Annotated in this window: 104 protein-coding genes and 1 tRNA gene (2 of these 105 only partly in view); 39 read left to right on the forward strand and 66 right to left on the reverse strand. The window is 69.1% G+C overall.

Annotated features, from left to right (window positions below; all coding sequences use genetic code 11):
- The 4 genes from ACFYQQ_RS09420 to ACFYQQ_RS09435 all read left to right on the forward strand — a co-directional run.
- A protein-coding gene (locus tag ACFYQQ_RS09420) for an ATP-binding cassette domain-containing protein (protein WP_356169448.1) crosses the window boundary here: on the forward strand, positions 1-186 show its 3' end. It extends 804 nt beyond the left edge of the window; the window shows 186 of its 990 coding nt (coding positions 805-990); its start codon lies beyond the left edge, outside the window; the stop codon is at positions 184-186.
- A 2-nt stretch (positions 187-188) separates the two neighbouring features.
- The gene (locus ACFYQQ_RS09425; RefSeq protein WP_356169445.1) at positions 189-959 is read left to right on the forward strand and encodes an ABC transporter permease; all 771 of its coding nucleotides are present in this window, start codon (positions 189-191) and stop codon (positions 957-959) included.
- Positions 960-1,213: 254 nt separating this feature from the next.
- Positions 1,214-2,452 (forward strand): ABC transporter ATP-binding protein, encoded by a 1,239-nt coding sequence (locus tag ACFYQQ_RS09430; protein WP_356169443.1) that lies wholly within the window; start codon positions 1,214-1,216, stop codon positions 2,450-2,452.
- The gene (locus ACFYQQ_RS09435; RefSeq protein WP_355791410.1) at positions 2,449-3,294 is read left to right on the forward strand and encodes an ABC transporter permease; all 846 of its coding nucleotides are present in this window, start codon (positions 2,449-2,451) and stop codon (positions 3,292-3,294) included. The genes ACFYQQ_RS09430 and ACFYQQ_RS09435 overlap by 4 nt, the downstream gene beginning before the upstream one ends.
- 29 nt (positions 3,295-3,323) lie before the next feature.
- On the opposite strand, the gene ACFYQQ_RS09440 is transcribed toward ACFYQQ_RS09435, so the two are convergent.
- A complete protein-coding gene (locus ACFYQQ_RS09440; RefSeq protein ID WP_355791413.1) occupies positions 3,324-3,665 on the reverse strand; it encodes an ATP/GTP-binding protein in 342 nt (113 codons plus the stop codon).
- Between the two features lie 220 nt (positions 3,666-3,885).
- Here ACFYQQ_RS09440 and ACFYQQ_RS09445 point away from each other — a divergent pair, with 220 nt between their 5' ends.
- Positions 3,886-4,914 (forward strand): LLM class flavin-dependent oxidoreductase, encoded by a 1,029-nt coding sequence (locus tag ACFYQQ_RS09445; protein WP_355791416.1) that lies wholly within the window; start codon positions 3,886-3,888, stop codon positions 4,912-4,914.
- A gap of 84 nt (positions 4,915-4,998) precedes the next feature.
- Here ACFYQQ_RS09445 and ACFYQQ_RS09450 read toward each other — a convergent pair whose 3' ends face one another.
- Positions 4,999-5,391: an SCO5389 family protein gene (locus ACFYQQ_RS09450; RefSeq protein ID WP_355791419.1), complete on the reverse strand. Its 393-nt coding sequence runs from the start codon at positions 5,389-5,391 to the stop codon at positions 4,999-5,001.
- Between the two features lie 298 nt (positions 5,392-5,689).
- Here ACFYQQ_RS09450 and nucS point away from each other — a divergent pair, with 298 nt between their 5' ends.
- Entirely contained in the window at positions 5,690-6,361 is a 672-nt protein-coding gene (nucS, locus tag ACFYQQ_RS09455; RefSeq protein ID WP_355791422.1) for an endonuclease NucS, read from the forward strand.
- A 79-nt stretch (positions 6,362-6,440) separates the two neighbouring features.
- Here the strand turns inward: nucS and ACFYQQ_RS09460 are convergent, their stop codons facing one another.
- The 3 genes from ACFYQQ_RS09460 to ACFYQQ_RS09470 all read right to left on the reverse strand — a co-directional run bounded on the left by ACFYQQ_RS09460 (position 6,441) and on the right by ACFYQQ_RS09470 (position 10,444).
- Complete coding sequence (locus ACFYQQ_RS09460) at positions 6,441-8,894, reverse strand: ATP-binding protein (protein WP_388904103.1); 2,454 nt, start codon at positions 8,892-8,894, stop codon at positions 6,441-6,443.
- Between the two features lie 219 nt (positions 8,895-9,113).
- On the reverse strand, positions 9,114-9,437 hold the full coding sequence (locus ACFYQQ_RS09465; protein WP_037624916.1) for an STAS domain-containing protein: 324 nt from the start codon (positions 9,435-9,437) through the stop codon (positions 9,114-9,116).
- A 158-nt stretch (positions 9,438-9,595) separates the two neighbouring features.
- Positions 9,596-10,444 (reverse strand): 3-hydroxyacyl-CoA dehydrogenase family protein, encoded by an 849-nt coding sequence (locus ACFYQQ_RS09470; RefSeq protein WP_355792605.1) that lies wholly within the window; start codon positions 10,442-10,444, stop codon positions 9,596-9,598.
- Positions 10,445-10,732: 288 nt separating this feature from the next.
- Between ACFYQQ_RS09470 and ACFYQQ_RS09475 the strand changes: the two genes are divergently transcribed.
- Positions 10,733-11,305 carry a cob(I)yrinic acid a,c-diamide adenosyltransferase gene (locus ACFYQQ_RS09475; protein WP_356169434.1) on the forward strand — a complete coding sequence of 191 codons (573 nt, stop codon included), beginning with the start codon at positions 10,733-10,735 and terminating at the stop codon, positions 11,303-11,305.
- On the opposite strand, the gene ACFYQQ_RS09480 is transcribed toward ACFYQQ_RS09475, so the two are convergent.
- Entirely contained in the window at positions 11,222-11,836 is a 615-nt protein-coding gene (locus ACFYQQ_RS09480; RefSeq protein ID WP_356169432.1) for a hypothetical protein, read from the reverse strand. The two genes, ACFYQQ_RS09475 and ACFYQQ_RS09480, sit on opposite strands and share 84 nt — an antisense overlap.
- Positions 11,837-11,987: 151 nt before the next feature.
- On the opposite strand from ACFYQQ_RS09480, the gene ACFYQQ_RS09485 reads away from it, so the two are divergent.
- The 3 genes from ACFYQQ_RS09485 (at position 11,988) to ACFYQQ_RS09495 (ending at position 15,791) form a co-directional block, all read left to right on the forward strand.
- Positions 11,988-13,169, forward strand: coding sequence for a histidine kinase (locus tag ACFYQQ_RS09485; RefSeq protein ID WP_355785593.1), 1,182 nt, complete (start codon positions 11,988-11,990; stop codon positions 13,167-13,169).
- A complete protein-coding gene (locus ACFYQQ_RS09490; protein WP_355785596.1) occupies positions 13,166-13,807 on the forward strand; it encodes a response regulator transcription factor in 642 nt (213 codons plus the stop codon). The genes ACFYQQ_RS09485 and ACFYQQ_RS09490 overlap by 4 nt, the downstream gene beginning before the upstream one ends.
- A gap of 145 nt (positions 13,808-13,952) precedes the next feature.
- The gene (locus ACFYQQ_RS09495; protein WP_355785599.1) at positions 13,953-15,791 is read left to right on the forward strand and encodes a glycoside hydrolase family 18 chitinase; all 1,839 of its coding nucleotides are present in this window, start codon (positions 13,953-13,955) and stop codon (positions 15,789-15,791) included.
- 164 nt (positions 15,792-15,955) lie between these two features.
- Here ACFYQQ_RS09495 and ACFYQQ_RS09500 read toward each other — a convergent pair whose 3' ends face one another.
- The 26 genes from ACFYQQ_RS09500 to ACFYQQ_RS09625 form a co-directional block, all read right to left on the reverse strand.
- Positions 15,956-16,402 (reverse strand): DUF2550 domain-containing protein, encoded by a 447-nt coding sequence (locus ACFYQQ_RS09500; protein ID WP_355785602.1) that lies wholly within the window; start codon positions 16,400-16,402, stop codon positions 15,956-15,958.
- 138 nt (positions 16,403-16,540) lie between these two features.
- Positions 16,541-16,915 carry a F0F1 ATP synthase subunit epsilon gene (locus ACFYQQ_RS09505; RefSeq protein WP_356169420.1) on the reverse strand — a complete coding sequence of 125 codons (375 nt, stop codon included), beginning with the start codon at positions 16,913-16,915 and terminating at the stop codon, positions 16,541-16,543.
- A 118-nt stretch (positions 16,916-17,033) separates the two neighbouring features.
- A complete protein-coding gene (gene atpD / locus ACFYQQ_RS09510) occupies positions 17,034-18,470 on the reverse strand; it encodes a F0F1 ATP synthase subunit beta (RefSeq protein WP_355780499.1) in 1,437 nt (478 codons plus the stop codon).
- Complete coding sequence (locus tag ACFYQQ_RS09515; protein WP_355780503.1) at positions 18,470-19,387, reverse strand: F0F1 ATP synthase subunit gamma; 918 nt, start codon at positions 19,385-19,387, stop codon at positions 18,470-18,472. The genes atpD and ACFYQQ_RS09515 overlap by 1 nt, the downstream gene beginning before the upstream one ends.
- A 21-nt stretch (positions 19,388-19,408) precedes the next feature.
- Positions 19,409-20,998, reverse strand: coding sequence for a F0F1 ATP synthase subunit alpha (gene atpA / locus ACFYQQ_RS09520; protein ID WP_355780506.1), 1,590 nt, complete (start codon positions 20,996-20,998; stop codon positions 19,409-19,411).
- 133 nt (positions 20,999-21,131) lie between these two features.
- The gene (locus ACFYQQ_RS09525; RefSeq protein ID WP_355780508.1) at positions 21,132-21,947 is read right to left on the reverse strand and encodes a F0F1 ATP synthase subunit delta; all 816 of its coding nucleotides are present in this window, start codon (positions 21,945-21,947) and stop codon (positions 21,132-21,134) included.
- Positions 21,944-22,489 carry a F0F1 ATP synthase subunit B gene (locus tag ACFYQQ_RS09530; protein ID WP_355780511.1) on the reverse strand — a complete coding sequence of 182 codons (546 nt, stop codon included), beginning with the start codon at positions 22,487-22,489 and terminating at the stop codon, positions 21,944-21,946. The genes ACFYQQ_RS09525 and ACFYQQ_RS09530 overlap by 4 nt, the downstream gene beginning before the upstream one ends.
- A 42-nt stretch (positions 22,490-22,531) precedes the next feature.
- Positions 22,532-22,762, reverse strand: a complete 231-nt coding sequence (gene atpE, locus ACFYQQ_RS09535; protein ID WP_355780514.1) for an ATP synthase F0 subunit C — start codon at positions 22,760-22,762, stop codon at positions 22,532-22,534.
- Positions 22,763-22,837: 75 nt separating this feature from the next.
- The gene (gene atpB, locus ACFYQQ_RS09540; protein WP_355780517.1) at positions 22,838-23,659 is read right to left on the reverse strand and encodes a F0F1 ATP synthase subunit A; all 822 of its coding nucleotides are present in this window, start codon (positions 23,657-23,659) and stop codon (positions 22,838-22,840) included.
- A 225-nt stretch (positions 23,660-23,884) separates the two neighbouring features.
- Positions 23,885-24,322 (reverse strand): hypothetical protein, encoded by a 438-nt coding sequence (locus ACFYQQ_RS09545; protein ID WP_355780521.1) that lies wholly within the window; start codon positions 24,320-24,322, stop codon positions 23,885-23,887.
- 281 nt (positions 24,323-24,603) lie between these two features.
- On the reverse strand, positions 24,604-25,941 hold the full coding sequence (locus ACFYQQ_RS09550; protein ID WP_355780523.1) for an MraY family glycosyltransferase: 1,338 nt from the start codon (positions 25,939-25,941) through the stop codon (positions 24,604-24,606).
- Between the two features lie 129 nt (positions 25,942-26,070).
- The gene (gene glyA, locus ACFYQQ_RS09555; protein WP_355780526.1) at positions 26,071-27,309 is read right to left on the reverse strand and encodes a serine hydroxymethyltransferase; all 1,239 of its coding nucleotides are present in this window, start codon (positions 27,307-27,309) and stop codon (positions 26,071-26,073) included.
- A 71-nt stretch (positions 27,310-27,380) separates the two neighbouring features.
- Complete coding sequence (locus ACFYQQ_RS09560; protein ID WP_355780529.1) at positions 27,381-28,046, reverse strand: protein-tyrosine-phosphatase; 666 nt, start codon at positions 28,044-28,046, stop codon at positions 27,381-27,383.
- Positions 28,043-28,690, reverse strand: coding sequence for an L-threonylcarbamoyladenylate synthase (locus tag ACFYQQ_RS09565; protein ID WP_355780532.1), 648 nt, complete (start codon positions 28,688-28,690; stop codon positions 28,043-28,045). Before ACFYQQ_RS09565 ends, ACFYQQ_RS09560 begins: the two co-directional genes overlap by 4 nt.
- 53 nt (positions 28,691-28,743) lie before the next feature.
- The gene (gene prmC, locus ACFYQQ_RS09570; RefSeq protein ID WP_355780534.1) at positions 28,744-29,583 is read right to left on the reverse strand and encodes a peptide chain release factor N(5)-glutamine methyltransferase; all 840 of its coding nucleotides are present in this window, start codon (positions 29,581-29,583) and stop codon (positions 28,744-28,746) included.
- 93 nt (positions 29,584-29,676) lie between these two features.
- On the reverse strand, positions 29,677-30,753 hold the full coding sequence (prfA, locus tag ACFYQQ_RS09575; protein WP_355780537.1) for a peptide chain release factor 1: 1,077 nt from the start codon (positions 30,751-30,753) through the stop codon (positions 29,677-29,679).
- Positions 30,754-30,888: 135 nt separating this feature from the next.
- On the reverse strand, positions 30,889-31,110 hold the full coding sequence (rpmE, locus tag ACFYQQ_RS09580; RefSeq protein WP_010984345.1) for a 50S ribosomal protein L31: 222 nt from the start codon (positions 31,108-31,110) through the stop codon (positions 30,889-30,891).
- Positions 31,111-31,283: 173 nt separating this feature from the next.
- Complete coding sequence (locus tag ACFYQQ_RS09585) at positions 31,284-32,423, reverse strand: LCP family protein (protein WP_356169406.1); 1,140 nt, start codon at positions 32,421-32,423, stop codon at positions 31,284-31,286.
- 207 nt (positions 32,424-32,630) lie between these two features.
- Positions 32,631-34,442, reverse strand: coding sequence for a trypsin-like serine protease (locus tag ACFYQQ_RS09590; RefSeq protein WP_356169403.1), 1,812 nt, complete (start codon positions 34,440-34,442; stop codon positions 32,631-32,633).
- 175 nt (positions 34,443-34,617) lie between these two features.
- A complete protein-coding gene (gene rho, locus ACFYQQ_RS09595) occupies positions 34,618-36,657 on the reverse strand; it encodes a transcription termination factor Rho (protein ID WP_355786224.1) in 2,040 nt (679 codons plus the stop codon).
- A gap of 392 nt (positions 36,658-37,049) precedes the next feature.
- Positions 37,050-37,979: a homoserine kinase gene (thrB, locus tag ACFYQQ_RS09600; protein WP_355786221.1), complete on the reverse strand. Its 930-nt coding sequence runs from the start codon at positions 37,977-37,979 to the stop codon at positions 37,050-37,052.
- A gap of 548 nt (positions 37,980-38,527) precedes the next feature.
- Entirely contained in the window at positions 38,528-39,586 is a 1,059-nt protein-coding gene (gene thrC / locus ACFYQQ_RS09605) for a threonine synthase (protein WP_356169397.1), read from the reverse strand.
- A 6-nt stretch (positions 39,587-39,592) separates the two neighbouring features.
- Positions 39,593-40,891 carry a homoserine dehydrogenase gene (locus ACFYQQ_RS09610; RefSeq protein ID WP_355790310.1) on the reverse strand — a complete coding sequence of 433 codons (1,299 nt, stop codon included), beginning with the start codon at positions 40,889-40,891 and terminating at the stop codon, positions 39,593-39,595.
- A 157-nt stretch (positions 40,892-41,048) separates the two neighbouring features.
- Positions 41,049-42,440, reverse strand: a complete 1,392-nt coding sequence (lysA, locus tag ACFYQQ_RS09615) for a diaminopimelate decarboxylase (RefSeq protein ID WP_355790305.1) — start codon at positions 42,438-42,440, stop codon at positions 41,049-41,051.
- A 7-nt stretch (positions 42,441-42,447) separates the two neighbouring features.
- On the reverse strand, positions 42,448-43,860 hold the full coding sequence (nrtL, locus tag ACFYQQ_RS09620) for an ArgS-related anticodon-binding protein NrtL (protein ID WP_388904113.1): 1,413 nt from the start codon (positions 43,858-43,860) through the stop codon (positions 42,448-42,450).
- Between the two features lie 570 nt (positions 43,861-44,430).
- Positions 44,431-44,919 (reverse strand): response regulator, encoded by a 489-nt coding sequence (locus tag ACFYQQ_RS09625; protein WP_355783388.1) that lies wholly within the window; start codon positions 44,917-44,919, stop codon positions 44,431-44,433.
- 201 nt (positions 44,920-45,120) lie between these two features.
- Here ACFYQQ_RS09625 and ACFYQQ_RS09630 point away from each other — a divergent pair.
- Both ACFYQQ_RS09630 and ACFYQQ_RS09635 read left to right on the forward strand, forming a co-directional pair.
- Positions 45,121-45,192: transfer RNA gene (locus tag ACFYQQ_RS09630), tRNA-Arg, on the forward strand.
- A gap of 231 nt (positions 45,193-45,423) precedes the next feature.
- Positions 45,424-46,173 (forward strand): hypothetical protein, encoded by a 750-nt coding sequence (locus ACFYQQ_RS09635; RefSeq protein ID WP_355783391.1) that lies wholly within the window; start codon positions 45,424-45,426, stop codon positions 46,171-46,173.
- Positions 46,174-46,218: 45 nt separating this feature from the next.
- Here ACFYQQ_RS09635 and ACFYQQ_RS09640 read toward each other — a convergent pair whose 3' ends face one another.
- From ACFYQQ_RS09640 to ACFYQQ_RS09690, 11 genes are all read right to left on the reverse strand, one after another.
- A complete protein-coding gene (locus ACFYQQ_RS09640; RefSeq protein ID WP_355783394.1) occupies positions 46,219-47,106 on the reverse strand; it encodes a nuclease-related domain-containing protein in 888 nt (295 codons plus the stop codon).
- A 73-nt stretch (positions 47,107-47,179) separates the two neighbouring features.
- A complete protein-coding gene (locus ACFYQQ_RS09645) occupies positions 47,180-48,553 on the reverse strand; it encodes a site-specific integrase (protein WP_355783396.1) in 1,374 nt (457 codons plus the stop codon).
- The gene (locus ACFYQQ_RS09650; RefSeq protein WP_132888890.1) at positions 48,550-48,744 is read right to left on the reverse strand and encodes an AlpA family transcriptional regulator; all 195 of its coding nucleotides are present in this window, start codon (positions 48,742-48,744) and stop codon (positions 48,550-48,552) included. The genes ACFYQQ_RS09645 and ACFYQQ_RS09650 overlap by 4 nt, the downstream gene beginning before the upstream one ends.
- Positions 48,720-50,042 carry a replication initiator gene (locus ACFYQQ_RS09655; RefSeq protein ID WP_388904117.1) on the reverse strand — a complete coding sequence of 441 codons (1,323 nt, stop codon included), beginning with the start codon at positions 50,040-50,042 and terminating at the stop codon, positions 48,720-48,722. The genes ACFYQQ_RS09650 and ACFYQQ_RS09655 overlap by 25 nt, the downstream gene beginning before the upstream one ends.
- A 130-nt stretch (positions 50,043-50,172) precedes the next feature.
- Positions 50,173-50,418 carry a SpdD protein gene (locus ACFYQQ_RS09660; protein ID WP_388904119.1) on the reverse strand — a complete coding sequence of 82 codons (246 nt, stop codon included), beginning with the start codon at positions 50,416-50,418 and terminating at the stop codon, positions 50,173-50,175.
- A gap of 13 nt (positions 50,419-50,431) precedes the next feature.
- Positions 50,432-50,626, reverse strand: coding sequence for a hypothetical protein (locus tag ACFYQQ_RS09665; protein ID WP_388904121.1), 195 nt, complete (start codon positions 50,624-50,626; stop codon positions 50,432-50,434).
- A gap of 9 nt (positions 50,627-50,635) precedes the next feature.
- The gene (locus ACFYQQ_RS09670; protein WP_355786305.1) at positions 50,636-50,827 is read right to left on the reverse strand and encodes a mobile element transfer protein; all 192 of its coding nucleotides are present in this window, start codon (positions 50,825-50,827) and stop codon (positions 50,636-50,638) included.
- The gene (locus ACFYQQ_RS09675; protein ID WP_355786308.1) at positions 50,827-51,027 is read right to left on the reverse strand and encodes a hypothetical protein; all 201 of its coding nucleotides are present in this window, start codon (positions 51,025-51,027) and stop codon (positions 50,827-50,829) included. Before ACFYQQ_RS09675 ends, ACFYQQ_RS09670 begins: the two co-directional genes overlap by 1 nt.
- 19 nt (positions 51,028-51,046) lie before the next feature.
- Positions 51,047-51,676: a DUF2637 domain-containing protein gene (locus ACFYQQ_RS09680; protein WP_388904124.1), complete on the reverse strand. Its 630-nt coding sequence runs from the start codon at positions 51,674-51,676 to the stop codon at positions 51,047-51,049.
- A 3-nt stretch (positions 51,677-51,679) separates the two neighbouring features.
- Positions 51,680-53,065 (reverse strand): FtsK/SpoIIIE domain-containing protein, encoded by a 1,386-nt coding sequence (locus tag ACFYQQ_RS09685; RefSeq protein ID WP_355784159.1) that lies wholly within the window; start codon positions 53,063-53,065, stop codon positions 51,680-51,682.
- A gap of 5 nt (positions 53,066-53,070) precedes the next feature.
- Complete coding sequence (locus tag ACFYQQ_RS09690; RefSeq protein WP_319595780.1) at positions 53,071-53,427, reverse strand: hypothetical protein; 357 nt, start codon at positions 53,425-53,427, stop codon at positions 53,071-53,073.
- A 364-nt stretch (positions 53,428-53,791) separates the two neighbouring features.
- On the opposite strand from ACFYQQ_RS09690, the gene ACFYQQ_RS09695 reads away from it, so the two are divergent.
- On the forward strand, positions 53,792-54,007 hold the full coding sequence (locus ACFYQQ_RS09695) for a hypothetical protein (protein ID WP_355784162.1): 216 nt from the start codon (positions 53,792-53,794) through the stop codon (positions 54,005-54,007).
- 49 nt (positions 54,008-54,056) lie between these two features.
- Here ACFYQQ_RS09695 and ACFYQQ_RS09700 read toward each other — a convergent pair whose 3' ends face one another.
- From ACFYQQ_RS09700 to ACFYQQ_RS09710, 3 genes are all read right to left on the reverse strand, one after another.
- Entirely contained in the window at positions 54,057-54,785 is a 729-nt protein-coding gene (locus ACFYQQ_RS09700) for a GntR family transcriptional regulator (RefSeq protein WP_355784164.1), read from the reverse strand.
- A gap of 83 nt (positions 54,786-54,868) precedes the next feature.
- Positions 54,869-55,306, reverse strand: coding sequence for an ATP-binding protein (locus tag ACFYQQ_RS09705; RefSeq protein ID WP_057603433.1), 438 nt, complete (start codon positions 55,304-55,306; stop codon positions 54,869-54,871).
- A 284-nt stretch (positions 55,307-55,590) separates the two neighbouring features.
- Complete coding sequence (locus ACFYQQ_RS09710; protein ID WP_355784169.1) at positions 55,591-56,331, reverse strand: GntR family transcriptional regulator; 741 nt, start codon at positions 56,329-56,331, stop codon at positions 55,591-55,593.
- Positions 56,332-56,412: 81 nt separating this feature from the next.
- Here ACFYQQ_RS09710 and ACFYQQ_RS09715 point away from each other — a divergent pair, with 81 nt between their 5' ends.
- The 6 genes from ACFYQQ_RS09715 to ACFYQQ_RS09740 all read left to right on the forward strand — a co-directional run bounded on the left by ACFYQQ_RS09715 (position 56,413) and on the right by ACFYQQ_RS09740 (position 60,555).
- Positions 56,413-57,525, forward strand: a complete 1,113-nt coding sequence (locus tag ACFYQQ_RS09715; RefSeq protein WP_355784172.1) for a DUF1152 domain-containing protein — start codon at positions 56,413-56,415, stop codon at positions 57,523-57,525.
- Positions 57,522-57,779: a hypothetical protein gene (locus tag ACFYQQ_RS09720; RefSeq protein WP_355784175.1), complete on the forward strand. Its 258-nt coding sequence runs from the start codon at positions 57,522-57,524 to the stop codon at positions 57,777-57,779. The genes ACFYQQ_RS09715 and ACFYQQ_RS09720 overlap by 4 nt, the downstream gene beginning before the upstream one ends.
- A 377-nt stretch (positions 57,780-58,156) precedes the next feature.
- On the forward strand, positions 58,157-58,810 hold the full coding sequence (locus ACFYQQ_RS09725) for a hypothetical protein (protein WP_355786119.1): 654 nt from the start codon (positions 58,157-58,159) through the stop codon (positions 58,808-58,810).
- 21 nt (positions 58,811-58,831) lie between these two features.
- Positions 58,832-59,482 (forward strand): hypothetical protein, encoded by a 651-nt coding sequence (locus ACFYQQ_RS09730; protein ID WP_355786121.1) that lies wholly within the window; start codon positions 58,832-58,834, stop codon positions 59,480-59,482.
- A gap of 22 nt (positions 59,483-59,504) precedes the next feature.
- Entirely contained in the window at positions 59,505-60,146 is a 642-nt protein-coding gene (locus tag ACFYQQ_RS09735; RefSeq protein WP_355786124.1) for a hypothetical protein, read from the forward strand.
- Between the two features lie 253 nt (positions 60,147-60,399).
- Positions 60,400-60,555: a hypothetical protein gene (locus ACFYQQ_RS09740; protein ID WP_355786127.1), complete on the forward strand. Its 156-nt coding sequence runs from the start codon at positions 60,400-60,402 to the stop codon at positions 60,553-60,555.
- A gap of 740 nt (positions 60,556-61,295) precedes the next feature.
- Here ACFYQQ_RS09740 and ACFYQQ_RS09745 read toward each other — a convergent pair.
- Together ACFYQQ_RS09745 and ACFYQQ_RS09750 are read right to left on the reverse strand one after the other, a co-directional pair.
- A complete protein-coding gene (locus ACFYQQ_RS09745; RefSeq protein ID WP_355786130.1) occupies positions 61,296-61,421 on the reverse strand; it encodes a hypothetical protein in 126 nt (41 codons plus the stop codon).
- A gap of 175 nt (positions 61,422-61,596) precedes the next feature.
- Positions 61,597-62,313, reverse strand: a complete 717-nt coding sequence (locus tag ACFYQQ_RS09750; RefSeq protein WP_355786133.1) for a hypothetical protein — start codon at positions 62,311-62,313, stop codon at positions 61,597-61,599.
- 888 nt (positions 62,314-63,201) lie between these two features.
- Here ACFYQQ_RS09750 and ACFYQQ_RS09755 point away from each other — a divergent pair.
- From ACFYQQ_RS09755 to ACFYQQ_RS09770, 4 genes are read left to right on the forward strand one after another with little or no spacing between them, the layout of a single operon-like run.
- Positions 63,202-64,677: an ATP-binding protein gene (locus ACFYQQ_RS09755; protein WP_355786135.1), complete on the forward strand. Its 1,476-nt coding sequence runs from the start codon at positions 63,202-63,204 to the stop codon at positions 64,675-64,677.
- Between the two features lie 46 nt (positions 64,678-64,723).
- The gene (locus ACFYQQ_RS09760; protein ID WP_388904131.1) at positions 64,724-67,561 is read left to right on the forward strand and encodes a Z1 domain-containing protein; all 2,838 of its coding nucleotides are present in this window, start codon (positions 64,724-64,726) and stop codon (positions 67,559-67,561) included.
- A complete protein-coding gene (locus tag ACFYQQ_RS09765; RefSeq protein ID WP_355788229.1) occupies positions 67,558-68,565 on the forward strand; it encodes a PD-(D/E)XK motif protein in 1,008 nt (335 codons plus the stop codon). The genes ACFYQQ_RS09760 and ACFYQQ_RS09765 overlap by 4 nt, the downstream gene beginning before the upstream one ends.
- Positions 68,558-70,570 carry an AIPR family protein gene (locus ACFYQQ_RS09770; protein ID WP_355788226.1) on the forward strand — a complete coding sequence of 671 codons (2,013 nt, stop codon included), beginning with the start codon at positions 68,558-68,560 and terminating at the stop codon, positions 70,568-70,570. The genes ACFYQQ_RS09765 and ACFYQQ_RS09770 overlap by 8 nt, the downstream gene beginning before the upstream one ends.
- 130 nt (positions 70,571-70,700) lie before the next feature.
- On the opposite strand, the gene ACFYQQ_RS09775 is transcribed toward ACFYQQ_RS09770, so the two are convergent.
- From ACFYQQ_RS09775 to ACFYQQ_RS09800, 6 genes are all read right to left on the reverse strand, one after another.
- On the reverse strand, positions 70,701-72,677 hold the full coding sequence (locus ACFYQQ_RS09775; protein WP_388904133.1) for a DNA cytosine methyltransferase: 1,977 nt from the start codon (positions 72,675-72,677) through the stop codon (positions 70,701-70,703).
- Between the two features lie 811 nt (positions 72,678-73,488).
- Positions 73,489-75,456: a DUF1998 domain-containing protein gene (locus tag ACFYQQ_RS09780; protein ID WP_355780014.1), complete on the reverse strand. Its 1,968-nt coding sequence runs from the start codon at positions 75,454-75,456 to the stop codon at positions 73,489-73,491.
- A complete protein-coding gene (locus tag ACFYQQ_RS09785; protein WP_355780011.1) occupies positions 75,405-78,872 on the reverse strand; it encodes a helicase-related protein in 3,468 nt (1,155 codons plus the stop codon). The genes ACFYQQ_RS09780 and ACFYQQ_RS09785 overlap by 52 nt, the downstream gene beginning before the upstream one ends.
- Positions 78,873-78,874: 2 nt before the next feature.
- Positions 78,875-80,599, reverse strand: coding sequence for an NERD domain-containing protein (locus tag ACFYQQ_RS09790; protein ID WP_355780007.1), 1,725 nt, complete (start codon positions 80,597-80,599; stop codon positions 78,875-78,877).
- Positions 80,596-82,194, reverse strand: coding sequence for a hypothetical protein (locus ACFYQQ_RS09795; protein ID WP_355780004.1), 1,599 nt, complete (start codon positions 82,192-82,194; stop codon positions 80,596-80,598). Before ACFYQQ_RS09795 ends, ACFYQQ_RS09790 begins: the two co-directional genes overlap by 4 nt.
- On the reverse strand, positions 82,167-83,126 hold the full coding sequence (locus tag ACFYQQ_RS09800; RefSeq protein WP_355780001.1) for a hypothetical protein: 960 nt from the start codon (positions 83,124-83,126) through the stop codon (positions 82,167-82,169). Before ACFYQQ_RS09800 ends, ACFYQQ_RS09795 begins: the two co-directional genes overlap by 28 nt.
- Positions 83,127-84,014: 888 nt before the next feature.
- On the opposite strand from ACFYQQ_RS09800, the gene ACFYQQ_RS09805 reads away from it, so the two are divergent.
- Positions 84,015-85,043 (forward strand): DUF6215 domain-containing protein, encoded by a 1,029-nt coding sequence (locus ACFYQQ_RS09805; RefSeq protein ID WP_355779998.1) that lies wholly within the window; start codon positions 84,015-84,017, stop codon positions 85,041-85,043.
- A gap of 26 nt (positions 85,044-85,069) precedes the next feature.
- On the opposite strand, the gene ACFYQQ_RS09810 is transcribed toward ACFYQQ_RS09805, so the two are convergent.
- Positions 85,070-86,182 (reverse strand): Ku protein, encoded by a 1,113-nt coding sequence (locus ACFYQQ_RS09810; RefSeq protein WP_355779995.1) that lies wholly within the window; start codon positions 86,180-86,182, stop codon positions 85,070-85,072.
- A gap of 51 nt (positions 86,183-86,233) precedes the next feature.
- Between ACFYQQ_RS09810 and ligD the strand changes: the two genes are divergently transcribed.
- Complete coding sequence (gene ligD, locus ACFYQQ_RS09815; RefSeq protein WP_355779992.1) at positions 86,234-87,118, forward strand: non-homologous end-joining DNA ligase; 885 nt, start codon at positions 86,234-86,236, stop codon at positions 87,116-87,118.
- 317 nt (positions 87,119-87,435) lie between these two features.
- On the opposite strand, the gene ACFYQQ_RS09820 is transcribed toward ligD, so the two are convergent.
- Positions 87,436-88,380: a chlorophyllase gene (locus tag ACFYQQ_RS09820; RefSeq protein WP_355779989.1), complete on the reverse strand. Its 945-nt coding sequence runs from the start codon at positions 88,378-88,380 to the stop codon at positions 87,436-87,438.
- Between the two features lie 145 nt (positions 88,381-88,525).
- Here ACFYQQ_RS09820 and ACFYQQ_RS09825 point away from each other — a divergent pair, with 145 nt between their 5' ends.
- Positions 88,526-89,116 carry a TetR/AcrR family transcriptional regulator gene (locus ACFYQQ_RS09825; RefSeq protein WP_355779986.1) on the forward strand — a complete coding sequence of 197 codons (591 nt, stop codon included), beginning with the start codon at positions 88,526-88,528 and terminating at the stop codon, positions 89,114-89,116.
- A gap of 642 nt (positions 89,117-89,758) precedes the next feature.
- Here ACFYQQ_RS09825 and ACFYQQ_RS09830 read toward each other — a convergent pair.
- Entirely contained in the window at positions 89,759-90,562 is an 804-nt protein-coding gene (locus ACFYQQ_RS09830; protein WP_355794958.1) for a nuclease-related domain-containing protein, read from the reverse strand.
- Positions 90,563-90,679: 117 nt separating this feature from the next.
- Here ACFYQQ_RS09830 and ACFYQQ_RS09835 point away from each other — a divergent pair, with 117 nt between their 5' ends.
- The 7 genes from ACFYQQ_RS09835 (at position 90,680) to ACFYQQ_RS09865 (ending at position 97,906) form a co-directional block, all read left to right on the forward strand.
- A complete protein-coding gene (locus ACFYQQ_RS09835; RefSeq protein WP_355794956.1) occupies positions 90,680-91,186 on the forward strand; it encodes a protein phosphatase in 507 nt (168 codons plus the stop codon).
- 244 nt (positions 91,187-91,430) lie between these two features.
- The gene (locus ACFYQQ_RS09840) at positions 91,431-92,213 is read left to right on the forward strand and encodes a hypothetical protein (RefSeq protein ID WP_388904139.1); all 783 of its coding nucleotides are present in this window, start codon (positions 91,431-91,433) and stop codon (positions 92,211-92,213) included.
- Complete coding sequence (locus ACFYQQ_RS09845; RefSeq protein WP_355786161.1) at positions 92,210-93,556, forward strand: HAMP domain-containing sensor histidine kinase; 1,347 nt, start codon at positions 92,210-92,212, stop codon at positions 93,554-93,556. The genes ACFYQQ_RS09840 and ACFYQQ_RS09845 overlap by 4 nt, the downstream gene beginning before the upstream one ends.
- 313 nt (positions 93,557-93,869) lie before the next feature.
- Entirely contained in the window at positions 93,870-94,337 is a 468-nt protein-coding gene (locus ACFYQQ_RS09850; protein WP_355786164.1) for an SH3 domain-containing protein, read from the forward strand.
- A gap of 95 nt (positions 94,338-94,432) precedes the next feature.
- Entirely contained in the window at positions 94,433-95,800 is a 1,368-nt protein-coding gene (locus tag ACFYQQ_RS09855) for an FtsW/RodA/SpoVE family cell cycle protein (protein WP_355786167.1), read from the forward strand.
- Positions 95,797-97,254 carry a penicillin-binding transpeptidase domain-containing protein gene (locus ACFYQQ_RS09860; protein ID WP_355786170.1) on the forward strand — a complete coding sequence of 486 codons (1,458 nt, stop codon included), beginning with the start codon at positions 95,797-95,799 and terminating at the stop codon, positions 97,252-97,254. The genes ACFYQQ_RS09855 and ACFYQQ_RS09860 overlap by 4 nt, the downstream gene beginning before the upstream one ends.
- A gap of 187 nt (positions 97,255-97,441) precedes the next feature.
- Complete coding sequence (locus tag ACFYQQ_RS09865) at positions 97,442-97,906, forward strand: DUF3291 domain-containing protein (protein ID WP_388904390.1); 465 nt, start codon at positions 97,442-97,444, stop codon at positions 97,904-97,906.
- 6 nt (positions 97,907-97,912) lie between these two features.
- Here ACFYQQ_RS09865 and ACFYQQ_RS09870 read toward each other — a convergent pair whose 3' ends face one another.
- Positions 97,913-98,827, reverse strand: a complete 915-nt coding sequence (locus ACFYQQ_RS09870) for a hypothetical protein (RefSeq protein WP_388904142.1) — start codon at positions 98,825-98,827, stop codon at positions 97,913-97,915.
- A 28-nt stretch (positions 98,828-98,855) separates the two neighbouring features.
- Positions 98,856-99,965 (reverse strand): ferritin-like domain-containing protein, encoded by a 1,110-nt coding sequence (locus tag ACFYQQ_RS09875; RefSeq protein WP_355793966.1) that lies wholly within the window; start codon positions 99,963-99,965, stop codon positions 98,856-98,858.
- A 153-nt stretch (positions 99,966-100,118) separates the two neighbouring features.
- On the opposite strand from ACFYQQ_RS09875, the gene ACFYQQ_RS09880 reads away from it, so the two are divergent.
- From ACFYQQ_RS09880 to ACFYQQ_RS09895, 4 genes are all read left to right on the forward strand, one after another.
- Positions 100,119-101,048, forward strand: coding sequence for a diiron oxygenase (locus ACFYQQ_RS09880; protein ID WP_355793965.1), 930 nt, complete (start codon positions 100,119-100,121; stop codon positions 101,046-101,048).
- Positions 101,049-101,170: 122 nt separating this feature from the next.
- Positions 101,171-101,896, forward strand: a complete 726-nt coding sequence (locus ACFYQQ_RS09885) for a TetR/AcrR family transcriptional regulator (RefSeq protein WP_388904144.1) — start codon at positions 101,171-101,173, stop codon at positions 101,894-101,896.
- Positions 101,897-101,906: 10 nt separating this feature from the next.
- A complete protein-coding gene (locus tag ACFYQQ_RS09890) occupies positions 101,907-102,251 on the forward strand; it encodes a hypothetical protein (RefSeq protein ID WP_356168647.1) in 345 nt (114 codons plus the stop codon).
- A gap of 103 nt (positions 102,252-102,354) precedes the next feature.
- Complete coding sequence (locus tag ACFYQQ_RS09895; RefSeq protein WP_355785494.1) at positions 102,355-103,524, forward strand: NlpC/P60 family protein; 1,170 nt, start codon at positions 102,355-102,357, stop codon at positions 103,522-103,524.
- Here the strand turns inward: ACFYQQ_RS09895 and ACFYQQ_RS09900 are convergent.
- The 5 genes from ACFYQQ_RS09900 to ACFYQQ_RS09920 are packed head-to-tail and all read right to left on the reverse strand — an operon-like array spanning position 103,488 to position 109,142.
- On the reverse strand, positions 103,488-104,750 hold the full coding sequence (locus tag ACFYQQ_RS09900; protein ID WP_355785491.1) for a styrene monooxygenase/indole monooxygenase family protein: 1,263 nt from the start codon (positions 104,748-104,750) through the stop codon (positions 103,488-103,490). The genes ACFYQQ_RS09895 and ACFYQQ_RS09900 overlap by 37 nt on opposite strands.
- 31 nt (positions 104,751-104,781) lie before the next feature.
- Entirely contained in the window at positions 104,782-105,444 is a 663-nt protein-coding gene (locus ACFYQQ_RS09905) for an ATP/GTP-binding protein (RefSeq protein ID WP_356168641.1), read from the reverse strand.
- Entirely contained in the window at positions 105,425-105,826 is a 402-nt protein-coding gene (locus ACFYQQ_RS09910; RefSeq protein ID WP_356168638.1) for a DUF742 domain-containing protein, read from the reverse strand. Before ACFYQQ_RS09910 ends, ACFYQQ_RS09905 begins: the two co-directional genes overlap by 20 nt.
- On the reverse strand, positions 105,823-106,326 hold the full coding sequence (locus ACFYQQ_RS09915; RefSeq protein ID WP_356168635.1) for a roadblock/LC7 domain-containing protein: 504 nt from the start codon (positions 106,324-106,326) through the stop codon (positions 105,823-105,825). The genes ACFYQQ_RS09910 and ACFYQQ_RS09915 overlap by 4 nt, the downstream gene beginning before the upstream one ends.
- Positions 106,323-109,142: a nitrate- and nitrite sensing domain-containing protein gene (locus tag ACFYQQ_RS09920; RefSeq protein WP_356238273.1), complete on the reverse strand. Its 2,820-nt coding sequence runs from the start codon at positions 109,140-109,142 to the stop codon at positions 106,323-106,325. Before ACFYQQ_RS09920 ends, ACFYQQ_RS09915 begins: the two co-directional genes overlap by 4 nt.
- Before the next feature lie 369 nt (positions 109,143-109,511).
- Here ACFYQQ_RS09920 and ACFYQQ_RS09925 point away from each other — a divergent pair, with 369 nt between their 5' ends.
- Positions 109,512-110,300 carry a protein phosphatase 2C domain-containing protein gene (locus tag ACFYQQ_RS09925; RefSeq protein ID WP_355787058.1) on the forward strand — a complete coding sequence of 263 codons (789 nt, stop codon included), beginning with the start codon at positions 109,512-109,514 and terminating at the stop codon, positions 110,298-110,300.
- Between the two features lie 140 nt (positions 110,301-110,440).
- Here the strand turns inward: ACFYQQ_RS09925 and ACFYQQ_RS09930 are convergent, their stop codons facing one another.
- Positions 110,441-110,935 carry a MarR family transcriptional regulator gene (locus tag ACFYQQ_RS09930; protein WP_355787061.1) on the reverse strand — a complete coding sequence of 165 codons (495 nt, stop codon included), beginning with the start codon at positions 110,933-110,935 and terminating at the stop codon, positions 110,441-110,443.
- A gap of 296 nt (positions 110,936-111,231) precedes the next feature.
- Here ACFYQQ_RS09930 and ACFYQQ_RS09935 point away from each other — a divergent pair, with 296 nt between their 5' ends.
- The gene (locus ACFYQQ_RS09935) at positions 111,232-112,071 is read left to right on the forward strand and encodes a lysozyme (protein ID WP_356168625.1); all 840 of its coding nucleotides are present in this window, start codon (positions 111,232-111,234) and stop codon (positions 112,069-112,071) included.
- A gap of 99 nt (positions 112,072-112,170) precedes the next feature.
- Here ACFYQQ_RS09935 and lon read toward each other — a convergent pair whose 3' ends face one another.
- Positions 112,171-114,381, reverse strand: partial view of an endopeptidase La gene (gene lon, locus ACFYQQ_RS09940; RefSeq protein WP_355785395.1) — the 3' portion only. 216 nt of this gene lie beyond the right edge of the window; 2,211 of the gene's 2,427 nt are visible here — the last part of the coding sequence; its start codon lies off the right edge, out of view — the gene reads right to left on this strand; the stop codon is at positions 112,171-112,173.

Below are 114,381 nucleotides of genomic sequence, written 5' to 3' on the forward strand. Positions count from 1 at the left end.
AACCGGCTCGTGCTGCACGAGCTGAGTCCTCAGCGGGCGTCGTTGGAGGAGGCGTTCATGCAGCTGACGGCGGAGTCGGTGGAGTACCACGCGCACGCCGACACCCCGCTGGACCCGGCCGGGGCGCCGCCGCCGGCACCGCCGGACGCGCGGCAGGGCTGGGGCGGCGACTGGAAGAGGGGCTGAGCATGGCGGTGACGCAGGTCGTCAGGTCCGAGTGGACCAAGATCCGTTCCGTGGCGTCCACGGTCTGGACGCTCAGTCTCGCGCTGGTCGTGACGGTGGCGCTCGGCATCCTGATCTCGCTGCTGTCGAAGAACGAGTTCGACGACATGAGCGCGCGGGACCGGCTGTCCTTCGATCCGACGTTCATCAGCTTCGCCGGCATGAGCCTCGGTCAGCTGGCGATGATCGTGTTCGGCGTGCTGGTCGTCTCGAACGAGTACAGCACCGGCATGATCCGCACCTCGCTGGCCGCCGTGCCGCAGCGGGGCACGTTCCTCTTCAGCAAGATCGCCGTGGCGACCGGTCTCGCGCTGCTGGTCGGGCTCCTCACCAGCTTCGTGACGTTCTTCCTGGGGCAGGCGGCGCTGGGCTCGCTCAGGGCGTCGATCAGCGATCCGGGCGTCCTGCGGGCCGTGATCGGCGGCGGCCTCTACATGACGCTGATCGCCGTGTTCTCGATGGGCGTGGCGACGATGCTGCGCAGTCCGATGCTCTCGCTCGGCATCCTGATGCCGTTCTTCTTCCTGATCTCCGCCATCCTCGGCAACGTGTCCGCCACCAAGAAGGTCGGCCGCTTCCTGCCCGACCAGGCGGGCAGCAGGATCCTGCGGGTGGTGACCCCGCTGGACGACGACACCCCGTACGGCCCATGGGGCGGGCTCGGCATCATGCTGCTGTGGGTGGCGGTGGCGCTCGTCGGCGGCTACGTGCTGCTGAGGAAGCGGGACGCGTGACGCCCTGACGCCCTGACGCCCTGACGCCCTGGCGTGCTGTACCGACGTCCCGTATCGGATGGTCCACTTCCGGATCACCGCTGACCAGGAACGACACGTACCTGACAAGGATGGGCACGCCTCGCTGACGACGCACCCGCGTGACCTGCGTCGTTTTACCGTCTCTTGAGTGGAACCGCCGGCGCCCGGATATCCTCCTAACCCTTACGGGGGCGTGTGCCCCGTCGTCCTGAACCTTTCGATGGGTGCGGAGCATGATCGAGGCAGTCGGCCTGACGAAGCGCTATGGCGCCAAGACGGCCGTGTACAACCTTTCCTTCCAGGTGCGGCCGGGCGCCGTCACCGGCTTCCTCGGGCCCAACGGCTCGGGCAAGTCGACGACGATGCGCATGATCCTCGGCCTCGACAACCCCTCCTCCGGGCAGGTGACGATCGGCGGCTACCCCTACCGGAAGCTGCCCAACGCCCCCCGCCAGGTCGGCGCGCTCCTCGACGCCAAGGCCGTGCACGGCGGCCGGCACGCCCGCAACCACCTGCTCTGCCTCGCGCAGCTCTCCGGCATCCCGGCCCGCCGGGTGGACGAGGTCCTCGGCGTCGTCGGCCTCCAGGACGTGGCCAGGAAGCGGTCCAAGGGCTTCTCGCTCGGCATGGGCCAGCGGCTCGGCATCGCCGCCGCCCTCCTCGGCGACCCCCAGGTGCTGCTCTTCGACGAGCCGGTCAACGGCCTCGACCCGGAGGGCATCCTCTGGGTGCGCAACCTGATGAAGTCCCTGGCCGCGGAGGGCCGTACGGTCTTCGTCTCCTCGCACCTGATGAGCGAGATGGCGCTCACCGCCGACCACCTCATCGTGATCGGGCGCGGCCAGCTGCTCGCCGACTCCAACATCCGCGACTTCATCTCGCACAACTCGGCCGACTTCGCCCGGGTCCGCACCCCGGACACCGAGCCGCAGCTGCGCGAGAAGCTGACGGCCGCGCTGACCGAGGCCGGCGGCCAGGTGCTGCCCGAGCAGGACGGCGCGCTGCGGGTGATGGGCCTGCCGCTCCCCCGCATCAGCGACCTCGCGCACTCCGCCGACGTACGCCTGTGGGAGCTGTCGCCTCACCAGGCGTCGCTGGAGGAGGCGTACATGCGGATGACGCAGGGCGCCGTCGACTACCGCTCGACCATCGACCAGAAGGCGGGCCTCCAGCAGGAGCTGCCGCCGGGCGCCCTGCCGCCCGGCATGCCGCCGCAGCAGATGCCGGTACCCGGCCAGGGCCAGCCCGGCTGGTACGCGCCGCCGCCGCCCCAGCAGGGCGGCCAGCCGTTCGCGATGCCCCAGGGACAGCCCGCCGCGGGCCCGTACGGCGCCCCCGCGGCACCCGGCCCGGGTCAGCCCAACCCGTACGCCCAGCCCGCCCCGCAGGCGCCCGCACAGCCCTCCGCGGCACCCGCCGCGCCCTCTGCCGCTCCCGACCTGAACAAGCGCGACAGCGAGGACTCCCGATGAGCACGCCCCAGCCCCCGATGCCGCAGCAGACCGCTCCCGCCCCCAACTGGCAGGCGGGGCCGGGCGGTTCGTACACCTCGCCGATCCCGGTCACCCGGACCCACCTCGGGCACGCGCTCGCCTCCGAGTGGACGAAGATCAAGTCGGTGCGCTCCACGATGTGGACGCTCGGCGTGTTCCTGCTGCTGGTGATCGGCATCGGTTTCCTGGTGGCCGCCCAGACGAGCGACGCGGACTACAGCGACGTCCCGTACACGATCCCGGCCTTCTTCGGTCTGATGCTCGGGCAGATCTGCCTGATCACGCTGGGCGTCCTGGTGGTCTCGTCCGAGTACGGCACGGGCATGATCCGTACGACCTTCACGGCCTCGCCGCAGCGCCACCGGGTGCTCGCCGCCAAGCTGCTGATCTTCTTCGCGGTCGCGTTCGTCGTCTCCGCGTTCGCCATCGGGCTGGTCGGCCTGACCACGTCGGGCCTGCACGGCGGTTCGTCGGACAACGAGTGGGGCGGCACGGTCCTCAAGGGCGCGCTGTACGTCTCGCTGCTCGGGGTGCTGGCGCTCGCCGTCGGCTCGATGCTGCGGCACTCGGCCGGCGCGATCACCACCATGCTGGGTGTCGTGCTGGTGCCGGCGATCATGCCCGCGTTCCTGATGATGTCCGAGAGCATGCGCAGCATCGGCGAGAAGATGATGGACTACAACGCCCCCAACGCCCTCGCGAAGATCTTCGAGCTGGACGGCGAGAGCGGCGGCGGCACCGCGCAGCTCGGCCTGCTCGCCGGAGTGACCGCTGCGGCGATCGCGGGCGCCTTCGTCCTGCTGGAGCGCCGCGACGTCTGAGGCCCACGGCCGCCCAGGCGGTACGGGGTTCAGAACCTCGGCGCGTTACGGGACCGCTGCACCCGCGAGGTGCGGCGGTCCTTCGCGTTCCAGCAGGCCTTGTGCCAGTGGCGCCGCTCGTCCACCCCCGAGTGCTCGGGCCATGCCACCACGTGCGGGACGCCGGAGGGGATCATCTGGTCGCAGCCGGGGCAGCGGTACGTCTTGCCCTGGGCGCTCGCGCCCGCCACGTGCCGTACGCTCCACTCCTCGCCGCGCCAGCTCTCCGTGGACTGCCAGCCCCCGTAGCGGCCGGACCGCTCGTCCTGGTCCGCGGACCCGCTCGGGCCGGGCGAGCCGGCGCCCTTCGGACGGTTGCGACGCGGGGACACAGGACACCTCACGGAGCTATACAGGGAGCAGGAGCCGCGTCCAGCCTACGCGGCGGGCGCCCGGGGTACGCGTACTCCACCAACCCCCTCCGACCCCCATCGACCGGCCCAATCTGCAGACAATCCGCAAATCTCCCCGGCAACCCGTGTCTTCGGCACGTGTCAGGGGGTTATGCCGGGTGGGGAAGCTCCGCGTCGGTGCCAAGGAGGCAGGAGTGCGATGCGCGTAGGAAGTTTTGTACTGGCGGCCCAGTTCCCGGGTCAGGGCCAGGGGGAGGCGCTGCACCGCGCGGTGCGCTCGGCCGAGGTCGCGGAGGAGGCGGGACTCGACTCGGTGTGGCTGGCCGAGCACCACTTCGTGCCGTACGGGACGTGCCCCTCGGCCGTCACGCTGGCCGCGCTGCTGCTCGGCCGCACCCGCCGGATCCGGGTCGGCACGGCGGTCAGCGTGCTGCCCACCGTGCACCCCGTGGCCCTCGGCGAGCAGGCCGCGCTGCTGCACGTGACGTCCGGCGGGCGGTTCTCGCTGGGCGTCGGGCGCGGCGGCCCCTGGGTGGACCTGGAGGTCTTCGGCGCGGGCCTGGAGGCGTACGAGAAGGGGTTCCCGGAATCACTCGATCTGCTGGTGCGCTGGCTGCGCGAGCCGTCCGTCGCTGGCACCGGTGGGCGGTTCGCCTTCCGCGAGGTCCCGGTCGTGCCGCGGCCTTCGGAGGATCTGAGCGGTGCGGCGGGCCCCGAGGTGGTCGTCGCCTGCACCTCGCCGGCCAGTGTCCGGCTCGCCGCCGAGCGCGGGCTGCCGATGCTCCTGGGGATGCACGTGGGCGACGAGGAGAAGGCCGAAATGGTCGCGTTCTGGCGGCGGCACGCACGCGCCGCGGGACGCCCGGCCGAGGAGGTCGTCGGCGCCGGTCACGTCTCGGCGGGCGTCTGCCAGATCGCCGACCGCCGCTCCGACGCGGTGGAGACGCTGCTCAAGGCGATGCCCGGCTGGCTGAAACAGGGACTGGACGCGCATGTGACGGTGGACGGCCGCGCCCGCAGCATGCGGGACCCCTGGGCGTACACCGAACTGCTCTGCGGGCTGCACCCGGTGGGGACGCCGAGGCTGTGCGCCGACCGGCTCGCGGCGACCTCGGAGCGCACCGGCATCTCGCGCTTCGCCCTGCTGGTCGAGGGCTCGGGGGATCTGGCGGCGACCGAGGAGAACGTACGACGGCTCGGCTCCGAGGTGCTCCCTCACCTCGGCTGAGCGGCCCGGTCGTTCGGGGAGCTTGCCGCCCCGGTACAGATGCACCTCCCGCGTACGGAGCGGCAAGCCGTGCGGCTCAGTGCGTCAGCAGTCCCGGAACTCCGGCGACTGGTTCAGCAACTGGCTGCGGACCGACGTGAAGCGTGCCAGCGTGTCGTCCACCGTGGCGTCCAACGGGAACACCGCGACCCGGTGGCAGTTCTGGAAGGCCAGTCGCACTCCGAAGTGCCGCTGCAGCGCGCCGCGTATCGCGTCGCTCGCGAGCGCACGGAGCAGCTGGCCACGCGCCTGCTCGTCCGGCGGCGGCGTCTGGTTGTCGGCGAAGTTGCCGCCGTCCACCTTCAGCTGGGCCACCAGGGAGCTGATCATCTCCCATGCGTAGGGCAGGGAGGTCCGGACGCAGTCGACGAAGTCAGCTTCGTCGACCTCGCCTCGCTCGGCCTGTTCGAGTAGGGCCGGTGAGACGTCGAGCGACATGGGTTCTCCTCTCGCACCCCCGCGGGAACGGGGGTTGACGGACAGGGCGGAAGACCGCGACATCAGACACGCTGCGTACACGCGTCGCGACCTCCCGTTTATACGGTAAGCAACGGAGGAGGGCGGCACCAGGAGAATGCCCACACAGCGGGCGACCGGTAGGCACACAATCGGCCAGGACCGAACACGGGGTTTCCAGGGCAAACAGGCGTGTTCGAAAGCCCTGGGGGGACGGGCGGGGCCGGGGGGACGCAGGCGAATCGCGTGCACAGGTGCCCTTCGAGTAGCGTTGCCGACCATGCGTCTCGTCATCGCCCGGTGCTCCGTCGACTACGCGGGCCGGCTCACCGCCCATCTCCCGTCCGCCCCTCGCCTCATCCTCGTGAAGGCGGACGGCAGCGTCTCCATCCACGCGGACGACCGGGCCTACAAGCCCCTCAACTGGATGTCGCCGCCCTGCACGCTGAAGGAGGGTTCAGGCGACGAGGACGGCGTGTGGACCGTCGTCAACAAGGCGGGCGAGAAGCTCATCATCACGATGGAGGAGGTCCTCCACGACTCCTCGCACGAACTGGGCGTCGACCCCGGCCTGATCAAGGACGGCGTGGAAGCGCACCTCCAGGAACTGCTCGCGGACCGCATCGAGACGCTCGGCGAGGGCTACACGCTGATCCGCCGCGAGTACATGACGGCCATCGGACCCGTCGACATCCTGTGCCGCGACGCCGAGGGCCAGACCGTCGCCATCGAGATCAAGCGGCGCGGCGAGATCGACGGCGTAGAGCAACTCACGCGCTATCTGGAGCTGTTGAACCGCGACCCGCACCTAGCGCCGGTACGCGGCATCTTCGCCGCCCAGGAGATCAAGCCGCAGGCCCGGGTCCTGGCCACGGACCGCGGTATCGGCTGCACGGTCCTGGACTACAACGCGCTGCGCGGTATCGAGGACGACAAGCTGCGGCTGTTCTGAAACCGGCACCGGCGCGCGCCGGTGGTACGAAGGGCCGGGTCCGTGACGGACCCGGCCCTTGTGCCGTCGCGCTCCCGGCTCACATCAGCGGAGCACCGTCCGCGCCGCCGGCGGGCCCGCTCGCGGAGCTGGTCGCCGGACCGCTCGCGGAGTTCGAGGTGGCCGGCGCCGATGGCGTGCCGCTCGACGTGGACGGCGACGGCGACGGCGAGTGACTTGTCGGCGGCTTACTAGTCGGCGGCTTCGGCGAGGACGGTTTCGGCGACGAGGGCTTGGTGGTGGGCGACTTGGACGGCGACTTCGACGGGGTGGCCCCCTTCGTGCCGCTCGGGTCGTCCGAGGGCTCGCCGGCGTCGGAGGGCGTCGGGTCGTCCGACGTCCCGTAACTGCCGTCCGGGCCCGGATCGGTCGGCTCGCTCGACGTGCCCGCGTCCCCGGAGCCCTTGTCGGCCTTGTCGGCGCCGAGGCTGTCGTCCTCGGCGCCCTGGCTGGCCGTGGGGTTGACGCCCACCCGCTCGGACGGGTCGTCGTTGTTGTCGGAGGTCATGCCGAGGGTCACCACCGTGCCGAGCACGGCGGCCAGGAGCGCGCCCGAGCCGGCGGCGACCAGGTTGCGGCGCGTCCCGCTGACCAGGCCCTTGACGCCGGCGGTCCGGCGGGCGGGCGCGGTGGCGGCGGGCCGCTGGGTCACGAGGGTCGAGGGCTCGGGCGGCGCGGGCAGCGCGAAAGCGGCCGGTACGCCGCCGGGGGGCGACGCCGGCCCCTCGTGCCGTGCGTCGGGCACCTCGTCGCCCGCGACGGCGGGAAGGACGGGAAGCCCGGCGCCGGAGCGGTCGGCGACCAGGGCGAGGGCGCGGCGGCCGGCGACGGTGCCGCGCTTGTCGGCGAGGGCGCCGCGCAGCGCGATGGACGCCTCCAGTTCGGCGCGCGAGCGGTCGAACTGGCCGCCGCACAGCGCGAGGACGCCCAACTCGTGGTGGAAGTAGGCCTGATCCGGGACCTCGCCGGCGAGCTGCGACGCCTCGGCACCGGACCGCAGCGCGCGCTCCCAGGCGCTCCAGTGCAGACCGGCGGCGAACGCGGGCGCGGCCGTGCGGGCGAGGTGGACGGCGGCGCTCTCCTCGTCGTCCAGCGGGGCCGTGGTGAGGGGCACCAGCAGGGTCAGCGCGGCGAGGACGGCGTCCGCCTCCGCGCAGACCCGCTCCGGGGTGACGGAGGGGTGACCGGCCCACCAGGTGTAGTGCCGGGCGGCGGTGAGGGCGTGCTCCTCGATGTCGTCGGCGTACCCGGCGGCCTCCAGCTGGGCCTGCACGCCGGCCGCGAGCCGGTAGCGGGAGCCGACCGGGGAGACCAGAGCGCAGCCGGCGAGTTCGGCGAGGGCGGCGTCGGCGTGGGTGTCGCCCACGAGGGCCGGCAGGTGCGCCTGGTGGGGCACCTCTCCGCCGAGGGCGACCGCGAAGCGCAGGGTGGCGCGCGCCGATTCGCTGAGCCGGGAGGCGAGCAGCGCGGCGGGCGCGGCGCCCTCGGCGAGCGAGGGCAGCGGGACGGCGGGCGCGTCCTCGGCGTCGAGGGGCGCGTCGGCGGGGGCGTCCTCGTAGTAGCCGAAGGCGTCGGCGCCCTCGGGGCCGGCGCGCAGCCGGTCGCGCTGCCGCAGCAGGGCGCCGGCCTGGACGAACCGCAGCGGCAGTCCCTCGGACTCGAACCAGAGGTCGCCGGCCCAGTTCGACTCGTCCTCGGTCAGGGTGCGGCCGACGGCGCGTTCGAGGAGTTCGAGGCTGGCGGCGCGGTCGAGGCCGCCGAGGAACACCTCTTCGAGGAGGGAGTCGGCGGACGGCGCGGGGACGTCGGGCGTGGCGCCGAGGACGAAGGCGCACTCGGGGGTGGCGTCGAGCAGTTCGTCCAGCGCGCTGCCGCCGAACTCCAGGTCGTCGAGGACGACGACCGCGCCGATCTCGTGGACGAGCCCGAGCAGTTCCTCGCGTCCGGGCCGGTGCCGGGGGGCGTCGTGGACGGCGGCGAACAGGTCGTGCAGCAGGTCGGCGGCCGTGCGCCGGTAGCCGCTGAGCCGGACGACGCCGTCGGGCGCGAGGTCGGCGCAGTCGTCGGCGACGGCGTCCAGGAGGGCGGTGCGGCCCGAGCCGGCGGGGCCGGTGAGGCGTACGGAGCGGCCGCGGGCGAGGAGCCGGACGAGGCGCTCGCGCTCCTCCTGGCGCTCCAGGAGCGGCAGCCGGGCCTGCGTGGGTCCCGGCGGCACGGGCGGCCGGGCGGCGCGGTCGCGTTCGGCGCGCTCGTCGGCGCTGAGTTTCGGGGGCTTCGGGGGCCGCTGTCCCGGCGGGTAGTTCTCTATCTCGCTGCCGTCGACCGGGTTGACGGTGAGCAGCAAGTCGCCCGTCACGAGCTGGACGGTGCGGGCGAGCGCCGGTACGGGCTGGCCGAAGTCGGAGGTCAGCGCTTCGCGCGGCGGACGCTGCCGAGGCGCCCGGCCGTCGTCGTCATGACCGTACTCTGCGGGTTCCCGGGTGTTCGGGTCCATGATGTCCTGCCCCCCAAAAGCGTCGTGTGCCGAGCCCCTCCCGGCCTTGGTGCACACCGCGCTGTCGCTTCTGGTCCGGTGCCCGCTCCAGGGGTTCCGACGGCGGGCAGGCGAACCCTAAACCTTCGCTCAGTATCCAGGAACAGCCGGGGTACCGCGCCGCCCGAGACATCACAGCTTCGTGAGGATTGCGCGCGAGGTGACGTTTCGTACGTGGTGTCAGACCCGGGGCAGCGACTCGACGCCGATGCCGCCCTCGATGGCGAGGATGCGGTGCAGCCGGGTCGCCACCAGCAGGCGCTGCATCTGTGCCGGTACGCCGCGGAGTACGAGCCGTCGGCCGCACCGCCCGGCGCGTCGGTGGGCTCCCATGATGACGCCGAGTCCGGTGGCGTCCCAGGAGTCCAGCTCGGACAGGTCCAGCACCAGGTCGCCGGCTCCGTCGTCGACGGCCGAGTGCAGGACCGTGCGGGCGTCCGCCGCGCTGCGGACGTCGAGGCGGCCCCCGACGACCAGCTCGGCGTGGTCGCCCCTGATGTACATATGCGCTCCCCGAGAGTGCGTTTCGTACTCCGCGTCTGTCTGTCTGCGTATGACTGTGTGCACCGTCTGACTGCCCTGAGGGCGCAGAGGTTGCCGTCTGTAAGCGAACCGATACCGAATTCACCCTGGGGGGTGATGGCCGGAAGGGCCGTACGGATTCAGTGCTTGTAGAAGCCCTGCCCGCTCTTGCGTCCGATGTCACCGGCGTCAACCATCCGGCGCATCAGCTCCGGCGGCGCGAACTTCTCGTCCTGCGACTCGGTGTAGATGTTGCTCGTGGCGTGCAGGAGGATGTCGACGCCCGTCAGGTCGGCCGTGGCCAGGGGTCCCATCGCGTGGCCGAAGCCCAGCTTGCAGGCGAGATCGATGTCCTCGGCGGTGGCCACGCCCGACTCGTACAGCTTGGCCGCCTCGACGACGAGCGCCGAGATGAGCCGGGTGGTGACGAAGCCGGCGACGTCGCGGTTGACGACGATGCAGGTCTTGCCGACGGACTCGGCGAACTCCCGTGTGGTGGCGAGGGTTTCGTCGCTCGTCTTGTAGCCGCGCACCAGCTCGCACAGCTGCATCATCGGGACCGGCGAGAAGAAGTGGGCGCCCACGACGCGCTCCGGGCGCTCCGTCACGGCCGCGATCTTGGTGATCGGGATGGCGGAGGTGTTGGAGGCGAGGACGGTGTCGTCGCGGACGAGCTTGTCGAGCGTACGGAAGATCTCGTGCTTGACTTCGAGCTTCTCGAAGACGGCCTCGACGACGATGTCGGCGTCGGCTGCTGCGTCGAGGTCGGTGCTGGTGGTGATGCGCCCGAGCGCGGCCTCGGCGTCCTCGGCCGACAGCTTGCCCTTGCTCACGAACTTGTCGTACGACGCCTTGATTCCGTCGGTGCCACGGGTCAGCGCCTCGTCGGTGACGTCACGCAGAACGACGTCCCAGCCCGCTTGCGCGGAGACCTGGGCGATACCGGACCCCATGAGTCCGGCTCCGATGACGGCGAGCTTCCGTGCCACTCCGACTCCCCTTAACACGCTGTTTATGTAGCCTCTCCGGCGGACCCTAGCGCTCGTGAGGGCCGCTGTGACCGGTAAGTAATGCGCGTCACGTCTCATCTGACGGACATCACACCGGCACGGGTCATTGCGCCGCTCGTACGGCGTAGTTGAGGGCCTTCCCCCTCAGCGGGTCCCCCATCTCGCCCCTGAGCACCGGCGTCCTGACGGCCCTCGGCCCGACCGCGGGCGCCGTGACGGTGGGCACACAGGTCTTCCGCGGGGCCGGAGCGTAACTACGCTGGCCACATGGTCAATCTGACGCGCATCTACACCAGGACCGGCGACACCGGCACCACCGCCCTCGGCGACATGAGCCGGGTCGCCAAGACCGATCCGCGGATCTCGGCGTACGCGGACGCCAACGAGGCCAACGCGGCCCTCGGCACGGCGATCGCGCTCGGCGGGCTGGAGGAGGAGATCGTCGAGGTCCTCACCCGCGTCCAGAACGACCTGTTCGACGTGGGCGCGGACCTGTCGACACCGGTGGTGGAGAACCCCGAGTTCCCGCCGCTGCGGGTCGAGCAGTTCTACATCGACCGCCTCGAAGCCGACTGCGACCGCTTCAACGAGCGGCTGGAGAAGCTGCGCTCCTTCATCCTGCCGGGCGGCACTCCCGGCGCGGCGCTGCTGCACCAGGCGTGCACGGTCGTGCGCCGGGCCGAGCGCTCGACCTGGGCGGCCCTGGAGGTGCACGGCGAGGTGATGAACCCGCTCACGGCGACCTACCTCAACCGGCTATCGGACCTGCTGTTCATCCTGGCCCGCACGGCCAACAAGGGAGTCGGGGACGTCCTGTGGGTCCCGGGCGGGGAGCGCTGACGCCGGGCGCCGCTTGGGCCACACCAGGTAGGTGAGCGCGATCAGGCCGTGGATGCCGGCCGCCCGCAGCGCCACCGCCTGCCAGGCGCGCAGGGGCTCGGCGCCCTCTTGGCCGACGTAGGCGACCGCGCCCTGGAGCAGGGCGCAGGCGACTGCCGCCGCCACGAGGGTGCGCAGCCACAGCCCGCCCTCGTGACGGGCCCGCGCGAGGCCGTAGCGGGGCGGCTTCGGCGGGGGCGGTCCGCCGGCCAGGCGGTGGGCCGCGTGGGCGTCGAGCCACCGGACCGTGCGGTGCCCGTACGCGACGGTGAACCCGAGGTAGAGGGCGGCCAGGCCGTGCTCCCAGCCCGGTTCGGCGCCCCGCCGCAGGTCGACGGCCGTCACCGCGAACAGCACCAGTTCCAGCAGCGGCTCGCACAGCAGCAGGGCCAGGCCGGTCCGGCGCAGCCCCAGCAGGTAGCGGGCGGTGAGCCCGGCCGCCAGCAGCACCCAGAAACCGGCCTCACAGGCGATGATCAGTCCGACGACCACGGTCGCTCCTCTCCCTCACCACCCAAGGCTCCCGTCCGCGGCGGGACCGGGCGTCGTCGGCGCTGACGAGGTGCGACTGCATCCTTCGATGTAGTCGGGACCGTCCGCCGGGAGCACGCGCCGGGGCCGCCCGCCGTGTTGGATGGAGGTCATGGCCGCCCCGCTCCCCCGCCCGCACCGCTTCGACGTGTACGTCGCGCTCGCCGGGCTGCTCGGCGGCGTACTGGTGTGGGCGTTCGGCCTGTACTCCAACGGGACCGGGCTCCTTCCCGGGCCGTGGGTACTGGTCCCGCTCGCCGTGATGGCGGGCCTCGAACTGCTGCGCCGGAGCAGACCGCGGGCAGCCGTGCTGGCCGGCACCCTGGCGCTGGTCGCCGACCAGTTCACCCGGGGCAGCGTCGTGACCGTCCTGATGTACACCGACCTGATGTACGCGGCGGCGCTGTACGGCAGTCCGGCCACCGCCCGGCGGCTGCCCGTCACCACGGGGCTGGTCACCGTGGCGACGACGATCGGGTTCCTCGCCTGGTGGCGGACGCCCGAGGCGCTGCTCGTCGGCTTCCTGACCGGGATCGTGTCCTTCGGCCCGGCCGTGACGGGCGTGGTCGTCCGCAACCACCGGGACGCCGCCGACACCGAGCGGCTGCGGGCCGAACAGACCGCGCTGCTGGCCGAGAAGGACCGCGTGCAGGCGGTCACCGCGGAGCGGGCCCGGATGGCGCGCGAACTGCACGACATGGTCGCCAACCACCTGTCGGCGATCGCCATCCACTCCACGGCCGCGCTGTCCCTGGACGACCCGCGCACCACCCGGGACGCCCTCGCCGTCATCCGCGAGAACAGCGTCGACGGTCTGGCCGAGATGCGCCGGCTCATCGGCATCCTGCGGCACGACGGCGGCGGCCGGGAGCCGGCGGCGGCGCCGACCCTGGACGGGATCGGCGCGCTGGTGGCGGGCGCCCGCGCCAACGGTCTCGACGCCGAGCTGGAGGCCGCGCACGAGGACGGCCTGCCCGCGCCGGTGGGGCTCGCCGCCTACCGCATCGTCCAGGAGTCCCTGACCAACGCCCTCAAACACGCCGGCGAGGGCCGGGTCACCGTCGGGCTCGCGCAGCACGACGGCGTGCTCACCGTGTGGGTGACCAGCCCGTACGGCGACCGGGACGGGCCGCGGGCACCCGGTTCCGGAGCCGGTCTGATCGGCATGCGCGAGCGGGCCGCCCTGCTGCGCGGCACCTTCGAGGCGGGCCCGGAGGAGTCGCCCGGCTCCCCCTGCGGGACGGTCTGGACGGTGCGCGCCACACTGCCTCTCGGCCAGGGAGGAACCCGATGATCCGCGTGCTCGTCGCCGAGGACCAGGCCGCCGTACGGGCCGGGCTCGTCCTCATCCTGGGCAGCGCGCCCGACATCGAGGTGGTCGGCGAGGCCGCGGACGGTGAGCGGGCCGTGGCGCTCGCCCGGGAACTGCGGCCGGACCTGGTCCTGATGGACATCCAGATGCCGCTGCTCGACGGGGTCGCGGCCACCCGCCGGGTCGTCGCCGAGGAGCTGGCCGACGTGCTCGTGCTCACCACCTTCGACCTCGACGAGTACGTGTTCGGGGCGCTGCGCGCCGGCGCGGCGGGGTTCCTGCTGAAGCACACGGACGCCAGGGACCTGCTCGAGGCCGTGCGGACGGTGGCGCGCGGGGAGGGTCTGATCGCCCCGGCCGTCACCCGGCGGCTTATCGCGGAGTTCGGCGCCGGGCCCGTGCGGGAGCCGGCGGCCGCCCCGTCCGTCCTCGGCTCGCTCACCCGCCGGGAACGCGAGGTGCTGTCCTGCCTCGGCCGCGGGCTGTCCAACGCGGAGATCGCGGTCCGCCTCGACATGGCCGAGGCGACGGTGAAGACCCACGTCAGCCGCCTGCTGGGGAAGCTGGAGCTGCGCAGCCGGGTCCAAGCGGCCGTGCTCGCGCAGGAGTTGGGCGTCTAGTCCGCCGCAAGCTCACTGGTCCAGACCTATTGACCCGTGGTCCAGACCTTTCTATTCTCGCCGCACTGCGCCTAGCCATGCCCACGACATCCCCGCCGCCGGTCGCAGCGCTCCGGAGGCGAACAGAATCAAGAGGAGAGGCACCATGCGCTTCAGGCAGAGAGCCAGACTCAGAGCCGTCGCCGGTCTCACCACCCTGCTGCTCCCGTTCGCCGCGCTGGTCGGGCTCGCGAGCCCCGCCTCGGCGGCCACCTCGGTCACCGCCACCTACGCCAAGACCCAGGACTGGGGCTCGGGCTTCGAGGGCAAGTGGACCGTCAAGAACACCGGCACCACCAGCATCAGCTCGTGGACCGTCGAGTGGGACTTCCCCTCCGGGACGTCCGTCACCTCGGCCTGGGACGCCGACGTCACCAGCTCCGGCACCCACTGGACCGCCAAGAACAAGTCCTGGAGCGGCACGCTCGCCGCCGGCGCCTCCGTCTCCTTCGGCTTCAACGGCACCGGCTCCGGTTCGCCCTCCAACTGCAAGGTCAACGGCGGCAGTTGTGACGGCACCACCGTCCCCGGCGACGCGGCCCCCTCGGCGCCCGGCACCCCGACCGCGTCCAGCGTCACCGACACCTCGGTGAAGCTCTCCTGGAGCGCGGCCACCGACGACAAGGGCGTCAAGAACTACGACGTCCTGCGCGACGGCGCCAAGGTCGCCACGGTGACCACCACCTCGTACTCGGACACCGGCCTCACCGCCGGCACCGACTACTCGTACACCGTCCAGGCCCGCGACACCGCCGACCAGACCGGACCGGTGAGCGGCGCGGTCAAGGTGCACACCACGGGCGGCGGGACCGACCCCGGCCCCGGCACCGGAAGCAAGGTCAAGCTCGGCTACTTCACCGAGTGGGGCGTCTACGGCCGCAACTACCACGTGAAGAACCTCGTCACCTCCGGCTCCGCCGCGAAGATCACGCACATCAACTACGCCTTCGGCAACGTCCAGGGCGGCAAGTGCACGATCGGTGACGCCTACGCCGACTACGACAAGGCGTACACCGCCGACCAGTCGGTGAGCGGAGTCGCGGACACCTGGGACCAGCCGCTGCGCGGCAACTTCAACCAGCTGCGCCAGCTGAAGGCCAAGTACCCGAACATCAAGGTCCTGTGGTCCTTCGGCGGCTGGACCTGGTCCGGCGGCTTCACCGACGCGGCGAAGAACCCGGCCGCCTTCGCGCAGTCCTGCTACGACCTGGTCGAGGACCCGCGCTGGGCCGACGTCTTCGACGGCATCGACATCGACTGGGAGTACCCGAACGCCTGCGGTCTGACCTGCGACACCAGCGGCCCGGCGGCGATCAAGACCCTCACCTCCGCCCTGCGCACCAAGTTCGGCGCCAACAACCTGGTCACCGCCGCGATCACCGCGGACGGCAGCGACGGCGGCAAGATCGACGCGGCCGACTACGGCGGCGCCGCCGCCTCGCTCGACTGGTACAACGTGATGACGTACGACTACTTCGGCGCCTGGGACAAGACGGGCCCGACCGCCCCGCACTCCCCGCTGACCTCGTACTCGGGCATCCCGAAGGAGGGCTTCACCTCCGCCGCGGCGATCTCCAAGCTCAAGGCCAAGGGCGTCCCGGCGAGCAAGCTCCTGCTCGGCATCGGCTTCTACGGCCGCGGCTGGACGGGCGTCACGCAGTCCGCGCCCGGCGGCACCGCGACCGGCCCGGCGACCGGGACCTACGAGCAGGGCATCGAGGACTACAAGGTCCTCAAGACGTCCTGCCCGGCCACCGGCACCGTCGGCGGCACGGCGTACGCGCACTGCGGCACCAACTGGTGGAGCTACGACACCCCGGCCACCATCGGCTCGAAGATGAGCTGGGCCAAGAGCCAGGGCCTGGGCGGCGCGTTCTTCTGGGAGTTCAGCGGCGACACCGGCAACGGTGAGCTGGTGAGCGCCATCAACAGCGGTCTCAACTGACCCTGGCGTCCTTGACGCACTCCGCGCCGCGGACAGGCCCCCGGGCCCGTCCGCGGCGCACCTCTTTGGGGCCCGTCCCGGCACACACCCGCGCGCCGCGCACTCCGGCGCCGGGCCAGGTGAGGTCAGGTCGGGCAGGCAGGCAAGCAGGCAGGTCGATCAGGTCAGGCGACGTTGACACGCTGGCCGGGCGGGGCCGCCTCCAGCCAGGCGAGGAATCCGGTCAGCGCGTCCTCGCTCATCGCCAGCTCCAGACGCGTACCGCGGTGCAGGCAGGTGAGGACGGTGGAGTCGGACAGCAGGGCCAGCTCCTCCTCGCCCTCGGGGGCACGGCGGCCGGCCACCTCGATCGCCGAGCGCTCCAGGGTGCGGCGCGGCCGGGGGGCGTAGGAGAAGACGCGGTACCACTCGATGCGGTCGCCGTTGTAGCGGGCGACCCCGTAGCTCCAGCCCTTGCCGTTGGGGTCGCTCTTGTCGGGGACGTCCCAGCGCAGACTGCAGTCGAACGTTCCGCCCGAGCGCTGGATCAGCCGGCGGCGGAGACCGAAGACGAACAGCCCCACCACCACGAGCGCCACTACCAACCCGCACACAGTCAGAGCGAGGACCATCGACACCGACCTCCTCGTCTCCTAGGTAAAGCAGGTAACGGAACGGAAAAAAGCACCCGCATCGCCTCAGCCGCGACCCGGTCTGGATTGCTCCAGTCCCGGCCGCGGCTGAGTCACGTCATTACGTGCGTGCTGGGGTCAGCGAGCCGACACCGCACGCAGTCGGACGTCCGCGCGACGCTCGGCGGACGCGTCCGCGTCCGACTTCGCACGCTCGAGCGCCCGCTCCGCACGCTGGATGTCGATCTCGTCCGACAGCTCGGCGATCTCGGCCAGCAGCGAGAGCTTGTTGTCCGCGAACGAGATGAAACCGCCGTGCACAGCGGCCACGACCGTCGCACCGTCGTTCGTACGGATGGTCACCGGGCCCGACTCCAGCACACCGAGCAGCGGCTGGTGACCGGGCATGACGCCGATGTCGCCGGACGTGGTACGCGCGACGACCAGGGTGGCCTCGCCGGACCAGACACTGCGGTCCGCGGCGACGAGCTCGACGTGCAGCTCAGCAGCCAAGGTGGGCTCCTCGGGTCACCACCCGGCGTTGCTGCCGGGTGTTGGGTCAAAGTCTAGTAGGCGTGACAGAGGGGGCGGGACGCACCCGCCCCCTCTCGCCACGATTGCGGGGCCGACGTCAGGAGACGCCGAGCTCCTTGGCGTTGGCCTTCAGGTCCTCGATGCCACCGCACAGGAAGAACGCCTGCTCCGGGAAGTGGTCGTACTCACCGTCGATGATCGCGTTGAACGCGGTGATCGACTCGTCCAGCGGCACGTCCGACCCGTCGACGCCGGTGAACTGCTTGGCGACGTGGGTGTTCTGGGACAGGAAGCGCTCCACGCGACGGGCGCGGTGGACGACGAGCTTGTCCTCTTCGCCCAGCTCGTCGATACCGAGGATCGCGATGATGTCCTGAAGGTCCTTGTACTTCTGCAGGACCGTCTTGACGCGCATCGCGGTGTTGTAGTGGTCCGCCGCGATGTAGCGGGGGTCCAGGATGCGGGACGTGGAGTCCAGCGGGTCCACGGCCGGGTAGATGCCCTTCTCGGAGATCGGACGGGAGAGAACCGTCGTCGCGTCGAGGTGGGCGAACGTGGTGGCCGGGGCCGGGTCGGTCAGGTCGTCCGCGGGGACGTAGATCGCCTGCATCGAGGTGATCGAGTGACCGCGGGTCGAGGTGATGCGCTCCTGGAGGAGACCCATCTCGTCGGCCAGGTTCGGCTGGTAGCCCACCGCGGAGGGCATACGGCCGAGCAGGGTCGAGACCTCGGAACCGGCCTGCGTGAAGCGGAAGATGTTGTCGATGAAGAACAGCACGTCCTGCTTCTGAACATCGCGGAAGTACTCCGCCATGGTCAGACCGGCCAGGGCCACGCGCAGACGGGTGCCCGGGGGCTCGTCCATCTGACCGAAGACCAGCGCGGTCTTGTCGATGACGCCGGACTCCGCCATCTCCTCGATGAGGTCGTTGCCCTCACGCGTGCGCTCGCCGACACCGGCGAACACGGAGACACCGTCGTGGTTGTTGGCGACGCGGTAGATCATCTCCTGGATGAGCACCGTCTTGCCGACACCGGCACCGCCGAACAGGCCGATCTTTCCACCCTTGACGTACGGGGTGAGGAGGTCGATGACCTTGACGCCGGTCTCGAACATCTCGGTCTTCGACTCGAGCTCGTCGAAGTTCGGCGCCTTGCGGTGGATGGACCAGCGCTCGCCGTCGTAGGTCTCGTCGACGTTCAGCACCTCACCGAGGGTGTTGAACACCTTGCCCTTGGTGAAGTCGCCGACCGGGACGGTGATGCCCGTGCCCGTGTCGGTCACCGGGGCCTGGCGGACCAGACCGTCGGTGGGCTGCATCGAGATCGTGCGGACCAGGCCGTCACCCAGGTGCTGGGCGACCTCCAGGGTCAGCGTCTTGAGCTCGCCCTCCTGCGCCGGGTCGGCGACCTGGACGTGCAGGGCGTTGTAGATCTCCGGCATCGCGTCGACGGGGAACTCCACGTCGACGACCGGGCCGATGACCCGGGCGACGCGGCCCGTGGCAACGGCCGTCTCAACAGTGGTCGTCATTACTTGTCACTCCCCGCGGTCGCGTCGGCGAGGGCTGCGGAGCCACCGACGATCTCGCTGATTTCCTGGGTGATTTCGGCCTGGCGGGCCGCGTTGGCAAGTCGGGAGAGCGTGGTGATCAGGTCTCCCGCGTTGTCGGTGGCCGACTTCATCGCGCGGCGCGTGGCGGCGTGCTTGGAGGCAGCCGACTGGAGCAGCGCGTTGTAGATACGGCTTTCGACGTACCGCGGCAGCAGGGCGTCGAGGACGTCCTCCGCCGACGGCTCGAAGTCGTACAGCGGAAGGATCTCGCCCTTGGTGGACGTCTCCTCCGCGACCTCTTCGAGGCTGAGGGGGAGCAGCCGGCTGTCGATCGCCGTCTGCGTCATCATCGAGACGAACTCGGTGTAGACGATGTGGAGTTCGTCCACGCCGCCCTCAGCCGTGTCCTTCTCGATCGCCTCGATCAGCGGACCCGCGACCTTCTTCGCGTCCGCGTACGAGGGCTCGTCGGTGAAGCCCGACCACGACTCCACGACCTTGCGCTCGCGGAAGTTGTAGTGGGCCAGACCACGGCGGCCGACGATGAACGTGTCGACCTCCTTGCCCTCGGCCTCGAGACGCGCGGTCAGCTGCTCCGCCGCCTTGATGGCGTTGGAGTTGAAGGCGCCGGCCAGTCCGCGGTCGCTCGTGAGGAGCAGCACCGCGGAACGCGTCGGCGTCTCCGCCTCCGTGGTCAGCGGGTGCCTCGTGTTCGACCCGGTACCGACCGCCGTGACCGCACGGGTGAGCTCGGTCGCGTACGGCGTGGAGGCCGCCACCTTGCGCTGCGCCTTGACGACGCGCGAGGCGGCGATCATCTCCATCGCCTTGGTGATCTTCTTGGTCGCGGTGACGGATCGGATGCGACGCTTGTAGACCCGGAGCTGGGCTCCCATGAGTCAGGTCCCTTCCTTACGTCACTTGGCGGCGGCCGGAGCGTCCTCGCCGAGAAGCTTCCCGTCCGAGGTCTCGAACTGCTTCTTGAACTCCGTGATGGCGTCCGCGACGGCGGTCAGCGTGTCGTCCGACATCTTGCCGCCCTCCTTGATGGAGGTCATGAGGCCCTGCTCCTTGCGGTGCAGGTGCTCCAGGAGCTCCTTCTCGAAGCGGCGGATGTCCTCGACCGGGACGTCGTCCATCTTGCCGGTGGTACCGGCCCACACGGAGACGACCTGGTCCTCGGTCGGCATCGGCTGGTACTGCGGCTGCTTGAGCAGCTCGACCAGACGCTGACCGCGCTCCAGCTGGGACTTCGAGGCCGCGTCCAGGTCGGAACCGAAGGCGGCGAAGGCCTCCAGCTCACGGTACTGGGCGAGGTCCAGACGCAGTCGGCCGGAGACCTGCTTCATCGCCTTGTGCTGCGCGGAACCACCGACTCGGGAGACGGAGATACCGACGTTCAGCGCGGGGCGCTGACCGGCGTTGAACAGGTCCGACTCCAGGAAGCACTGGCCGTCGGTGATGGAGATGACGTTGGTCGGGATGAACGCCGAGACGTCGTTGGCCTTCGTCTCGACGATCGGCAGACCGGTCATCGAGCCCGCGCCCATGTCGTCGGAGAGCTTCGCGCAGCGCTCCAGCAGACGGGAGTGCAGGTAGAAGACGTCACCGGGGTAGGCCTCGCGCCCCGGCGGACGGCGGAGCAGCAGGGACACGGCGCGGTAGGCGTCGGCCTGCTTCGAGAGGTCGTCGAAGATGATGAGGACGTGCTTGCCCTCGTACATCCACTGCTGACCGATGGCCGAACCGGTGTACGGCGCCAGGTACTTGAAGCCGGCCGGGTCGGACGCCGGGGCGGCGACGATGGTCGTGTACTCCAGCGCGCCGGCGTCCTCGAGGGCGCCACGCACGGAGGCGATGGTCGAGCCCTTCTGGCCGATGGCGACGTAGACGCAGCGGACCTGCTTCTTCGGGTCGCCGGTGCGCCAGTTGTCACGCTGGTTGATGATCGTGTCGACGGCCAGGGCGGTCTTGCCGGTCTGGCGGTCACCGATGATCAGCTGACGCTGGCCACGGCCGATCGGGGTCATCGCGTCGACGGCCTTGTAGCCGGTCTCCATCGGCTCGTGCACCGACTTACGGGCCATGACGCCCGGGGCCTGCAGCTCCAGGGCGCGACGACCGCTGGTCTCGATCTCGCCGAGGCCGTCGATCGGGTTGCCGAGGGGGTCGACGACGCGGCCGAGGTAGCCCTCGCCCACGGCGACCGACAGGACCTCGCCGGTACGGGTGACCGGCTGACCCTCCTCGATACCGTTGAACTCACCGAGGACCACGCAGCCGATCTCGCGCTCTTCGAGGTTGAGCGCAAGGCCGAGGGTGCCGTCCTCGAACTTCAGCAGTTCGTTGGCCATGGCCGAGGGGAGGCCCTCGACCTTCGCGATGCCGTCGCCGGCAAGGGTGACCGTACCGACCTCCTCGCGCGAGGCCGCGTCCGGCTTGTACGACTGGACAAAGTTCTCCAGCGCGTCCCGGATCTCCTCCGGCCGGATCGTGAGCTCCGCCATCTGGGTTCCCTGCTCTCCTTGTTGGGCCCGAAGTTTCACTTTGGGGGGTTGGGATCCCCCCTGAAAGAGGTGAATCCTCTGCAACGGCCCAACCAGGGCCGCGACTACTGCGTTCTTGCTTATGAAGTTGCTGTCAGCTCGCCATGCGGCGGGCGGCCTCTTCGAGCCGGTCCGCGATGGAGCCGTTGATGACCTCGTCACCGACCTGCACCCGGATCCCGCCGAGGACCTCGGGGTCCACGTCGAGGTTGAGGTGCATCCGGCGGCCGTAGAGCTTGGCCAGGGCGTCGCCGAGGCGCCGCTTCTGTCCGTCGCTCAGCGGTACCGCCGAGGTGACGACGGCGACCATGCGGTCCCGGCGCGCGGCGGCGAGCTTGGACAGGGACTCCAGTCCCGATTCCAGGCTACGTCCACGCGGCACGGTCACGAGGCGGGTCACCAGTCGCTCGGTCACCGGGTGGGCCCGGCCGCCGAGCAGGCTGCGCAGCAGCTCGCCCTTGGCCGCCCGGCCGGCGGCCCGGTTGGTCAGCGCGGCGCGCAGCTCGGTGTTCGAGGAGACGATCCGGCCGAACCGGAACAGCTCGTCCTCGACGTCGTCGAGCGCGCCGGCCTGCTGCGCCTTGGTGAGCTCGGCGATGCTCGCCAGCTCCTCCAGGGCGTCGACCAGGTCACGCGGCTGCGACCAGCGGGAGCGCACCAGACCGGACACCAGGTCGGCGGTCGTACCGCTGACCTGGCCGCCGAGGAGGCGCCGGGCCAGCTCGGCCTTCGCCTCGCCGGGCTGCGCCGGGTCGGTGAGGACCCGACGCAGCGACACCTCGCGGTGGAGCAGCGCGGTGACGGCGGCCAGCTCGTCGGCGAGCTGCGCCGCGTCCACGGACGTCGAGTCCGTCAGCGCGTCGAGACGCTCACGTGCGGCTGCCAGGGCCTCGCGGCTCGCTCCGTTCATCGCGCGGCCTCGGCCTTCTCCTCGAGCTCGTCGAGGAAACGGTCGATCGTGCGGCTCTGCCGGGCGTGGTCCTCGAGGGACTCGCCCACCAGCTTGCCGGCCAGGTCGGTGGCGAGCTTGCCCACGTCCTGGCGCAGCGCCTGAGCTGCGGACTTGCGGTCGGCCGCGATCTGGGTGTGACCGGCGGCGATGATTTCCTCGCGCTGCCGCTGGCCTTCCGCACGCATCTCGGCGATGAGCGTGGCGCCCTGCTCCTGCGCCTCCTGGCGCAGACGCGCGGCCTCGTACCGAGCCTCGGCGAGCTGAGCCTTGTACTGCTCAAGAACGCTCTGGGCCTCGGTCTGAGCGGCCTCGGCCTTTTCGATACCGCCCTCGATGGCCTCGCGACGCTGCTCCAGAACCTTGTTGATGTTCGGGAGGAGCTTCCACGCCAGGAAGCCGAAGACGATGACGAAGGCGATCAGGCCGATGACAAGCTCGGGGATCGGCGGGACGAGGGGGTTTTCCTTCTCCTCGGCCGCCAGAATGAGCAGCTGGCTCATGTCAGTGCCTTTCGTCTAGTGGGCTGTCGCTGATCGGTTGGATCAGGTGCCGTAGACGAACGGCATGACCAGACCGATGAGGGCGAGCGCCTCACAGAAGGCGAAGCCGAGGATCTGGTTGGCGCGGATCAGACCGGCGGCTTCGGGCTGGCGGGCCAGGGCCTGGGTGCCGTTACCGAAGATGATGCCGACGCCGACGCCGGGGCCGATCGCGGCGAGACCGTAGCCAATGGAACCGAGCGAGCCGGAGACCTCGGCAGCGAGGTTCATCATGTCTGCATTCCTTTGCTGTGAACTGGCCGGTGGGGGTTGGCCACCGAACAACTAGGGGGTCTTGGGGTGGGTCGCTCAGTGGTGCTCGGCGAGCGCGCCCTGGATGAACGTGCAGGTCAGCAGCACGAACACGTACGCCTGCAGGGCCTGGATGAACAGCTCGAAGGCCGTCATGACGAGGACCATGATGAACGAGACGCCCGAGTAGACGATCCCGAACCCGTTGAGCAGGTACCAGCTGGCGATCGTGAACAGCAGCAGCAGCGTGTGCCCCGCGAACATGTTCGCGAAGAGTCGCACTGCGTGCGTGAACGGCCGCACGATCAGGTTCGAAAGAAGCTCGATGAACATGGCGAGCGGCAGAACCGGGCCCAGCGACTTGTCGTAGCCGGTGATGTTCTTCCACGCGCCGATGAAGCCGTGCCGCTTGAACGTCAGCGAGACCCAGACGACGTAGACGATCAGGGCGAGGACCGCCGGGTACGCGATGATCGCGGTGACCGGGAACTGGGCGACCGGGATGATCGACCAGAGGTTCATCATCCAGATGAAGAAGAACAGCGAGACGACCAGCGGGACGTACTTCTCGCCTTCCTTCTTGCCGATCGTCTCGTAGACGACGCCACGACGGATGAAGTCGTAGCCGGCCTCGGCGACCATCTGGAGCTTGCCCGGGACAACCTTCGGCTTTCGGAAGGCGGCCCAGAAGAAGCCGACGACGACCAGCGAGCCGAGCAGCGCCAGGAGCATCGTCTTGTTGAAGTAGACGTTGCTGTCACCGTCGCCCCACAGGGGCTCGAACAGGAACGAGTGCAGGCCGGGAGCCGGGAATCCACAGCCGTCGAAGATGTGGCAGTCGGTCTCGAAGGCGAGCACCTGCGTCGGGTCAGCACTCACCGCGGGCTCCTTCAGCGTGGCGCATAGGTACGGCAACCTCGTTGTGTCGGCGCGGCGCGCAGCCGCGGTTCGGCACTGGACTGGTGTTACGGATGTGAGGGCGGCTGTGGGGCATCAAGCCTCGCGATTGAGCAGGCGTCAGCTCAGATGCCCGCGCCCGCGATGCCGCAGTTGGCACCGGACGATAGCAGGATCTCCTACGCGCCTTTATCCCGGCCCTACCCCTCACGACGAGTGCTCCGACTTTTCGGGCTTGTCGCCCTTCGAAGAGTCGGGTTCGACGTAGAGGATCTTGGCCTTCATGTGGGCGCGCGCCTGGGCGCCGATCCACGCGAGCGTGGCGGCGACCAACGTGATCGCGAAGGCTTTGGGGTTGAACAGCGTCGTGTTCTTGAACACGGCGACGAAGATGAAGAGCAGCAGGATCTGCGCCGTGTAGAGCAGCAGTCCCATCGCCTGGAACAGATGCGGAAGCGTGGCGGCGACGCGCTGCAGAACGTAGAGCCCGAGACCCATGAAGAGGATCACGACCAGCGTCGCGACGAGCGCCCCGAGGGCTCCCTTGCCGCCGGCGACCACGGCGCTGACGACGGCGGCGATCGCGCCGACGGCAGCTGTGGGCACAGCGGCCTGAAGGAGAATCCGGGCGTCATTGGACGGCATGGCGGCAACTCCGCTTGCTAAGGGGGCGTGTCGTCATGGACGAGCGTAGTCCCGGGTCGAGTGGTGACCTCACGCCAAGAGACCGTCGCATCACGGTCCTTCGGCTCCAGCCCGGGGTTCTCGTGAACGGTATCACAAACTATTTGATGAGGTCTTTACCTGCTTGGTGTGCTCGGCGTCACACATGAGAGTTAATCCGCGCGTCTGTGCAAGATCGGGGCCAACTTGTCTGGTAATGGGCCCTTTCGCGGGCACGGCTCTTGCGGGATTCTTACCTTCCGTCAGTGCGAGGACCCCGCCCCGCGCCGGTCCAGCCGGCGCTCGCGGACCCCAACTGCCGTGGCCCCGTTGACGCCTGAGACGCCCGTGACCACAGGGGTGCGCGGCTCCTCCTCGCCGGGCTCGTACGCGGCGGACTCCTCGCCCTCGTCCCGCGCGGTGTCGACGGCCCCGCGACGGCGGTAGCGCGGCGGCACGAAGCGCTCGGCCCAGCGCGGGGTGCGCGGAGTGAAGCGCGGCAGCAGGAGCAGCACCAGGCCGACCGCGCTGAACAGCATGACGCCGAGCACGATCCACATGGACGCCGAGTTCACCGAGTAGGCCAGCGCCCCGAAGGCGATCACCGCCGACCAGAAGTACATGATCAGGACGGCCCTGCTGTGCGAGTGGCCGACCTCCAGCAGACGGTGGTGCAGGTGCCCGCGGTCGGCCGCGAAGGGCGACTGGCCGCGCCAGGTGCGCCGCACGATGGCGAGCACGAGGTCGGCGGCCGGCACCGCGATGATCGTCAGCGGCAGCAGCAGCGGGATGTACACGGGCACCGTCTGGTGCACCGTGTTGCGCTCCGACCCGGAGAACAGGTTCATCGCGTCGGGGTCGATCTGCCCCGTGATGGAGATCGCGCCGGCGGCCAGCACGAGCCCGATGAGCATCGAGCCGGAGTCGCCCATGAAGATCCGGGCGGGGTGCATGTTGTGCGGCAGGAAGCCCAGGCACATCCCCATCAGGATCGCCGCGAACAGCGTCGCGGGGGCGGCGGCCTCGATGCCGTAGCTGTACCAGATGCGGTACGCGTACAGGAAGAACGCGGCGGAGGCGATGCACACCATGCCGGCGGCGAGCCCGTCCAGGCCGTCCACGAAGTTGACGGCGTTGATGGTGATGACGACGAGTGCCACCGTCAGCAGCGTGCCCTGCCACTGGGTCAGCGCGACCAGGCCGACACCCGGGATCGGCAGCCACAGGATCGTCAGACCCTGCATGACCATCACGCCCGCGGCGATCATCTGGCCGCCCAGCTTGATCAGGGCGTCGATCTCGAACTTGTCGTCCAGGACACCGATCAGCCAGATCAGCGCCGCCCCGGACAGCAGCGCCCGCGGTTCGTTCGAGCTGGCGAAGACCTCGTTCAGGTTCTCCAGGTGGTCCGCGACCAGCAGGCCCGCGCACAGTCCGAAGAACATCGCGATCCCGCCGAGCCGCGGAGTGGGTTCCCGGTGCACGTCACGCGCCCGGATCTCCGGCATGGCTCCGGCCACGATCGCGAATTTACGTACCGGCCCTGTCAGCAGGTACGTCACCGCGGCCGTGATGCAGAGCGTCAGCAGGTATTCACGCACGGGCTTCCCCACAGGTCTCGCTGGCCATCACAGCCCCACACCCTAGCTTCGCGCGCATATGAGTGAGGACTTCCGGGTAGCGACGATGGTTGCACGAGTGGCTGTGCCCGCATCGCCACCCACCCGTCGTCAGCCGGGATAGGGCGGAAATCTTCCGGTCAGCTCCCGCACTTCTTCACGTGCCGTCCTGGCCTCGGCCCCGTCCCGCAGCACGTTCGCGAACAGTACGGCGATCCGCACCATCTCCGCCTCGCCCATGCCCTGCGTGGTCACCGCGGCGGTGCCGATGCGCAGCCCCCGCGCGTCCCCGTGCGGCAGGGCGCAGGTGTCGAGGACCAGTCCCGCGGCGGCGAGCCTGCCGCGGGCGGTGCGCCCCTCCACGCCGAGCGGCGCCGGGTCCGCGGTCAGCATGTGGGTGTCGGTGCCGCCGGTCGTGACCGTGAGCCCCTGTCCCTCCAGCGCCGCGGCCAGCACACGCGCGTTGGCGACCACCTGGTGGGCGTACGCCGAGAAGGCCGGCGTCGACGCCTCACCGAAGGCGACGGCCTTGGCGGCGATCGTGTGCATCTGCGCGCCGCCCTGCGTGAACGGGAAGACCGCCCGGTCCAGCCGCTCCGCCAGTTCGCTCCCGCACAGCAGCATCCCGCCGCGCGGACCGCGCAGCACCTTGTGGGTGGTGGCGCACACGACGTCGGCGTACGGCACCGGGCTGGGCGCCGCTCCCCCGGCGACGAGCCCCATCGGATGCGCGGCGTCGGCGATCAGGTAGGCGCCTGCCTCGTCGGCGATCTCCCGGAAGGCCGCGTAGTCGATGTGCCGCGGATAGGAGATCGAGCCGCACACGATGGCCTTCGGGCGGTGCGCGCGGGCGAGCGCCCGCACCTGCTCGTAGTCGATGAGCCCGCTCTCCGCGTCGACGCCGTATCCGACGAAGTCGAACCAGCGGCCCGAGAAGTTCGCGGACGAGCCGTGTGTGAGGTGGCCGCCGTAGGGCAGGCCCATCGCCAGCACGGTGTCCCCCGGGCGCAGCAGCGCGGCGTACGCGGCGAGGACCGCGGAGGAGCCCGAGTGCGACTGCACGTTGGCGTGCTCGGCGCCGAACAGGGCCTTGGCGCGGTCGACGGCGAGGCGTTCGGCGACGTCGACGAGCTCGCAGCCGCCGTGGTGCCGGGCGCCCGGGTAGCCCTCCGCGTACTTGTTGGCGAGCGGTGACCCGAGGGCGGCGAGCACGGCGGGCGAGGTGAAGTTCTCCGCGGCGATGAGCTGAAGGGTCGTCGACTGCCGGTCGAGCTCCCCGAGCAGGACGTCGGCGAGTTCCGGGTCCTGGCGGCGCAGGACGTCCGCTTCGAGCGTGGGTGTGACCGGCATGGTGGGCTCCGGACCTCGGCGGGGCGTGGCTTACGTCCAATGTAGGACCGGGACCGGTGGCACGCCCGGTGTCAGGTCCGGGCGGGGACACCCGTCAGCGCCGTGACGACCGGATCGAGCGCCTCGTTGATCTCGTCGCCGACGGAGCGGAAGAACGGGAGCGGGGCGCCGTACGGGTCGTACACCTCGTCCGCCTCGGCCGTCGGGGCGAGGAGCCACCCGCGTAGAGCCGCCGCGGCGCGCACCAGGGCGCGTGCGCGCGCGACCACCCCGTCGTCCAGGGGCGGCAGCGTGGCCGGGTCTATGGCGCGCACCAGCCGGGTGAACTCCTTGAGGGTGAAGGTGCGCAGGCCCGCCGAGTGGCCCATGGAGATGACCTGGGCGCGGTGGTCGCGGGTCGCCGTCAGCACCAGGTCGGCCCTGATGACGTGGTCGTCGAGCAGCTCGCGTCCGACGAACCCGGAGGCGTCCGCGCCGAAGTCCGCGAGGACGGCCTCGGCGTTGGCCTCCATGGGCGCGCCCTCGTGGCCCCAGGTGCCGGCGCTCTCCACGATCAGCCCGCCCCACGAGGGGTCGCCGAGGCGGTCCGCCAGGGCATGGCGGGTCAGCCGCTCGGTGATCGGCGAGCGGCACACGTTGCCGGTGCTGACGTGGAGGATGCGGAAGGACCCCTGGGGGGACCCGTTGGTCCCCGTGATCCCCGTGCCTATGCCACGCCCCGCGTCAGGGGCTGTCAATTCGCCACCTCGAGGTCGGGTACGACCTTGCGCAGCTCTTCGGCGGACAGTGCCCCCTCGCGGAGCAGCACGGGCACCTTGCCGGTCACGTCGACGATCGACGACGGCACGATGCCCGGGGTCGGGCCGCCGTCCAGGTAGACCGAGACGGAGTCGCCGAGCATCTCCTGCGCGGCGTCGCAGTTCTCGGGAGACGGGTGTCCGGTGAGGTTCGCGGAGGAGACGGCCATGGGGCCGACCTCGGTGAGCAGCTCGATGGCGACCGGGTGCAGCGGCATGCGCACGGCGACGGTGCCGCGGGTGTCCCCGAGGTCCCACTGGAGGGACGGCTGGTGCTTGGCGACGAGGGTGAGGGCGCCGGGCCAGAACGCGTCGACGAGCTCCCAGGCCATCTCGGAGAAGTCCGTGACGAGGCCGTGCAGCGTGTTCGGGGAGCCGATGAGGACGGGCGTGGGCATGTTGCGGCCCCGGCCCTTGGCGTCCAGCAGGTCGGCGACGGCCTCGGAGCTGAACGCGTCGGCACCGATGCCGTAGACGGTGTCGGTCGGCAGCACCACGAGCTCGCCACGGCGGACAGCGGACGCGGCCTCGCGCAGCCCGGTCGCGCGGTCGGTCGCGTCGTTGGTGTCGTATCGCCGTGCCATCTAGCGGGCCTCCTCGTACACGTACTGCTGGTTTGTCGTAACGGTGGGCGCGCTCACGGCATCGCCCTGCGGGCGGTCGCGAACCGCGGCCGGTTGTTGAGGTCCGGGTGGTCGGCCGCGTCGGCCCAGCCCCGCTCCTCGGTGAAGATCCACGGCACCTGCCCGCCCTGGGTGTCGGCGTGCTCGATCACGACGACGCCGCCGGGGCGCAGCAGCCGGTGCGCGGTGCGCTCGATGCCGCGGATGAGTTCGAGTCCGTCCTCGCCGGAGAACAGGGCGAGTTCGGGATCGTAGTCGCGGGCCTCCGGGGCGACGTACTCCCATTCCGTGAGGGGGATGTACGGCGGGTTGGAGATGACCAGGTCGACCTGGCCGTCGAGGTCCGGGAAGGCCTCCAGGGCGTCTCCCTGGCGCAGGTCGACCCTGGACCCCTCGACGTTCAGCCGCGTCCACTTCAGGGCGTCCTCGGACAGCTCCACGGCGTGCACACGTGAGCGCGGGACCTCCTGGGCGAGGGCGAGGGCGATGGCGCCGGAGCCGGTGCACAGGTCGACGATGAGGGGTTCCACCACGTCCATGGCGCGTACGGCGTCTATGGCCCAGCCGACGACGGACTCGGTCTCGGGCCGGGGCACGAAGACGCCGGGGCCGACCTGGAGTTCCAGGTAGCGGAAGTAGGCGTGGCCGGTGATGTGCTGGAGCGGTTCGCGCGCCTCGCGGCGCGCGATCACCTCCCAGTACCGGGCGTCGAAGTCGATGTCCTTGACTGTGTGCAGCTCGCCCCGCTTCACGCCGTGCACGAAGGCGGCGAGCTCCTCCGCGTCGTTGCGCGGCGAGGGCACGCCGGCGTCGGCCAGGCGCTGGGTGGCCTGGGCCACTTCCGCGAGCAGCACGCTGCGGGGGTTCGGGGGTCGCCCCCCAAGATGTTGCTGCACGCTGGTCCTCCGGGGCTGAGCTGTTGTCGTACGGCTTTGCTGGTACGTGCCTTACGCGGCGGCGAGCTTGGCCGCCGAGTCCGCGTCCACACACGCCTGGATCACGGCGTCGAGGTCACCGTCGAGCACCTGGTCCAAGTTGTACGCCTTGAAGCCGACGCGGTGGTCCGAGATGCGATTCTCGGGGTAGTTGTACGTGCGGATCTTCTCGGAGCGGTCGACGGTGCGGACCTGGCTGCGGCGGGCGTCCGCGGCCTCCCGCTCCGCTTCCTCCTGGGCCGCCGCGAGGAGCCTGGAGCGCAGGATACGCATCGCCTGCTCCTTGTTCTGCAGCTGGCTCTTCTCGTTCTGGCAGGAGGCGACGACTCCGGTGGGCAGGTGGGTGATGCGCACCGCGGAGTCGGTGGTGTTGACGGACTGGCCGCCGGGTCCGGAGGAGCGGTAGACGTCGATCCGCAGGTCGTTGGCGTGGATCTCGACGTCGACCTCCTCGGCCTCGGGCGTGACGAGCACGCCGGCGGCGGAGGTGTGGATGCGGCCCTGCGACTCGGTGGAGGGCACGCGCTGCACGCGGTGCACGCCGCCCTCGTACTTCAGGCGGGCCCAGACGCCCTGGCCGGGCTCGGTGGCGCCGTTGCCGCCCTTGGTCTTCACGGCGACCTGGACGTCCTTGTAGCCGCCCTGATCGGACTCGGTGGCGTCGATGATCTCGGTCTTCCAGCCGACGCGCTCGGCGTACCGGAGATACATCCGCAGGAGGTCCCCGGCGAACAGGGCGGACTCGTCGCCGCCGGCGCCGGCCTTGACCTCCAGGATGACGTCCTTGTCGTCGTTGGGGTCACGCGGAACGAGCAGCAGGCGCAGCTTCTCGGTGAGCTCCTCGCGCTGCTTCTCCAGCTCCTTGACCTCGGCGGCGAAGTCGGGGTCGTCGACGGCGAACTCCTTCGCCGTGCCGATGTCGTCCCCGGTCTGCTTCCAGGAGCGGTACGTCGCGACGATCGGGGTCAGCTCGGCGTAGCGCTTGTTGAGCTTGCGCGCGTTGGCCTGGTCGGCGTGGACCGACGGGTCAGCGAGCTTCTTCTCCAGATCGGCGTGCTCACCGATGAGTTCCTCGACCGCCTCGAACATCTCCGGCTCCAATGGGCTGTCCCGCGCCGGTTGACGAGCGGCGGGACGTAGGTACGACGAATGGGGGCTGCACCGCAAAGCGCCGGTCCCGGCGTCCCCTGCGCGGGGACACCGGAGACCGGCGCTGTGGGCTCGCTACTTCTTGGCAGCGGCAGCCTTGCCGAAGCGGGCCTCGAAGCGGGCCACACGGCCACCGGTGTCGAGGATCTTCTGCTTGCCCGTGTAGAACGGGTGGCACTCGGAGCAGACCTCGGCACGGACGGTGCCGCTGGAGATCGTGCTGCGGGTGGTGAACGACGCGCCACAGGTGCAGCTGACCTGCGTCTCGACGTACTCGGGGTGGATGTCGCGCTTCAAGGGTGTCTCCTAGTTTCGGGAGGGCGCCGGGTCGCCGCCGCGGGATGCGGGTGCGTGAACCGGAGCCGACGTACCAGTCTGCCAGGACTGGGCGCATCCCCCAAAACCGGGGTGGGGGACGATCTATTCCCCGGGGCCCTCCGGCCCGGCCCCGGGAGGGGTGCCCGTGCCGCTCAGCCGGAGCTGACGACGCCCTTGGCCTCGCCGGTCGCGGTGCCCTCGGTCGCGGACTTCGGGATCGGCCGGTCGTCCTCGAGGGCCGTCCAGACCTGCTCGGCCTTGGTCTTCTCGACGAGGACGCGGTTGGCGTTCGCGCTGTCGTAGGCGACCGGCATGGTGACCATGCGCATCTTCGACGAGCTGATGCCCTTGAGGCCGCCGGCGAAGGACGCGAGCTCCTTGACCGAGCCGAGGTCGGAGTCGGTGGTGACGGTCTTGGTGGCGGTGTCGGCGACGTCGAACAGCTTCTTCGGGTTCGTCAGCACGCCGAGGTCCTTGACCTGGTCGACCAGCGCCTTGATGAACGCCTGCTGGAGCTGGATGCGGCCGAGGTCCGAGCCGTCGCCGACGCCGTGCCGGGTGCGGACCAGGCCGAGCGCCTGCTTCCCGTCGAGCGTGTGGCTGCCGGCCTTCAGCTTCAGGTGGCTGTCCGGGTCGGAGATGTCCTTCGTCGTGGTGATGTCCACGCCGCCGAGGTCGTCCACGAGCTTCTCGAAGCCGCTGAAGTCGACCTCGATGTAGTGGTCCATCCGGATGCCGCTCATCGACTCGACGGTCTTGACCGCGCAGGCGGCGCCGCCGGTGGAGTACGCGGAGTTGAACATGACCTGCGACGCGGCGTCGTGGGTGACGCCCTCGCCGTCGGTGCAGGAGGGCCGGTCGACGAGGGTGTCCCGCGGTATGGACACCACACTCGCCTTCTTGTGGCCCTTGTAGACGTGCACGACCATCGCGGTGTCCGAGCGGGCCGAGCCGTCGTCGGTGCCGCCGCCGAGCTTCTTGTTGGTGCCCGAGCGGGTGTCGGAGCCGAGGACGAGGATGTCCTGCGAGCCGTTGTCGACGTCCAGGGGACGGTGGCCGCCGAGGGCCTGGTTGATGTCGACGCTCTTGATGTTGCCGTTGAGCTTGAAGTACACGTACCCGACGCCGGCGCCGCCCAGGGCCACGACGCCCGCGGCGGCCCAGGCCGTGATCAGCAGGCCCTTGCGCCGCTTGCCGCGGGGGGCCCGGCGGCGGCCCGGGGCGCGGTGGCGGGGGCCGCCCGGGCCGGGTTCCGGGGGTGTGCCGGGTACCGGCGTGCTCTCGGCAGACATGTGCTCCTCAGTCCTTGGTCGGTCGGTTACCCCCTGCTTCCAGGGCTGGGCCCGGTCTGTCATGACTCGTACCGGTCCATGGTCACTCCGTACGGTCAGACGGGGAAACCCGGGAAAGGGTTGCACAACGCACTGTGCCCACCGCGTGGAGCGGTGGGCACAGTGCGTGACGGGCGTGACCCGGAGGATCCGGGCTCACCTGCGATTTCAGGCGAAGATGTCGTACTTCTCGTATCCGGTGCCGATCGTGATCCTTGTGGCGAAGATCTCCGAGGTGGCCTTGCCGGTGCCCTTGTACAGGTAGAGCGTGCCGCCGGGGGTGCGGGCCAGGAAGTCGGCCTTGCCGTCGCCGGTCACGTCACCGGGGGCGTCGAAGGCGTTGTAGCCGCTCCAGGTGCGCACCTTGATGCGGGTGGAGAAGGCTCCGGAACCCGCCTTGCCGGTGCCCTTGTACAGGTACACGTACGAGCCGCTCTTGCTTCGGGTGATCAGGTCGGCCTTGCCGTCGCCGGTGAAGTCGCCGTGGCCGCGGACCGAGTTGTACTGGTTCCAGCCGGAGCTCACCTGGACGCGGGACGAGAAGGAGCCGTTGCCCTTGCCCGGGTAGATCCACAGATAGCCGGCGGAGTCGACGGAGAGCAGGTCGGGCAGGGCGTCCCCGGTGACGTCGCCGGGGGCGACGATGCGGGTGCGGGTCTTCCAGTTGTCGAAGATCTGCTTGGTCGCCCAGGTGCCGCTGGCGGGCACGTAGTGCTGCCAGAAGACGTCGCCGTCGGAGCTGCGGCGGATCACCATGTCCTGGTAGCCGTCGCGGTCGAGGTCGGTCTGCAGGATGACGTTGACCCCGGCCCAGCCGCCCCAGGACTGGCGGGCGCCGAACGTGGTGCCCTTGGAGTCCTTCTCGAACCCCTCGTCGTTGGAGTTCTGGCGCAGGAACAGGTCGGCCTTGTCGTCGCCGCTGAGGTTGGTGTCCTCGACGCGCGGGTACGCGGCGCCGGCGTACGAGCCGACCTTCGAGAAGACGCTGTACGCGCCCTCCGCCACGCAGTCCTTCACGCCCCAGGAGACGACGCCGACGATGCGGCCGCCGACGACGAGCGGGCCGCCGGAGTCGCCGTTGCACGCGGAGGTGGTGCCGGTGTCGCTGCCGGTGGCCGGCTTGCCCGCGCAGACCATGTGGCCCTTGATGAAGTCGGAGCCGTAGTAGCCCGCGCAGGTGCTGTCGGACTGGATCGGCAGGGTCGCCGTCTTCAGCGTCTCCGAGATGTCCTCGGTGGTCGAGGTGGTGCGGCCCCAGCCGTAGAGCGTGGCCTCGGTGCCGGCCGCGTACGACGCGGTGTCGCCCGAGGTCGTCATCCGGATCGGCTTGGCCGAGATCGGGTTCGGCAGCGTCAGGACGGCGATGTCGTTGTCGATGGTCGCGTCGCTGTACGAGGGGTGGTCCCACTGGCGCCAGACGCCGGAGACGGTGCCGCCGTGCAGGTCGGTGTTGTCCGACTCGTCGGTGGTCGGCAGCTGCGAGGTGTTGGTGATGACGGCGCCGTTGGCGTGCCAGTCGTAGCCGTCGACGCAGTGCGCGGCGGTGAGGATCTTCGTCGGCGAGACGACGGCGCCGCCGCAGAAGAAGCCGAGGTCGTCGCTCTCGCCGGCGGTGCCCTGGTCGTCGTAGTACCAGAGCTGCGCCATCCACGGGGCGGAGGTGATCGTGGTCTCGGTGCCACCGATGATCTTCGGGTCGATGGCCGAGGCGCCGGTACCGGCGCTCAGCGCCGACTTCTTCGGCGTCTCGCCGGCGATGTCGTCACCCGCGACCGCGCCCGCCACCCGCTTCGTCAGCTCGGCGAGCGTCGCGGAGCTGGTCGTGGGCTTGACGGTCGGCTCGGGCAGCGCGGTGGCCGCGTCCGCGGACGACATCAGCAGCGCGCCGGCGACGGCCGCGGCGAGCGCGGCCGCCGCGACCGGGACGGCTATGCGGATCCGGCGTCTGTGCCGACCGGCTCCGGACGTGGTTGTGCCCACTCAAGTCCCCCCACAGAGTCAAGAGTTGAGAGAGCGAAGCGTCGTCGAACAGTAATCGAAGACTTCTTCGACTCAAGATGAAGTCGCGATCGTACACCGGCCCCCACGCAGCACAGAGGGCCGCCCCCGTCACGTGCGTGACGGGGGCGGCCCTCGGTGGTTCCTACCGGCTGAGTCAGTCGTTGCCGTTGCCCGGCGACGGCGTCGTCTTCTGGATCTGGAGCAGGAACTCGGCGTTCGACTTCGTCTGCTTCATCTTGTCGAGAAGCAGCTCGATCGCCTGCTGCTGGTCGAGCGCGTGCAGCACCCGGCGCAGCTTCCAGGTGATGGCCAGCTCGTCGCTGCCGAGCAGGATCTCTTCCTTACGGGTGCCGGACGCGTCGACGTCCACCGCCGGGAAGATGCGCTTGTCGGCGAGCTTGCGGTCGAGCTTGAGCTCCGCGTTGCCGGTGCCCTTGAACTCCTCGAAGATCACCTCGTCCATGCGCGAGCCGGTGTCGACCAGCGCGGTGGCCAGGATGGTCAGCGAGCCGCCGTCCTCGATGTTGCGCGCGGCACCGAAGAAGCGCTTCGGCGGGTACAGCGCGGTCGAGTCGACACCACCGGACAGGATGCGGCCGGAGGCGGGCGCGGCGAGGTTGTACGCACGGCCCAGACGCGTGATCGAGTCGAGCAGCACGACGACGTCGTGGCCCAGCTCCACCAGGCGCTTGGCACGCTCGATGGCGAGCTCGGCGACCGTGGTGTGGTCCTCGGCCGGACGGTCGAAGGTCGAGGAGATGACCTCGCCCTTGACCGACCGCTGCATGTCGGTGACCTCTTCCGGACGCTCGTCGACCAGGACGACCATCAGGTGGCACTCGGGGTTGTTGTGCGTGATCGCGTTGGCGATCGCCTGCATGATCATGGTCTTGCCGGTCTTCGGCGGGGCCACGATCAGACCGCGCTGGCCCTTGCCGATCGGCGCGACGAGGTCGATGATCCGGGTCGTCAGCACACCCGGGTCCGTCTCCAGGCGGAGGCGGTCCTGCGGGTACAGCGGCGTCAGCTTGTTGAACTCCGGTCGGCCGCGGCCGTGTTCGGGAGCCATGCCGTTGACGGAGTCGAGGCGGACGAGCGCGTTGAACTTCTCGCGGCGCTCCCCCTCCTTGGGCTGACGGACCGCGCCGGTGATGTGGTCACCCTTGCGCAGACCGTTCTTGCGGACCTGGGCGAGGGAGACGTACACGTCGTTCGGCCCGGGCAGGTAGCCGGAGGTGCGGATGAACGCGTAGTTGTCGAGGATGTCCAGGATGCCCGCGACGGGGATCAGGACGTCGTCGTCGGCGACCTGCGGCTCGTTGGCGCCGAACTCGTCACGGCCACGACGGCCACGACGGTCGCGGTAACGCCCCCGGCGGCCGCGGCGGCCACCCTCGAAGTCGTCGTCGTCCTGGAGTCCGTTGTCCCGCTGCTGCCGGTCCTGGCGGTCCTGACGGCCGCCGCCCTGCTGCTGGCGGTCCTGACGGTCCTGGCGCTGCTGACCGCCGCCCTGGCCGCCCTGCTGCTGGTCGTCGCCCTTGCCACGGCGGTCACGGTCGCGGCCACCACGGTCGCCACGCTCACCGCGCTCACGGCGGTCGCGACGGCCCTGCCGGCCCTCGGCGCCGTCGTCGACGGACGCCTCGGCCTTGGGCTCGTTCTTCGCCTCGGCGGCGACCGTCTCGGGGCTGCCTGCCTCGGCGGTGGCCCGGCGGCGGCGACGCTCGCCCGCGGGGGCGTCGTCTCCGCTGCGCTCGGCCTCGGCCGTGCGGGCCGGGCCCCCGGCGGGCTGGCCGGGGATCTCGATCTGCTGCTGGGCCACGGCCTTCTCGGCGGCCTTGTCGGCCTTCTCCGCCGACTTCGCGGCGGGCGCGGCCTCGTCACCCGTACGGGCCTTGGAGGTGGCGCGGCGCTTCGGCTTGGTCTCGGCGGCGTCGGCGGTCTTCGCCGCGGCGCCTCCTCCGGCCTGCGCCTCCTTGATGACCTCGATCAACTGGCTCTTGCGCATACGCGCGGTGCCCCTGATGCCGAGGCCGGATGCGACCTGCTGCAGTTCGGCCAGCACCATGCCGTCGAGGCCGGTGCCACGGCGCCGCCGGGAGCCGGCACCGGTGGCAGGCGCGGAGGCGTCCGTGGCGGGCGCGGCAGCGGTCTCCTCGACACGTGCGCCCATCAGATCGGTGGTGTCGCTCACGAAGGGTCCTTCCCTGGAGCGGACGTCGGCCTGTCTGGCTCGGCGACCGGTTGTGCTGTCCGGCTTTGGTCCTGTCTCTGTGGACCGTGCCGGGGCGGTGGTCCGCCAAAGCGGCGGAAGAGATATCTGGTGATGACGATTCCCGGAGCCGTGGCACTCGGTGCCTGTGTCACGCGGCTCGGTCACGCCGGTTCCGGAGCGTGCTCGGCAAACCGCTCAGTGTCGTCGTACGGAGTACGGAACACGCTGCGGCTTGGGAGGCTCCCGGAAGAATGGTTGTCCCGGACGGGGACACGAAGCACCTCGCCATGGCGGGGTCGGGTGCAGACTTGAGGTTAACACTACCGGATCCAACAAACATTCCCCCTCTCGAAATCCGGCAACCGTGGCTCCTAGTGGGCGCCGGTCGGTGCGAGCGGCAGCACGCTCGCCCCCTGTGCGTCGAGGTCCAGGCGGTTCGCGGCCCAGCCCTCGCCCGCCAGGTGGGCGACCTTGTCGGCGCTCGCCTCGTCGGCCAGCGCCAGGACCGTGGGCCCCGCGCCGGAGATCACCGCGGGCACGCCGTCGGCCCGCAGCCGCTCCACCAGTGCGGCGCTCTCCGGCATGGCCGGAGCGCGGTACTCCTGGTGCAGCCGGTCCTCGGTGGCGGGCAGCAGCAGCTCGGGGCGCCTGGTCAGCGCCTCGACGAGCAGTGCGGCACGGCCCGCGTTGGTGGCGGCGTCGACGTGCGGGACGGTGCGCGGCAGCAGTCCCCGCGCGGTCTCGGTGAGCACGGCCTTGCCGGGCACGAAGACGACCGGGACGACGGAACGGGCGGGCTCCATCCGGATCGCCCGCGCGGCGCCGCTCTCCATCCAGGAGAGCGTGAAGCCGCCGAGGAGACAGGCCGCGACGTTGTCGGGGTGGCCCTCGATCTCGGTGGCGAGTTCGAGCAGCGCCGTGTCGTCGAGCCGGCTGTCGCCCCCTATCGTCACGGCGCGCGCGGCGACGATGCCCGCGCAGATGGCGGCCGACGAGGAGCCGAGGCCGCGGCCGTGCGGGATGCGGTTGGCACAGACGATCTCGAGACCGCGGGGCTGTCCGCCCAGCAGGTCGAAGGCGGTGCGCAGGGAGCGTACGAGCAGGTGGCTCTCGTCGCGCGGGAGCGTCTCGCTGCCCTCGCCTGCGATGTCTACGTGCAGCCCGGAGTCGGCCACGCGGACGACGACGTCGTCGTAGAGCCCCAGTGACAGGCCGAGGGCGTCGAAGCCCGGGCCGAGGTTGGCACTGGTGGCGGGGACGCGCACCCGGACGGCGGCGGCGCGGAAGGCTGGACCGGCCATCGCTCGATGACTCTCCTTGAGCTGCGTGATGTGCGAGATGTCGATGAACTGCGATACGTGCGCAAGACCCGTGGGCCGCAGGCGCGGCGCGGCTCCGCGGCATATGCGGCGGGCGGGTTCGGTACAGCCTATCGAAGGAAGGTTCTGTGGCGACATAGGGCGCACGGGAGGCGCACGATGCGTGTCGTAAGCCCCTTGTGCACCCGCTGCCGGGTCCCCGCGGAACGGCCCCGCGAGCGGCCGCCGACGAGGCCCGCGCACCACTTACCCCGGAACCCGGCCTCCCTCACCCTCCGACTCCCCCGCGCGGACACCGAGGGCGGCTGAGCAGGCGTTTCACACCCCGGCGGGCGACGGCGCCAGGGGCCAGGTTCCGTCGGCGGGCCAGCGTCCCTCCGTACGGGGGTGGCCCGTGGCCGGGCGTCGCCCCGTGTGCCGGGTGCCGCGGTGGGCGCGGCCTGCGCCTGCCCACCGTCGGCCCCGGGTGTCGGTGCCCCGCGGCGGCCGTCGCCCCGCGGGGCCACGCCCGCCCGAGGCCCGTCGGACCTCTACGCGAGACCGAGCCGCTCGGCCGCCGTCACCGCGTCGACCGGGACGGTGACCGGCTGCGGGGCCCCCGCGACGGCCCAGTCCGGGTCCTTGAGCCCGTTGCCGGTCACCGTGCAGACGATCCGCTGGCCGGGGTCGACCAGTCCCTGCTCGGCCGCCTTCAGCAGACCGGCGACGGACGCGGCGGAGGCGGGCTCGACGAAGACACCCTCCTGGGCCGCCAACAGCCGGTAGGCGCGCAGGATCTCACGGTCCGTCACCTCGTCGATGAGGCCGCCCGACTCGTCCCGGGCGGCCAGCGCGAACTGCCACGAGGCCGGGTTGCCGATACGGATCGCGGTGGCGATGGTCGACGGGTCCTTGACGACCTCGCCGCGCACGATGGGCGCGGAACCGGATGCCTGGAAGCCCCACATCCGGGGGGTCCGCGAGGCGATCGAGTCCGCGGCGTACTCGCGATAACCCTTCCAGTACGCCGTGATGTTGCCCGCGTTGCCGACCGGCAGGACGTGGATGTCGGGCGCGTCGCCGAGCATGTCGACGATCTCGAACGCGGCCGTCTTCTGGCCCTCGATACGCACCGGGTTGACCGAATTGACCAGCGCCACCGGGTAGTTGTCCGACAGCGAGCGGGCCAGCGTGAGGCAGTCGTCGAAGTTGCCGTCGACCTGGAGGATCTTCGCCCCGTGCACGAGGGCCTGGCCCATCTTGCCGAGCGCGATCTTGCCCTGCGGCACCAGGACGGCGGAGACCATCCCGGCGCGTACGGCGTAGGCGGCGGCCGAGGCCGAGGTGTTGCCCGTGGAGGCGCAGATGACCGCCTTCGCGCCCTCCTCCTTGGCCCGCGTGATGGCCATGGTCATACCGCGGTCCTTGAAGGACCCGGTGGGGTTCGCGCCCTCGACCTTGAGGTGGACCTCGCAGCCCGTGCGCTCGGAGAGCACCTGCGCCGGCACGAGCGGCGTACCGCCCTCCCGGAGCGTCACGACCTCAGTGCTGTCGGAGACCGGCAGCCGGTCCCGGTACTCCTCGATGATTCCGCGCCACTGGTGGGTCATTGCTGGTTACTCTCCTTCAACCCGCATGATGCTGGCGACGCCCCGTACGGTGTCGAGGCTGCGGAGCGCCTCGACGGTCCCGTTCAGGGAGGCGTCGGACGCCCGGTGGGTGACGACGACGAGAGAGGCATCGTCGCCTCCGTCTGGTCGGCCTTGCTGGCGCACGGTGTCGATGGAGACGCCGTGCTCGGCGAAGACGGTCGCGACCTGGGCGAGCACGCCCGGTTTGTCCGCCACGTCGAGACTGATGTGGTAGCGCGTGACGACCTCGCCCATCGGCGAGACCGGCAGCTGGGTGTACGCGGAGTCGCCGGGCCCGGTCGCGCCGCTGAGCCGGTTGCGGCACACCGCCACGAGGTCGCCGAGCACGGCGGACGCCGTCGGCGCACCGCCCGCTCCGGGGCCGTAGAACATGAGCTGGCCCGCCGCGTCCGACTCCACGAAGACGGCGTTGTACGCGCCGCGCACTGAGGCCAGCGGGTGGCTGAGGGGGATCATCGCGGGATGCACGCGTGCCGTGACCGAGCCGCCGTCGGCCGCCCGCTCGCAGATGGCGAGCAGTTTGATGGTGCAGCCCATCCGGCGCGCCGAGGCGAAGTCGGCGGCGGTGACCTCGGTCATGCCCTCGCGGTACACGTCGTCGAGGCGCACGCGCGTGTGGAAGGCGATACCGGCGAGGATCGCGGCCTTGGCGGCGGCGTCGAAGCCCTCGACGTCCGCGGTCGGGTCCGCCTCGGCGTACCCGAGGGCGGTGGCCTCGTCGAGGGCCTCCTGGTAGCCGGCGCCCGTCGAGTCCATCTTGTCGAGGATGAAGTTGGTCGTGCCGTTGACGATGCCGAGCACGCGGTTGACCTTGTCGCCGGCGAGGGACTCGCGCAGCGGGCGGATCAGCGGGATGGCACCGGCGACGGCGGCCTCGTAGTAGAGGTCCCGCCCCTGCTGCTGGGCGGCGGCATGCAGGGCGGCGCCGTCCTGGGCGAGCAGCGCCTTGTTGGCCGACACGACCGAGGCGCCGTGCTCGAAGGCGGTGGTGATGAGTGTGCGGGCCGGCTCGATGCCGCCGATGACCTCGACGACGACGTCGATGTCCCCGCGCTTGACCAGCGCGGTCGCGTCCGTGGTGACCAGGGCCGGGTCGATGCCCTCGCGCACCTTGGAGGGCCGCCGCACCGCCACGCCGGCCAGCTCCACCGGGGCGCCGATGCGCGCCGTGAGGTCGTCGGCGTGCGTCGTCATGATGCGCGCCACCTCGGAGCCGACGACCCCACAGCCCAGCAGCGCCACCTTCAGCGGACGCGTACGCATCATCCGACCTCGTTTCCTCATACCGTCACGGTTGGACCAGTCTCACTCACCGGACGGGAGTTTCTATCCCTCGTCCGGATCGTGAGATGTCTATTTCATTTTCCTGAGCGGCGGACACAGGAGATCTTCCGCCCGCCGCCGGGCGTCCCCGGGAGCGTCATCCGACGTCGAGACGCAGCAGGTCCTCCTCGGTCTCGCGGCGGACGATCACCCGGGCCTCGCCGTCCTGGACCGCGATCACCGGCGGCCGCAGGGCGTGGTTGTAGTTGCTCGCCATCGAACGGCAGTAGGCGCCGGTCGCCGGCACCGCGATGAGGTCGCCGGGCGCGAGGTCGGCGGGCAGGAACGCGTCGCGGACCACGATGTCGCCGCTCTCGCAGTGCTTGCCGACCACCCGGACGAGCATGGGCTCGGCGTCACTGACCCGCGACACGAGCGAGACGCTGTACTCGGCGTCGTACAGCGCGGTCCTGATGTTGTCGGACATGCCCCCGTCGACGGAGACGTACGTCCGCAGGCCCTCCAGCGGCTTGATCGTGCCGACCTCGTACAGCGTGAAGGCGGTCGGCCCGGCGATGGCGCGGCCCGGCTCCACGGAGATGCGCGGCGTGCGCAGCCCGGCCGCCTCGCACTCGCGGGTGACGATCTCGCCGAGCGCCTTGGCGATCTCGTGCGGCTCGCGGGGGTCGTCGTCACTGGTGTACGCGATGCCGAGACCGCCGCCGAGGTCGATCTCGGGCAGCTCCACGCCGTGCTCGTCGCGGACCGCGGCCAGCAGAGCCACGACCCGGCGGGCGGCGACCTCGAAGCCGGCCATGTCGAAGATCTGCGACCCGATGTGCGAGTGGATCCCGATGAGTTCGAGCCCGTCGAGGGTCAGCGCACGGCGTACGGCCTCCGCGGCCTGCCCGTCCGCGAGCGCGATGCCGAACTTCTGGTCCTCGTGCGCGGTGGCGATGAACTCGTGCGTGTGGGCCTCGACGCCGACGGTGACGCGGATCTGCACGCGCTGCCGCTTGCCGAGGCCGTCGGCGATGTGCGCGACCCGGACGATCTCCTGGAAGGAGTCGAGCACGATGCGCCCGACCCCGCTCTCGATGGCCTGGGTGATCTCGCGGACCGACTTGTTGTTGCCGTGGAAGGCGATCCGGTCGGCGGGCATCCCGGCGGACAGCGCGGTGGCGAGCTCGCCGCCGGAGCACACGTCGAGGTTCAGCCCCTCCTCGTGCAGCCAGCGGACCACGGCACGCGACAGGAAGGCCTTGCCGGCGTAGAAGACGTCGGCGTCGTGCCCGAAGGCGGAACGCCAGGCGCGCGCCCGCGCCCGGAAGTCCGCCTCGTCGACGACGTAGGCGGGGGTGCCGAACTCCTCGGCCAGCTTCGTCACGTCGATCCCGCCGACGCTGACGACACCGTCCTCGGTCCGCGTGACGGTCTGGGCCCACACCTTGGGGTCGAGGGCGTTGAGGTCCTTCGGCGGGGCGCTGTAGTGGCCCTCGGGGAGCACATCGGCGTGACGGGGCCCGGCGGGGTGTGCGGAACGGCTCATTCTTCTCTCACAGGTAGTCAGGGGCACTGATGCCGAGCAGGGACAGGCCGCCGGCCAGCACCGCTCCGGCGGCTTCGGCGAGCGCGAGCCGGGCACGGTGGGCGGCCGAGGGTTTCTCGTCCCCGAGCGGCAGCACGGTGTGCTGGAAGCCGAGGACCGCGTCGGCGACGACCACCAGATGCCGGGCGAGCCGGTCGGGCGCGTACTGGGTGGCGGCGGCGCGCAGGGCCTGGGGGTGGTCGGCGAGAGCGCGAAGAAGAGGGGCGGCGTCGGGCGCCTGCGGATCACCCGGGGTACCGGTGAAACCCAGCCGGGCGGCGTTACGGCCGAGCGCCCGGGTCCGGGCGTGGGCATAACGGACCCGGAACAGCGGATTGACGGCCCGCTGCACGAGATGGTCGGCGGTGACCCTCGGCAGATCACGCCCAGCAGGATGAAGCAACGCCCACCGCGCGGCATCACCCCCGAGGGGGGTCGGGTCCTCGGGGGCGGGGAGGGGGCGGAGGTTTATGGGGGTGGGGGGTGTGGGGGGCTCGGGGGCGGAGAGAGCCGGGGGTACGGGGGTGATGTCGGGGCGGCCGGGTTGACCGGCGTCCGCGGGCGCGGGGGCGATGGTCCGCTGCGGGGTGCCGGCGGGGGCACTGGCGGGGGTGGGGGCCGAACCGGGCTCGACTTCGGCGCGGCCGCCGTCTGAGGGCGGGGTCGTGGGGGCCCGGTGCACGCGCCCGGCACGGCCGGCTTCGGACGCGGCGGTAGTACGGTCCTCGACTTCGGCAGGCTCGCAGTCCGCGGGCGCGGCCGTGGACGCCCGGTGCATCCGCTCGGCGCTGCCGCCCTCGGGGCTGGCGGCCGTACGGCCAGCTTCGGAGGTCGCATCCGTGCGGTGCTCGACCTCGGCAGGCTCGCAGTCCGCGGCCGTGGACGCCTGGTGCATCCGCTCGGCGCTGGCGCCCGTACGGTGCTCGACCTCGGCACGGCCGCCCTGCGTGGCGACGATGCGGACGAGGGCGTCGGCGACGACCTCCGCACGGATGTCGTACGGAATGCGGAACCGCAGCACCTGCCCGGCGAGGGCGTCGCTGTGGCCGTACTCACCCGCTCGGATCTCGCGTACGAGGGCGGTGGCGGGGTCGGCCGTCCTGTCGAGGCGGATGTTCAGGAACCCGGGGCCGGTGATCTCGACGTCGGCGACACCGGCGGAGCGGGTGAGGTGGGGCCGCAGGACGCGGGCGACCTGAAGAGGCGGACGTCCGGCGGGCCGGGCCAGCTGCAAGGCGATGTTGGTGGCGTAGTCCCCCCAGCCACCGGGTCCGGGCGCGGTGACGACGGCACGTGCGGGCACGGCCACGCTCAGCTCCCCCTCGTCGACAGCACGACGCACCGCGCGCAGCACGGTACGGGAGAGCTCGACGGGGGTCACGGGTCAAGCCTAGGGGAGGAGGGGGGTGCGGAGGCGACTCGGTTTCCCGGGGTTCCGGGATGTGGACGGGGGTGGGGCAGGGAGAGGGGGGCGGAGGGGGTGCGTTGGGGAAGCCTCTGCGGGCGGGTTGGAGCGAGGTGGGGCGGCGGAGTGGGGATGCGGTGCGCCGGGGGCCGGCGGGGTGCGGCGGGCAGAGCCGGCAACGAACGCCCGACCGGCGAACTCGGGGTCGCTATGCCGTGGACAACCCGGTGTGCGCGCCTCGCCGTGAGGAGTGTCATCGGGGTGGGTGAGGTGCGGCGGGGTGGACCCGGGCAACGAGCGCCCGACCGGCACGCTCGGGGCCGCTACGCCGTGGACAGCCCCGGTGAGCGAGCCTCGCCGTGAACACTGTCACCGAGGTGGGCGAGGTGCGGTGGGGCGGACCCGGTCAACGTACGCGAACTGCTGACCCACCGATCGCCGTAAGCCCACCGGCCGACGGGACTCGCGGACGGCGGGCAACGGTCAACTGGTGCTGGTTGACCCGCCGGCCCCGAGATTGACCGGCGATGACCGATGCCGACGGATCTAACTCCCGCTGCGACCGGCGCGCTCGGGATCGCCACTGCCATGGACACTCCCGTGGCCCTCACCGTGAACGGTGCCGTGGACGCCGCCATGGGCGTTCCCACGGACGCCCGAGTTGGGCCCGATCGCCCGGCCAGGCTCGGTGGCCCGGTCCATCAACTGTCGTACGACGCGCACGAGTTCGGTCGGCTCGAACGGCTTGGCGAGAAATACGTCGACGCCAACATCGAGCCCGGTGTCGACCTCGTTTTGAGTGCACGCGCTGATGATGGCGAGGGGAAGATTCCGGGTCCGGGGATCGGCACGGAGCCGGGCGGCGGTACGCAGTCCGTCGAGACGGGGCATCACGACATCGAGGGTGACGACATCGGGCCGTACCTGGTGGACTATGTCCAGACATTCGGCACCGTCGGCGGCGGTCACGACCTCGATGCCCTCCAGCTCGAGGTTGACCCTGATCAGCTGCCGGATCACCTTGTTGTCGTCCACGACAAGGACCCGACCGGACGCACCTGGCACAACTCGAGAGTAGGTCGGCGGCCACCACCGCGTCCGGGTTTTCCCGACTTCCACCCCCTGAGGGTCACCCGGCCCAGTTCAGGGCCTCGACTCCCCGCGGAAACCTGTTCATGGCACCCCCTGTCGAGCTGGTAGGGTTCTACCCGTCGCCGCACACACTGCGGCCGACACGCCCCCGTAGCTCAGGGGATAGAGCAACGGCCTCCGGAGCCGTGTGCGCAGGTTCGAATCCTGCCGGGGGCACCTTGGATTAGGTGCCCAAAGACCCCGTCACCAGCGGAAACGCTGAGGCCGGGGTCTTCGCGTATGTGCAGCCAGATGCAGCCCGAAGCGACCGTATGTCGGCGTCCGTGGACGAGGCGTGGACGGGATCTTGGAGCGTCGCCGCAGGTCGCCGAACGCTTTCCGACGACAGGGCGACTGGCACGCCCCCGGTCGTGAAATCTGCGGCACCCGACTGCTTAGATCGCCGATATGACGGACTGGTCGCAGCTCAAGCACGCCTACGGCACGGCGGAAGACGTTCCCGGTCTACTCGACAGGGTGAGCCAAGCCCCGAACGACTCAGACTGGACCGAGCTCTGGTCCCGCCTGTGCCATCAGGGCACCGTCTACTCGGCAAGCCATGCCGCCTTGCCGACCCTACGAGACATGGCGCGCCAGTGGTCCCCTGCGGACAGACAGCAACCGCTCTTGCTGGCCGGCGCCATCGCGGCCAGCACCGACCAGCCATACGGCGAGCAAGATCCCCACGTGGCCTACGCCTCGGAGATGTCCGACCTGCTGCAACTGACTGAGGAAGCTCTTCGGGATCCGAGCCTCATCGATGACCCCGGAACTTACGTCTACTTGCTCGCCGCACTCCTAGGATTCGAAGATGCCCCGGTCTGGGGCGAACAACTCGACGGCCTGAACGACGACGAGTACGAAGTGCCCTGCCCCGCGTGTAGCGCCGAGAACTTCATAGCCTTCGGTGAGTACGGCTTCTTCTCGACCACAGACAGCATGTACATGAACGAGACCGCGGCAAAGAAACTCCCTCTTCAGCCCGCAGACTCCTCAGTGCTGGAGGGGCTTGCCCAAAGACTGCACAGTCGCGCGCTTGCCGACAACCAGCCCGAAGTCGCGGGCAAGTTGACCTATCTTTTCGGTAGAGCGCAATGTGCCGAATGTGACGCTGTCTTCAGCGTCGCGGATGCCGTTGCAACCCGCTGGGATGGGTGAACCGCTTCTGGCAAGATCACTGACCCCTCGTTGAGACGGGCTGCCTCAGGCCTGGCTCCAAGCCTGTCGATGGCGAGCGACGCTGTACACCTGCTCGACCTGCTCGGCCGTCAACACCCCGGAGAGCGGCGCCAGTGCCGCCACCTGACGCTCCTGGTACACGCGCACGCTGAGCTGTGTGGCAACCACCTTCAGATCGGTCACACCGACGAAGACGAGCACCGGCTCCACCGGTACGGGGAAGCCGCAGTAGTGCTCAAGCACTCGGGCTACCCGCTTGGCCTCAGCCCTGCTCTTACGCGCATAGGGCGCCGGCTTTCCGTGATCCACCTTCACGGAGTCGTCGCCGACCCACACAGCCCTTTTGTGATGGTGTTTCGTATTGATGCTGAACACGCCACCGGGCCCGATCAGCAAATGGTCCACGTCCACCTTCTCGGTCAAGAGGATGGAATGCAGGACGCGCCAGCCGTGCCGCTCCAAGCGGTTCAGTTCGGCTCCCACCCGCTGCTCCCCCGCCAGGCCCTTCCGCCAGGAGTCCCACTCGGCGGGGCGCCGCAGGAGCTGTAAGACGAATCTCTTGATCAGGCCTGGTCCGGATTTGTCGAGCAGAGACTCACCGGGACGGTTGGTGGACAGGTCGTCGGCCGCCGTCAGAGGCGGCAGCAGCGGGGGCCCCTCGGCCTTGGGCGTCCTGGGCGTCTTCTGCGGCGCGACCGGTTCGGGGCTGTTCCGTAAGTGATCAGTCAGCACCGCGATCACGTCGTCGCGATACTCGGCGACCAGGACCGTGATGTCCCCCGTCTTCACATCCACCCAACCGACCGCCGCGCCTTCAGGCAGGTTGGCGTACAGGCGATCATGTCCGTACCGCTTCCAGCGCGTGACCTTCAGCTCCACGAGTCCCCCTCGTCCGACCTCGGCTCGAAGCATCGCAGCAGGTAAGGCTCAAGACGAGGGAGGCCCCGGACAAGATGCCCGGGGCCGCGGTGGGGTGCAGGGTGTCTCACTCGTACTCGCGCAAAAGGTCCTCGATGCGCCGGTTGGCGACGTCCTGCCGTCCGTCGAGGCACTTCGCGTAGCGGGTCAGCAGGACCTCAACGCTGTTGCCGGCGCGCTCGGCGACCTCGGTCGGGTCGACACCGGCATTGAGCCAGGTCGACAGCGCCGAGTGTCGAAGGTCGTACGGCCGACTCGCGAGCGGCGAGGAGGCGGCGGCCGGCGGGAGCGCGAGGAGCCGGGCCTCTTGCCAGACGCGGTAGTAGGTGGAGGACGGGACGACCGAGCCCTTCTCGCTGAAGAAGAGGCGCCCGTCGTCCGCCGTGCCAAAGGTGGCCAGGTGCTCACGGAACACGGCGACGAGGTGAGGCGGAATGGGTACCCGCCGGACGTCCTCGGTCGGCCGGTTCTTCAGCCCGCGGTCGTCGTGGGTCTCCCCCGAGTCGGTCCACTGCTTGCCGACCGACGGGCGCGTCCGGTGGAGCAGCGCCGAGCCCCAGCCCTGTTCCGGGAGGATCAGGTCCGTCTCCGCGAGGCCGACCGCTTCAGCCGGCCGGAGGCCACCGAAGTACATCGCGGCGAACAGACCCACGAGACGACGGCCGCGGGCACGTCGGTATCCGCCCACGTAGGAGACGGCCGCCAGGAGGTTGCGAGCCTGCTCCGGGTTGGCGACTACGCGCGGGTCCACCTGATTGGACACCTTCGGTTTCTGCCAGCGAACCGCAGTAATGGGGTTCTCGCGCAGCTCCCCCAGGTCGACCGCATAGTTCGTGGCATTGACGAGCGTCCGACGCTTGCGCCGCACGGTCTCTGCCGCTGCCGCCGTACCGTCGAGCTTGAGCTTCAGCGAGTCGAGGACCGCGCGGGCCGTGGCTGGATCAGCAAGATCGGCGAGCGGTCGGGAGGCCTTGGACACCCAGTGGAGAACGTTCCGTACGTCGTCCGGGACTTCCCGATCGTCGGGCCCAGGCAACACGAAGGCCCAGTTGCGCAGTGCTTTGCGGATCACCTCATCGGACGGCCGTCCGGCACGCTCGTCGAGGAGCTCCAGCGTCACGCTGGTGAGGGATTCATTGATGCCGTCCCTCGTATTGGGGGCGGCATGGGGCCACTTCATGGCCAGGTATCTGAGGGCGAAGGCGTACCAGGACACGGCCGACTTCTTCTCTTCCATCGAGGCCGGAAGGCCCGACTCGGTGTCGAACTCTTCACCGTCGCGCATCGCTCGCATGAGCTTCGTGCGGAAGTGGTCGGCGAGCGCCTTGGTGCGGAATGACTCCGAGAGCACGTTGCCGGCAACGGACCAGCGGACACCGTACGAGGGCGTTTTGGTGTCCCGCTTGCGAACCGCCCAGACCTTGACGTCAAGGGACTTCACGCCGCTGCCTCCAGCTGCCGAAGCCACGTGGTGAAGTCGCTACGCCATACCCGGAGCTCTCCGTTGGGCAGCTTGAACGCGGCCGGCCCGTATCCCAGCTCCCGCCAGCGGTAGAAGGTGCGGCGAGAGACGCCGCCCAGCTCGTCCAGGACCTGGCGAACGGTCATCAGCTCGTCGCGACGGGCGTCCATGTCGGTTCTCCTTCCGTTCCGGGGGCGGGTTCGAGGGATGCGGACAGCCAGGCTTCGGCGCGGGATAGGCCCGTTCCGGCGAAGACCCAGTGCGAGAGGACGAGAGTCGTTTCCGTCGGCTCTGTCCCGACCACCGGGGCGAGCTGTGCGCGTCGCCAGTCGGCGCGGGCGGTGCGGAGCGCGCCGAGGGTGGTGGAGTAGCGCCGGGACTTGGTGGAGAAGTGGCCGCGGAAGCCGAGCATGTGCGCCCAGGCCCGAAGACGGAGCTCGGCGAGCGCGGGGCGTGCGCCGAGGGTCCAGGCGACGCGGATCATGCGTCGGGCGTGGTCGGAGATGCGTGCTTGGGCGAGCTCGGCGAGGAACTTGAGGGGGCGGTCGAGGGTGCCGGTCGCTGTCTCGGCACCTTTGGTCGCGTACTTCGCGATGTACGAGGCGACGGCTCGTTCAGTCAGCTCCTGGCCGTCGTCGAAGTCGGCGGATCGGATCGTTCGGACGTCGAGTTGACGGCCGAAGGCGAAGGTGTGTGCGCGTCCGTCTACGGTCGGGCCGTCGACGCGGGCGGCGGTGGCTGCGGCCTGGATGGCGTCCGTCAGGAGCTCTGCCGTCGCCCAGGTGGGCGGTGCCATGTCGCCGCCTTCCGGGCCGTCGAGGCGGATGACGGCGTGGAAGTGGACGGCTCCGCGCTTCTGGTATTCGGCGACCTTGGCGAAGGAGATCCGGGCGTGGTGGCGGAAGGAGCGTTGGGTGAGACCGGCGCGCTTGGCGACCTCCCGGCGGAGGTAGATCGAGAAGCGCCGCCAGAGGTGCCCGGCGTGGGCATTCCAGAGGACGGCCGCTTCGTAGTCGTACCGGTCCGGGTCGAGGGGCGTGCCTAACCTGCTGTCATTCTCGGCGTGCCGGGTACCGCAGCGGCAGGGGCGTCCGTCGGTGCGGCGGTTGTGGACCGGGCCGAAGCCAGGGGCGGTAAAGGTGGCGAAGACGCGCGGGTGTGTGGCGACCTGGTCCGAGGTGCCTTTGCCGCCGCGCAGTCCGGCGGTGATCAGGTGGTAGGTGTCGCGGCGGTAGGTCTCGGCACAGGCAGGGCAGCGGGTCGCGCGGCGGTTGTTGCAGCGGACGAGGAGTTGGCCGGCCGGGAGGGCGGTCGAGTCGAGGTGGTGCAGGGTGCGGCCGATCTCGCCGGTTGTCGTGTCGACGGCGTATTCGGTGCGGTGGCCGTCGAGGCGGACAGGGTGGGTGCAGCCGCCCAAGCCGGAGAGTTGGCGGGCCAGCTCAGGCATGGTGCCGAGAGAGGCCAGCATGGAGAGTTCCGCCAGCGGGGGCGGAGTCTGCCGGGTGATGATGGGGGTTCCTTTCGGCTGTTTCTGCGGTTGGGAGGGACGGCCCCGGGGCGGCGGGATGCTTGGCGGCGTTTGCCGCCCCGGCGGCCGGTCAGCGACTGTTGGCGTTGTTGAGCAGGGAGCGCAGGACCACGGCGGCGATGGCCACGGAGATGGCCGTGAGGGCGACGGCCGCCAGGAGTGCGGTGAGGACGACTCCGCCGACCAGGACGGCGGCGACCGGGCCCGCGTAGGGGCTGAGCGAGCGGACGGCCGTGGGCGCCGGGTAGTGGTGCTGCGGCTGGTGGGTCAGGGTCGACGGCGGAGCGGGGACGTCGGGCAGCTTGGGGCGGAACATGGCGGAGCTCCTTTCAGCGGTTGTCGCCGTTGACGACGTCGACCCCGGAGCGGGTGCCGGACTCGATGGCGGGGGCGAGGAAGGTGTGGGAGAGCCAGAAGCCGAACAGGGCGATCACGACGGCGACCCACATACGGATGCCCAAGAACTTGATCGCGGCCCAGGCGATGACGCCCAGGACGAAGACGAGCGGGAGGGAGACGGTCACCGGTTCTCCTCAGCGGACGCGGCAGCGGTGGGTGCGGGCGGCAAGTTCGGCGGCGGCGCGAGTGTCGTAGTCGTTGGAGAAGTCGCAGCGCGGGGCGGTGCACACGGTGGTGTGCTTCTCACGACCGCGGCTGTCGTAGGCGGTGCCGACCTGGACAGGTCCGATACGGACGACATTGCGGAAGCGGCGGTTGGCAGGCATCAGGGCAGCTCCTTCGGGTCGTTGTGGTTCTCGCCGGTGAAGTCGGCGGCGTGGTCGGCGAGCCAGTGCAAGATCTCGTCGCCCTCGTACTCGTCGGCGGTGAGGATCACCGGTTCTGCGATGAGCACGGCTTCGGTGAGGCGGTTCTGACGTGTCAGCTCGGCAGCACGCTTGAGCGCGCGGAGCGTGGACGGACGCAAGGTGGAAAGTCCTCCGGGATCAAGTGAGTTGAGTGGCGATGGCTTCGGCGAGCGGGAGCGGGACGCCGAGACGGCTGCGAAGGGTCGGGGTGTCGATGTCCGTCCCGGTCCGGGTCCGGTGGTCGTCGGCGACCTTGCGGGCGAGGGCGACGAGCGCGGGCGGGACCGGGGCGGCGGCCGGCGGTGCGGACGGCTGCGGGTTAGCGGTGGGCAGCTCAGGCGCGGTGAACAGAACCGGCGGCGCGGGTGCCTCGTCCTGGTCGGCTACCGGCACCTGGTCGCGGTCTGGGGTGTCGTGGGCGAGGAGGGTTCCGCCGAGGAAGGCGACGGCGGGCCATCCGGCGACGAGGATGCGCAGCCAGGCGGGGACGTCGCCGAGGTCGAGCAGTCCGGCCGTGGCGACGTTGGCCCCGAGTGACGCGGCCAGGGCGACGGTGAACCAGCACCAGCCCGAGGCTTTCGCCGTACCGGAGCGCAGCCGTCGCCAGGCCGCGACGAGGAGCAGGTCAACGCTGATCGGATAGGCCCACGCCTTCCAGCCGTCCTGTCCGGCTGCTGCGGCGAGGTCGTGCAGGTGGGCGAAGGAGAGCGCGGCGGCGATGGCTGCTTGGATCAAAACCGGGTCGACTCGGATCCGGTGGGTGCGCATCGCTCACTCCCCCACTGTTTCGGAGGCCAGGCCCGCGGTGGGTATCGGATTGGGAGTGTTGAGGGCGACGGGCGGGACGTACGGCCGGAAGGGCGTGAGCGCCGGAACGTCCGGGGCGAGGTGGGCCGTGTCGCGGCAGGTGGCCGCAGCGGCGGCGAGGGACAGGTACGGGGTGCGGATGCGGGACCAGCCGCCGGAGGTGTCACCGGCCACGGCTAAGCCGGGCAGCTCGGCGGCGATGGCGCAGGAGGCGTAGACCGCTTCCGGGGCGATGTCGCCGAGTGCCATCTTGGCCGAGGCTTCGTCGTTGACGCGGTGGCAGACGCGGCCGGTGAGCTGGGCACGCAGCATGGTGGCGCCCTTGCCGAGTTCCGCGCCGAAGCGCTGCCCGCAGACCTCCAGGTAGATGCCGGCCGCGCGGCCGAGCTGGGCGAGGCGGATGAGGTGCGTGACCATCTCGTCGCGGCGTTCCTCGTCCTTGCGCGTGGCGACGAGAAAGAGTTCGGCCACCTCGTCGACGAACAGCACGACGGGAACGGGACGTTCGCTCTCAGGCAGGCCCCAGATGTCAGAGGTGATCTCCTCGTCGGGCGTGCCGGGGGCGATGCCCTGTCGGGCCTTAATCAGGTCGTATCGGTCCTCCATTTCCTTGACCAGGACGGGCAGCAGCTCGGCCGCCTCATGCGGATCGGTCGCCAGCGCTGCGAACCGGGAGGCGAACGGGGCCAGCTCGACACCCCGCTTGCAGTCGATGCCGACCAGGGCGACGGGCTGCCGGGCGAGCCCGGTGATCAGGTTCCGGAGGTACATGGACTTGCCCGACAGCGTTGCGCCCAGGACGAGTTCATGCGGCACGGCGCGGTAGTCCCGTAAGCACGCCGTGGCGTCCTCCCGCAGCGCCACCGGCACCTTGAGCAACCCGCCCTCAATCCGCCGAGGCATCCGGACCTTGCGCAGGACGTCAAAACCGATGAGCCGCAGTTCGACGACACCGGGCTTGACGTCCTTCACGTACACGGCGTGCACGCCCCAGGCGTGACGGAGCCGTTCCGCCGAAGCGGCGACGTCCGCGGGTTCCTGGCCGGGTGCCAGACGGAGCCGAACGCGCAGGCCGGTCGTCGTGGGCCGGATGATGCCTCGACGGGGCGGGACGGGACGGATCTCCCGACGGCTGGTCGCCCTGATGGCCAGCACCCGCAGCCGGGACGGCGCGACGGTCAGGCCGCATGCGTCCATGGTCGAGGAGTACGAGGCCAGCAGCCGGGCCACCGAGACCGGCAGCCCGACCGTGGACCAGTACGCGGCCGGGTTGGCGTGCCGGACGTAGGTCGCTCCACCTATCGCAGCGAGCGGCGCGCCCAACTCGGCCAACGTGATCAGGTCCGTCACGACGATCAGCCCGCCTGAGCGACCGAGACCGGGAAGACACCCGGCGCGATGGCGGTGGCGCGGTAGGCGATGCCGTGCCGCTGCTGGCCGTTGAACACGCTCTCCCACGGCCGGGCGATGAGCCCCGGCAGGGACACCGGAGCACCGACGGTCAGGCCCTCCGTCACACCGCTTTCGGGAACCGTGACCTGGATGAGCGACGAGTCCCCCTCGTCGATGAAGACGACGCCGACGGTCATCAGCGCCTCACCGCTTACGGCGTCCTTGGCGATCTCACCGGTCTGCCGGTCACGCACCTTCGGTGCCGGCGCTTCGGTGAGGAGGATCGTCGCGGTCGAGGCGTCAACGCGGATCACACGCACAGAGATTTCTCCTTTGGAGTCGACCAACTCGCCACCTGACAAGTTGACTTATCAAGTTCGAAGTTAGAGATGCCAGGTTGACTTGTCAAGTGATTCCGGTGGCTGTCAACGAGCGGCGCCGGTACCGCGAGCGCACCATGAAGCCAGCCGGCACAGAGGAGGGCGGAGCATGGGCCGAAGAGACCGCGCTCAGGGTCCACAGCCATGGGATCCACGTGACTCGCAGGGGTCCACGCCACCACCGGACGGCTGGCCGACACCGCCACAGCGGCCCCCGCCAAGCAGCCCATACCAGGGCGGGCCGCCGCCTCAACCGAAGAAGCGACGACGCGTCTTCCTGTGGCTCTTCCTTGCCGTCCAGCTCTTGTTCCTGATCTGGGTGATCACGGGTGCTTCGACCGCCAGCGGCACGCCCGAAGACTGCCGAAGCCTGACAGGTGACGACCTCAAGCTGTGCGAAGACGCGAGCGAAGTCGGAACGACAATCGGCGTAGGGCTCATCATCGGCCTATGGGCGGCCGTGGACGTCATCCTCGGCTTCACATACGTGGTCTACCGGCTCGCCAGTCGACGCGCCTGAGACAAGCAGCCGCACTACGCAGCGCGCGTGACCCGCACATCCTGACAGCTCAGCCGAGTCGGTAGGTATCTTCCAGTTCCTGCCCATCAGCAGGAAGCACCACGTCAGAAACCTGCAAAGCCTGGCCGGACGCATCTCGGGCGACGACCAGGACGCTGAGGACGGGCACGCCATCAGGAAGGCCGAGGAGCTCAGACTCACCGGCATCTGGCATCCGGGCCGAGACGCGCTCCGTCACATGGTCGAATCGGACCTTCTTCCGGCCCTCCAAGTGTTCTCGGACGCCGACGCCCAGCGGTTCGGAGCTCCCGAGCTCAGTGCCTTCGACGAGGCCGGCCGGGAAGTACGAGGACGCGAGTTCAACGGCCTCGCCATCCACCTCGACCAGGAATCGGCGCATCAGGACTCTGGCCCGCTTGGGCAACCCGAGCACGGAGGCGACGCGCGCCGGTACCGGCACCTGGTCCACTAGAACCAGGCGTCCAGGAGTCCGCGACTCATCCCGCTCCAGCACTTCACGCCCGCGGCGTTCCTGGTGCTCGACGTCAGCCGGTCGCCCCCGCACGATGGTGCCGTAGCCCTGCCGGGACTCGACCCAACCGTCTCGTTTCAGCAGCTCAAGGGCGCGCACGACGGTAGGGCGGGACATTCCGAACGCTTGGACCAGCTGATTTTCACTGGGGACCTTCGTGCCCGGCGGGTAGGTGCCGTCCTCGATGCGCTGCTGGATCGTCTGCGCGAGGCGTACGTACTTCGGCGCCTCCACTTCATACGCCATGCACGCCGCCCGTCAGAATTGGCCAAGTCAACTGGTCAACCAGACTAGCGACAGTGCATATAGAAAAGAACCCGGCTCCCCCTTCAGGTCGGCCAGGCATCGGCCATCACGAAGGAGACGACTGTCCCGCCGAAGCGACTGGGCCCCGAGTGCCAGGACTCGGCAATGGAGTCGACGAGGAGCAGTCCGCGCCCGTGCGCGTCGACGGCGTCAGGCTGCCGCAGCCTCACCCTGGCCGGGAAGCCGGCGTTGTGCACCTCGACCTTGAGCGAGGCCCCATCCCGGAACCACTCCACCCGGACACGCCACACCTCGTCGGACCGACCGTAGACGATGGCGTTGGTCACGAGTTCCGAAATCATCAGCACGCAGTCGTCGACCGAACAGGCCGGGTTGTACGGGGCGATGAACTTCCGGAACCAACGCCTGGCCAGGTGCACGGACTCGGCGACGGGATACAGGGTCATCGCCCCGAGTCGCGGCGAGTCCTCAGAGGGATAGCGATCGATCGTAAAGGCCATCCGTGCTCACTCCTTGCCGCTGCCGTCACAGTCGAGGCAGCGCCGTTTCGATGCGGCACGGGCACGGTCGTCGACGGTGGACAGCACGAGAGCTGTGCGCGAGCTGACGCGTTTCCAGCCCCGCCCACGGCATCCTCGGCAAGCTAAGTGCGCGCCTTGCTCCGGCCGCTGACCCGTCACAACGTGCCCCCTTCAGGAAGTGGCCTTAGCCACTTAATGGATAGTGGCATTAGCCACTCACGCTGCGCAAGCGAATCTTCCAACTGATGCTCCATCAGGTGCGCTCAGGTGAGGGGGTAGCCCTGCTCGAACGCCCAGCGCTGCGGCGGGTACGTGGCTTCGGCGAACTCCAACGGCCGGTCCTGGAGGTCGAAGACGACGTGGTGCACGATCAAGACCGCGGATCCGCACTCCAGTTGCAGGTCAGCCGACTCCTCATCGGTCGCCTGCCGGGCACACATCCGGTCCTCGGCGTAACTCCCCTGCCGCCCCGTCATGTTCTCGACGTACATCAGAGTGCCCTCTTGGATCCGCTCCGGCTCCAGGAGCTTGGGCGCCCGCTGCCCGACGTCCGGCGCGAACCACGAAGTGGACAGGGTGATGGGCCCGTCCTGGTTGTTCGTCACGCGCCGACGATGCACAGCCCGCCGATCCTTCACCAGGCCCAGCGCCTCAGCGACGTGATCCGGAGCATCCAACCAGCCGGCCGAGGTGATGACCGCGTACTCGCCAGGGGTGTAGATCTTCCCCGTCTGCCGCGCTCGCCCGTACAACTCTCGCGCCCGGCGGTTCACTTCGAGGCTGCGCACATACGTGCCAGAGCCCTGCCTCTTCTCGACGAGCCCCTGATTGCTCAGCGCCTCCAACGACCGCGCGGCCGTAGGCCTAGACACCTTCCAGTTCGTCGCAAGCTGCCTCTCCGAGGGCACCTCGTCGCCCGGCCTGAGGTCGCCCCGAAGGATCTGATCGCGGATGTAGTGCGCGATCTGGAGATACTTCGGTTGCGCCTCTTCGATCTGAGGCATGTCCCCTCCTCGTCCAAGTGGCTATGGCCTCTAGCCACTATAGGGTGAGTGGCCAGACCCCGAACCCGTAATGTTGGGCACATGACGCGGTTGATCGTCGCAGCAGGAGGAGGGGGCGACGCAGTCGCCGCCGCAATGCTTGACGCCGCCTTGTACGGCGCCGACGACCAGGCGGTGATCCTCACCTACGCGTGGGACCGCCTGTTGGTCGACCCGATCCCAGGCCCCCGCAGCCCCGCCGACTTCACGGGACTCGAACCACTCACCCCGTCTGTCTGGTCGGTGCCGGCCGAAGCCCGCCCGATCCCTCCAGCAGGCTCCACACTCCCCCGGCTTGCGGCAGAGCTCCCGCACACCTTTGCCCTGATCGATCCGCATCACGGTGTCGAAGGCGTCACGCGCCAACTCGAAGAGCTGATAAGCCACTTGAGGCCGGACTCAATCGACCTCCTGGACGTGGGGGGTGACATCCTCGCGCGAGGCGATGAGCCCACGCTCAAGAGCCCGCTTGCCGACGCTCTGACTCTGGCCGCGATCTGCCAGGTGAACGCTCCCGTGCGGCTTCTGGTCGCAGGCCCCGGCCTGGACGGTGAAATTCCGCCCGCCGAGGTACGCAGCCTGCTTGGTCCCCTCGTCCACACCTTCACCGCGGAGGACACTGAGCCGGTCAGCGCAGTCCTGGAGTGGCACCCGTCCGAGGCAACCGGGATGCTCGCAGCGACAGCACGAGGGATACGCGGCGTCTGCGAAGTCCGGGATGCAGGGCTCCCCATCCCACTCACGGAAGCCGGCCCGACGGTCCACGAAGTCGACCTGGACGAAGCCCTGAACCGGAACGAGCTGGCCCGCGCCATTCTCTCGACCACCACCCTGGACGAGGTTGAAGCGCACAGCCGCGAGATCTGCGGCTACTCGGAGATCGACTACGAGCGCAACAAGGCCGCCTGGCTCAAGGACCAACCGACGGTGAAGCTTGATTCTGAGACCGTGCTGCCGCAGCTCGCCGAGTTCGAGAACGAGGCCCGAAGCCGCAGCGTCACCCACACGACGTTCCGCCGGCTCACCGAGGCTTTGGGTATCCCCGGCATCCAGCGCGAAGACCTCCGGGCACTGCTCATCCATAGGCGACCGGAGCGATACGCAGCGCCTCTCTGGGAGCTGTCAGCCGTTGAGGACGAGACGCAACCACGATGAGCGTCTTCAGGAGCGATCTCAGCCTGGATGCACAGGACGCCACCGGCACCGGGGCGGAAACCGACGTGGCCCTGAATCTGGCGACCGGCAACATCAGGTTGTCGATCCTCTGGACGCAAGACATCCAGCTCTCAGCCGACGACGCCGACCAGGTAGCCGCAGCCCTCCAGCGAGCAGCCGCGGAATCCCGAAGCCTCGCGATGACCAAGGAAGCTCAAGCCACCGAGGACCCGTCAGGCCCACCAGCAGCCTGAGTTACAACCTTCTTCACGGGTTCAAGGCGGCTCGCTTCGCTCCCCGCGCGCGGCCCGGCCCCCGGCCGGGCCTGCGCTCCTGTCTCCGCCCCGCTCCAGCCCGGCCGGCGCCCGCGCCGCGCTCAAGCAAATGAGCCGAGACCAGTGAGGCGGATACTCCACGGTGAACGGTTGAAGTCAGAGCGATGCCTCCGGCGAGGGATCGGCCGGCACCGGGATGGGAGCTGGGGTAAGTGGCGGGTGCGCGCAAGTCCTGCGGCGTCGCATCCCAAGAGACGCTGCCTTCGGCAGCTCTCCGCAACTCTGTGGCCACTGTCCTAGGTGGGACGTATCCTGATTCGTTCTGTTGAGATCAACTCCGCGACGGAGGCTGAACGTTGGCGAAGCTGGAGTACCTGCTGAAGCAGTTGGACACGCTACTCCCCGAGTGCGACTACCTGCTCAGCAGCGACACGTGGCTGACGGATGAGAAAGTCGGCGCGCAGGCTCGCGTCTACAGCAACCGACTCGAAGCGGTTATCGAGCGTATTTGCCTTCCTGAGTCGACCTACCGGAAGCAGCTCGACCTCTATCGCTCCATGCACTTGCGGCACAAATTCGCGGACATCCACGCCGTCGCAACTGCGCTTCGTGAAGATCTGCACGCAGGGTGGATCGACTCTGTGGTCGAACTCGTTCATGCTCAGACGTACAGCGACTATCTGGAAATGGCAGACGGTCTTCTTAATGTCGGCTACAAAGACCCGGCAGCCGTTATCGTCGGCACGTCGCTGGAGGTGCACTTACGCGCCCTCTGCGTGAAGCACGGCATCGACACGGAAGCAGCGCCAGGCAAGCCGAGGAAGGCAGATGTCCTAAACGCCGACCTCAAAAAGGCGGGCGTCTACGACGGCCTGCGGCAAAAACAGATCACGGCGTGGATGGACTTGCGGAACAAGGCGGCTCACGGCGACTACGCCAGTTACGACGAGCATCAGGTGCGAATGTTTATTGATGGGGTGCGCGACTTCATGTTGAAGAATCCGGCGTAGGAGTGTACGAGAGGGCCGACAATGAAACATGCGCAAAAACTGGTAGAGCAACTCAATTTCTTGATTAATTCGTCTACTGCCTACGCAGAAACCGATCTCTGGATCGTTCAGCGAGGGACGCAGGATGCCGTCGTGCTCTGCAATCGTCTCGAATCAGCGATCGAAAGAGCGTCTCTGCCGGGTTCCTCTTACGCGAAGCAGCTCGAAGGCGCTCGCGGTCTACCGCAACCGCATCGCTTCAACGGAGTGCGTCACATTGCGATGGGGTTGCGGGACGACCTGGTCGCCGGATGGGTCGAATCAGTCGTGGAGTTGGTGCACGCCGATACGCATGGCGACTATCTAGAGATGGCCGAGACGCTACTCGATGCTGGCTATAAGGATCCAGCGGCGGTCGTCGCGGGCACGTCCCTTGAGGTGCATGTACGGACCCTTTGCGTAAAGCACGGCGTAGACATCACCATGCCGAATGGAGCGCCGAAGAAGACGGACGTCATGCACGCCGATCTCAAGAAGGCTGGCATCTACGGCGCCCTAGAGCAGAAACAGATTACGGCGTGGATGGACCTGCGAAACAAGGCGGCTCACGGGGATTATGCTAGCTACGACAAGGGTCAGGTCGCATCGTTCATCCGCGGCGTTCACGCCTTCATGATGAAGCACTCGGCGTAGTCCAATAAGGAGGGGTACAACGATGGCGATCGAAGACATGGTGAAACAACTCGAAAAGCTGCTCGACGAGTCTGTCGAATTCTTGGAATCCGAGGGATCCGTGCCTGGCGAACATGTGAAAGCAGGGGTGTTGGCCAACCGCATCGAGACTGCAGTCACACGTTTGTCCACGAAAGACTCTGTTTACCGAGAACAGCTGAATAGAGGCTGCGGCAAGGCCGACGGATCCAGACTGATTCACAACGTCAAAGTTTTGATCACTCTGAAAGAGGACCTCCGCGCCGGGTGGACGGAGACAGTCGTCGAACTCGTCCACGCCGACACCTACAGCGACTTCCTACAGATGGCGGATGGTCTCCTCTCCAAGGGCTATAAGGATGCGGCAGCCGTCATCACGGGGACAGCCCTCGAAGTCCACGTGCGCGCCCTGTGCTCGAAGAACAACGTGACCACCGCGGTGGCCGGCAGGCCGAAGAAGGCGGACACCATGAATGCCGACCTCAAGAAGACTGGCGTGTACGACGGGTTTCAGCAGAAGGAGGTCACCACCTGGATGGCCCTCCGGAACAGCGCAGCGCATGGGGACTACGGTGACTACGACCACACCCAGGTGCGGCGCTTCCTCGACGGCGTGGAAGCGTTCATGAAGAAGTTCCCGGCGTAGGCGAGCCTAGTAGGTCAGTTGGTCTCGCGGCCTGAGCGGTGCGGGGTTGCGACGTCTCGTCGACAACCCCCACCGTTCTGGTCATGATTGGCCAATGCCCGAGTTCAATTAGCCGGACCGCTCCCAGGTGTCGGCCTCGGATGCCATTGACCGAAGCTGGCCAGCAACGGTCTCCGCGCTGCCTCTTGGATCTCACATAAGCGGACGATTCATCGGCCGACAGCCATTCGGTGTTTTCCTCCTGCTGGATGGCGTGCCTGATGCGGTCGACCTTGCCGAGATCACCGCCATGCCTCACTCGATGGAGCTGCCCGCCTTGGGCGCCACCGTCTCCGGCGAGGAGATCGGGCATACGGATCACAACCGTCAGGTGAAGATCCGCCTCGATGAACGGGACGTGCCTGGCTGACCGCTTCTTCCTGGGCGGCGCCACTGCGTGTCTAACTGAGTGACAACCGCGACGAACAACCGCGAACAACCATGGACGTCAGCAGACCATCAGCACAGGCAACGGGCACGGCAGCCCAAGGACAGCCAGCATCCCAAGTTGCTTCGGGACGAAGAGGTCATCACCCAAGGTCTCGCCCCCACGCTTCCGCCGGCGCAGCTTGCTCTGGTCGACGGCATAGCAGCGTGGCTGAGGCCGGTGGGGGTGCGGCGAGGCATACGCGTGCGTGGTCGGTCGGCGCACCCGCCGTCGTGGCTGGCTGTCGTCGGCTGAGGTTCGTGCCACTGCCGTGCCAGATGCAGAGGTCAGCCACGGTCAACGAGGGTGCCTCACGGTCGAGCCGCCACTAGCCCGACCAGGTATCGAAGCTCCAGGTCAGCGCCCACACTCACCCGCCTCTCTCCTAAAGCGGTGATGGCAGGCGCGAGGCTCCGATGGGAAGGTGCCATCTGGGTGGTTCGCTGAGCGAGCTTGATAGGGCTGCCGGCAGCGTGAGAGATTAGGGGTTGTCCGTCCAACCTGCCTTTGTCGGCGCGAGCCGTAAAAGTTGCTTGCTGGGTGGGTATACAAGCAAGAGGGCCCAGCTCCGGCGGCAACCAGAGCTGAGCCCTTACGAGCCCGGTCGTCTAGCATGCGGCCGGGCTCGCCGTTTGAGCAGCGCCCACGACCTCGATCCGACCGTCTCGCACGGGGCACTCACCTCAGAAGCTCTGGGCGAGCTGCCCCGCAAGCGCGACAAGCGCAACCAGAAGACTCAGCACCCCGAGGGCGACCTGCCACTTTTCAGGGCCGGACCACTCGGGCTCCTCGTTCGGGTCGGAACTCATCGCACCACCTCCCTTCACCTCCATGCGGGCCCTTAGTCAGCCCCGCTGGCGCTTGAACTCACTTTCCCCAGAAGAGAGTTCAGAGAGGTTCCGGTGAAGCGGTAGTTCATACTAGCGGTCGCCATTGGCGGCCCACGGGCTCGCTAGTATTTTTCGGAAGTTTGTTCGCTTTAGCTCAGGGCGTAGCATCCTCCGCCTGGGTGTCCTCGTTGAGAAGGCGCGCCAGATGACGGGCGAGCTGCTGCTGGTCGGCACCGGAAAGCTGCTGGTACCGGGCCCAGATGTCCTCAACGGTTGTGCGTGGACGCTCGCCAATAGTGATCCAAGTCAGCAGGCGGGTTCGATCGCGAATCGGCAGCGAGGATGCCTGAGCTGCAAGTTCTGAAACCCCACATCCACTGTCGCGGGCGGCTCTGCAGTCGCTGCACAGAACCGTGAAGTTCTCAAGGCTGTCGTCCCCACCCTTCGCCAGGGACGTGCGATGGGTGAGATACAGCCGGGAGCCAGAGGGGTGGCCGGCTGGCCGCCCGCACAGCTCGCACGCGAACTTGGCGCGCTCAAGTGCCGTCTGCCGGGACGCAGTGCTGACGGCCCGAGTTCTCTTCTTGCGCTCCACCGGATCCCAGACCCTGATGCCCGGCTTCACGAAGCGCTGCTCTGACTGCTCAAGGCTGGCGTCTTCTCGGCTGGTGTCGATTACCCATCCCCAGTCCCGAAGATCCCGGATGCGTCGATCGATCTGCGCGATGTCAGGGAAGGCTTCCCGTAGCTGGCTCTTGGTGAAGACGTTCCCCATGCCGATCACCTGCAACAGCCACAGTGCGCCTCGCACCAGTCCACCACTGCGATCGTCGCGCCAATCTGGAAAATCCTCCACGACGGTTGCATCCATGTCTCCTCCTCTCCAATTCCCCTGCCGCCAGTAGGCCACTCTATACCATGGCAGAGACCGGCAGGGACCGGCAGAGGGGTGGCAGGTGGGTGGCAGAGGAGCAGGGATAAGATAGCGGTACATCTCTCGTGAAAGCGGCGCTTCCGGCAAAAACGCCACACTCGGAACCCGCGACGCGCGCAGCCCCGGTGGGTGTCTAACTGCGTACCAACGCTGACGAATAACGGCGAACGATCACAGACGTCTGCGGACCATCAGCGCAGGTGACAGGTACTTCAGACAAGGAAGCACCCATACGCAAGTCGCTTTGAGGCGGAGAGGTCATGAGCTAAAGGCCCTCACGCTCGACCAGTGACCCATCGGGGCTCAGTGTGTAGCAACGTGACGGAGCCACGCCTTCCACAATTCCGCCCAGCTCTCCTTCGGCCTGGGCAGGGGCGGGCTCGCGAAGGTCCCGCACGTGGAATCCGTGAAGCTAGATGGCGTCTGTGTCGACGTCATCAGGCTCCGGCCAGCTCTCCTGGGTGAAGCCGCAGAGCGCCCGCAACGCGACTTCACCCAACTCCGCTCCGCTCGCCTAGGCAGGGCGGTCGCCATGTGCACGGCCAGTTCCCGCTTCTCCTGCAGTGCGCGAGGCATCTCCAAGCCGCCCCAGGTATCTCAACGGCCGGCACGTTATGCCTCGCGACGCTGGTGGGCGGTGCTCACGAGATCACTTACGCGAGGCAACTCCCTTCGGTAACATGCTCCGAACGGGGGATTTCGGCTGGTGTGGGACAAGCAGCAACACAGCCACCACACAAGGCCCGAGAGGTCCTGTCACATGCCACTCCGCGGAGCGCACAGACGAATCGACCGCACAGGACTCACCGGGTACGGAGCGTAAAGATGGATTTCGAGGTCGCTGCTCCCGATCCTGCTGGCATGGTGGCGTCGCTCAGTTCGCTCGGCTACTCGCTTCCCGCCGCCGTCGCAGACCTTGTGGACAACAGCGTCTCTGCAGAGGCCAAGAACATTGACGTCGCCTTCACGTGGGACGGCCAGAGTTCGTGGATCGCAGTGATGGACGATGGCAAAGGCATGACGGAGCCTGAGCTGGTGACCGCCATGACGGTGGCGGCCCGCGGCCCGTCCACCGAGCGGAGTACCACGGATCTCGGACGTTTCGGTGTGGGGTTAAAGTCCGCTTCCTTCTCCCAGTGCCGCAAACTCACCGTCGCCACAGCCAAAGACGGAACCTGGCACATCCGGACCTGGGACCTCGGCGTCGTGGAGCACTGCAAGGAGTGGCGGCTCCTCCGCGACCCCGGCGACACGACCACCACCCTCCTGCGTCGGATCATGGGAAGCATGCAGCACGGGACCGTCGTCCTGTGGGAGCAGCTCTCTGGCTACCACAACACTGACGTGACCAGGGAAGACGAAAAGACCCAGGCTCAGTTCTATGCGGAGGCGGAACGTACCGAAGCCCATCTCTCGATGGTCTTCGCCCGCTTCCTGATGCGTCCGGCCCGGTGTCGGATCCGGGTGCGCGGCTCCGACCTCTCCCCATGGGACCCGTTCCTCTCCACGCACCCGTCGGTGCAACGGATCCCTAGGGAGCCTCTGCCTCTGGGATCGGGGTCGGTGCGCGTGGAGCCCTTTGTCCTCCCTACGGCACAGCGTCTATCGGAGGCCGAGTACGAGTCAGCTGCTGGGCAGAGGGGATGGCTGGGACAGCAGGGGTTCTACGTCTACCGGCGTGACCGCCTGATCCTTGCCGGTGACTGGTTGGGGATCCGCGGCTTGCGGCGCGAGGAGAAGTACAACCTGGCGCGAATCGCGGTGGACATCCCTGCGGAGGCCGACGTCGACTGGCGCGTGGACGTGCGCAAGGCAAGCGTGGTTCCCCCCGTCTCCCTGCGTCGTCACTTGGAGAGGATTGCCAGGTACACCCGCGAGGCTGCCTCCCGTTCCGCACGGCAGCGGGGTCAGGTGGTGTCGCGGGTGCACGGTGACCCCCTGAAGTTCGCCTGGAGCGTGAAGCGCAACGACGGCCGGATCACTCTGCGCATCAACAGAAAACACCCCTTGGTGAAGGCAGCGATGGACGGTCAGGGCGGCAATCCGGACGTCGTCCGCTCGTTGATCCGCCTCCTTGAGGAGACAGTCCCAGTCACAGCACTCCGCATGCTTCACGAGACCGACACGGTCGACGACCCCGAACCCTTCGGCGGTCCCGGGCCAGCCGCTACGGAGACCGTCGACATCGCCCGCCAAGTGTACGAAGCGCTCCTTGGGCAGGGCCGCTCGCCTGAGGACGCTCGGGAAGTACTCAGCTCCATGCCTCCCTTCGACGAGCAGCAAGGTTTCTGGAACTCCTGACCCACTTGGTCCCCACTCCCAATCGGCCCAGCCTCAGGAGGTCGCTGTGAGCACCACCCCCGAAGACAGCCTCGAGAAGGCCGAGCAGACCGCGGTGATGCTCTTGCCAGGTGACCGCCAGGCAACGCCGGCCGAGGTGGACTTCGCCGTGAACACTGCGGTCAGCATCCTCGCTGCCCAGGGGATCACCGTGGAGCGGGGCCAGGTGCGGAAGGTACTCGAGGCCCGGGCCTCCGTGTTCCAGGCTGATTCCTCCGCGATGAAGGACGACGAGGGACACCTGCCCTGGCTTGCTGACGCGAAGGCCGACCGGAAGTGGGATTTCTGGGACCGTTACCGGCGCTACCTCCTGAGCGTCGCCAAGCTACCGCCGCAGGTCGTGCGTCGACTCGACCAGAGCACCGACGACGTTCTCGGTGAGCTGGAAGACCCCCAGCGGGACGGCACTTGGCGCCGGACCGGGCTCGTGATCGGGCAAGTCCAGTCCGGCAAGACGGGGCAGTTCATCGGGCTCGCCGCCAAGGCAGCCGACGCCGGCTACCGGCTCATTGTGGTGTTCGCCGGAATCCACAACGACCTGCGCAGTCAGACTCAGCTCCGTATTGACGAAGGGCTCCTCGGGTTCGACACCCAGTACCAGTTCCGCTCGGACGACGACGCACATCGTCATATCGGTGTTGGCGCGATGTCACATGGCAAGCGTTTGAAGGCCGCGTCGCTCACCACCAGTCATGAGAAGGGGGATTTCGCCCGGAAGACAGCGGTCTCCGCGAACGTGCCGGTGGGCAGTGTCCCGGTGGTCCTCGTGGTCAAGAAGAACCGTCGGATCATCGACAACCTGCGGGACTGGGTGATCGACAACCACGGTGTGGAGGACCCGGAGACCGGCCGGATGGTCGTTCCCGACCTCCCCTTGTTCGTCATTGACGACGAGGCGGACAACGCCGGGGTGAACACCTCCAAGGACCCCGACACCAACCCGTCGGCGATCAACAAGGCCATCAGGCGGTTGGTCAACAGCTTCACGAAGGCCTCCTACGTCGGCTACACCGCGACCCCCTTCGCGAACATCTACATCAATCCCGGCACCGAGCATGACGAGCTGGGCCCCGACCTTTTCCCGGAGAGCTTCATCCGCACACTGCGTGCACCGTCCAACTACCTTGGTCCCGAGCGTCTCTTCGGTCTGCAGACCGACGGCGACGAGGAGGACATCGAGCCGCTGCCGCTCATAAAGCACATCAAGGACACGGACCTCTGGGTGCCCGACAAGCACAAGTCTTACCACCGGGTTCCCGACTTCCTGCCCGAGTCGCTGCAGCGCGCCATCCGGTCCTTCGCCCTGACCTGCGCGGCACGTCGAGCACGGGGGCAGGTCGCGGTCCACAACTCCATGCTGGTGCACGTCACCCGCTTCACCGCTGTGCAGCAGCAGGTCCGCGATCAGATCGACGCCCATGTACGCCTACTCTTTGACGTTCTCCAGGATCGGTTTAGCAGTGCCCGCGAAGAACTCGAGGAAGAACTGCGCCAGCTGTGGGATGAGGACTTCGTCCCCTGCACCGAGGACATGAACGGGGACAGGCTCGACTGGGAGGACGTCGAACTCCACCTCCACGCCGCCCTCGCGAAGGTCACCGTGATGGCTGTCAACGGTGCAGCAAAGGACGCCCTCCAGTACTACGAGCGCCGCGAGACCGGCCTGTCGGTCATCGCCGTCGGCGGCGAGAAACTCTCTCGCGGTTTGACCCTCGAAGGGCTGTCGGTCAGCTACTACCTGCGTGCCTCCAAGACGTACGACACGCTGCTTCAGATGGGCCGTTGGTTCGGCTACCGCCCCCGTTACGAGGACCTGTGTCGGCTGTACACAACCCGTACGCTGCAGCGCCAGTACGCGGAGATCACAGCAGCGACCGACGAACTCCGGCGTGACGTTGAGGAGATGTCCGCGGTGGGACTCACCCCCCGCGAGTATGGCCTCAAGGTCAGGACCTCGTCACTCGGCCTCGGCATCACGGCCTCCAACAAGATGAGGCAGGGCACGCGTGTGCGCCTGAGCTACTCCGGTGAACTTCCCGAGACGACCATCTTCGATCTTTCCGAGAAGACGGTTCGTAACAACTACGAGCTCCTTGAGTCGTTCGTCGCGCGCCTCGACGCGCTCTCCTCCGGGAAGGTGGACAAGCGAAGCGGGAGCATCACCTGGAGCGGCGTCTCCGCCTCGGACGTCACCGAGGGGTTCCTCGACTTCTACCTCACCGACCGGCAGGCCCAGCGGGTGCGGCCAGCCTTCATCGCGGAGTACGTACGCCAGTGCGCCAAGCAAGGTGAGCTGGGCAACTGGACGATCCGCCTCGCCAGCCGACTGCCCGGTGGAAAGAAGGTCGGGATTGCAGGTCATTCCGTCGGCCTCATCACCCGCGGCCACTCCAAGGCTTCGGATATTGTTCGCGGCCGCTACACGATCAAACGCGTACTCAGCCCCACCGACGAACTCTGTGACCTGACCGACGAGCAGAAAAAGCGTGCGCGGGAGGCCACGAAAGAGGCCGCGAAGGGAAAGCTCAACAGGAAGGGCGAAGCGCTCGACCCCGATACCCCACGCGGTCGGCCACTCCGTCACCAGCGCCGGCCTGACCAGCCTTTGCTTCTGTTGTATCCACTCAGCCCGGCCGAGGTGGCCAAGTCTCCGGAGGCCCCGGAGCCAGCCGCTCCCGGGAACCCCGAACAGGCCGCTCCGGTGAACCCCGAGCCTCCCGCTCCGCTGGTCGGGTTCGCGATCAGCTTCCCGTTCTCCCACCAACAATTGAAGACCGAGTACGTGGTAAACGACATCTGGTTCAAGCAGGACATGGAGTTCGACGACTTCGAGGACGAAGAGTGATCGACGAGAGCGTGTGGCAGGAGCTGGAGGCCCACCAACAGACCCCGGGCAGGTCCACCCGCCGGCTCCACGCCGACTCCCCGCACGACATCCACGTATCGGTGACGCATCCCGCCCTCCGGCGGATGCTGCTGCTCGGCACCGACGCTAGGACCGCTGACACCGTACGCCAGGAAATCCAGGAGCTGCCAGCCACCCGTGGTCTGCAGCTGAACCTGTCGTCGGTGTCAGGCAACCACTACGAGCTCCAGGTCATGCTCACCGACGACGAACTCACGGAGGTGTTCACCCCTCTCGTCTCCGACATCGCAGAGGTGGTGCGGGACGCACCGACAACCGAGACGGCGGCAGAGGCGGCAGTTCGCCGCTACGTCCGATGGCAGCAGCTCCTACGCTCCGTGTCACGTGAAGGCCTGTCCCGACAGGCCCGGTGCGGCCTCTTCGGCGAACTCCACTTCCTCCTTGAGTACGTACTGCCGACTGTCGACCAGCGCACAGCTGTCAGCTCCTGGACCGGACCGCGGCAGACAAACCAGGACTTCCAACTGCCCGGTGCCGCGGTCGAGGTGAAGGCGACAACGGCCCGTTCTCCCCAGACAGTCCAGATCGCGAGCGAGCGGCAGTTGGACACGGCCGACTCGACGCCCCTCGCCCTAGCCCACGTAATCCTCGACGACCGGCAGCGGGGTCTCGGTATGAGTCTGAACACCTTGGTGGACGAAATACGCGCCCTTCTGACCTCACCGTCCGCTTCCCAGCGCTTCGAGAGCTTGCTGGTCCAGGCCGGCTATCTGCCGAACCAGCGTGACCTCTACGATCACGATCGCTACACCCTGCGCCGCAGTGAGTTCTGGACTGTAGGGAAGGGGTTCCCCCGGATCACCGAGGCCCAACTGCCGCCCGGAGTCGGCAATTGCACCTACACAATCGACGTGTCGGCCTTGGCCGCCCACAGTGTGTCCGCCGAGACAGTGCTTGACCTGATCCGAGGAACCCATGGCTGAGCACGATCTCTACGAGTACTCCAGCGCGCTGGTTGCAGACATCCAGGCGCTGACGGACGCCGCCGACGGATCGAACCCGAACACCTTCACCCAGTACGTGTTCGAGATCCTCGAGGAAGCTGGGGTCTCCAGCGACGCAGCACTCGCCTACTACTCCTCCCGGGGACTGGAAATCTACGGCTATGGCCTGCCCGGGGACGGGTCCAGCCTCGACCTCTACACCACGGACTTCAGCCTGACCCCGTTGAGTAGCAAGCTGACGAAGGCCGAGTCCGACGGGCTCTTCCGCAGGCTGTTCGCGTTCCTAGGGAAGCACGGGGCTATCCGTCCCAATCAGGTGGACGACACCAACGTGCACGACATGTGCGTCGGAGCGGAAAAGGCATTGTCAAACGTTCCGAAGATCCGCCTCTTCGCCCTGAGTAACCGCGTTAGCACGACGAGCGCCCCGGAGCCCACGGAATTCCAGGGAATCCCCGTCTCCTACGAGCTCTGGGACCTCGCGCGGCTCCACAGGCACGAGACCTCCGGGAGCATCGGCGAGCCCATCAAGGTCACCTTCGCGCATCCCCTTCCCTGCCTGGCGGCTCACAGCGAGGAGCCGAACTACTCGGTCGTCCTAACCGTGATTCCGGGTCGGCAGTTGGCCGAGTTGTACAAGGAGCACCGGACCCGGCTGCTCGAACTCAACGTCCGGTCATTCCTCCAAGCCCGCGGTGCCGTCAACAAAGGCATCCGCGAGACTCTGCTGAACGCGCCGGGCAAGTTCCTCGCCTACAACAACGGTGTGACGGCCACCGCTTCGGACGTGGACTTCGAGACCGACGAGGCCGGCAGCCCCGTCGCCATCAGGAGCATGACCGGCCTCCAGATCGTCAACGGCGGCCAGACCACCGCCTCGCTGCACCACGTCCTGACCCGTGACAGGAAGGACCTGGATGGGGTCCAGGTCCAGATGAAGCTCACGATCGTCGATCCCGCGTACTTGTCCGAGATCGTTCCGAAGATCTCCCAGTATTCCAATACCCAAAACAAGGTGACGCTGGTCGACTTCAGTTCGAACCACGAGTTCCACGTCGCCTTCGAGCGTGTCTCCCGCAGCCTGTGGGCTCCTGCTGCCGACGGCAGCGGCCAGGAGACGCGATGGTTCTACGAGCGGGCCCGAGGCCAGTACACCGACAAGTCCGCCGAGTACGAGACCCGCGCGGCCCAGCGGAAGTTCAAGCTGATCACGCCGACGCGGCAGAGATTGAGTAAGTCCGACCTGGCCACCTTCGTGCACTCCTGGGAACAGCTCCCGTACTGGGTGAGCCGCGGCGCCCAGAAGAACTTCGCCCACTTCATGGAGCGGATCGAGAAGTCTGATCCGGTCGTGGACGTGCAGTACTGTAAGCGCGCCATAGCCACCGCCCTCCTCTTCCAGGCTGCCGACCGGATCGCCCGTACACACTCCGCTGGCAGCCACAAACGGCTGATCACGACCTATATGGTCGCCCGGCTCTCGCTCGCCGCCGAGAAGCGGATCGACCTCGACAGGATCTGGAATGAGCAGGGCACCACGGACGCCCTGAGGGACGCCCTCGACGAACTCTGTCCCCTGATCATGGAGACGGTGATCTCCGCCGACCGGCACGTGTCGGAGTGGGCGAAGAAGCCCGACTGCTGGGACGAGGTGTCCCGCATCCCGTGGACACTCCCCGATGTACTGGCCGCCGAGCTCACGGCCGAGCCCTTCGAGATCGCCTCCCCCGAGGGCACAGAGGCCGACGAGGCCGAAGCCGCCGTCGAGGACATTCCCAGCGAGGAGTGGCAGGCTCTCGCAGACTGGGCACGCGAAGGTCGGGTCCTGCGCGCCGTGGACAGGCAGGTCGCCGACCGTGTCGCGCAGCGTCTGTCCCAGGGGCGACGAGTCACCGGGGCCCAAGCCCGACAGGCGATGGAGGCCTACGAAGAGGCCCTGCGGCATGGATTCCACCCCGTGCCCGTCGACCACGAAACGGCGTGAGCGCGGCAGTCCCGGGACAGGCTGGGACTGCCGTTACACAGACGCCGGATGGACCGTGGTGCGCATCTGGGGATGCGAAGTTAGGGCTGACGCAAAGCCACAGCGTCCCCGTTCTCCTGAGAGAACACTGTCAGCCTGCAGTCAGCGCCGCATCGAAGGTGGCTGCGCTTCCTGCGTCTTCCTGCGGGCGGGTCGGGCAGTAGTCGCTCAGCGGGCAGCTTCCGCAAACGGGCTGCTTGTCCCGACACAGGTTCTCACCGATGAACCTGATGGCGGCCATGCGCACAGGCGCGTCACGGCCGGCGCCGAGAAGCTTGACGAGGTTGAGCCGCCCTTCGGTCAGTCGGTTGGTCAGGTGTGACTGGTTCTGCTGCACCCTCGCAGCCACACGCAACGCACTCTGGGTGACCAGCATGATGTCGCCGCCAGCCAACAGCCTGAACAATGCGAGCTCAGCTGGCTTGAGCCCCATCACGTTGCTGTAGTCAAGGACCGAGTCCGCATTCGCCCAAACCTCGGCCTTGTCAACAACAGGACCGAGTCGCGCTTCCAGCCGCTTGCGGACTGCTGCCGTCGGCGCCTCGTTCAGGAGTTCGAGGTAGACGTCCTGAGTCAGTTCCTTGTGTCCAGCGACATCGTCCATCACGTTAGCGAGCTGCCTCGGGTGCAACTTGCTTCCCGCAAGCACCGCCATGACGAGAGCCCCGAGCGGCTTCATCTTCCGGCCGCTGGGGAACTGGTACCACTGCTTACCGGCGCGCTGCTCCTTGGCCCACCGGGTGAGCTCTTCACGTACCTTCGGCCACTTGTCCGCGGCCTCGTCCCCCGCAGGGACATCTTGCGGCAGGAGGACTCGGGCTGCGGCTTCACCCAGCAGCGGGGGAACGGCATTGCCGATCTGCCGGAAGGCGTCACTTCGAGTACCCGCAAACCGAAAGCGGTCCGGGAACGTCTGAATCCTGGCAGCTTCACGCACGGTCAGCGTTCGTGGCTCTTCAGGATGGATGTACCAGTAGCCGTCCTTGGCGATGTGCGCAGTGATGGTGCGGCTCAACTCGTTCCAGTCGAGCTTCTTGTACTTGTCCGTGAACTGCTCCGCGTCGTACCTCTGGAATTCCTTCTCATCGTCTCCCAGCTTCTCGTCAAGCTCGGAGTAGAGGGTTTTGGAATCCATGATGGTGAAGATTTTGAAGTCGTCAGTACGGACCCGCCGCGTCATGTGGTCATGGATTACACCTGCATGTGCTTTCCTACGCATCTCCATAACGAAGGGAGAAGGCCTCGGCTCCAGCTTCTCGTCGTAGTCGAGAACTCGGGCGCCTACCGGCTCCAAAGCCTTGGGATTGAGAGCGGGAAGGTCGCCAATAGCATCGTGAAGCGTGGTCTGCTTCGTCGGCTTACCCCACGGGAAGCTGCCACCATCTCTACGTGCAAGAAGGATCAGACGCTTCCTGTGCTGCGGAACGCGATAGTTCCATGCGTCGACGAGACGCACTTGAGTTACGTACCCGAGGCTCTCAAGCTTTGCTTCGATGATGCGGATTACACTGAAATCATCGCCGAGCCCCATGTCCGGGACGTTCTCCATAAGGACGGCACGCGGAAGGAGCCGCTCCACCACATCGACATAAGCACGCCACAGTTCCTTGCGGATATCGTGTGGGTCACGGCTGTGGTATTCGACCAAGTGCCGGATCTTGCTGCGTCCGGCGCGACTGAACGGCTGACAGGGAGGGCCTCCCGCCACGATGTCGATCTCGGCTCCGGAGTCAACGATTCGCCGGACGAACTCACTTCGCTGTTCATCGTCTCCGAGGTCGAGGCAAAGAGACATTCCCGGGAAGTTCGCTGCATGAGTCTCGCGAGCCCGCTCATCGAAGTCCACGGCTGCGGCAGTGGTCCAGCCAGCCCGCTCGAGGCCGAGGCTCAGCCCACCAGCGCCCGAGAAGAGGTCAACAGCCAGACGTTTACCTTTTCCGAAACCGGACTGGACCCATTTCCTGAACTCTTCCGGTTCACAGTGATGCCTGTGCTGTTCCAGCTTGAGGTAGTCGCTCCGCTCCAAGGGCACGCCATATGTGTTTTTCGCCCCCTCTTCCTTCGCCACGACCCAACCTCCGTACCTACCGACCTGAACGAGCTCCAGGAGATCACGCACGACACTGCGGAGGCAAGGCTTCCGGCCGGTCCGCGCCGCTGTGAAGCCCCGAGTGTTACACGGGTGACCTGCCCGGCGAACACCGCGGTTCACTCACCGTTCCACGGGGGTAACTCGTAGCGGCGTTCTCCCTCTTGAGGTACCCCATGTTAGAGGACACCCCCTGGGTCACTCCTCACCGCCGTCTCGTTGCACGGCGACTCGTCCCCGAACGCCGCCGGTCCCGACGAAGCCCCGAAGCAGGAGGCAAGTTCGATCACCGGGCTGCTTTCCCTCATCGACGCCGCAACCACAGCGTCTGCTGCCCCCACCCTCGCCGCACGTGCTGCCTTCGCCTGGCCCAACGCTGTCCCCGATCAGCCAGCGGCTTCTTGGGCCTCCGTAAGTCGGGCCGATCTCGTGGCCACAGCCCGACTGTAGAACGATCACAGACTTGAACGGAGGCTCAAATGGCGACCTAGGTCTGGGGCTACGGCCCGCCGCACGAGCAGCTGCTCACTCAGCCAGGTGCTCCAGAAGCTGTATCCCTGCTCACCGACGAAGGCGCGACCGCCGGCTTGGACCCGGGAGTCGACCCACGGAGCTACAGATCAGACACCGGGGCAGAAGGCGGTTGTGGACCATTCGTGGACGAGTGATCGCTAACCAACCGGCAAGAAGTCCGTGATGAGGTCTCCGGGCAGCTGCCCAAACTGCGTAGTTCCAGTGCGGATGTCACTTACCACTGCAGCTTCGCTGGAAGCAGACAACCGACCAAGGTTCACTCGAGACTACTGAAGAACCCCAGGTCTGGATCATCCAAGGTTCCGGCCACCAGCCCACGGTCCAAGAAGCGATTGAACTCCTCACACGCCGTCTCGGGCAGCAAAGCACAGCTGTGGCACGCTGCGAGATTGCAAGAATCTGGCCCCTGGCCGTAGCTCTCCATACAAACTGGGTCAGAGGAGCACCAGCGAGCATTGGTGATCGCGTTCCGCAGGACCTCTTCGAAGCGCTCAGGCTGGCCCATTCGCACGAGTCCGCCCAGGGTTCCTTCTGAGTCCCCGGCGGCTGTGTAGATGAGCAAGCCATTCATTCCATCAGTGCCAGGTGAGTCGTAGAGGCGTTCCCGGAGCGACGCCGAGCTGTAACCGCACTCGAACGTCAGCTGGTTGATCAGCAGGTGCGCAAGCGTGTGAAGCAAGACCAGCCGAGGAGTTACCTCTCGTTGGGCGAGGTGGCGTTCATGAGCGACCGACTGGAACTGCTGGGCCATAGGGACCAGCCGCTTCTGCACCAGGGAACCGGCTTCCCACTTCGTGAGAGCTTCCGGAGAGAGTTCCAGGTAGATGCCTTCTCCGAGCACTGTGTAGGCGGGGAGCCATGACTCGCCGGCATCAGGGGTCTGGCGGCGCAACAGGGCGGTGCGGGCGGCGGTGTCCTGTCGGGATGACTCGGCGAAGACCCGGTTGAACCCCCAGAGCACTCGGGTCTCCCGCAGCTTCTCGACGAGGCGGACTCGCGAGATCAACTCCTCGACGTCCTTAGCACGGGCGCCCTCCGGCTCCCTGACCACTAGTTCAGCGGAGTCGATCGTGTCTCGAATGCTCGTGTACTCCTGGTGACGGAACAACGCTGGGCCATCGACAGACTCAGTCGACTGGTGGGTTGGCTCCGCTGGGCCTTCCAGAATCGCGAGAGCCGACTCGATCTGCGTATCGGTGAAGCCCTCCAGACGGAAGGCGTTCTTCTTCGCGGCACGCCGCAGGCGGCTCGCGGTCAGTTTGTCGCCGTCTTCCAGCACATCGCGGACGTTCGCCCGAGCCCTAGCGATCGTCTGTTCTTCGAGAGCCTCTAGCACGCTGAGATCCACTCCCACCGATGATGCCTCAGGGATGAAGATCGAGCTCTTGACCAAGGCGTAGTAGACGTTGGATGCACCTCGGAGACTGCCGCGCAGCGGCTCTCCGCAGGTTCCTCTACCCATCTCCAGACCGAGCCAGGGCATCGCTCCACGGCAGGAGAACTCGGTTCCGTCCTCGAGGTGAGCAGTGAGGTAGGTGGTCTCCTGCTCGTGCTCCCGGTTAGAACGCTCTACTGATGTGATGCCTTCCAGCCCCCGGTCTTTGTGGCAGGTCTCGCACACGACACGCTGCGAGGCCAGGGTGCCACCGCCCGAAGTCCGAAGCTTGAGCTTAGGCGACCGGCATTTCGGGCTGGCGGACTTGTGGACCCACTCAATCCAGGGGAAGTCCTGGAGGTGGCCACGCTCGCACAGAGCCACAAAGGGCACTTGGGCGAGAAACGGCGTCCAGGACGCCTTCTGTCCGGAGCAATCGGGGTTGGCGCAGCGCGGTCGGTCTGCGATGTGCAGCGGCTGCGGAGTCAGAGCGCGGCACCGAGGGCAGAAGCTCCAGGCGGGGAAGCGCAGGACTGGGACTTGGAGCTTAGTGTTGTACTGGCCGGGGCTTGCCTTGAAGTTGTCCCGGTAGTCCGGCGGGGTGTAGAGGGCGTCCACCCCTAGGTGACTCTCCAGACGCCACTCATGGATGCGGAACTCCTCTTGGTCCAGCCTTTCACCGGGGACGAACCAGTGGTCGAGGCCGGCGGTGATGACAGAAGTGCCATCCGCGAGGACCTGCATGGCTCCAGGCCCGAAGGGTGCTACGAGTTGAGAGCGCCGAACTTTGCCGCGGATCACTGTTTGGCTCCTTCGAGTGCGTACTGCTGAGTGATCTCGGCGCGGCATTCGGCGTCGGCACCGCGCATGGACGTGGGAGTGGGCCAGGTGCTTGCCTCAACGTTGCCGTCTGCGTAGTGGCCCGCAGCACGCATGAGACTGCCGAGCTCAGCGGTTCCTCCCGGTGTCCCCCATGAGGTCGGCTGCCAGTTGGCCCATTCTTTGCGGAGTTTACTCAGAACGGAGACGACGCGATCCTTCTCGCCGGGATCGCAGAACGCTACCCGGGTGCGCAGGAGTTCCTCAGCCTCGTCGAACAGTTCCGCAGGGAAGGGAAACGGTGGAAGAGACTGATCGGCTGTCTGTCGGATATAGGCGACGGCGACGGCATGCAACGCGCGGTCCAGGGCCGGCGGGGCGAAGGGGGTCGCGCTGGTGGGTTCAACCTGGGCATAAAGCCGCTGGTGGTAGCTGCGAAAGCGCTCGAAGTGGCTTCGATCGCGCGGTTTGGCCGCACCGTAGAGGGTGACAACCAGGCCGGGACGCTTGTCCCACTTTCGGCCGACCCGGCCTGTGACCTGGATGTACTGGGAGGTGCTCTTGGGTTGGCCCACCACTGTCATGAGGGAAAGCCGGTCGATATCGATACCGACTTCGATCAGGCTGGACGCGAGACAGACATCGATGGCCTTGCCGCCCTTAGCCCTTTGGGCAAGCTTTTCCATCGCTTCAGGAATCTGGTCCTGCCGGAGTCGACTTGTCATCTCCTCGACCCTGTTGAGGTATCTGACCTCCGTGCGGTCGGCGCTGGAACGGTTGTTAATCGTCTTGAGGTAGTCGGGGATGTCGGACTGCATCAGCGACAGGGAATTACCAAGCTCCCGGAGGCTGTTGAAGAAAGCCATCAGTGTCCACCAGGGGTCCTGCTGGTCCTCATCTGGAGCGTCCTTCGCCGCCTGCAGAAGTGCCGCGAAGGACCGCACCTGCGTGGTCTGCATAGATCCGAGCGCGGGCGCGTGTACCCCGATGTACTTACGCCCTGGAAGTCGCTTACCTTCACTGTCCCGTGCGTACACCGCGAAGAACGAGTCCTCCGCGTCGATTCCATGCGGAGGGAAAAGCAGGACCCTGTCGCGCGCATACAAGGCGCGGATCTGCTCCTCATGGCGACGAATAGTCGCCGTCGAGGCAATGAGCTTCGGCGGGGCCGGGGAGGCTGCGCGTCGATCGGTGCACAATTCCTCAATGAGGCCTTCGTACAAGCCAGTCATCGAGCCAAGGGGTCCTGCGATCAGATGGAGCTCATCCTGGATGACCAGCTCTGGAGGCGAGTAGGCGCGTTGTCCAGACTTTCCCAGTCCAAACAAGGCCCGCGCACGGGGGTTCCAGGCGAGTTGCGCGAACTTGTCTACCGTCCCAATGACGAGAGACGGTCGGCACTCGTACACGTCGTCGTCAACAACGTAGACCGGAAGCGGGCGGTCGGCCTTAGAGAACTGACAATTCGCGTCCGGGCACCGAAAAATGACTCGCCCACGGTACTCCTCGTAACCGGTGACGGAGTTCTGCTTTCCCTTGTACTTTCGGCGCGGGGTTCTTCCTCGCCCGCTTGCCGTCAGGTTGGGGTTGTCAACGCTCTTCACCGGCCCCATCTGGGCGGCACACCAAGGACACCGCAGCAGCAAGAAGGGGTTTTCTCCCCCTTCGCGTTCCATCGCCCGCAAATCCCTGATGGCATCGGTGTTCTTGTTTGGTGTCGAGTCGCTGCCGACCCAGATTCCGATGGAGAACCGCTCACCGCCCAGCTCTTTCTCCCGCTGGCGGCGCAAGTCCTCAAGCGCACAAATCAGCCCAGCCGCACGCAGAAACTGCTGGGCTGTCAGAAGTCGCAGGGTGTAGCGCATGAGGATCGTGACGCTCGCATCGCCAGGTTCACGCAACCGTCTGAGCAGCATCGCGAAAGCGGAGAGGCCGAGGTACGCCTCGGTCTTCCCCCCTCCGGTAGGGAAGAAGATCAGGTCGACGACGGAGCGGTCTGGGTGGGCAGGGTTGGCGGTTGAAGGGACCGCGGCGAGCAGGAATGCGATTTGGAAAGCCCGCCATGCCCCACGTCCCTTCGCCTCGGTGTCTACTTCGTCAGGCGGTTCGCCCTCGACGTGAATCCGCTCATCGATGAGCTGTGTGGTACGCAGCTCTGCGCCGGAGCGCAACTGCTGCTTATACATGGCTGCGTTGGCCAGCCGAAAAGCCTTCCCGATATCACTGTCCGGGTCGCGGACCAGCTCCAGCCCTTCGCGCATACGTTCCAACGCCCTGGTGCACTCAATCATGTGGCGCTCGGCAGTCGTGCGGAACTCTCCTTCCAGAGCGGCCGCTTTTACCCTGCGTTTCTCGATCCAGCCTGCGTACTCTGTCAGGACCCGTTCGAGCTGGGCCATACCGCCTGGCTCGGCCCCGGCGAGTTCCCTCATGGAGACGGTCAGTGCCGTCCCGTCCTCGAGAACGATGTCGGGGGTAATGCTCGGCGTCTCGTACTCGGGGAGCGGATCCGCCTTGGCCCATTGCGAGCGTCCGTCGAGATCGGGATCGTCCCAATCGGCGGAACAACCATGTCCGACGGCGTACGTCTGCTCGCGCCTGTAGAGAAGGCGGAAGGACGCGTCGTCAGGGTGCGCTCCGGCTTCGGGACCCTCGGGGTAGGGGACAATCCAGCTGTTCTCGGGAATCGCTGTCATGCCGGCCTGGAAGAGGCATGCGGCGTCGACCGCCTTGGTGCCCGGTGTGGACCGGTTCACGATGGCAACTGTTGTCAGGATGCCCGCAGCGTGACGTCGCAGGTTTACTGTCAGCCGCAGGGCGAGCCCTTCCAGCCCTGTGGACTCGTCAGCAACGGGGATGAGCTCGCGGTGGAGAAAGGGTGACCGCTGAAAGTGTTCAGCGGTCAGACGCCACACGGCCTTGACTGGGACACGGGTCCACCATGTACGCCTGGCCCCGCCCGGGAGGTCGATCCTGATCTGCTCGTATCGACCGCCGGTGACCTCAATCTTCAGACCGGTCTGCGGCTCTGGGGCCATGAGGAACGAGATGCCCATAGCCGTGGGCCGCCGTTCGTTGGCGCCGGAAAGGTCGAAGTCGGCGTCGTCAGAGGTCGCTCCGAGCTTCCCCGAAGATCCTTCCCATGTCCCGGTCTGCGGTCCCTCGGTATTTTCGGCAGTCAGGCCAGGCACGATGGCTTGGTCTGCAATCTTGGAGCCGGTCGCACCGGCAACGGGGTACAGCACACCGACGCCATAGCGAATCAGGGGATCGCGTTCCAAGATCTCCTCGCCGGTGACAGCGTTAGTCCAGGGCCCGTAGGAGTCCTCCTTCTTCTCGAAGGTGAACCTGTCGAGCGGCTTGCCGGCGGGAGCCGGGCCTAGAAGTTCATCCCGCAGCGCCTTTGTGATCTTGTCACGGCCTGCTGTCCGGTCGTGTTCAGCCATCGTCATTCTCCCAGTACCAGTCGTCGGAAGTCAGGGCGCGCTGTGTCACGGGCGATGATGGTGAGGTCGTCACGCGCCCGAGACGAGGCGATGTAAAAGAGCGCCTCGCTCCGGGAGTCCTTTATCTCTTCGATGTCAGTGACGATCACTGCCGACGCGTCCAGCCCCTTGAACGCATGGACCGTTCCGTAGCCGATGGACCCACTTCGCAGCTTGGCGAACGGGGCCAGCTGACGGGACCAACGGGGGTCTGCGCACAGTTCTGCAGCACTGCCATGCCCTCGGACTGACAGCACAACGATCTCGTCCGGGGCGAACCCGTCCGCATGAAGCCTGGCTAGGTGCTTGACCAGATGCTGGTCCTGCTCGGCAGGCGTAGACCACCACTCCCGTACGGCCTCACGGTCATTCTCCGCCCGGAGGGTACCGCTGTAGCCGGGCTCCAGACGCGAGGTCTCCTCCACGTACTGGCAGATCGAGGGGACATTACGGCAGTTCGCCGTCAGGCTGAAGGACGCGGAACCAGCGCCTGTCCGGTCCTTCAGCAGACCGATCCCCGCATACCCAGAGTCGTAGATCGCCTGGTTGGTGAAGTCGCCGAAACACAGCCACCTGCCACTGCCGAGTCCTCCGCGGACGGACATGTCAAGAACGTCCAAGTAGGCGTCGAGCATGAGGTCCTGCGCCTCGTCGACGACCAGTGCGTCAAAGGGTGGGTGCCCCTCAAGCAGGGAATCGAGGGCGCGCTCTGGAAGCACTTCAGTGAAGAAGTCACCTTCGCCCACGCGGTGCTGCTCCCGAGCCCTCGGCGCGAGCTTTCCCATGTAGCTGTGGAGCGTGCCTGCAGTGATCAGGCTGTCACCGGCAGTCTCCTCCTTGAGCCACTGTCCCAGGAGATTGTTGTAGCAGCAGAGGAGCACGCGCGAGCCGTCGGCGGCGAGCCGTCGGGCAGCCTCCAAGGCCACGAAGGTCTTGCCAGTACCGGCCGCCCCCTTCACTATGCACCGTGGATTCTCGGCGATCATGTCGAGCAGTTGATACTGCTGACGCGTGAACCGTTCGACCTCCTCCCGGCGACGATAACGTCGGATCTTGGGTGGCTCGACGAACTCGAAGGCAGGTCGCAGCACATCCACGATACGAGTGCAGACCGCCGGAGTCGGCTCCACGTGTGACGCCGAGAACCAGGCGCGGGCACTCGGGGTTACGGCGAGTTGCTCACGATGACTTTTCAGGACACCTCGCAGCAGCGCCGAGATGGGGTTACGGCGGAACGCGACAGTGTCAATCGCCTGCCAGCTGTGCCACTCGGTCGGATTGCGTACCTGGAAGCGGGCGTGGGTGAAGCACACGGCGGAGGTGATGGGGAGGGAAGGGAGTTGGGGATTGGCCTTCCTGAGCTGCGCGGCGACCGCGTACTTGGCCTCGTCGGCCTGCTTGAAGGGACCGCGGGCCTCCGGTTGATGCTTACCTAGTTTCCAATTCCCGTCTGCGAGTCGGGCGACATGCAGATGCGACTTCACTTCCAGACAGACGATGCCACTGCCCGGGACGATGACCACGAAGTCGGCCTCGCCCTGGATCTGCCTGGGATGGCTGGCGATGCCCAGGGAGTGGAGAGCGATCCATCCTTCCGTGGCCGGATCATCGCGCAACCGTTCGAAAACCTCGCGCTCTCCCGGGCTTGTACTCTCCGCGTCGAAAGACGGCGGAATCATTCGTGTCATCGGAAGTCCTCCGTTGTACGGAGCCGGCAAAGGGCGCTCAGCGGTACCTGCAGGGTGTCGGACAGTACGTAGTCGATGCGGGCGACGAGTGTCTCGCTGTCCGCCCCGGTCGGTCTGACTACGCACCAACCAGCCTTGATGAGCCTCCCCACTCGGTCAGGGGTCAGCGCTTGCTGGAGATCTTCCGCGTACCGCTGCCCGGCACTGCGGTGGGCACTGTCAATCCGCCGCAGTCGTTCCCAGACGCTGTCGACGTCAGTGCCCGCTGCCAGGTAGCGCAGCACTACGGCGAAGTCCGCCTTGCTCCTCGGCCTGATGCACCAATCGCTGATCCAGTAGCCCACGTTGGCCGTGGCAGCTCCCCGACTACGGAGTTCATCAGCGACACCTCGGATGCCCCGTGGGTGCTGCTCGGTCCGCTCCCACAGCCGCCCCTTCCACTCGGCCTGTGTGGTTCGCAGCGAGGCCGCGTCCGGACCGAGGATGGCGTCTGCCCGGTCCACCAGGTCCTGGTGGTGGGAGCGATTCCGCAGGGCAAGATAGTCGCCGCGGCCCACCGACGACGCGGGGACCTGCTCTACCTGGATGTCAGGGAGCTCTCCGGCCCGCAGCGAGAAGATCCGGACCTCGAAGTCCGTTGGCAGGAGCACGTGCGAGCCGTCAGCGAGGACCGCCGCACGTGCCTCAACCTGATCAGCAGCACCGCTGCGGCCTCCTGTCGAGGAATACCGAGGGAATGAAGCCCGGATCTCCTCGCTGGGAGAGCACTCTCCGGCAGCGAGCAGGCCGGCTGCATCCGGCTCCCCCTGCTGCCAGCCCCCTCCGGGAGTTTCCGGGACTCCACATCGAAAGGGCTTCGACTTCTTGATGGGGCGCGTGACGTGGGTGCTGGAGACTGGGCCGAACAGGAAAAGCGGTGCCACTTCAGGGTCCTCGCGGAAAAAGCCGTAGTGCACAAGCGCGAGGTTTTCGGTCCGGGGCGCGTTCAGGAGACCCTGGTGGATCCAGGTGGGCGATCCAACAACCGCGACAGACGTATAAATGTCGTGCCCGAGCAGATCGGCGTGGGTTCCGATCGTCACCTCAACGCCGTTCAGCGCCATGGCATTCACGACCGCGTCGGTGAACCTTCGGTCAGTCAGGACGACAAAACCGTCACGCGGGTCCTCCAACGTCAGAAACTCCCGCGTGCAGTCGCCAAGCGGATCCCCGCCGTCAGCGACAAGACCCTGAAGGGTTGGCACCACAGACTGCATCCGTTCAACATGCCCGGGGTCGACGACGCCCTGCAATCGGGCTATCTCCGAATTAAGTTGGTGAGCAGCAGCCTCGAACTTGAGCAACGGATGGTCGAACGGGAGCGGAACGGTGCAGACGAACCTTCGGCACCGACGCAGCAGAGCAGCGCTGGATCTCCAGAGTTCGGAGTCCGCAGCTTCGCCGAGTCCTCGCAAGAAACCGGTTGCCGCGAAAACGAAAGCCCGCGCAATGGGATGCTCGACTGGCTGGTCCCAGATCTCACACCCTGCCGCGCAAGCGTATACCTGGTCGATCTCTTCCAGCGTCGTCAAGGGTTCCCCACTCTGCTCTGCCACGCAAGCACCTCGATCCCAGCTGGAACGCGGGCGAGATCTACTGGAAGCGACAAATCCTCCGGGCTTCTGGCCCGGTGACGCTTGAGGGCATCGGCCGCTGCTTCACCAGACGATGCCGTACGCTCGACGAGCGCAACCGTGACCGGCGCCATCTCCGCACCGAGCCACCGGCAGACCGTCGCTGCGCTGTCCAGGATCACCACTTTGGGCTTCCGTCCGGCAACGAGTTCACGGTAGTCCTCCGGGTCCTCCCGCGCCGGCAGTAGCACACTGCGGAACTGGCGCGCCTTTTCACGAATGGTGCGGGGACGGAGTAGAGCACTGAGCGGCACCGGCTCAGCCACCATCGAAGTTGCGATCAGAGTCTCGGACTCCTTTTGTATGGCTGTGCCGTTGCCGATGATCGCGCAATGGAGGGCACTGAACCCACAGAAGTCGGCGGGCGCACCGGGCCACAGCCCTTCTGCACCAACCGGAATGTCAATGTGCTCCATAATGCGGCTCTGCCCCATGAACTCCGCCGGGTCATCCGGCCAGTTAAGAACGTCGATCCGATACCTGTCAGCCGGCATCCAGCTTCCACCGACGTTGTAACCCTGGCGACTATTCTTGCTGACCGCCTCATTGAGGATGCCTACGAACCCAGTAGTGTTCTGCGTTGAGACAAGACGAACAACATGGCTTCTCGGTTCAAGCTTGGCGGCGCTGGTGAATTGTGAGCCCTGAGGTGAGGTGTCCAGTTGCGGCTCAAACGCCGCATACACGGCTCCGCAACCAACGAAGACACTGGCGAACTCGCGAGCGGGAACCGAGACCGCAATGGCACCGCTGACGCCTTGCGCCGCCAGTTGTGCAGCCCAGGCGCCGAGTTCAGCAAGCCAGACTGCCCACGTGGGGAGCGGAAAGCGCTTCCCGTCTGTGCACAGCAGCACCCCGCTCAACTGTGAGCGGCCCCCCGGCGGTCCCACCCTAGACTCCCGTTGCAGCCGCACTTAGACCTATACGTGCGGCACGTTCACAAAATCAGCACATTTGCTGGGCATGATACAGCAGCACTACCCAGGGAGACAGTCTCGGACTGCCCCCAACTGCACTGCGCTAGAGCCCCCTCGAACGCCTTCTCGGACTCAAGCTGGGCCGTGTCGGCAGTAACAAGCGACCGTTCCCTGCAAAGCCGTCCAGAGCCGCAGATCGCACGACGAGCCCTAAGCCAAGGCTCGCCCATCGGTTCCACGTCCCGCCGGACCTTCGGGCTCAGAGCACGTGGACCATTTGTGGACAAGACATGCCCCGCTAAGCGCGGACAAGGATCTGACCAGCTGGTATTCATGGATCCGAAGCGGCCTCCGGAGCCGTGTGCGCAGGTTCAAATCCTGCCGGGGGCACCCCTCATGACGTGCCCGAAGACCCCGTCACCAGCGGAAACGCTGAGGCCGGGGTCTTCGCGTATACGTGGGCGGATGCCGTCGAAGGCAGCCGTTTGTCAGTGATCCCGTTGTGTGGGATTCGGTCTGCTGGCCAAGGGCCGCCTCCAGCCCACGGGGGCAGAGACCGACGACACCATCCCCGCCCACCGAACTCACCGCACCGCCTCAAGACGAGATCACCGCGTGGCCGTCGGTACACCTCTTCAGCGGACGTGACCTGGGAGGGGCGTCCGGGGGTCGGGCTGTGGCTTGGGGCGGGGGGCGGATTGCTTCGGTTTGGCTGGCGGCGCTGGATTTTCGTCAAGTCGAGGGCGGGGGCCGGTGTTGAAGCGCGGGTGCGGAATTGTGGCTTCCGTCATGGCGGGGGTGATCTTGGGCTGATGTGATCTGCGGATGCTCGGTTTCCTTCTCCGTCTTCTGCCCTTCTGGGTTCGTGAGCCGTTGCTCATCGCAGGCGGGACCGTCCTCGGCGTACGGCTCGTGTATCTCGCCGTCCGCGAGCCCGATCTGGCCACGGCCGGTTTCGGCGCGCTGTTCCTCGTGTTCACCGCCGTACGCGTCCACACGGTGGTCCGGGCTCTGCGCGCGCGCCGGAAGCCGGGTCCGGCAGTCGCCTCGGGTGGCGCCGTCGTCGATGAGCCTGCTCAGGTCCAGCCGCAGGCCCAGGTCCCGGCCGCGGCGGCGGCCCCGGCCCCGGCGCTTCCCGGTCCGGCGTCTCCGGAGAAGGAGCACAACGCTTGGGGCCAGGCCATTGCCGCCTTCGCCGTGTTCGGGGTGCTCGCGCTCGCCGTCTGGGCCGGCCCGCGCTTCATGCCGGCCAACGACAACACCCCAAAGCCCGCCTCGTGTTCGGACGGGGAGCAGGAGGAGCTGCCGAAGGCCTTCAAGCGGACGCCCAAGCCCGTGACCGGTGACCAGCTGTGCGAGGCGCTCAACCGTCCCGGCCTGGCCAAGGCCCTCGGGACGCCCGGAGAGATCGCCATCAGTGCCTCCGGCACCGACAACACCGCTCCGCTCACCGATGGGAAGGTCGCCCTCCCGGAGGCCACGGTCACGTTCGACACGTACACCGTGAACGTCTCCGCCACGTACAACCACCTGACGGTCGACCAGTACGTGAAGCTGATGAAGTACGGGTCGGAGACGGACGTCAAGTCGCTCCACGTGCTCGGCCGGCCCGCGGTCCTGTCCTCGGACCACACCATGAAGATCGAGATCGATCTCGGGAGCGGCGGGTCCGGCGGACCCGTCGAACAGGGCCCCTTGGCACGGACGCTGACGGTCGCTCTGGACCGCGAAGACCGGGGCGGCTACTGCGACATCTCCGTGTACAGCGCGTCCGGGGCCCTCCCGGACGACAGTGTTCTCCTCACCCTCGCCGAGAGGGTCCTTCCCAAGATTCCGGAGCTGCCTGCTCGTTGAGGCGCCCGCATCCCGCTGCTCCCGCGTCACGCTGACGCGCGTTTGCGGGGCGTGGTCTTCTTGGCCGCCTTCTTCGCCGTGGTCCCCGCCGTCTTCTTCGACGCCGTCTTCTTGGCCGCCGTCGTCTTCTTCTCCGCCGTCTTCTTCGCCGTCGTCGTCTTGGAAGACGTCGATTTCGCGGACGTCGTCTTCTTCGCCGCGGTCTTCTTCGCCGTCGACGTCGACTTCTTGCCGCCGACGTCCTTCGGGGCGGTGCCGGCGGACTTACGTGACGCCGTCTTCCTTGCCGGCCGCTTGCGTTCGGTGAGGTGCGTGACCTCCGCGTCCTCCCCTGCCGGGGTCTCCTCCCCCGCGCCCTCGCCTCGGGACTCCTTCGCGGCGCGCACACTCTTCTCCAGCGCCGCCATCAGGTCGAGCACCTTGCCGCCGGACTTCTCGCCCGCCGGCACGCTGGGTGCCTCCCCGCCGGAGGCCTTGGTGGCGATGAGTTCCTCGACCGCCTCGCGGTAGTCGTCGTGCAGCTCTTCGAGCTCGACCTCGCCGAGGGTGTCCATCAGGGCGTCGGCCAGGTCCAGTTCCTGGTCGCGCACGGTGACGCCGGAATCAGGGGCGACCCCTTCCGGCTCGCGGATCTCGTCCGGCCAGAGCAGGCCGTGCATGGCGATGACGTCGTCCACGACCCGCAGCATGCCGAGGCGCTCCCGGCCGCGCAGGGCGAACTTGGCGACGGCGACCTTGTTGCTGCGTTTCAGCGCCTCGCGCAGCAGGGTGTACGGCTTCGCGGCGGGGACCCCGTTCGCGGAGAGGTAGTACGCCGTGTCCATCTGGAGTGGGTCGATCCGCTCCGCCGGCACGAAGGCGACGATCTCGATCGTCTTAGCCGTGTGGATCGGGAGCTGGGCCAGGTCGTCGTCGGTGATGGGGATGATCGTTCCGTCGGCGTCCTGGTACGCCTTGCCGATCTCGTCCGTCGTGACCTCGCGGTCCTCCAGTTCGCAGACCTTGCGGTAGCGGATGCGGCCGCCGTCCTCCAGGTGGATCTGGCGGAACGAGATCGAGTGGTTCTCGGTGGCGTTCACCAGCTTGATGGGGATGCTGACCAGGCCGAAGGAGATGGCGCCGTTCCAGATGGATCTCACGTGCCGTACCTTTCCGGTCGTTATCACCTGGTTTCGTGGGATTCTCATCGTATGACGCCGATTACCGAGGTGGAGGGGCGAAGGCTCGCGCTGAGCAACCTGGAGAAGGTCCTGTATCCGGCGACCGGCTTCACCAAGGGCGAGCTGCTGCACTACTACGCCACCAACGCCGGCGCGCTGCTGGCACACCTCCACGACCGGCCGCTGTCCTTCCTCCGCTACCCGGACGGCCCGGACGGCCAGGTGTTCTTCGCCAAGAACGTGCCGCCCGGTACGCCCAGCTGGGTCACCACGGCCGAGGTCCCCCGTTCGGAGGGGCCCGCCCGGATGGTCATCGTCCAGGACCTGGCCAGCCTGATGTGGGCCGCGAACCTCGTCACGGAGTTCCATACGCACCAGTGGCGCATCGAGACGCCCGGGCTCGCCGACCGGATGGTCTTCGACCTCGACCCCGGGGCGCCCGCGACCGCCGTCGAGTGCTGCGAGGTCGCGCTGTGGCTGCGGGAGCGGCTGGCGGCGGACGGGATCGAGGCGTACGCGAAGACGTCCGGGTCGAAGGGGCTGCATCTCCTCGCGGGGATCGAGCCGACCCCGTCCGAGGACGTCTCCGCCTACGCGAAGAAGCTCGCCGTGGAGGCGGAGGCGGCGCTCGCCGGGCGCGTCACCCACCGGATGACGCGGAGCCTGCGGCCCGGCAAGGTCTTCGTCGACTTCAGCCAGAACGCCGCCCGGAAGACGACCGCGACCGCGTACACCCTGCGGGCGCGGGCCGAACCGAGCGTCTCCACGCCGGTGACGTGGGACGAGGTCGCGGACTGCACCGATCCCGGCCACCTGGTCTTCCTGGCCGCGGACATCGAGCCCCGTCTCGAACGGTACGGGGATCTGCTCGCGCCCCTGCTGGATCCGGGGCACGCTCGGGCACTCCCGGGGTGAGCCCTGGGCCTACGCGGCCCCGTCCTGCGCCCTCGGCCGTCCTGCGCCCTCAGCGGAGGTGAGCCCCTGGGCGGAGGTGAGCCCCTCCGGCGCCTTCGAGCCGACGGTGTTCGGCGCTGGCCGTCCGGTGGGTGGGTCGGGGCCGTGCCGGTACATCCGGCCGTCGGTAGTTGTTGCCGGCGTCCGTCACCAGCGTTCCTCGGCCGGATACGTCCCCGTCTCGACGGCCATTTGATGTACCGGCACGGCCCCTTCCGCCGGATCGCGACTGCGGGCCGTGGGGGCCGAGGGGCGTGCGTATACGGGGGCCCTGGCGGCTACCTGCTCTGCAAGTGGCCCAGGGGGTTCGGGGTGGTCTGCAGTACGGAGATCGCGTGCTGCCAGCTGTCGTCCTCCGGGGTCAGGGCCGTGCGCAGGTAGGCCCAGGTGAGGTGCTGGAGCAGGGCGACGCGTTCGGGGCTCGCGTCCGTCGTCTCCGCCGCGTCGTACCCGGAGACACCGCCCAGCGAGTGCTCCGCCCCGAAGAGGGTGAGCAGGCTCTTGCTGCCCGGGCTGAGGAAGTACGGGTCGGTGAACCAGTCGGGGCCCCTGGTCGTCAGCGCGGATCGGTCCTGGTCCCCCGCGACGATCAGCGCCGGTGTCTTCATGTCGTCGAAGGACGGGTTCATGAACGGGAAGTGCTCGGCCGCGAACGGTGACAGGTCCTCGCCGCCCTTGCCGGTCAGGGCGAGCAGCACACCCGCCGTCACCCGCGGGTCGGACATGTCCTCCCCCGGTACGCCCTCGGAGTCGAGGACCCGCGCCCCCAGCAGTGCGCTCACCGTCTGGGCTCCCCAGGAGTGGCCGGCCACGGCGACACGGCCGCGGTCGATCCGGCCGCCGAGGCCCGGTACGGCGGCCTCCAGGACGTCGAGTTCGTCCAGGACGCGCCGTACGTCCTCGATCCGGAAGCGCCACATGCGCGGCGTACGGGGGTCGTCGGCGGGTATGCCGAGCGTCCTGGAGTCGAGGTGGGTGGGCTGGAGGACGACGAAGCCGTGGGCGGCCCAGAAGTCGGCCAGCGGGGCATAGCCGTCCATCGACGAGCCGTAGCCGTGCGAGAGGACGATCACGGGCAGGTCGCCGCCGGTCGCGGGGGCGGACACCCGGACCTGGAGGTCTTCACCCCGGTCGGGGGCCTGGAGGATCACGGGTTTCGCGGAGACGACCGTGGTGGACGGTCCCACGATGTTCGACAGGGTGGTGGTGTTCGAGTCGGGCATGGCCGTACTTCCATTCGGTTACGGAGCCGGGTGTGACTTGGTGACGGGTGCGCGCTCTGCCATCATGAGCAAACGGAACCTCGTTCCGGAAACGATACGGAACAACGTTCCGCTTTAGCAAGCGCGAGAGTGGGAGGAGTGCGCGGTGAGCGACGGCGACGAGGGCGCGGGGCGGCCCGCCCGGTCCAAGCGGAGGGACGCGCGGCGCAACGAGGGGACCCTGCTCGACGCGGCCGCCGCGGTGTTCGTGCGGTCCGGCGTGGAGGCGCCCGTGCGGGACATCGCCGCCGAGGCCGGGGTCGGGCTCGGCACGATCTACCGGCACTTCCCGACCCGGGCCGACCTCATCATCGCCGTCTACCGGCACCAGGTGGAGGCCTGTGCGGAGGCGGGGCCGGCGCTCCTGGCCGACAGCGCGAGCCCGTACGCCGCGCTGGGACTATGGATCGACCGGTTCGTGGACTTCCTCGTCACCAAGCACGGGCTCGCCGCGGTGCTGCAGTCCGACAGCGCCGGGTTCGAGGCGCTCCACTCGTACTTTCTCGATCGGCTCGTGCCTGTGTGCGGGGAGTTGCTCGCGGCCGCGGCGGGGGCCGGGGAGATTCGGTCCGACGTGCAGCCGCTCGAGTTCATGCGCGGGGTCGGGAATCTCTGTATCGGGGCCGACAGTGACGCGCGCTATGACGCGCGGCGGTTGGTGGGGCTTCTTGTCGCGGGGTTGCGTCAGATGCCTTGAGGGGGGTTACGGGTGTTCCCTCGGCCTCTCAGCGCCGGGCGCCGTGTTTCGCGTCCGGGAGGGGCCGGCCCGGGGGGCCTACGGGGGTGCCGTTCGGTGTCCACTCCCCCGTATCCAGCGCCCGGCGCTATGGCTGAAGCCGAGGTGGGTCCACTCCCCCGCGTACACCAGCGCTCTGCACCTCGGTGAACGTCGGGGTGGGTCGGCGAGCCCGGCGCCTCGGGGTGCCGCGCGGGAGCCCACTCCCCCACCTACATCCAGCGCCCGGCCCTGGGGCTGAGGTCGGGGTGGGACGGCGAGCCCGGCGCTAGCGGGTTGCCGCCTGCGCCCACCCGTGCCGCCCCAGCGGCACGATTGCCCGCAGCTGGAGCGGGCGACCGCCCCTCGCCGCCCACCGGCGGGCACCTGAGCACCGGGCCCGCGCCCCGCAGCTCAGCCGCCCACGGACCGCAAGCCGCCATGAAACCGAAGGGGCCGTGCCGGTACATCAAATGGCCGTCGAGACGGGGACGTACGCAACCGAGGAACGCTGGTAACGGACGCCAGCAGCAACTACCGACGGCCGGATGTACCGGCACGGACCCGACCCACCCACCGGACGGCCAGCGCCCCGACGCCCACTGGACCCACGCCCCCGTCAGATCACACCCGTGACCACGTCTGGCGGTCCCGGGCCATCGCGTGGAGTGCTTCCACGTCCGCCGGTTTCAGGACGCCGCCCAGGCGTGCCAAGGACGGCAGGTCCGTGTCCCGCAGGACGCGGACGGAGCGCAGCGCGGCGGTGACCGTCACGGCGGTGGGTCCGGTCGCCACCAGTACGGGGTGGACCTCGGCCGTCAGGGCGTAGGACGCGCGGTCCGCCTCCGCCCGTACCGCCCTGAGCAGCGGATACGGCTCCCGGCGGCCGACCGTGACCATCGGGTCGGCGATCAGGACCCGTTGCTTGCGGGCGTACAGCGTCCGTACGGAGAACAGTCCCCCGGGGCCGATGACCAGGTGGTGGATGCGGTCGCCCCCGGAGAGCGGCACCGAGTGCAGCGTGTGCCACCCCGCACCCTCCAGCCCGTCCAGTGCCTCCCCCACCGCCTGCTCGGTGGCCAGCGCCCGCCGCCGGGGATCGGCGCGCAGCCGGTGCGGGGGCCCGGGGTCACGGTCGAGGGCGATCAGCAGCGCCTCGCCCGGCCGGTTGGGCGCCAGGTCGTCGTCCGGGTGCAGGGTGAGCCGGGCGAGCTCGGCGGGCGTCGGGACGGGCGGCGGTCCCACCGTCACCGGCCCGGTGAGGAAGGGCCCGAGCGCGTCGAGCACGTCCTCGCGCCGGTCCTCGCTGAGCAGGTTCACCCGGGCCGTCTGCCTGTCGTACCAGGCGACGTTCCTTCCGTCCGTGTGGCAGACGTACAGCCGCTCCTGGCCGTGCCGCCAGGTCGGTATGACGCGCAGTCCGCTCATGCACCATCACCCCATGACCATGGGAACAGGAGGGGTGCTCCAGGGGCAAGAAGCCGGTTACCTTTGGGAGGACTTGGCAGGGCCTGAGGCCTCGCAGGCCGTGAGGGGGAGGCACCGTTGCGGACCCGCGGCAGGCAATCCGGCGTTCCGGTTCCGGGCAGCCCGTGGAGCGAGATCGTCCCGGGCCTGTGGATGGGCGGCCACGAGTTCAGGGCGAGCTCGGGCCAGCACGAGTTCGCGGTGGTCCACGACGAGTTCGACCTGGTCCTGACGCTGCTGCGGCTTCCGGGGCACGGCCCGGACCCGGGTGTGGAGCACCACGTCTGGCCGATCCCGGACGGCCCCCTGGACGGTACGCAGCTGGCGGGCGTGATGCGCCTCGCGCAGACCGCGTCCGAGGCGGTCGACGAGGGCCGGCGGGTGCTCGTCCGCTGCTATCACGGCTACAACCGCTCGGGGCTCGTCGTGGGGCACGCCCTCGTCCGCGCGGGTCGCGCCCCCGAGGACGTGATCCGGCTCATCCGCTCCCGCCGTTCGCCCTGGGCGCTGCACAACGAGCTGTTCGTGGAGTACCTGCGGGCGGGTCTCGCGACGGCCCGGCTCCTGGAGGAGCTGACCGAGTGACGGGTCACCCGGTGAGCCGTCATTCCGTGAGCCGTCACCGGTGTCGGCGCCGGGCAGACAACTGAGGGCAGCCGACGGCGTCGGCACTCACCGGCGTCGACCCTTGCCCCTTGCCTCCTGCCGGACATAGGGAACTTTCCCACGAAGAACGCACATAACGTGAATAAGGTGTACCGGGCGACGGCGACCGGTTCCGCCGCCCGACGACCCGCCGGGGCGAGGCCGGCCCGCACGCAGGAGCCCAGTGAGACCCGACCGCCCACACCACCGCCCCCAGCCCCACCCCCACCACCACGGTCACCGCCGAGCCACCCCGGCGGGCCCCCGCACCGCCGCCGCCCTCGCCGCGCTCACCGTCCTGCTCCTGGTGACCGCCACGGCCTGCGGTGACGCCGGTGACCTGCGCGGGGCCGGGGCGACACCGACCGCCGTCGGGCCGACCCGGCTCTGGCCGGAGGTGCCGCCCGCCTCGACGCCCGCGCTCGACTACGGGGAGGCGGACACCGAGACGGTCGAGGGCGTGACGGCGCCGGGCGACGACATCCACCGGGTGGACCCGCTGGCCGTCGTGCGCGCGGAGGTGGCGGCGCATCCGGACGAGTACACCGGTCCGCACGCCCTGTACGCCGAGACGGCCGACCGCCTGAAGGACTGCGGCGGCAAGGGCGCGGGCGGCGCGAGGTGCCCGGTGCTGCGGGCGTACTACCGGGACCTCACCGGCGACGGGAAGGACGACATGGTGCTCGGCATCCGCTTCCCCGGCAACCAGCTGGCGGTGCGGGTGTACACGTTCGTGAAGCACGCGCTGGTGCAGATCATGGGCACCTCTGACAGCACGGCCGGCGTCGAGCTGGCGGGCCGGGCCGTGATCATCCGCTCGCCTTCGACGCTGCCGGGATACGAGTACCGGACGGTGTGGACGTGGGACCGGCACCAGCACGCGATGCTGGCGACCCGGGACGAGATCCTGCGGGTGGGGACCCCGCGGCCGACGAGGTCGCCGGTGCCGTCCGAGAGCGCCTCGTGAGACCGACCCTGCCGCGGTGGACGGCGACGCTGACCTGGAAGGCGGCCGCGTTCATCACGGTGATGTGCTGTGCGCTCGCCGCGCTGCTCGGCCTGCTGGTCCACGTCTCGGTGACCAACCATACGGTGGGCGAGGCGCGGGAGCAGGCGCTCGACCGGCTCACGGCGGTGACGGAGGCGTACGAGGCCGGGGACCGGCTACCGCCCGGCGCCGGAGTGGACCTCCCGGGGCTGCCCGCGCGGCTGAAGGCGCTGGCGGCGGGCGGGCGGCGCGGCACGATGGTCGGCGATCACGACCCGCGCCCCACCATGTGGGCGGCGGGTCCGGCCGACGGCGGGCGGGCGCTGGCCGTCCGGGTGGACTACGCGCAGGGCGCCCACACCATCGACGCGCTGGACAGGGCGATCGTGTGGTCCTCGGCGCTGGCGATCGGGGCGACGCTGCTGGTGGGGGCGTTCGCGGTGACGCGGGTGACCCGGCGGCTGCACGGGACGGCGCAGGTGGCCCGGCGGATCAGCGCGGGCGACCTGGACGCGCGGGTGGACGACCCGCGCACGAAGGATCCGACGCGGCGGCAGGACGAGGTGGCCGCGGTCGCCGGGGCGCTGGACACGATGGCGTCGACGCTCCAGGGCAAGCTGCTGAGCGAGCAGCGGTTCACGGCGGACGTGGCGCACGAGCTGCGCACGCCGCTGACGGGGCTGCACGCGGCGGCGGAGCTGCTGCCGCCGGGGCGTCCGACGGAGCTGGTGCGCGACCGGGTCGCCGCCCTGCGCACGCTCACCGAGGACCTGCTGGAGATCTCCCGCCTGGACACCGGGGGCGAGCGGCTGGACCTGGACGCGCTATGGCTCGCGCCGCTGGCCGGGCGGGTGGCGCGGGGGTCGGGTACGGAGGTCCGCGTCGTCCGGGACGTGTGCGTGGAGACCGACCGGCGCCGGCTCGAACGGGTGCTCGGCAATCTGGTCGCGAACGCGCACAAGCACGGGCGGGCGCCGGTCGTGCTGACCGTCGACGGTCCGGTGGTGACCGTGCGGGACCACGGTGACGGGTTCCCGGACTATCTCGTGGCGCACGGCCCTCAGCGGTTCCGTACGGAGGGGGGTGCCCGGGGGCACGGGCTGGGGCTGACGATCGCGTCGGGCCAGGCCGAGGTGCTGGGCGCGCGGCTGTCCTTCGCGAACGCCCCGGACGGCGGCGCGATCGCGACGCTGATCCTGCCCCGGGCGCCGGCGGCTCTCCCGGACACGGACCCGCCGGACCCTGGATCACTCCCCGGACCACTCCCCGGATCACCCCCCAAGCCGGCACCGCGCCCGTCCGCGACCGAGCCGGGTCTCTGAACGTCCCCGACCGAGCCGGGTCTCTGAACGTCCCCGACCGAGCCGGAGCCCTGGTCGGCGCGGGCCGACCGTGGGGTCCAGCCCGACCCCACCCACCCGGAGACGGCTCACCCCCGACCCGGCTCAAAACCGCCCCCAAGCCGACCCCCGCCAACCTGAGCCCAGCCCCGCCCCGGCCGACCCCGGGGACCCGATCCCCACCCCCGCCGCAACCCCCCGCACCTCCCCGATGGCTCACTGTGACGGGCGCGGTGTCACCGCCGCTCCTAGTGTGGCGAATAGTCAGCTTCGCCCCGCTTCTGGAGGAGCCACCATGACCCTGCGGTCCACGCTCACCCGCCTCGGCATAGCCGCCGCCGGCGGCGCCCTCGTCACCCTGGCCGCCACGACCTCGCCGGCCGTCGCGGACGACTGGGACGCCGACTCCGGCGCGAGCCAGCTCAGCGGCAGCCAGGAGTACAACGACACCCTGGGCTGGAACGAAGGCGGCCAGAACTGGAACAACAGCGGCCGCGACTGGAACCACGACGGCAACCACAGCGCCCGCCTCTACAAGGGCCGGGTCACCGCGCACGGCGGACTGGTGCTGCGTGACGCCCCGACGCGCGGCAGCGCGGTCATCCGGGTCGAGCCGTACGGCGCGATCGTCCACATCTTCTGCAAGACGCGCGGCGAGTGGGTCGGCGGGAACAACCTCTGGTACCTCCTGACGGACGGCACCTGGGCCTGGGGCTCGGCAAAGTACATCGACAACATCGGCGCGGCCCCCCGCTGGTGCTGAGCGTGCGTCCCGCGCCGCGACCCGAGGTCCACCACATTGGCCCGATTCTCGCGACATAACGGGACATCACGGCCCCCGCTTGCTACGTTCCGGACATGATCGAGGCCGGAACGACCGTGGCAGCGGATCCGCCCCCCTCCGCCGTACGGCTGCCCCGGCGCCGTGGCGTCGAGTTCTCCCTGATCGTGGTCGCCGTCCTGCTGTCGGTGTACGGCTACTGCGCCGTGGGTCTCGCGCAGCACGGCACCGTCCCGCCCGGCGCCGCCGGATACGGCGCCGGGCTCGGCGTGCTCGCGCTGCTGGCGCATGTCGCGGTGCGGCTGCGGGCGCCGTACGCCGATCCGGTGCTGCTGCCGATCGCGGTGCTGCTCAACGGGCTGGGCCTGGTGCTGATCTACCGGCTCGACCTGGAGACGCCGCGCGACCAGGCGGCCACCACGCAACTCGTCTGGTCCACGCTCGGTGTCGCGTTCTTCACCGTGGCCGTCGTGGTGCTGCGGGACCACCGGGTGCTCCAGCGCTACACCTACGTCTGCGTGGTCGCCGCGCTCGCCCTGCTCACCCTGCCGATCTTCTTCCCGTCGGTGAACGGGGCCCGGATCTGGATCAGGGTGGCCGGATTCTCCTTCCAGCCGGGCGAGTTCGCGAAGGTCCTGCTCGCGGTGTTCTTCGCCGGCTACCTGGCGGCGAACCGGCACGCGCTCGCGTACTCGGGCCGGCAGGTCTGGCGGTTCACCCGCCTCCAGCTGCCGACGGGGCGGGTGCTCGGCCCGATCGTCGCCATCTGGCTGCTGAGCGTCGGTGTCCTGGTCCTGGAGCGGGACCTCGGCACCTCGCTGCTCTTCTTCGGCCTCTTCGTGATCCTGCTGTACGTGGCCACGGGCCGCACCGGGTGGATCGCGGTGGGCCTGCTGCTCGCGGTGGTCGGCGCGGTCGCCGTCGGCCGGCTGGAGCCGCACGTGCACAGCAGGGTGGAGGACTGGCTGCACCCGTTCGCGTCGATCGACGCGGGCCAGGGTCCGAACCAACTCGCCCAGTCCCTCTTCGCGTTCGCGGCGGGCGGGGTGACGGGCACCGGTCTCGGGCTCGGCCACTCGATCCTCATCGGCTTCGCCGCCAAGTCGGACTTCATCCTGGCGACGGCGGGCGAGGAGCTGGGGCTGGTCGGGCTGTGCGGGATCTTCCTGCTGTACGCGCTGCTGGTGGAGCGCGGTTACCGTGCGGGACTCGCGCTGCGCGACCCCTTCGGGCGGCTGCTGGCGATCGGTCTGGCCTCGATCCTGGCGTTGCAGGTGTTCGTGATCGCGGGCGGGGTGACCGGGCTGATCCCGCTGACCGGGATGGCGATGCCGTTCCTCGCCCAGGGCGGCTCCTCGGTCGTCACCAACTGGATCATCGTGGCGCTGCTCATCCGGATCAGTGATTCGGCGCGCAGCCAGTACGACGGGACGGCGGCGCCGTGACGAGATACATCCGCAGAGCGGCGGCCCTGTGCGCCGTGCTGTTCGTCGCCCTGCTGGTGAACGCCGTGCGCGTGCAGCTCGTCCAGGCTCCGTCGTACGACGGCAACCCGGCCAACCGCCGTGCCACGATCGCGCGTTACGGACAGCCCCGCGGGGACATCGTGGTCGGCGGCAGTGCGGTCACCGGGTCCAAGGACACGGGTGAGCAGCTGCGGTACGAGCGGACCTACCGGGACGGGCCGCTGTACGCGCCGGTGACCGGGTACGCCTCGCAGATGTACGGGACCTCGTTGCTGGAGAACGCGGAGGACGGGGTGCTGTCGGGCGCCGATCCGATGCTGGCGCCGCTGCCGCTGTGGAACGACTTCACGCGCTCCCGCAGTCCCGGCGGCGCGGTGGTCACGACGATCCACGCGGCGGCGCAGCGGGCGGCGTTTGCGGGCCTGGGCGGGCGCCGGGGCGCGGTGGCCGCGATCGAGCCGTCCACCGGCCGGATCCTCGCGCTGGTCTCGGCGCCGTCGTACGACCCGGGGCGGCTGTCGGGCACGGGTGCGCGGGCGAGGCGGGCGTGGGCCCGGCTGAACGGCGACGAGGCGAAGCCGATGCTGAACCGGGCCATCCGCCAGACGTATCCGCCGGGTTCGACGTTCAAGGTGGTGACGGCGGCGGCGGCGCTGGACTCCGGCACGGTGACGGACGTGGACGCGCGGACGAAGTCCCCGGACCCGTACACGCTGCCGGGGACGACGACCCGGCTGACGAACGAGGTGAAGGGCTGCGAGGACGCCTCGCTGCGCTTTGCCTTCGAGTGGTCCTGCAACACGGTGTTCGCGAAGCTGGGCGTGGACGTGGGCCTGGAGGACATGACGCGGGCGGTGACGGGCTTCGGCTTCAACGACCGGGGGCTGCGGATCCCGTTCGCGGTGGCGCCGAGCAATTTCGACACGGAGCTGGACCGGGCGCAGCTGGCGCTGTCGTCCATCGGTCAGTTCGACACGCGGGCGACTCCGCTGCAGATGGCGATGATCTCGGCGGCGGTGGCGGGCGGTGGCTCGGTCAGGGCGCCGTATCTGGTGGAGCGGACGACGACCGAGGCGGGCACGACGGTGCGGACGAAGGGCACGAGGTCCGTGCGCCAGGCGATGCGGCCGTCGACGGCGGTGAAGCTGCGGCAGATGATGACGGACGTGGTGGAGAAGGGCACGGGTGCGAACGCCGCGATCCCGGGGGCCACGGTCGGCGGGAAGACGGGCACCGCCCAGCACGGCATCGGCAACTCCGGTACGCCGTACGCCTGGTTCGTGTCCTGGGCGCAGGCGGCCGACGAGATGCAGCCGGCGGTGGCGGTGGCGGTGGTCGTGGAGGACGCGGCGGCCCGGCGCGGTGACATCAGCGGGGGCGGGGACGCGGCGCCGATCGCGAGGGCCGTGATGAAGGCCGTGCTCGACTCGTGAGGGGGGCGGGTGCGGGGCGGGGCGGCGACTGGCACATGGGCCTCGTGCGCGGCGCGGCGGGTTCGGCGCCCAGTGCGTGAGACGGGTCTGGCAGGTGCCCCGGAGGCCGACCTAACGTTCGGTACATGACCGATTCAGCCGCGTACGAACCCTCGCACCCGACCCTCTACGAACTGCGCAGGTCAACATCGCCCGTCTCAAGGCACCTCTGGACTCACCCCAGTTGAAGGACTTCGTGGACGCCCTCGATCCGGTGAACGCCGCCGCGGACGAGGCTCCGGGGTTCGTCTGGCGGCTGCAGGACGACTCGGGCAACGCGACGGACGTCCCCGTCCTCGGCGACGACTGGCTCATCGTCAACCTGACGTCGTGGCGGGACACCGACGCCCTGACCGCGTTCATGTACCAGGGGCGGCACCGGGAGATGCTGGCCCGCCGCCGTGAGTGGTTCGAGCGGCTCCAGGAGGCGGTCACGGCCCTGTGGTGGGTCCCGGCGGGCCACCGTCCGACCGTGCAGGAGGCCGAGACGCGCCTCCTGCACCTGCGTGAACACGGGCCCACCGCCTACGCGTTCACCCTGCGGACGTCGTTCCCCGCGGGGCCGGCCGAGCCGGCCGGGCTGCCGGCCCCGTCGGTCGCCGCGTCCTCGTGACGCGGGTCAGCCGATCGGCTTCCTGATCTCGGAGCGCACCTTCAGCGTGGTCTCGGCGGCCGCCTCCAGGTCCACGTCGGAGGGGTCCTTCGTCATGGTCGCGGCGGTGATCTCGGCGACGGAGGCGCCGGTGTTGCCGTCCACCCAGCCGCACATGGGGATGGTCATCTTGGTGCCCAGCTGGTCCTTGGTGAGCACCTGGCAGGTGATGGTGGTGTCGGAGCCGGAGGGCTTGAAGTCCTTCGGCGGTACGGCGACCTCGGCGCCGTCGGAACCGGCGGCGCCCTCCATCATCTTGTCGCGGGCGGTCCCGGTGTTCTTGAACCGGCCGTACATGCCCGAGATGACGACGTTGCCCTTGGTGGCGTCGCCGCCGAGGCTGTACTGGCCGACCACGGCGGTGACGTCGCGTGCGTCCCAGGCGCCGTCCGCCTCGCCCTCGACCTTGGAGCCCTCGGAGTCCGAGAGGTCCTGGGCGAGTTCGTAGCGCTTGTCGAGCAGCGTCTTGGGCAGGGTGAGCTTGTACTCGGCCTCGGGGAAGCCGGCGTCGGTCTTCGAACCGATCACCGCGAGCGCCACGACGATCACGACGACGAGGGCGACGACTCCGCCGACGATGCCGAGGACGAGCCCGACCCGGCGCTTCTTCGGCGGCGGCCCAGCCGGGGGCGCGCCCCAGCCCTGGGGCTGCTGGTCGGGCGCGCCGTACGGGGCCTGGGGCGGCGCCCCGTAGGGCGCGGCCTGCTGTCCGTAGGGGCCGGGCGGCTGCTGCCCGTAGGACGGCGCGGGCGGCTGCTGGCCGTAGGGACCCTGGGGCTGCCGGCCGTAGGGGGCCGGGCCCTGGGGCTGCTGCCCGTAGGGGCCTTGGGGCTGCTGCCCGTACGGGTTCTGCGGATGCTGGGGCGGTGGAGGCGTGGACACGCCAGAACCGTACTCCAGACGGGTGACGTCAGGACTCGGCCGCCCCCGCTTCGATCGCCTCCCGCACCTCGGCCACCCGCTCCTGCTCCTCGGCCGCGAACCGTTCCGCGTCCAGTTTCTCCGCGATCTCCTCGTCCTGGGCCATGAGGAGGTCCAGGTTGGAGTTGCCCATGTCGAAGACGCCCATGTCCACGTAGGCCTGCTGGAGGCGCTTGCCCCACAGGCCGATGTCCTTGACGCAGGGGACGATGCGGCTGAACAGCAACTGGCGGAAGAGGTGCAGGAATTCGGACTGCTCGCTGTACTCCTCGGCCTGGGCCTTGGGGATGCCGAAGTTCTCCAGGACCTCGACGCCGCGCAGCCGGTCGCGCATCAGGTAGCAGCCCTCGATGACGAACTCCTCGCGCTCGCGCAGTTCGGCGTCGGTGAGCTGCCGGTAGTAGTCGCGCAGGGCCATGCGGCCGAAGGCCACGTGCCGGGCCTCGTCCTGCATGATGTAGGCGAGGATCTGCTTGGGCAGGGGCTTGTCGGTGGTGTCGCGGATCATGCCGAAGGCGGCGAGCGCGAGGCCCTCGATGAGGACCTGCATCCCGAGGTAGGGCATGTCCCAGCGCGAGTCGCTCAGGGTGTCGCCGAGGAGCGACTGGAGGTTGTCGTTGATCGGGTAGAGCATCCCGATCTTCTCGTGCAGGAAGCGGGAGTAGATCTCCGCGTGGCGGGCCTCGTCCATGGTCTGGGTCGCCGAGTAGAGCTTGGCGTCCAGGTCCGGGACGGACTCGACGATCCGGGCGGCGCAGACCATGGCGCCCTGCTCGCCGTGGAGGAACTGGCTGAACTGCCAGGAGGCGTAGTGCTTGCGCAGCTCGCCCCGGTCGCGGTCGGTCATCTTGTCCCAGTACCGCGTCCCGTGGAGGGTCAGCGCCTCGTCGGGGGTGCCGAGCGGATCGTGGGGGTCGACCTCCAGGTCCCAGTCGATCCGCTTCTGGCCGTCCCACTGCTTGTCCTTGCCCTTCTGGTAGAGGGCCAGCAGCCGGTCGCGCCCGTCGTCGTACTCCCAGCTGAAGCGTGCCGCTCCGCTGGCCTGCACCCCCCAGAGGGGGTCTCCCGCGTTCATGGCGTAGAGCTCATACGTCGGCATACCTGGCAGGCTCACACGGGGTGGACGCGGGGTCAACAAGTCGCGCACAGGGGATTGACGAGCTTGCTGACAAGCAGTCTCATAAGACGTGACCGCCGGTAACCCCGATGTGCCCGGCACCTGTTCATCCGGTACGACGAGGTGGGAACAGTCATGACGACAGTCACGGAAGCCGATGTGCTGCGCGACGCGCTCGGCCTGCTCAAGGACCGGGAGCAGGTGGCCGAGCGCCTGCTCGACTCTTCCGCCAAGCACTCCTTCGACCCGGACAAGGAGCTGGACTGGGACGCTCCGTTCGAGCCGGGCAAGTGGTTCTGGCCGCCGGAGCTGGTCTCCCTCTACGACACCCCGCTGTGGAAGCGGATGAGCGAGGAGCAGCGCATCGCGCTCTCGCAGCACGAGGCCGCGGCCCTCGCCTCGCTCGGCATCTGGTTCGAGATCATCCTGATGCAGCTGCTGGTGCGGCACATCTACGACAAGGCGGCGACGAGCGCCCACGTGCGGTACGCGCTCACCGAGATCGAGGACGAGTGCCGCCACTCCAAGATGTTCGCCCGCCTGATCAGCCGGGGCGGCACGCCGTACTACCCGGTCAGCCGGGTGCACCAGAACCTGGGCCGGCTCTTCAAGACCGTCTCGACCACGCCCGGCTCGTTCACCGCGACCCTGCTGGGCGAGGAGGTGCTCGACTGGATGCAGCGCCTGACGTTCCCGGACGAGCGCGTGCAGAGCCTCGTCCGCGGTGTCACGCGCATCCACGTGGTCGAGGAGGCCCGCCACGTCCGGTACGCCCGCGAGGAGCTGCGCCGCCAGATGATGACGGCCCCGCGCTGGTCCCAGGAGTTCACCCGGGTCACCTCGGGCGAGTTCGCCCGCGTGTTCTCGCAGGCCTTCATCAACCCCGAGGTCTACACGAACGTCGGCCTCGACCGGCGCGAGGCCGTCGCCCAGGTGCAGGCCAGCGGCCACCGCCGCGAGGTCATGCAGACCGGCTCCAAGCGGCTGACGGACTTCCTGGACGACATCGGAGTGCTGCGCGGGGTCGGGCGGCGCCTGTGGAAGTCCTCGGGACTGCTGGCCTGACGACCGGCCGGCGCTCCGCGGTGACGCGCGCACCGGACCCGACCGAAGGCCCGTACCGGACGGGTCCGGATCCGCGCCCGGTGACGGCGTGCCCGGGTGCGAACACGGTTACGCTGCCCGACATGACCTCGCAGGCTCCCACCCCCGCGTACCGCCGGCTGAGCGTCGAGGAGCGGCGCAGCCAGCTGCTCGACGCCGCGCTGTCCCTCTTCGCGCACCGCGCGCCCGAGGAGGTCTCGCTCGACGACGTGGCGGAGGCGGCGGGGGTGTCGCGGCCGCTCGTGTACCGCTACTTCCCCGGCGGGAAGCAGCAGTTGTACGAGGCGGCGCTGCGGTCCGCCGCCGAGGAGCTGGAGCAGTGCTTCGCGGAGCCGCCGGAGGGTCCGCTGACCCGCCGGCTGGGGCGGGCCCTCGACCGCTATCTCGCCTTCGTCGACCAGCACGACGCCGGGTTCAGCGCGCTGCTCCAGGGCGGCAGCGTCGTGGAGACCTCGCGTACGACGGCCATCGTGGACGGGGTGCGGCGGGCCGCCGCCGAGCACATCCTCACCCACCTGGAGATCGCGGACCCGGGGCCCCGGCTGCGGATGACCGTCCGGATGTGGATCACCTCGGTCGAGGCCGCCTCGCTGATCTGGCTCGACGAGGACAAGGAGCCGCCGCTGGACGAACTGCGCGACTGGCTCGTCGAGCAGTTCGTGGCGGTGCTCGCGGCGACGGCGGGCCGGGACGCGCAGGCCGCCGCCGTGGTGCGCACCGCGCTGGCCCTGGAACCGGCGGACGGCCCGGTGGGCGCGCTGGTCCGGCGCGTGCTGCCCGTGGTCGGCGACGCGGCGCACCTGCTGTGACACTGGTGGCGTGAAGAGCGAAGACACCCCCTTCGAGGGCGGCCCCCTGGACGGCCGTGTCCTGCCCGTCCTGCTCGGTATGACCGGGCACCCGCCGAAGGTGTACCGGGTCCCGGTGCCGGACGCCGCGGGCGGCCCGCCGACCGTCCTCGTCTACCGGCGCGTCCAGCGCGCGCACGGCGGCCGGTTCGGCCTGCACCCGGGGTGGAAGTACACGTACGACCCGACGGGCCGGACGGGCGGCGGACCGAGGTGGCCCTGGTCCAAGCCGGACGCCGGCGGACCGCCCGGCACCCCGGGGGGCCCGGAGCACGGTGCCACGCCGGGCGGCAAGCCGGACGACGCCGACGAGTGACGCCGTTGGGCCGAACCGCCCACCTTCCGCGCGCGGACCGCGCGCGGTCATCTGATCCTCACGGTGCGGGACGGAGACGCCGCCCCCCTGTGGAGGTGATGACATGTCAGGAAGGCTTCTGCGCCTGGTCTGTACGGCGGCGGTGACGGCCGGCGCGCTGCTCGCCCCCTCCCCCGCCCTGGCCGCCCCCGGACCCGGCACGGACTCCGGCACCGCCGCCTCCGTGCCCGAAGGCCGTTCCCTGGGGGTCCTGCTGACGGATCTTCAGAAACTGTACCGGCAGGCCGAGCAGGCCACCGAGGCGTACAACGCGACCGAGGAGGAGCTGCGGGAGAAGCGGGCCGAGGCGGAGCGGCTGGAGAAGGAACTGGCCGCGGCACGGCTCTCGCTGCACGACAGCCGGGGCGCCGCCGGCCGGCTCGCCCGCCAGCAGTACCAGAACAGCAGCGAGATCTCCCCCTACGTCCGCCTGCTGCTCGCCCGCGACCCGCGGCACGCGCTCGACGAGGGACACGTGATCGGGCAGTTGGCGCGGGAGCGGGCCGAGACCGTCGACCGGCTCACCGGCCACGAGAAGCGCACGGACGGTCTGGCGCGGGACGCGCGCAAGGCCCTGGACGCCCAGCTCACCCTCACCGAGCGGCGGAAGAAGGACCGCGACGAGGTCAGGGGGAAGCTGGCCGAGGTCGAGGAGCTGCTCGCCTCGCTCAGCGCCGACCAGCTGGCGAAGCTCGCCGAGCTGGAGAAGTCGGGGGCGGTCCGGGCGCAGCGGACGTTCATGGCGTCGGGCGCGCTGAGCAGCCGGCGTACGCCGTCGCGGGAGGGCGGCAGGGCGCTGGGCTACGCCGTGCGGCAGCTCGGGAAACCCTATGAGTGGGGTGCCGAGGGCCCGGAGTCGTACGACTGCTCGGGGCTGACCTCGCGGGCGTGGGAGCACGCCGGGCGGTCGATCCCGCGCACCAGCCAGGAGCAGTGGGCCGAGCTGGAACACGTTCCGCTGGGCGAGCTGCGGCCCGGAGACCTGGTGATCTACTTTCCCGAGGCCACGCACGTAGCCCTCTACCTCGGCGACGGCATGGTGGTGCAGGCGCCGCGTCCCGGCGCGCGGATCAAGGTGTCGCCGATCGCGGCGAACCCGGTGCTGGGGGCGGTGCGGCCCGACCCCGGCGGGGAGCCCCTGCGGCGGTTCACGCCGCCGAAGCTCCCCCGGGACGCCACGGACGGGTCCGACGAGGGCTACTCCTTCGCCGCGCCCGCGACCGAGGCGAGGTAGGCCTCGGTCTTCTCCGGCTCGAAGAAGAAGTTCTCGAAGTCCGCCGGGTCGTTGAAGCCGTTGGCGAAGCGGTCCGCGACCGGCTGGAGCTGACCGGCGGCACCGATCAGGTTCAGGACGTGCTCAGGGGGGACGCCGAGCATCGCGTTGGTCCACTTGGTGACGTGCCGGGCGGTGTCCCAGTAGCGGTCGAAGGTGGCCTGCATCCAGGTCTCGTCGAAGGGCTTGTCGCCCTGCTCCAGGATCGAGGCGAGGTAGGCGGCGGCGCACTTGGACGCCGAGTTGGAGCCCTGGCCGGTGATCGGGTCGTTGGCGACGACGACGTCGGCGACGCCCAGGACCAGTCCGCCGCCGGGCAGCCGTCCGATGGGGTTGCGGACGGTGGGGGCGTAGCGGCCGGAGAGGGTGCCGTTCGCGTCGGTCAGCTCGACCTTGGTGGCGCGCGCGTACTCCCAGGGCGTGAACTTCTCCATGAGTTCCAGGGTCAGGGAGAGGTGTTCGGCCGGGTCCTTGACGCCGTTGAAGACGTCGAGGGGGCCGCCGGGTATGCCCTCCCAGAAGAGGATGTCGGCGCGGCCCGAGGTGGTGAAGGTCGGCATGACGAAGAGCTCACCGACGCCGGGGACGAGGTTGCAGCGGACCGCGTCGTAGTCGGGGTGCTCGGGGCGCGGGCCCAGTCCGTGGACGTAGGCGACGGCGAGGGCACGCTGCGGCTCGGTGTAGGGCGAACGCGCCGCGTCGCGGCCGAACATGGAGACCAGCTCGCCCTTGCCGGCGGAGACCAGCACGAGGTCGTAGGTGCGGGAGAAGTAGTCGAGGTCGGAGACCGCGGCGCCGTGTATGACGAGCTGGCCGCCGCGCTGGGCGAAGGTCTCCATCCAGCCGGCCATCTTCACGCGCTGGTCGACGGACTGGGCGTAGCCGTCCAGCCTGCCCACCCAGTCGATGGCCCGCTGCGTGGGGCCGGGGTCGTGCGAGCCGGGCGCGGCGACGGAGACGCCGAGTCCCTCGATCTTCGGGGCCTGGGACTCCCAGAAGTTCAGCTGGAGGTCGCGCTCGTGCTGGAGTGCCGTGTCGAACATGCACTGTGTCGACATGACCCGGCCGGACCGGATCTCGTCCGCCGTCCGGTTGGACATCAGGGTGACCTCGTACCCGTGCGACTGGAGGCCGAGGGCGAGCTGGAGTCCGGACTGACCGGCTCCGACGACGAGTATCTTCCGCATGCGGGTCCTTAACTGTGCAGATGCGTACTTCTTATTCGGGTGTGACGTCGAGAGCGTGGCCGACCAGGGCCAGCAGGGTCTCCACGACCGAGATCCGGCGCCGCGCGTCCATGATCATGACAGGTATGTGTGCGGGCACGGTGAGGGCCTCGCGCACGTCCTCCGGGTCGAAGCGCTCGCTGCCGTCGAAGTGGTTGACCGCGACGACGTACGGCAGTCCGCAGCTCTCGAAGTAGTCGAGGGCGGGGAAGCAGTCCGTCAGGCGGCGGGTGTCGGCGAGGACCACCGCGCCGATCGCCCCGCGCACCAGGTCGTCCCACATGAACCAGAAGCGCTGCTGTCCGGGCGTGCCGAAGAGGTAGAGCACCAGGTCGTCGTCGAGCGTGATGCGCCCGAAGTCCATGGCGACGGTGGTGGTCAGCTTCTCGGGCGTCGCGCTGAGGTCGTCGGTGTCCTCGCTGGCCTCGGTCATCAGCGCCTCCGTCTGGAGGGGCGTGATCTCGGAGACCGTGGTGACCAGCGTGGTCTTGCCGACGCCGAAGCCGCCCGCCACCACGATCTTCGTGGCGATCGGGGCGCGCGTCCGGTCGGTCTGCCAGGCCCGCAGCTCCTCCTCGGGCTCGACGAGGCGGGAGACGTCGCTCTCGACGTCCGTGGAGACACCTGTGGTGGCGTCAGAGACGGCGGAGTCCACTCAGCACCCTTTCCAGCAGAGCGCGGTCCGGCTGTCCCGGGCCGTGACCGGTTCCGTACACACGGATCTTTCCCTGGTCCGCCAGGTCGCTCAGCAGCACGCGGACCACGCCGAGCGGCATCTTCAGCAGCGCGGCGATCTCGGCCACCGTGCGCATCCGGCGGCAGAGTTCGACGATGGCCCGCATCTCGGGCATGACCCGGGTGGCGAGCGAACCGTTCGTCAGTTCCCGGCGCTCCTCGGGGGCGTCCAGGGCCGCGACGAACGTCTCGACGAGCAGCACGTGCCCGAAGCGGGTACGGCCGCCGGTGAGCGAGTAGGGGCGCACGCGGGCGGGTTTGCGGTCGCCGCCGCGGACCGGCAGCCGGCTGGGGGTGCTCATCGGGCGCTCCCCACCGACTCGGTCTCCAGCGATCTGCGCAGTTCGCTGCGGAGTTCGGGGGTCAGCACGTGTCCGGCGCGGCCGACGAAGAGCGCCATGTGGTACGCCACGACGCTCATGTCGCAGTCCGGGGAGCCGTGCACGCCGAGCAGGGAGCCGTCGCTGATCGACATGACGAAGAGGCTGCCCTCGTCCATGGCGACCATCGTCTGCTTGACCCCGCCGCCGTCCATCAGCTTGGCGGCGCCGATGGTCAGGCTGCCGACGCCGGAGACGATGGTGGCGAGGTCGGCGGCGGACCCCTTGGGCCCGGCGTTCTTCTGCTCGGCCGCCGTGCGTGCCTCCGCGTTCCTCCCGGGGTCGGAGGAGAGCAGCAGCAGGCCGTCGGAGGAGACGACCGCGACCGACAGCAGTCCCGGCACCTCCTCGACGAGGTTCGTCAGCAGCCAGTGCAGGTTGCGGGCCTCACTGCTCAGTCCGAAGGTACTGGGCGCGGTCAACTGCTTGCCTCCTCGACTGTGCCCCCGGTGGCTGGTACGTCCTGTGCCGTGGGTACGGCGTCCGCCTCGGGCGCCCTGGTCTGCGACGTCTCCTCGGCGATCTCCGCCTCGACGTCGCGGCGGCCTTCCTGCGCGCCGCGGTGGAAGCCGCCGAGCCTGCGACGCAGGGCCTCGGCGTCGACACCTCCGGTGCGCTGCCGGGGAGCCCGCGCGGGTGCCGAGATCTTCGGCGTTCGCTTGGGCAGCCCCTTGGCGGTGACCCGCTGCGGTTCGTCCTCGGCGCGTTCGTGTGCGTCGGGGCCGATGGCGTAGGGGTCGGTGGTGGTCTGGGCGGGGAGGTCGACGTCCGTGGGGGGCTCGGAGTCGGCCTCGGTCGTGGTCTCGTGCTCCGCCGCGGGGGCGGGGGCGGGGCGCTCGTCCGCCGGGGGTTCCGGGGCCAGCAGCTCCATGGTCGTCTCGGCGGGCCGTTCGGCCCCGGGGACGTCCGGGTCCTCGTGCGCGGTGGCGTCGGACTCGGACGCCGAGTGGTTGCGTACCGCTTCCTCGGCCGCCGCTATGAGCGGGTCGCCGGGTGCCTCGGCCGGGTCCTCGGGTGCGGCCGGCGCGGACGGCGACGGGACCGACCGGCCGCGCAGCACGTTGGAGTTGGCCTCGGCGTCGACTCCCGGCAGGGACAGCGCGGGGGCGCCTCCGGGGACGGGTGCGGACGCGGGCGCCGCGACGGCGGGCGCGGCGGCCAGCAGGGCGCGGGGCAGTACGACGACGGCGGCGACCCCGCCCTGCTTCTGCTCGCGCAGCTGTACGCGGACGCCGTGGCGGTGCGCGAGGCGGGCGACCACGTACAGGCCGAGCCCGAGTCCCTCGCCGCTCTCCTCGTCGTAGGCGTCGTCCGGGTCGAAGTCGGCGAGCCGGGCGTTGAGTTGGCTCATCCGCTCGGTGGTCATGCCGATGCCCTCGTCCTGCACGGAGAGCATCACCTCGCCGCTCTCCAGGAGCCATCCGGAGACCTCGACGGCCATGTCGGGCGGGGAGGACGAGGTGGCGTTCTCCAGCAGTTCGGCGAGCAGGTGGCTGATGTCGTCGGCGGCGAAGCCGGCGAGGTGCGCGTGCGGCGGCAGCGCGGCGATCCGGACGCGCTCGTACCGCTCGATCTCGCTGACGGCGGCCCGTACGACGTCGACCAGCGGGACCGGGCCGGCGTGCTGCTGGATGTGCTCGGCGCCGGCGAGGACCAGCAGGTTCTCGCTGTGCCGCCGCATGACGGTGGCGAAGTGGTCGAGCTTGAAGAGGGTGGACAGGCGCTCGGGGTCCTGCTCGCGCTCCTCCAGGTTCTCGATGACGGCGAGCTGCCGCTCCACGAGGCCGAGGGTGCGCAGCGCCAGGTTGACGAAGGTGCCGTGGATGCTGTGCCGCACCTGCTCCAGGTGGGCGGTGGCCGCGGCGAGTTCGGTGCGCAGCCGGTCGCGTTCGTCGGCCATCGTCTGGCGCTGGCCGATGAGGTGCTTGCGGTCGGCCTCCAGGGTGGCCTGCCGCTCGTGCAGCGCGGCGGCGTGCGCCCGCAGTGCGTTGACGGACCGTACGACCTGGGCGAACTCGTCGTTGCGGCCGGTGAACTTGACCGGTTCCTCGGTGGCCGGGTCGGCGGCGACCCGGGCGGAGCCGATCCGCAGGACGGCCAGCGGGCGGGTCAGGGTGCGGGCCATCGCGGTGGCGACGCCTACGGCGACCAGCAGCAGCGCCCCGAGGAGGGCGACCCGCAGTTCGAGTCCGGTGACGTCGTCGTCGCGCAGCCGCGCGAGGTCCTTGGTGCGGCGGTCGTTGAGGGAGGCCTCGACGCCGCGCATCAGCTCGACGCGGGCGGACAGCGACGCGTCGAGCTTCTTGACGGCCGTGCCGAGTTCGCCGTCGGAGAGGGTCGGCTGGTCGGTGAGGCCGGCGAGGTACTTGTCGGCCGCGGTGACGTCCGGTCCGTTGACCGTCGCGTCGTACGAGGCACGCGCGGACTTGGGCGCGGTCTCGCGGAAGTCGGCGAGGGCGGCGTCGGAGCGCAGGCGGGCCTGCTGGGCAGCGGCGGTGAGCGCGTCCCGCTGCTTGGTGTCGGCGTCCGACGAGCTCTCGGTGGTGGTCGGCAGTCCGGTCACCGGGTCGATGGAGGTCCGCTCGGAGCGCGGGACGTTGAGTGCGGCGAGGAGCAGTCCGCGGGCGGCGGCGGCCTGCTGGACGGCGGTGTCGAGTTCGGCGAGGGAGTACGCGCCGGAGCCCGCGCGGGGCGGCATCAGCTCGGCCAGTTCCCCGGCCAGGGCGTGCAGTTCGGTGATGGCCTCGGAGTACGCCTGGTGGGCTTCGAGGGCGGTGCTCTTGCCGGTGAGCGCGGCTCTGCGCACGGTGGCGACCGCGTCGAGGTCCTCGCGCAGCGCGGCGGGGGCGTCGGTGTCGGCGCGCAGCTCCTCGACCTGCCGGTCCACCCGGGCGCTGCGCTGCTCGGAGGGCGCCTTGGTCTTGGGCCGGCCGGCGGCGATGTACGAGGTGACCTCGTCCCGCTCGTCGGCCAGCGAGTGCGCGAGGGTGAGCGCCTCCTGCGTCTGGCGGGCGAGCGTCACCAGGTCCTGGGAGTCGCTCAGCCGGCCGGAGGCGGCGAGGACGGTCGGAGCTCCGGCTCCCGCGATGGCCGCCGCGACGACGGCCACGGCGACGATGAGCCGGTTGCGTACGTGGGCGGGACGGCCCCTGCCCGCGGAGTCGGCGGCGGCGTCGCCGGTCGCACCCTCCTTGGAGGCCGTCTGCTTGCCTGTGCGCCGAGGCCGCATTTTCTGCACCGGTGCTCGCATTCCTGACTCGTGTACCCATGGGCCCGGGTGACGTTCCGTCAACTGGGGCGTCCGCCGCCCGGTACGGCTCCCGACCCTCCCAGTGCCGGTGGGCAGTGGTCCCGCATCGTCCGAGCCGCCACCCGAAGGAGTGAACATCGGCGAGGAGTTGGCGGGCAAGTTCCCGTGGCGCGTGCCAGGGCCTCGCGCGGCGGGCCGGTTGGACGTCGGCGGCGGGCTTTGGCAGTATTCGCCGCCGCGCTTCGCCGGAGTCGATCATTACGTGGCAAACCCGGCGCCGGGCCGCCGTCGAGCGCCCGTCCGGTGGCGTCGGCGCCCTCGCCCCGCCCGTGTGAAGGGCTCGTGCAGACTGGCTGGATGCGCACCGAACTCGTCACGCGGCCGGGTGACCCGGGCCGCCCCAATGAGGACTTCGTCGCGGTCGGACTTCCGGCCTCAGGACAGGGCGGTGCCCTGGTCGTGCTCGACGGGGTGACGCCTCCGGCGGGCGACGCCGGGTGTCGGCATTCGGTCCCCTGGTTCACCGCGCGGCTGGGCGGGGCACTGACCGAACTATCCGTTTCGCAACCGGATGTGACGCTGTCCGAGGTGCTGGCGGAGGCGATCCGCCGGACGGCCGCGGCCCACGCCGACACGTGTGACCTTTCTCACCCGCGCACGCCCCAGGCAACCGTCGTCCTCGCACGCTGGTCCGCTCACACGGTCGATTACCTGGTGCTCTCGGACTCGGCGCTGCTGCTCCAGGCGCCGACCGGCGAGGTGACCGCGGTGCTGGACGACCGCCTGTCGCGCATCCCGATGGCGTCCCTGGCGACGGACGCCGTGGCGGACGCGATGGTGCGCAACAAGGAGGGCGGGTTCTTCACCGCGGCGGCGGACTTCGCGGTGGCCCGGCGCGCGGTGACGGGCTCGGTGCCGCGTGCGGACGTGCGTGCCCTGGCCGCGCTGACCGACGGCGCGGCCCGCTGGACGGAGAGGTTCCACCAGGGCGACTGGGCCGACCTGTTCACCCTCGTCCGCAAGGAGGGCGCCGAGTCCCTCGTCGAGCGGACGCGGGCGCTGGAGACGGCGGACGCGGTGCGGCGGACCCACCTGCGCCGGAGCAAGACGCACGACGACGCGACGGTGGCGTACGTGGAGCTGTAGGACGCGGCGACCGGGGGGTGTTGAGCCTCGGGACCCTCCGGCTCGGTCGCAGGGATCCGACGGCCGGTGGGAGGAACCCGCGGGACCCGCCGGCCGGTCGCAGAGGGCCGCGGGGCGGGCCGGCCGGGCTGCCGGGGCGCCTACTCCCCCTCCACCCGCCGGTTCAACTGGTTCAGCAGCCGGGCCAGTTCGGCGACCTCGCGGGGGTCCCAGCCCGCGAGCTGGCGGACGTAGCGGGCCCGTCGCGCCTCGCGTACCGCCCGGAAGCGCACCCGGCCCTCCTCGGTGAGGTGGACGAGCCAGGCGCGGCCGTCCGCCGGGTCGGGCTCCCGGGCGACCAGGCCGAGTTCCTCCAGGGCGCGCAGCTGGCGCGACATGGTGGCCTTCCCGACCCCGATGTACGCGGCGAGTTCGGTGGCCCTCTGCCGGCCGCACTCCTCCAGCCGGACGAGGAGTCCGTACGCGGAGGACTCCAGATCGGGGTGGACCTCGCGGGCCATCTCCCCGGAGGAGGCGCGGGCGCGCCGCAGAAAGACGGTCAACTCCCTTTCCAGCGCCGGGAATTCCTGGTCCACACCATTCCCCGACGCCGTGGACTCGACGCGAGGCCCGTCCTCGTTCCCGTGCTCGTGCACGTCAGCACCCCTGACCCGGTTTCCCGATCCTGAAAGTTTCCGCCAAAAGTGGCCGTTGCCGCAGCTCCGCCAGTATTTCGCAGGAGTAGACCAACGGCAGCCTCCGGACCCTCTTCCCACCCGGACTTCTACGTGCGTAGCTTCTTCAGCAGGCAACTACTGGCATGCCCACGCCATCGACCGGTCACGACGACCCGTTTCTCTCCCCCGAGAGCGCGCGCGGCTGCCCGTGGTTCTCCCCCGCTTTCCCCCCACCGAGCGTCACCGCGCACCACCGAACCCCTCGGAGGCACGCCATGCCCGTGCTCAGACGCGAGAACACCCGCCCGCCGCGCTCCCCCCGGCGCCTGCCCACGGCCGGGATCCTGCTCGCCGCCCTCTCCCTCCTGCTGACCCTTCCGGCGTCCCTCGCCCAAGCCGCCGACACGCCCGCCCGAGGCTCCGCCCACATGGGCATGGGCGTCCTCGCACACGACGGCCGGGACGGGACGCCGTCCACCGGTGACGCCACGCAGACGGAGGGCGTCGACGTCAGCAGCCACCAGGGCAACGTCGCCTGGTCGACCCTGTGGAACAGCGGGGTCAGGTGGGCCTACGTGAAGGCGACGGAGGGGACGTACTACACGAGCCCCTACTTCGCCCAGCAGTACAACGGCTCCTACAACGTCGGCATGGTGCGCGGGTCGTACCACTTCGCGACCCCCGACACGACCGGCGGCGCCACCCAGGCGAACTACTTCGTGGACCACGGCGGCGGCTGGTCCCGGGACGGCCGGACGCTGCCGGGCGCCCTCGACATCGAGTGGAACCCGTACGGCGCGGCCTGCTACGGCAAGACCCAGAGCGCGATGGTCACCTGGATCCGGGACTTCCTGAACCAGTACAAGGCACGCACCGGCCGCGACGCCGTCATCTACACGGCCACCACCTGGTGGACCCAGTGCACCGGCAACTACGGCGGTTTCGCCGCGGCCAACCCGCTGTGGATCGCCCGCTACGCCGCCGACCCGGGCACGTTGCCGGCCGGCTGGGGCTTCTACACGATGTGGCAGTACACGTCCTCGGGCCCGACGGTCGGCGACCACGACAAGTTCAACGGCGCCCTCGACCGCGTGGTCGCCCTCGCCAACGGCTGAGCCCCGCCGCCCGGTCCGGGCCGCCCCGGTCACCCGCACCACGGCACGGAAAGGCCCGGACCCCTGGGGGCCCGGGCCTTCCTCGACCGGCGGCGTCCGTCACGCCGCCACCGGTACCTCCGCCCCCGCGGTGTTGGTCGCCGGGGCGAGGGCCAGTTCCAGGACCTGGCGGACGTCCGTGACGGCGTGGACGTCGAGCTTCTCCAGGACCTCGGCCGGGACGTCGTCCAGGTCGGCCTCGTTGCGCTTGGGGATGATCACCGTGGTCACCCCGGCGCGGTGGGCGGCCAGCAGCTTCTGCTTGACGCCGCCGATGGGCAGCACCCGGCCGGTCAGGGACACCTCGCCGGTCATCGCCACGTCCGTGCGGACCAGGCGGCCGCTGAGCAGCGACGCCAGGGCCGTCGTCATGGTGACGCCCGCGCTCGGCCCGTCCTTGGGGACCGCGCCGGCCGGGAAGTGGATGTGCACACCCCGGTCCTTCAGGTCGCCGACCGGCAGCTCCAGCTCGGCCCCGCGCGAGCGCAGGAAGCTGAGCGCGATCTGCGCGGACTCCTTCATCACGTCGCCGAGCTGGCCGGTCAGGGTCAGCCCCGCGGCGCCCGTCTCCGGGTCGGCCAGCGACGCCTCCACGTAGAGAACGTCACCGCCGGCGCCGGTGACCGCGAGTCCGGTGGCGACACCGGGCACCGCCGTCCGCCGCTCCGCCGGGTCCTGCGCGGACTCGGGCACGTGGTGCGGCCGTCCGATCAGCGCGCGCAGGTCGGCGTCGGTCACCGTGAACGGCAGCTCCCGCTCGCCCAGTTCGTGCTGGGCGGCCACCTTGCGCAGCAGCCGGGCGACCGACCGCTCCAGGTTCCGGACGCCCGCCTCGCGGGTGTACTCGCCGGCGAGCTTGCGCAGCGCGCTCTCGTCGAGCGTGATCTCGTCCTTCTCCAGACCGGCTCGCTCCAGCTGGCGCGGGAGCAGGTGGTCGCGGGCGATGACGACCTTCTCGTCCTCGGTGTAGCCGTCCAGGCGGACCAGCTCCATGCGGTCGAGCAGGGCCTCCGGGATGGCTTCGAGCACGTTGGCCGTGGCCAGGAAGACCACGTCGGAGAGGTCGAGCTCGACCTCCAGGTAGTGGTCGCGGAAGGTGTGGTTCTGCGCCGGGTCGAGCACTTCGAGCAGGGCCGCGGCGGGGTCGCCGCGGAAGTCGGAGCCGACCTTGTCGATCTCGTCGAGCAGCACGACCGGGTTCATCGACCCGGCCTCCTTGATGGCGCGGACGATCCGGCCGGGCAGCGCGCCCACGTACGTACGGCGGTGGCCGCGGATCTCGGCCTCGTCCCGCACGCCGCCGAGGGCGACCCGGACGAACTTGCGGCCCATGGCGTGCGCGACGGACTCGCCCAGCGAGGTCTTGCCGACTCCGGGGGGTCCGACGAGCGCCAGCACGGCACCGCCGCGCCGCCCGCCGATCACACCGAGGCCGCGCTCGCTGCGCCGCTTGCGCACCGCGAGGTACTCGGTGATGCGCTCCTTCACGTCCTGGAGTCCCGCGTGCTCGGCGTCCAGGATCGCGCGTGCGCCCTGGATGTCGTACGCGGAGGCGCTGTCGTCGGTGCGCTCGTTCCACGGGAGTTCGAGCACGGTGTCGAGCCAGGTGCGGATCCAGGAGCCCTCGGGCGACTGGTCGCTCGCGCGCTCCAGCTTCTCGACCTCCTTGAGGGCGGCCTCGCGGACCTTCTCGGGGAGGTCGGCGGCCTCGACGCGGGCGCGGTAGTCGTCCGACTCCTCGCCGTCCTGGGAATCGCCGTTCAGCTCGCGCAGTTCCTTGCGTACGGCTTCGAGCTGGCGGCGCAGCAGGAACTCGCGCTGCTGCTTGTCGACGCCTTCCTGGACGTCCTTGGCGATGGACTCGGCGACGTCCTGCTCGGCGAGGTGCTCGCGGAGCTGTTCGGTGGCGAGCTTCAGCCGGGCGACCGGGTCGGCGGTCTCCAGCAGCGCCACCTTCTGTTCCGTGGACAGGAAGGGCGAGTAGCCGGAGTTGTCGGCGAGGGCGGAGACGTCGTCGATGGCCTGGACGCGGTCCACGACCTGCCAGGCGCCGCGCTTGCGCAGCCAGCTGGTGGCGAGGGCCTTGTACTCCTTGACCAAGTCCGCGACCTGGCCGGGCAGCGGGTCGGGCACGGTCTCCTCGATCCGGGTGCCCTCGACCCAGAGGGCGGCGCCGGGGCCGGTGGTCCCCGCGCCGATCTTCACGCGCCCACGGCCGCGGATCAGCGCGCCCGGGTCGCCGTCGGCCAGGCGGCCGACCTGCTCGACGGT

It is taken from the genome of Streptomyces sp. NPDC005496 (assembly GCF_042872045.1).
GTDB lineage: Bacteria > Actinomycetota > Actinomycetes > Streptomycetales > Streptomycetaceae > Streptomyces.

Coding starts and splice junctions, on each gene's coding strand:
- ACFYQQ_RS09425 (WP_356169445.1), top strand. CDS start 189: ATGGCGGTGACGCAGGTCGTCAGGTCCGAGTGGACCAAGATCCGTTCC.
- ACFYQQ_RS09430 (WP_356169443.1), top strand. CDS start 1,214: ATGATCGAGGCAGTCGGCCTGACGAAGCGCTATGGCGCCAAGACGGCC.
- ACFYQQ_RS09435 (WP_355791410.1), top strand. CDS start 2,449: ATGAGCACGCCCCAGCCCCCGATGCCGCAGCAGACCGCTCCCGCCCCC.
- ACFYQQ_RS09445 (WP_355791416.1), top strand. CDS start 3,886: ATGCGCGTAGGAAGTTTTGTACTGGCGGCCCAGTTCCCGGGTCAGGGC.
- ACFYQQ_RS09450 (WP_355791419.1), bottom strand. CDS start 5,391: ATGTCGCTCGACGTCTCACCGGCCCTACTCGAACAGGCCGAGCGAGGC.
- nucS (WP_355791422.1), top strand. CDS start 5,690: ATGCGTCTCGTCATCGCCCGGTGCTCCGTCGACTACGCGGGCCGGCTC.
- ACFYQQ_RS09460 (WP_388904103.1), bottom strand. CDS start 8,894: ATGGACCCGAACACCCGGGAACCCGCAGAGTACGGTCATGACGACGAC.
- ACFYQQ_RS09465 (WP_037624916.1), bottom strand. CDS start 9,437: ATGTACATCAGGGGCGACCACGCCGAGCTGGTCGTCGGGGGCCGCCTC.
- ACFYQQ_RS09475 (WP_356169434.1), top strand. CDS start 10,733: ATGGTCAATCTGACGCGCATCTACACCAGGACCGGCGACACCGGCACC.
- ACFYQQ_RS09485 (WP_355785593.1), top strand. CDS start 11,988: ATGGCCGCCCCGCTCCCCCGCCCGCACCGCTTCGACGTGTACGTCGCG.
- ACFYQQ_RS09490 (WP_355785596.1), top strand. CDS start 13,166: ATGATCCGCGTGCTCGTCGCCGAGGACCAGGCCGCCGTACGGGCCGGG.
- ACFYQQ_RS09495 (WP_355785599.1), top strand. CDS start 13,953: ATGCGCTTCAGGCAGAGAGCCAGACTCAGAGCCGTCGCCGGTCTCACC.
- ACFYQQ_RS09500 (WP_355785602.1), bottom strand. CDS start 16,402: ATGGTCCTCGCTCTGACTGTGTGCGGGTTGGTAGTGGCGCTCGTGGTG.
- atpD (WP_355780499.1), bottom strand. CDS start 18,470: ATGACGACCACTGTTGAGACGGCCGTTGCCACGGGCCGCGTCGCCCGG.
- ACFYQQ_RS09515 (WP_355780503.1), bottom strand. CDS start 19,387: ATGGGAGCCCAGCTCCGGGTCTACAAGCGTCGCATCCGATCCGTCACC.
- atpA (WP_355780506.1), bottom strand. CDS start 20,998: ATGGCGGAGCTCACGATCCGGCCGGAGGAGATCCGGGACGCGCTGGAG.
- ACFYQQ_RS09525 (WP_355780508.1), bottom strand. CDS start 21,947: ATGAACGGAGCGAGCCGCGAGGCCCTGGCAGCCGCACGTGAGCGTCTC.
- ACFYQQ_RS09530 (WP_355780511.1), bottom strand. CDS start 22,489: ATGAGCCAGCTGCTCATTCTGGCGGCCGAGGAGAAGGAAAACCCCCTC.
- atpE (WP_355780514.1), bottom strand. CDS start 22,762: ATGATGAACCTCGCTGCCGAGGTCTCCGGCTCGCTCGGTTCCATTGGC.
- ACFYQQ_RS09545 (WP_355780521.1), bottom strand. CDS start 24,322: ATGCCGTCCAATGACGCCCGGATTCTCCTTCAGGCCGCTGTGCCCACA.
- glyA (WP_355780526.1), bottom strand. CDS start 27,309: ATGCCGGTCACACCCACGCTCGAAGCGGACGTCCTGCGCCGCCAGGAC.
- ACFYQQ_RS09565 (WP_355780532.1), bottom strand. CDS start 28,690: ATGGCACGGCGATACGACACCAACGACGCGACCGACCGCGCGACCGGG.
- prfA (WP_355780537.1), bottom strand. CDS start 30,753: ATGTTCGAGGCGGTCGAGGAACTCATCGGTGAGCACGCCGATCTGGAG.
- ACFYQQ_RS09585 (WP_356169406.1), bottom strand. CDS start 32,423: ATGTCTGCCGAGAGCACGCCGGTACCCGGCACACCCCCGGAACCCGGC.
- thrB (WP_355786221.1), bottom strand. CDS start 37,979: ATGGCCGGTCCAGCCTTCCGCGCCGCCGCCGTCCGGGTGCGCGTCCCC.
- thrC (WP_356169397.1), bottom strand. CDS start 39,586: ATGACCCACCAGTGGCGCGGAATCATCGAGGAGTACCGGGACCGGCTG.
- ACFYQQ_RS09610 (WP_355790310.1), bottom strand. CDS start 40,891: ATGCGTACGCGTCCGCTGAAGGTGGCGCTGCTGGGCTGTGGGGTCGTC.
- lysA (WP_355790305.1), bottom strand. CDS start 42,440: ATGAGCCGTTCCGCACACCCCGCCGGGCCCCGTCACGCCGATGTGCTC.
- ACFYQQ_RS09635 (WP_355783391.1), top strand. CDS start 45,424: ATGACGGACTGGTCGCAGCTCAAGCACGCCTACGGCACGGCGGAAGAC.
- ACFYQQ_RS09640 (WP_355783394.1), bottom strand. CDS start 47,106: ATGCTTCGAGCCGAGGTCGGACGAGGGGGACTCGTGGAGCTGAAGGTC.
- ACFYQQ_RS09650 (WP_132888890.1), bottom strand. CDS start 48,744: ATGGACGCCCGTCGCGACGAGCTGATGACCGTTCGCCAGGTCCTGGAC.
- ACFYQQ_RS09655 (WP_388904117.1), bottom strand. CDS start 50,042: ATGCTGGCCTCTCTCGGCACCATGCCTGAGCTGGCCCGCCAACTCTCC.
- ACFYQQ_RS09660 (WP_388904119.1), bottom strand. CDS start 50,418: ATGTTCCGCCCCAAGCTGCCCGACGTCCCCGCTCCGCCGTCGACCCTG.
- ACFYQQ_RS09670 (WP_355786305.1), bottom strand. CDS start 50,827: ATGCCTGCCAACCGCCGCTTCCGCAATGTCGTCCGTATCGGACCTGTC.
- ACFYQQ_RS09680 (WP_388904124.1), bottom strand. CDS start 51,676: ATGCGCACCCACCGGATCCGAGTCGACCCGGTTTTGATCCAAGCAGCC.
- ACFYQQ_RS09700 (WP_355784164.1), bottom strand. CDS start 54,785: ATGGCGTATGAAGTGGAGGCGCCGAAGTACGTACGCCTCGCGCAGACG.
- ACFYQQ_RS09705 (WP_057603433.1), bottom strand. CDS start 55,306: ATGGCCTTTACGATCGATCGCTATCCCTCTGAGGACTCGCCGCGACTC.
- ACFYQQ_RS09710 (WP_355784169.1), bottom strand. CDS start 56,331: ATGCCTCAGATCGAAGAGGCGCAACCGAAGTATCTCCAGATCGCGCAC.
- ACFYQQ_RS09715 (WP_355784172.1), top strand. CDS start 56,413: ATGACGCGGTTGATCGTCGCAGCAGGAGGAGGGGGCGACGCAGTCGCC.
- ACFYQQ_RS09720 (WP_355784175.1), top strand. CDS start 57,522: ATGAGCGTCTTCAGGAGCGATCTCAGCCTGGATGCACAGGACGCCACC.
- ACFYQQ_RS09730 (WP_355786121.1), top strand. CDS start 58,832: ATGAAACATGCGCAAAAACTGGTAGAGCAACTCAATTTCTTGATTAAT.
- ACFYQQ_RS09735 (WP_355786124.1), top strand. CDS start 59,505: ATGGCGATCGAAGACATGGTGAAACAACTCGAAAAGCTGCTCGACGAG.
- ACFYQQ_RS09745 (WP_355786130.1), bottom strand. CDS start 61,421: ATGAGTTCCGACCCGAACGAGGAGCCCGAGTGGTCCGGCCCTGAAAAG.
- ACFYQQ_RS09750 (WP_355786133.1), bottom strand. CDS start 62,313: ATGGATGCAACCGTCGTGGAGGATTTTCCAGATTGGCGCGACGATCGC.
- ACFYQQ_RS09755 (WP_355786135.1), top strand. CDS start 63,202: ATGGATTTCGAGGTCGCTGCTCCCGATCCTGCTGGCATGGTGGCGTCG.
- ACFYQQ_RS09770 (WP_355788226.1), top strand. CDS start 68,558: ATGGCTGAGCACGATCTCTACGAGTACTCCAGCGCGCTGGTTGCAGAC.
- ACFYQQ_RS09780 (WP_355780014.1), bottom strand. CDS start 75,456: ATGCCGCGCCGAGATCACTCAGCAGTACGCACTCGAAGGAGCCAAACA.
- ACFYQQ_RS09785 (WP_355780011.1), bottom strand. CDS start 78,872: ATGGCTGAACACGACCGGACAGCAGGCCGTGACAAGATCACAAAGGCG.
- ACFYQQ_RS09790 (WP_355780007.1), bottom strand. CDS start 80,599: ATGACACGAATGATTCCGCCGTCTTTCGACGCGGAGAGTACAAGCCCG.
- ACFYQQ_RS09805 (WP_355779998.1), top strand. CDS start 84,015: ATGCTCGGTTTCCTTCTCCGTCTTCTGCCCTTCTGGGTTCGTGAGCCG.
- ligD (WP_355779992.1), top strand. CDS start 86,234: ATGACGCCGATTACCGAGGTGGAGGGGCGAAGGCTCGCGCTGAGCAAC.
- ACFYQQ_RS09820 (WP_355779989.1), bottom strand. CDS start 88,380: ATGCCCGACTCGAACACCACCACCCTGTCGAACATCGTGGGACCGTCC.
- ACFYQQ_RS09830 (WP_355794958.1), bottom strand. CDS start 90,562: ATGAGCGGACTGCGCGTCATACCGACCTGGCGGCACGGCCAGGAGCGG.
- ACFYQQ_RS09850 (WP_355786164.1), top strand. CDS start 93,870: ATGACCCTGCGGTCCACGCTCACCCGCCTCGGCATAGCCGCCGCCGGC.
- ACFYQQ_RS09855 (WP_355786167.1), top strand. CDS start 94,433: ATGATCGAGGCCGGAACGACCGTGGCAGCGGATCCGCCCCCCTCCGCC.
- ACFYQQ_RS09875 (WP_355793966.1), bottom strand. CDS start 99,965: ATGCCGACGTATGAGCTCTACGCCATGAACGCGGGAGACCCCCTCTGG.
- ACFYQQ_RS09880 (WP_355793965.1), top strand. CDS start 100,119: ATGACGACAGTCACGGAAGCCGATGTGCTGCGCGACGCGCTCGGCCTG.
- ACFYQQ_RS09885 (WP_388904144.1), top strand. CDS start 101,171: ATGACCTCGCAGGCTCCCACCCCCGCGTACCGCCGGCTGAGCGTCGAG.
- ACFYQQ_RS09895 (WP_355785494.1), top strand. CDS start 102,355: ATGTCAGGAAGGCTTCTGCGCCTGGTCTGTACGGCGGCGGTGACGGCC.
- ACFYQQ_RS09900 (WP_355785491.1), bottom strand. CDS start 104,750: ATGCGGAAGATACTCGTCGTCGGAGCCGGTCAGTCCGGACTCCAGCTC.
- ACFYQQ_RS09910 (WP_356168638.1), bottom strand. CDS start 105,826: ATGAGCACCCCCAGCCGGCTGCCGGTCCGCGGCGGCGACCGCAAACCC.
- ACFYQQ_RS09925 (WP_355787058.1), top strand. CDS start 109,512: ATGCGCACCGAACTCGTCACGCGGCCGGGTGACCCGGGCCGCCCCAAT.
- ACFYQQ_RS09935 (WP_356168625.1), top strand. CDS start 111,232: ATGCCCGTGCTCAGACGCGAGAACACCCGCCCGCCGCGCTCCCCCCGG.